The following is a 113,150-nucleotide window of genomic DNA, read 5'->3' as shown; positions in this document are numbered from 1 at the left end:
GGTCAACTGCGAGCGGATGTAGGCATGCACCGCCTGCGCCTGCTCAGGCGTTGCCGTGCGGCCCGTACCAATAGCCCAAACGGGCTCGTAGGCCAACACCATACGCCCTACCTGCTGCGCACCCAGCGCCAAGACTGGCGCCAACTGACGGGCGATAACATCTTCGGTTTTACCCGCTTCTTGTTCGGCCAGCGTCTCGCCCACGCACACTACAGGCGTAAGCCCTGCCTGCAAGGCGGCGTTTGCCTTTGCAGCGACCAACCGATCGGTTTCGCCATGCAAGGTGCGCCGTTCGGAATGCCCGACCAATACCCATTGACAAGCAAAGTCAGCCAGCATGCCCGCTGAAACTTCGCCGGTAAACGCGCCCTGTTCGTGCGTACTGACGTCTTGAGCACCCCACGAAATGACGCTGTCTTGCAAACTGGCCCTGGCCTGATCAAGATACGGAAAAGGTACGCACACTGACAGGTCGCAGCCGGACACCGCCGGCGCGCCAGTACGCAGACCATCGAGCAGGCTCGCATTGCCGGTCAGTTGACCGTGCATTTTCCAGTTACCTATAACCAGGCGCTTACGCGTTTGTTCTGTATTCATTGGCCCTAAACAAAAAAATTTGGACAACCCGGCATTGTAGCGTGTTCGTGGCCTATCTGCCTAATCGAAACGAGGCAGATAGGCCACAGAGTTGGGGGCCGGGCGGAACTCAAACTGTCAGGACGATTTTTCCTATCTGTTCGCCGGCGTCCATCATTGCGTGGGCGTCGCAGGCACGCTCCAAAGGAAAGGTCGCATGGACAATGGGGCGAATTTTTCCGGCCTCCAGCAAAGGCCAGACTCGTGTCTTGAGTGATTGGGCGATGTCGGCCTTGAACGCCACGGGTCGCGGACGCAAGGTGGAACCGGTAACCGTCAGGCGGCGGCGCAAGACCTGGTTGCAGTCTATCGTTGCCTTGGCTCCGCCCAGCAAGGCGATGATGACGATACGGCCATCGTCGGCCAGGCAGTTGATGTTGCGGTTGATGTAATCGCCGGCGACCATGTCCAGCACCACATCCACGCCTTTGCCATCAGTGGCTTTCTTGACCTCTTCCACATAATCCTGTGTACGGTAGTTGATGCCCTGCACTGCGCCCAGGCCCTCAACGGCCTGCACGCGCTCGTCGCTGCCTACCGTGGCATATACCTTGTGACCCATGGCGGTGGCCAGCTGCACGGCCGTCGTTCCTATGCCGCTGGCGCCACCATGCACCAACAAGGACTCACCATCAGCCAGGCAACCCCGGTCAAAGACATTGGTCCAGACGGTATAGTAGGTTTCCGGCAAACCAGCCGCTTCGACGTCAGACAGACCTTTGGGTATGGGCAGGCACTGGGCCGCTGGCGCCGCGCAGTACTCGGCATAACCGCCACCAGCCACCAGGGCACACACTTTATCGCCTATCGATAAACCGGTATCGCCGGTGTCGCCCGATACGATTTCGCCCACCACTTCCAGCCCTGGCAAATCAGAAGCCCCCGGAGGAGGAGGATAGTTGCCTTTACGCTGAAACACATCAGGCCTGTTAATACCTGCAGCGGAAACCTTGATCAAGACCTCACCAGGTTTGAGTTCAGGCACCGGCCGATCAACCAACACCAGCACTTCGGGACCACCCGGCTGCGATATTTCCACTGCTTTCATGACAACTCCTTGCTGCAATTCAAAAGTGCATTATCGCCCGTCTAAGTGGTTTTTTGCAGGATCATCGACATAATCGGCCCACAAGCCCCGGAACATGCGCTAAACTCTCGTCCTTCAAAGGAAGCGTGCCAGAGCGGTTGAATGGACTGGTCTTGAAAACCAGCGACGGGGTAACTCGTCCGTGAGTTCGAATCTCACCGCTTCCGCCAAGAACATACCCTACCAGGGCACCCAAAGGGCCTCTCCGGCCCCTCGCCCCGCGCACCCATGGCGGAATTGGTAGACGCAAGAGACTTAAAATCTCTCGACCACTGGTCGTGCCGGTTCGATTCCGGCTGGGTGCACCACCTATGGCTCTTCAGCCCTTCGCTTTCAAAACCAGACTTAAATATCGTAGATCGATATTTGTAGCTTGATAGACACACCTTCAATTTCAAACTTGATATACATCAAATAATTTCTTTCTTTTTTTACTAATGCGAATTATTATTATTCGCACTTATTTAGTCTAGAGGAAGAGTTGTTGTGTCTATAAAAAATCTGCCGCCGTCGGCCATACTGGGTTCATCCCTAGCCCTCACCCTTGTATCGTCCAGCGTATTCATGCCACTTGCGCACGCACAAAATACATCAGAAGGCGCCACCCAGTTGTCTCCGGTCACCGTAACCGGCACCAGGCCCGATACCTACCAGACACAAGAAGCATCACAAACCAAATTCACGGCACCGTTGCTGGATACGCCCAAGACTGTACAAATCGTTCCTCAAGCCGTCATAGAAGACACCGCCGCCACGTCACTTGAAGACGTGCTGCGCAACGTACCCGGCATCACATTCGGCGCGGGTGAAGGTGGCCAGCCGCTGGCCGACCGTCCCTTCATCCGGGGCGCCTCATCAGGCAGCAACATCTATGTGGACGGTATCCGCGACGCAGGCGGCCAAACGCGCGAAATCTTCAATCTGGAAAGCGTTGAAGTCATCAAGGGCGCTGACTCAGTCTATGGCGGCCGCGGAACAGGTGGCGGCAGTATCAATATGAACAGCAAGCATGCCCACCTGGGCAATGCCGCCAGCGCCAATTTAGGTGTGGGTACCGACAAATACCTACGCGCCACCATCGATGGCAACTGGCAACTCAGCGACACCTCAGCCTTCCGCCTGAACATTCTGGGCGCCAAGGGTGACATGGCCGGCCGTGACTCCGTAGACTATAAAAACTTCGGCATTGCCCCCACGATTTCCTTTGGTCTGGGCACCCCAACCCGAGCATCGATCAGCTTCTATCACTACCAAACAGATGGCATGCCCGATTATGGCGTACCGCTGACGCGCGGCACCACCATCGAAACCAGTACCGGCATTCTGGATGTCGGTCGCGATACCTTCTATGGCCTCTATGCCCGAGATTTCCGCAAAACCAAGGCGGATATCGGCACCATCGAGCTGGAACACGACCTGACAGACAAGCTGACTGTGCGTAATGTCACCCGGTATGGCGAGACACTCAATGATTACCTCGTAACCAATCCGGGTGACGGTAAGCGCTGGCTGGACGGGCCTACCAACACTTGGTGGCTGCAACGCGGAGACAAGAGCCGCTGGCAAAAAACCACGATGCTGGCCAACGTAACCGAACTGAACGGCGAACTGGAAACCGGCAGCCTGAAGCACCGCTTCAATGTCGGCCTGGAACTTTCCAGCGAAAGAACCCGGAACGCCGGATACTCCCAAACCATAACCAACGGTTCAGCATGCCCTGCCTCGCTACCGGCATCGGCAACAAACTCTCTGAATTGCACGCCCCTGTATAACCCCAACCCCAACGATCCTTGGTCAGGCAGCATTGACAGAAACGAATTGAATCTGGATGCCAAGTCCATCACTCAGGCCGCCTACCTTTTTGACAGCATCGAGGTCTCTGAGAAGTTCCTGGTCAACGCGGGCATTCGACTCGATCGCTATAAAGTCTACGGCATGAACGGCGATGAATACTCCAAAGGTTCGTGGAACATGTTCAATTACCAGTTGGGTCTGGTCTATAAGCCAGCCCCCAACGGCAGCATCTACTTGAGCTACGCAACAGCCTCGACCCCTCCCAATATGTCTGGTGGCGATCAGGACAGCCTCTCTACCGGACGTGGCAATCCCACAAAAATTGGCGAGCTCGAACCAGAAAAGAGCCGTACGATCGAGCTGGGAACCAAATGGGACGTTCTGAACGAGCGCCTAAGCCTGACCGCAGCACTCTTCAACACCGAACGGCGCGACGCACAGATCGAAGTCGATGACGGCATCTATGAGCAAGCAGGCAAAACCCGTGTTCGCGGCCTGGAGCTGGGCATAGGCGGGCAGATCACACCCGAGTGGATGGTTTACGGCGGCTATACCTACATGGACAGCGAACTCGTACAAGGTGCTTACGACGGTGTCAACGAAGGTGACCCGCTAGCCAACACGCCCAAGCACAGCTTCAGCTTATGGAGCACCTACAAAATGACACCCGCACTTACCATAGGCGGCGGCGCCTACTATGTAGGAAAAACTTATGGCGGCAATCAGGGTGGAGCCGGCGGCGGCACCAACGAAGTCTATATGCCCGCATACTGGCGCTTCGACGCTATGGCGTCCTATCAGGTCAACAAGAACCTGGGCCTTCAGCTCAATGTGCTTAACCTGACGGACAAGGAATACTACTCGCACACAAATGGCGTGCACCACGCCGATTTCGGGCCTGGCCGCCAGGTCATCCTGAGCGCAAACCTGCGTTACTGATCCCTCTCGTGGCGACACCAAAGCCACGCCGACCTATTCAGCCAGCCACGGGGGCGTCAAACAGCGGCTGAACTCGTCAAAATAAAACCCCCAAAGCAGGCAAACCTGCTTTGGGGGTTGTAAACAGCGCTCGTGAACCTGACGGCGGCACACCGCCAGGTTCATGCCATCTTAGCCTTCGGTGGGTGCGACAGGTGCCTGAGGGCCGCCCTGCGCTTCGATACCGCCAATGGCCTTCATGGACAAACGCAAGCGACCTTTGTCGTCCGCTTCGATAACCTTGATGCGCACCGTCTGGCCAACCTTGAGAACATCGTTGATGTTTGCAATACGATAGTTGGCAATTTCAGAAATGTGCAGCAAGCCATCACGACCCGGCAACACCTGGACAATGGCACCAAAGTCCAGCAGACGCAGGACTGGACCTTCGTATTCCTGACCTACCTCGACATCTGCCGTCAGCTCCTTGATACGACGCTCGGCTTCGCGGGCCTTATCAAGGTCGGCGCTGGAGATGGTAATGGTGCCGTCATCGCCAATGTCGATCTGAGTGCCGGTTTCTTCGGTCAGAGCACGGATGGTTGCGCCGCCCTTACCGATGACATCACGGATTTTTTCAGGGTTGATCTTGACGGTCAGCATGCGTGGAGCGAACTCGGACAGCTCGGTGCGCGAACCTTCGAGGGCTTCCTTCATTTTGCCCAGGATGTGCAGACGGCCTTCTTTGGCCTGAGCCAAGGCAACCTGCATGATCTCACGGGTAATACCCTGAATCTTGATATCCATCTGCAAGGCGGTAATGCCCTGTACGGTACCTGCCACCTTGAAGTCCATGTCGCCCAGGTGATCTTCATCGCCCAGGATATCGGTAAGCACCGCAAACTTGCCGCCATCTTTGATCAAGCCCATGGCCACACCCGCCACGTGATCTTTGACAGGCACGCCGGCGTCCATCATGGCCAAGGAGCCACCGCATACCGATGCCATGGAAGACGAGCCATTGGACTCGGTAATTTCTGACACGACGCGTATGGTGTACTGAAAGTCTTGCGCTTCGGGCAGCGACGAAATCAGCGAACGCTTGGCCAGGCGGCCATGACCGATTTCACGGCGCTTGGGCGAACCAAAGCGGCCGGTTTCACCGGTAGCAAACGGAGGGAAGTTGTAGTGCAGCATGAAGCGATCACGGTGCTCGCCCATGATGGAATCAATGATTTGCTCGTCTTGCTTGGTACCCAGGGTAGCGACGACCAGGGCCTGCGTTTCGCCACGTGTGAACAGAGCACTGCCGTGCGCGCGGGGGAGCACACCCAGGCTGACGCTGATGGGGCGCACGGTACGTGTGTCACGGCCGTCGATGCGAGGCTCGCCATTCAGGATCTGGCCACGAACAATCTTGGCTTCGAGGTCGAACAGCATGTTTTCGACTTCGACGTTGTCGGGGACATCTTCGCACTTGGCGGCCGCGTGCTCGGCCAGCTTGGCCTTGACCTCGGCGTAAACGTCGCGCAGCTTGTTGGTACGGGCCTGCTTTTCGCGGATCAGGTAAGCTGCCTGCAGGCCTTCCTGGGCAGCGGAGGCTACCGCAATGGCGAGCGCTTCGTTGGCGGGTGCGGGCTGCCAATCCCACTCGGGCTTGCCAGCTTCGGCAACCAGCTCATGAATGGCGTTGATGGCAGCTTGCATTTGCTCGTGGCCAAACATGACGCCGCCCAGCATGACTTCTTCAGACAAATTCTGCGCTTCGGACTCGACCATCAGCACAGCGGCCTCGGTACCCGCCACGACCAGATCCATTTGCGAGGTTGGCATTTGGCTGGAGGTTGGGTTCAGGATGTACTGGCCGTCGATGTAACCGACACGTGCCGCACCAATGGGGCCATTGAAAGGAATGCCCGAGATGGCCAATGCGGCAGAAGCGCCGATCATGGCGGCGATGTCTGGATCGATGTCAGGATTGACCGACACTGTATGCAGGATGACCTGGACTTCGTTGTAGAAGCCTTCAGGAAACAAGGGGCGCAAGGGACGGTCGATCAGACGCGAGGTGAGGATTTCTTTTTCGGAAGGACGGCCTTCGCGCTTGAAAAAACCACCGGGAATGCGGCCGGCTGCGTAGGTTTTTTCAACGTAATCTACAGTAAGGGGGAAAAAGTCTTGCCCGGGTTTGGCCTTCTTGGCGCCAACAACCGTTGCCAATACAACGGTATCGTCAATCGAAACCAGTACGGAGCCTGAGGCTTGGCGAGCAATCTCGCCGGTTTCCAGAACTACCGTGTGCTGACCGTACTGAAACGACTTGCTCACTTTATTAAACATTAGGAAGTATCCTTACAATATAAAAAAACCGTGCACACCACGACACGGGTCGCGGTGTGCACGGTTGCATCGTGGGGAGCCAGCCCCGGGTATCACTTACGCAGACCGAGCTTTTCGATCAGAGCACGATACGAATCGGGATTGCGGCCCTTCAGGTAATCTAGCAATTTACGGCGGCGGCTAACCATGCGCAGCAGGCCACGACGCGAGTGGTGGTCTTTCATGTGCGTTTTGAAGTGGCCGGTAAGTTCGTTGATACGGGCGGTAAGCAACGCAACCTGAACTTCTGGAGAGCCGGTATCGCCTTGAGCACGTTGGAATTGTGCGACGATGTCGGATTTTTTGATTTCTGCAACAGACATTATTTAGCCTCTTTAACATGCGACAGAGCCGAGGTGCCCTGACGTGAAGTGATTAACAAACTACAATTTTATGGGCTTTACCTGGGCCGGCTTCAATAGCTGATAAGCGCGCACATGTACGCAGCCATTCCAGGAAAGAGAGCATTATACTGCAAAGGTGAAAATCATGAACTCTACACTTGCCAGGCTTACCCGTGTCGCCCTGGCCGGCATCGGATTTGGTCTGCTGTCAGCCTGCGCCAATATGGCCAATACGCCACCCGGAACGCCCTTGCACCAGGTAGAAGCTCAGTTCGGCCGGGCTAACTTCTCGTGTCCTGGCGAAAACGGCGGCCAGCGCCTGATCTGGTCCCAGCAGCCTTATGGACAATATGCCTGGGGCACCAACGTCAATAGTGCCGGCATCACCGATCACATCGAACCCCTGCTGACGGACAAGCATTTCAATGTGCTGGCCACGGGCGTCTGGACGCCAGAGCGGGTACAGTGCGAGTTTGGCCCCCCAGCCGAGATCACTCAGGTTGGCCTGCCCTCTTCCAGACAAACGGTGTGGGGCTATCGCTACAAGCAATCAGGTGCCTGGAATTCCTTGATGTACGTGTATTTTGGAACAAGTGGCGAAGCCGTCACCCGTTTCCATCCCGGGCCTGATCCCTTGTACGAGCGTGAAAGCTTCTGGTTCAATTAAGCTGCTGCCTGCCTGATTCCAGCAAGCAGCATTGGGGCTTGCTTGTTGCTGCTTGCCCGGGCTTGGCTTGTTATAGCGTCTGATTGGGATCGCGTGGCTTGCCGACTTCGTGCTTGTCGGTCTGGCCACCTAATTCTGGTGACTGATAGGTATGGGTGGCGCTGAACGACGGTTCTTGCACAACCGCCGACTCAGCATCTTCGGTGGCACTCTCGTGCCGCTGGCGCTTGCGGGTAAGTTCGCGGGCGCGGCGCCAGCGCCACGCCATAATGAACCAGCCCGACAACCCATACACCACAAACAGGCCAAAAAGCACTACGGGTGGGTCGCTGGATACAAATACAAATACACCCACCAATACCAAGATTACCCAGAACGGTACGCTACGCCCCAGGGCAAAAGATTTGCCACTGTAAAACGGAGCATTGGTGACCATGGCAATCCCGGCGTACACCGTAAAGATAAAGGCTAGCCAGGAAATAGTCGGATCGGCCAGCAGAAGCTTGTTGTCGACCACCAGCCAAAGAAAGCCGGCCACCAGCGCCGCCGCCGCAGGGCTGGGCAAGCCCTGGAAGAACCGCTTGTCGACGATGCCGATATTCGTATTAAAGCGAGCCAGGCGCAAGGCCGCACCCACTACATAGATGAAGGCCGCCAGCCAGCCCCAGCGGCCCAGATCTTGCAAGGCCCATTCATACATGACCAGCGCCGGTGCTATGCCGAATGAAGTCATGTCGGACAGGGAGTCGTATTGCTCGCCAAAGGCTGATTGGGTATTGGTCAGACGCGCCACGCGCCCATCCATGCCGTCAAACACCATCGCCAGGAAGATTGCAATGGCAGCCATTTCGAAGCGGCCATTCATGGCCTGTACCACCGCGTAGAAACCTGCGAACAGATTGGCAGTGGTAAAGGCATTGGGCAGCAAATAGATGCTGCGGCGGCGACGGGATTCGTCGGTGTTGGGCATAAGCTTACTCGTTAGGATTGTTGGGCAGGCCGGGTAATTCGGCCAGCACGGTACTGGTGGCCTGCACCTTGTCGCCGATGGCGACTCGTGGACGGGAACCTGGCGGCAGATAGACATCGACCCGCGAGCCGAAGCGGATGAAGCCATAACGCTGCCCAGCGTACAGGGAATCGCCCGGCTTTGTATAGCAAAGAATACGCTTGGCCACTAGACCGGCCACCTGCACTGCTGTAACCACGTGTCCCTGGGAGGTCAGCATGACTATTGCGTTACGCTCATTTTCCAACGAGGCTTTGTCGAGCGATGCATTGAAAAACTGGCCGGCAAAATAGTTAACGGACTGAACCGCCCCCGCAACGGGTGCACGGTTGGAATGGACATTAAATACATTCATGAATACGCTTATTTTAAGCGCATCGCGGTTGGCATAGGTATCACGCACCTCTTCGACCGCCACAATGCGGCCATCTGCGGGCGACAGCACATTCAGCTCGCCCTCGGGCGCCAGGCGAGGCGGATCGCGGAAAAACTGCAATACAAAGATGGACAGCAGCCAAAATGGAATCGACGCAGCACCGGACCAGAAGCTGACCAGTATTGATATCAGCACAATACCAGCCAGGAACGGCCAGCCTTCCCTGGCAATCAGGGGATGAGGATAAGGAGGTTTATTCATGATAAGACGAAGAATAACCGAAATCGGTCAATAAAAAACCCGGCCGAAGCCGGGTAAATGAGCTAACAATACAGCTTAGTTCTTGCTTTGATCAACCAATTTGTTGGCGGCGATCCAGGGCATCATGGCGCGCAACTTGCCACCAACCTGTTCGATTTGCGAATCGGCATTGATGCGGCGACGCGAGGTCAGCGAAGGACCACCCGCGGCGCTTTCCAGGATGAAGTTCTTGGCATATTCGCCCGTCTGGATGTCCGTCAGGCACTTGCGCATGGCCTTTTTGGTTTCTTCGGTAACGATGTTGGGGCCAGTTACGTACTCGCCATACTCGGCATTGTTCGAGATGGAGTAGTTCATGTTGGCAATGCCGCCTTCGTAGATCAGGTCGACAATCAACTTCAGTTCGTGCAGGCACTCGAAGTAAGCCATTTCAGGCGCATAGCCAGCTTCGACCAGGGTTTCGAAACCTGCCTTGATCAATTCGACGGTACCGCCGCACAAAACGGCCTGCTCGCCGAACAGGTCGGTTTCGGTTTCTTCGCGGAAGTTGGTTTCGATGATGCCGGCGCGGCCGCTGCCGATGGCGCAAGCGTAGGACAAGGCGATGTCGCGCGCGGCACCCGAGTTGTCTTGATGCACAGCCACCAGTGAAGGCACGCCGCCGCCCTGGCTATAAGTGCCACGAACGGTATGGCCCGGCGCCTTGGGAGCAATCATGATGACGTCGATGTCGGCGCGAGGCTGAACCTGGCCATAATGCACGTTGAAACCGTGGGCAAATGCCAGCGCGGCACCAGCCTTGATGTTGCCAGCCACCTGATTGCGATAAACCTCGGCGATGTTTTCGTCGGGCAGCAAAATCATGACCAGATCGGCTACCTTGACAGCCTCGGCCACTTCCTGAACCTTCAGACCGGCGTTTTCTGCCTTGCTCCAGGATGCGCCGCCTTTGCGCAGGCCAACCACGACATTGACGCCGGACTCGTGCAGATTGAGTGCGTGGGCGTGGCCTTGCGAACCATAACCGATGATGGCAACCGTTTTGCCTTTGATGAGGGAGAGGTCGCAATCTTTATCGTAAAAAACTTTCATTTCAGGTGCTCCAATACTTTTAGTATTTTGATATTTGCTGAATGCGTGCATTCAGGCGCTATGGTTAAATTTGGCCGGCATGCTGCCGCCTGGCCGGTAAATAATAAATTAAAGCTTCAAAACGCGTTCGCCGCGGCCTATGCCAGATACTCCGGTACGCACGGTTTCAAGGATGGAACTGCGATCCAGGGCATGAATAAATGCTTCTATCTTGCCTTGGTCGCCAGTGAGTTCAATGGTGTAGACCTTGTCGGTGACATCGATGATGCGACCGCGGAAAATATCGGCCATACGCTTCATTTCCTCGCGCTCTTTGCCTACCGCCCGCACCTTGATCAGCATGAGCTCGCGCTCGATATGCGGGCCTTCCGACAAGTCGACGACCTTGACGACATCGACCAGGCGATTCAGGTGCTTGGTGATTTGCTCGATGACTTCATCGGACCCCTGGGTCACGATGGTCATGCGCGAGAGCGTTGCATCCTCGGTGGGCGCAACCGTCAGGGTTTCGATGTTATAGCCTCGGGCTGAAAACAGACCAACCACCCGTGACAAGGCTCCGGGTTCATTTTCCAGAAGGATAGAAATAACGTGTTTCATGGCTTTCTCTCCTTATAGGTCTTCTGAACCAAGCAGCATTTCTGTCAGGCCTCGTCCCGCCTTCACCATGGGCCATACATTCTCGGTCTGGTCGGTGATGAAGTCCAGGAAAACCAATCGGTCTTTGTACTTGACGAAGGCTTCGCGTATGGCCGGTTCGACATCGGCCGGATTCTCGATGCGCATGCCCACATGGCCATAGCTTTCGACCAGCTTCACAAAATCGGGCAAGGCATCGACATAAGATTCGGAATAGCGGGAACCATAGTCGATTTGCTGCCACTGCCGGACCATGCCCAAGTAGCGGTTATTCAGGCACAACACCTTGGGCGTCAGGCGATACTGGCTGCAGGTGGAGAGCTCCTGAATATTCATCTGTATGGATGCCTCACCCGTAATGACGGCGATGTCGCTGTCGGGATTGGCCATTTGCACGCCCATGGCATAGGGCAAGCCCACACCCATAGTGCCCAGTCCACCAGAGTTGATCCAGCGCCGAGGCTGCTTGAAACGATAATACTGGGCAGCCCACATCTGGTGCTGGCCAACATCAGAGGTAACAAACGCGTTGCCACCCGTCACTTCCCACAGCTTCTCGACCACAAACTGGGGTTTGATAAGCGTATCGGAGTTCTCATAGACCAGGCACTGCTTGCCGCGCCAGGTATTGATCTGTTGCCACCATTTGGCCAGATCGTCTTTATTGGCCGGCGTATCGACTAGCGCCTGTGCATACAGCGAGTTCATCTCTTGCAGCACATCTTTCACATTGCCGACGATCGGCACATCGACCCGCACCCGCTTGGAAATCGAAGACGGGTCGATATCGATATGAACAATCTTGCGAGGGTTTTGCGCAAAATGCTTGGTATTGCCAATGACACGATCATCGAAGCGCGCACCAACGGCAATAAGCACATCGCAATTCTGCATGGCCATATTGGCTTCGTATGTGCCGTGCATGCCTGGCATGCCCACAAACTTGTCGTCATCGGCCGGAAACGCCCCCAAGCCCATCAGCGTATTGGTGCACGGCGCACCACACAGCTCGACCAGTTCGCGTAATTCGTCTGATGCATTGGACAAGACCACGCCACCACCCGAATAGATCATGGGCCGTTCGGCTGTCAGCAGCATCTGCACCGCTTTCTTGATTTGCCCCTGATGACCCTTGACCACCGGTGCATACGAACGCATCTTGACCTCGCCGCGCTTGGGCGTGAACTTGCAGGTCGCAACCGTGATGTCTTTGGGAATGTCGACCAGGACAGGGCCGGGTCGGCCGGTTTGGGCAATGAAAAAGGCGCGGCGCATGGTTTCGGCCAAGTCTTTGACGTCGCGTACCAGGAAATTATGCTTGACGCACGGCCGAGTAATACCGACGGTGTCGCATTCCTGAAAAGCATCTTCGCCTATGGCAGCCGTAGGCACCTGACCACTGATGATCACCATGGGAATGGAGTCCATGTAGGCAGTGGCAATACCGGTGACGGCATTGGTCAGGCCAGGGCCACTGGTGACCAGCGCAACACCGATTTTGTCGGACGAGCGCGAATACGCGTCGGCCGCATGTACGGCAGCCTGCTCGTGGCGAACCAGAATATGCTTGAAATTGTCTTGTTTGTAGATTGCGTCGTAGATGTACAGTACCGCGCCGCCCGGGTAGCCAAACACATGGTCTACGCCCTGTTCGGCAAGGCAACGCACGACGATATCGGCGCCATTGAGTTCCATATTTATATTCCTTTCGTAACCAGCACATGCACCTCGATTGGCCCTGAGGCCCAAGCCTGACCGGCTGCAACAACATGACCTGGCGCTTTATGACTCACGGAGCCATGCCACCCAGACACCTTGCTGACCGGATTCGAACTTATCGAAACACAGCACTAACGTTCATGTGAACGCGGGAGGTAGAAACGGAAGCCTTGGCAACACACGCTTGTGACGCGGCCAACAGCAAATTATTACAGGCGCAAAAAACCGGGCGGATAGCCCGGCGCACAGAGCCTTGACAGGTTTAATCGGGATAATTGAATAAACCAACACGCTAATGTAGCGCGTTAGGCCTTGAGAGGCAAATCGGGGGACAGATAGCGCTCAAGCACCGTTCCTATCAGTTCTGCGTACTGCGTTGCACTGACATCCTGCTTGCTGTATTTACCCCGCTTCAGATACCAGTCCTGCATCATGGCCTTGCACAGGGACGCAAGCATACGGGCGTTGATGTCGCGAAACGCACCTGCTGCGACCCCGTCCTGGATGATATTGCACAGAATGGTCTCGACTTCGAGCTCAATGGCAATGGCTTCCTTTTTCTGCTTGTCCGGCAGACTCTTGGTTTCCATGAAAGAAAAATAAAACCACGGCTGCATCAGCTCACTCAGGTAAACATGCGCCTTGACCGCCGCCAGCAGTTTTTCGCGCGGCACAATGACATCCCGGGTGTAGTCCAGCATGGTGCGACGGGTCAGCAGGAAACCATGGCCTTGTATCAGGCCAACCAGATCTTCTTTGCTGCGGATGTATGCATACAGACCGCCAATGCTGAAACCCGAGTCAGCACACAAATCGCGCAGCGACATGGCGTGAAAACCCTTGGCACTGGTCAGCCGTAGTGTTGAATTGATGATGCGCAGCAGGTTCTTGACCGCAATATGCTCTTTTTTTATGCGGATCATATCGCGGTTCAAATGGTATAGCTCGCGGCAAATTTCGATTTTTGATAGGCTCAGCTCGATCTTGAAGGACTCAAAATCAGCGATCATTACATGGCTCCCTCTGTGCTTGAATCGCGCAAGTGTACGGTAGGGCTAAACCGACAGATAGCGTTGCTGCGTATCGGTATCGGCCAGTAATTCCTGGCTGCTGGCTTCGTGAACAATCATTCCTTTTTCCAGAATATAGGCTCGCCGCGCGTGCTTCAGTGCAAAATGCACGCTTTGGTCGGTAAACAGAATAGTGGTCGTGGCGGACAAGGCATCGATCAGCGCGCCTATCTGCTTGACAATAACCGGAGCCAGCCCTTCGTTGGGTTCATCCAGCAGTAGCAGGCGCGGCTCGCTCATCAAAGAGCGTGCCACCGCCAGCATTTGCTGCTGTCCGCCCGACAAGGTGGCCCCATCCTGATCGGCAAGTTCAGCGAGCATGGGGTACTCGTCGAATATGCGTTCAATCGACCACGAAGGTGCTTCGCCTGGGCGCTGATAACGGGCCACCTCGAGGTTTTCCCGGACGCTCAGACCAGGAAAGATACGACGATCTTCAGGGACCAGGCCAACCCCTTGCCGGGCGATTTTGTAGGCAGGCTGGCCGGCGATATCTTTGCCCCGAAACACAACTCGTCCGCTACGCGGAGGTGTCAGCCCGACAATGCTGCGCAGCGTTGTGCTTTTGCCCGCACCATTGCGGCCCAGCAGGCACACGGTTTCGCCCTCTTGCAGTGTCAGGGACACCCCCTGCAAAGCATGGCTTTCGCCATAATAAGTATGAATATTATCTACTTCAAGAATCATGGTGCCATCTCCTCGTCGGCATCGCCCAGGTAAGCACGGCGCACCTCGGGATGAGCTCTGACTTCCTGGGGCGTACCCAGCACAAGGCTCTGCCCCCTGTGCATCACCAGTATGCGGTCCGCCACATCAAACACCACTCTCATGTCGTGCTCGGTTATCAGAAAGGTATAGTTGCCTGTACTGGCCAATGATTTCACCAGGGCTGTCACCCTGTGGGTTTCATCGGGTGTCATGCCCGCAGTGGGCTCATCGAGCAGCACCAGATGGGGTCGCGTGGCCAGCACTACGGCTATTTCGACCAGGCGTTTGTCGCCATAACTGATGACACCCGCCCGGCGATGTGCAAGATCAGACAACGAGAGCCGTTCAAGAATACTGTCAGCCTCTTGTTGTATGGGTTTGTTGCGCGTCGCAATGTTGGCCCAGCGCCGGCTATGGCCATGGTAGGCAGACAGTGCTACCTCGACGTTCTCACGCACGGTCATTTCGCTGAAAATATTGTTGATCTGGAACGACCGCGATACGCCCATACGGCTGATGCGCTGTGGCGGCAGACCGGTGATGTCGGTTCCTTCAAGAACGATGGAGCCCTCGGTAGGCGTCATGCGTCCGGACAGCATATTGTAGAAGGTAGTCTTGCCTGCCCCATTAGGCCCGATAATGGCCAGGGTTTCGCGTGGAAACACATCTAGCGACACGCCCGACACAGCCGCTACACCGCCAAAGCGCTTGGTCAGGTTCTTGACCTGCAAAAGTGGTTCAGTCATTTACGCTCCTGCAGCCAATCCAGAAAAGTACCCAGCACGCCACGCCGGAAAAACATCACCATCAGCGCAAGAATAATACCTAGCACCAGCATCCAGGCGTGCGTCATGCTGGTGATCCAGGTTTCAAGCAGCACGAACATGCCTGCCCCAAAAAACGGTCCCAGAAAATAACCTGTACCACCCAGTATGGACATGAGAACGGGCTCAGCCGACATGGACCAATGCAGGAGCTCGGGGCTGGCAATGCGCAGGAAAGGCGCCATGAGTCCACCCGCCAGGCCGGCAAATGCACCGGCAATGGTAAATGCCGCCAGCCGATAGCTGCGTACATTCAGGCCGCAGAACGCCACCCGCTCGGGGTTTTGCCGGATAGCCCGCAGAATCAGACCAAACGAGGAGCGGCAAATCAGGTACAGCAAGGCCGTGGCCAGCACAACAAGTACCAGAACCACGTGGTAGTACACCGCCGGGTTGCCGAGCGTCACGTCTATACCCAGCCCTAGCGACTGAACCGCAAAGCCCGCGATGCCATCACTACCGTTGGTGACTGAGCGCCACTGATGGATCACTGCATACACCATCATGCCGAAAGCCAGGGTGAGCATCGAAAAATACACTTCGTTCAAACGTACACAAAAGAACCCAATGATCAGGGCCAGCAAAGCACCGGCCAGCACCGCCACCAGCAGGCAGGCAAGCAATGGCCATTGCACAGACTGCAACAACATGGCCGTCGCATAAGACCCTATGCCGAAAAACGCGGCATGACCGAAACTGAGCATGCCCGTGTAACCGAAGATCAGATTGAAACTAGCCGCCAGCAAACCAAGTATCAGGATTTCTGTGGCGATGAAAATATAGAAAAAGGGTGCAATCCAGGGCAAGGCAATCAAAAGCGCCAGTACAACAGCCAGGACGCCCAGCGTGATGGTGTTTCTCATGCCGATGCTCCTTTACCCATGAGGCCGTGCGGCTTGAGCAGCAGCACGATGGCCATGCCGATAAATGGCAGGATAAGATTGACTTCGGGAAAGAAGCGACCGCCCAACCCATACATCAGGCCCAGTATGACGGCGCCCAGCAAGGCCCCCGGGAAACTGCCCAGCCCGCCTATGACCACTACGATAAAGCTTTCGATAATGATTTTGTCGCCCATACCCGGATCGATCGCACGCATGGGCGCCGCCACGACACCGCCCACAGCGGCCAACCATGCCCCGAAGGCGAACACGCCGGTGATCACGAGCTTGGTGTCTATGCACAGCACCTGGGCCATTTCACGGTCGAGTGCGGCAGCCCGCATGATTTTTCCGACCCGGGTCCGGTTGAACAAATACCAGAGGCCGAACAATATAAGCAGACCCACGGTCACCACAAACAGACTGTACAAGGGATAGGTAATCCCGCCTGGCAATGTGACGGTTCCTTGCAACAGGGTTGGCGGATCTATAACGTGTATACCCGTTCCCCATATGAGGCGCACTGACTCATTAATGATCAGCAAGAGTGAGAAAGTCAGCAGCAAGCTGTCGGAAATCTCGCGCTCGTAGATGAAGCGCAGCATGAGGCGGTCGATGGCAATAGCCAGCACCGCCACGCCCAGGGGGGCCACCAGCAGGGTCAGCCAAAACGGCATACCCAGCAAAATAACGCATGAATATGCCAGGTATGCTCCCAGCATATACAAGGCACCATGGGCAAAATTGATGATGTTCAGCACACCAAAAATAATATTCAAGCCCACGGCTATGACAAACAGCAGCAAGCCGATATCCAGGCTGTTAAGCAAAGCCATACCTAAACTGCTCATAACATCCCCTTTCGATTATGGCATCCGCTCCGGCATGGCGAGCCGAAGCGGATGATTCGTTCTATAGAACGGGCGAGCACATTACAGTTTGCAGGCTGGATCAACAGGTGGCGTGATCTTGTTGCCATCGAAGAACTGCACATCAGTCAGCGAGCGTATCTTGTCCTCGGTGTTCATTGCACCAGTCTTGCCCCAGGTTGGGCCAATCAACGCCTGATTGTCGCCAGCCCGTATCGTGAGGGTGCCGGTGGGAGTTTCGAGGCTCAGGCCCGAGAGCGCCTGGACAACAGCCTTGCCATCCGTTTTGCCCGCTTTTTCAATGGCAGCCTTGAAGGCATGAACTGCCACATAGGCGCCTTCGGCGTTATAGCTGGGCGGTGTACCGTACTTTTGCTTGTAGTTGGCAACGAATTTCTTGTTCAGTTCGTTGTCGTGGGCACCATACCAATAGCGTGTACCCAGCCATACCCCTTCGGGCATTTGCTCGCCCAGCGAACTCAAGACCTCGGTGGCAGCACCCACGGTAAGCAGCACTTCGAAGCCCTGATCAAAGAAGCCCCGACTGTTGGCCTGACGTACAAAGTTGACCAGATCACCCCCCCACAAGGAAATCAATACGCCATCTGGTTTGTTTTCCATGACACCATTGATGAATGGCGTGAAATCTTCTGCACCAAATCGAGGGAAGGCGGTTTCGCTCATGAGCTCGACATCAGGCACTCTTTCCTTGAGGTATTTGCCGAAAAATTCCCAGGATTGATGGCCGAAGGCATAGTCTGGACCGATAGTGGTCCATTTTTTTGCTCCGGTCTTGGCAGCAATTTCAGCAGCCCCGGTCATGTTCTGGTGCACGTTGACGCTGATACGATAGGTATAGGCGTTGCACAGCTTGCCCGTTACATCAGGCGTGGCGGCGTGGGTAATGATGAACGGCTTACCAAGCTCGGGCAGTACAGGGGCCAGGCCTTGCGCCACCCCGGAGCTATCGAGCCCCATCAGTACATCGGCTTTATCCTGGTACACCAGCTTGCGGGCTGCCTGTATCGCCACCGAAGCCTTACCTTGCCCGTCCTCGAGCTGCAAGGCCAACTGGCGTCCCAGCACACCGCCTGAGGCATTGATTTCGTCCATAGCGAGCTGTATGCCTTGCTGAGCAAACTTGCCGTAATTGGCGGCACTGCCCGACATGATGTAAATGGCGCCGATGCGTATGGGTTCTTCTGCTGCCTGAGCTGGCGCCAGACTGCATGCACCCGCCAGAACGAGTGCTGTTAAAGGTTGTTTGGCAAAAAACTTGAACATGCGATGTCTCCGTTATATGTAATGTACGCAATGTATCTATTATGTTGCTACTTAAACTACCTGATATTTCTCTTCAATAGCATTACCTCCGTCAATAGAGCCTACGGCTTAGTTTGGCCGCGACAGCCCGTCACGCAACACGTTCTTTCTGATTTTCCCGGTTGAGGTTTTGGGCAATTCGCCAAAAACAATACGCTTGGGCGCCTTGAACGAGGCCATATTCTGTTTGCAAAAATCGATAAACGCCTGTTCGCTGGCCTGTTCGGCATCATCCTTCAGTGTGATGAATGCGCAAGGAACTTCGCCCCATTTCTCGTCAGCCATGGCCACCACAGCAGCGTCCAGCACCATGGGGTGGCGGTACAGAACTTCTTCTATTTCCTGACTGGAAATGTTCTCGCCGCCTGAAATAATAATGTCCTTGGCTCTGTCCTTGACCTCGACATAGCCATCGGGATGCATGACGGCCAGGTCGCCTGTGTGAAACCAGCCATCGCGGAAGGCTTCATCAGTCGCTGTCTGATTCTTCAGATAGCCTTTCATCAGCGTATTGCCGCGCATCAGCAGCTCGCCTAGCGTCTGGCCATCAGGAGGCACGAAACTGCCGTCATCCGGATTGGCGACGGCGAGCTCGTCGATTGCCAGCGTACCCACACCTTGTCTGGCCATTTTTTGTGCCAGCGCGTCGGTGGCCAGACCTGCCCAGTCGTTTTGCCATACACACAATGCAGAAGGCCCGTAGGATTCAGTCAGGCCATACAAGTGGGTAATGTCAAAACCGATTTCCTGCGCCCTGCGGATGACTGGGCTGGGAGGCGCTGCGCCCCCAGTTGCAAACTGCACTGGCTCGTCCAGAGTATGGCCGTTCTTGTGGAAATCGTTAAGCAGCATATTCAGTACGATAGGCGCACCGCACAGATGGGTGACCTTGTGATCTTGTATGCGTGACAGAACATGATCGGCCTGCACTTTGCGCAGGCATACATGCGTACCGCCCACTGCCGTGATGGCCCAGGTATAGGCCCAGCCGTTGCAGTGAAACATGGGCAACGTCCATAGATAGACCGTGCTTGCCGTCATGTTGAACGCCATGGCATTGCTCATGGCAGCCAGGTAAGCACCCCGGTGGTGGTACACGACGCCTTTGGGGTTGCCGGTAGTGCCCGAGGTGTAGTTCAAGGCAATGGCATCCCATTCGTCATCGACCTTGGTCCATGCATAGTCGGGGTCGCCGGCGACAATCATGTCTTCGTACGACAAAGCCGACAACCCTTGCGACACACCAGCAAGGCGCGCTATGGCGACCAGCAAGGGAGGGGATTCCATACCCGCCACCACCTGCTGCACCAAAGGCTCGAACTCGGTATCGTAAAACAGCAGGCGTGATTCGCCATGCTCAAGAATAAACCGCAATGTTGCGGCATCCAGCCGGGTGTTCAGCGCATTAAGCACCGCACCTATCATGGGAACCGAGTAGTGGCTTTCGAGCAGTTCGTGAGTATTGAAGCACAGCAACGATACCGTATCACCGGCTTTAACACCGATATTGCTCAAGGCCGAGGCCATGCTGCGGCAGCGCCGGTAGAACTCGGCGTAAGTAAGCATCATGTCGTCATCAACGACGGCCAGCTTATTGGGAAAGATACCCGCAGAGCGTTGCAGAAAACTGATCGGTGTCAGGCTGGAATAATTGGCTGCGCTTTTATCAAGACCATGCTGATACTTATTGCTCATGAGTTTTCCCATTGGACGCCACGACACTAGGCAAGGTATTTCGGATTGGACAGTGCAAGCTTCGCGCGCGTCAAGGATAGCAACAGCGCGTGCAACTGGCCTTGATGATTGGCGGCAATGGCTCGTGACCGTATCTGTGCGGCCAGTGCTTGCTCGGTGCTTTCTGCTGCAGGAGACACGCCAATCTGTTCGTAAAACCGGGAAATGGCGTGATCACCATGCTCGTCGCGCTCACCCTGGCGCTGCAGTTCGCGCGCCGAGATGGCCATCGCATTGGCAATCATCAATACATCATAGGTCTTATCGGTGGGCAGCAGAGGCAACAGGTCGTCGAGCAATACGCGACGTGCCACCGTAAGCAGTTCATTGCCATGCGGGCGATTGCTCATGCTTTTTTCTCCATTTCGTGGATTTGATTCAGCAAGTCAAACTCGATTTCAGGCAGTAAACGACCAGTCAGCGCCAGCTCGAGCGAGGTTTGTTCGCCCGACAAGTGACGCTGCGCTTGCTGCAAGGCAATGACGGCCCAGCGTGTCATGCCCATGACTTCCCAATAAAGCACTTTATCTGCATCCACCGCCCTGCCCGAAGCCTGGGCATATGCCTGGAACAAATCGTCTTTGTGCCCGATTCCGCCCACGGCCTTATCGTTAACGCCAAAACGCCAACTGCGGGCACATAACCAGCCCAGGTCTTCGTAGGGGTCGCTGAACGACGCAAACTCCCAATCGAGCACGCCACTGATCTGACCTTCATGCACCATGTAATTGCCGGTGCGAAAATCGCCATGACAAAGGGTGATATCGCTGCTGTCATGGGCATGATCCTCGAGCCAGTTCAAGGCCCACTCCAATACAGGATGAGGCTCGGGGATGGCATCAAGCGCACTGCGATATTCGTGTACACGCGCCAGGGCAGGCACCTGGCCGGGAGACGGCAGGAAAGTCAGGCGCTCTTGTGGCGGTCTGACCCTGTGCAGGCAGGCCAGCTCGTGCCCTAGCTGACGCACCAGCTGCCTGGACTGCTCTTCAGTCAGCGCTCCGCGCACCAATTGCCGACCCGATGCGGTGCCAGGCACACGCAACATGATGCAAAAGGCCTGGCCTATGACCGATTCGTCGGCACACAGCCACAAGGGGCGAGGCACGGTCACGCCAACCTCGTAGGCAACGCTCAGCACCTCGAACTCTTGTTCGCGTGTCATGCTCACATCAACCTTGGACGGCGCATCACTGCGCACGACCAGCTCAAGCGGCCCAGGCATGATGCCGCCCGCGCACAACAACGACAGTGCATAATTACTTTGTATCGCGCCGCCCGACAGGCGGGAGAACCCCGTCACCGAAACCTGTTCGGCCCCGGTCTGGCGCTGTACATACAGCGCCAGCGCCTGGCTGATATCAGAGGCCTTCATGCGTTTTCCTTATGATGCGCGGCTTGCCCGATCAACCCCATGACCAGAAGTCACCGCCTTCTTTGAGCAGATTCTTGGACAAGACCATTTTATGCACTTCGGATGCACCGTCCACCAGGCGGGCCTGACGCGCATAACGGTAGATCCATTCAAGCCTGGTATCTTTGGAATAACCTCGGGCACCGCACAGTTGAATAGCCGTATCGACAGCCTGCTGCAAGGTATTGGAAACAGCCACCTTGGCCATAGAGACCTCTTTGCGTGCAAAGTCACCCTGGTCGAGCTTCCAGGCTGCGTGCATGGTCAGCAAACGCCCTACCTGTATATTCATGGCGGCCTCGCCCAGCATCCATTGGACGCCCTCGCGGTCAGCCAGCTTAATGCCGAAAGACTCACGCTCGGACACATAGGCCGATGCAATTTCCAGCGAACGCTTCGCCAGCCCTAGCCAGCGCATGCAGTGTGTCAGGCGTGCTGGCCCAAGACGTATCTGTGTAAGCTTCAGGCCATCGCCCACTTCCATCAAGCGGTTTTCGTCGGGGATGACCATATCGGTGAAACGCAACTCGCAGTGCCCACCATGTTCTTCAGGCCCCATAATGGGAATTCGGCGCACAATTTCCCAACCCGGGTCATCTTTATGGAACAGGAAAGCCGACAGACCTTTGCGGGTGTCATCGGAAGTACGGGCTATCAAAATGAAATGGGAGGCGACACCCGCACCGGTAATAAAGTGCTTGACACCATTGACTACCCAGTCGTTACCCTTGCGCACCGCATTGGTCAGCATCATGGATGGATCTGAACCCGAACCCGGCGCCGGCTCGGTCATGACGAACGACGACCGGACATCACCGTTTACAATGGGTTTGAGCCAGCGCTCTTTCTGGGCCTCAGTGGCCACTTTGCTGAGCACCATCATATTGCCGTCATCGGGCGCTGCCGAATTGAACACCACCGGACCAAAAATAGACCGGTTCATGGCTTCGTAGCATGCAGCCATTTCAACTGTGCTCAGGCCCTGTCCACCCAGCTCACATGGGGTTTGCAACGACCATAAACCTTGCGCCTTGGCTTTCTGGCGCATGGCCTGCAGCATATCTTCGCTGATGTTTTCGTGCTCGTCGTACGAGCTGGCCTGCTCTTCGAGGGGAAGCAGCTCTTGTTCAACAAAATCCTGTATGCGGCTGCGGAATGTTTCACCGCGGGTCGATAAGGTAAAGTCCATTGCGTATAACCTCTGGTTAAAGGGAGGACTGCAAGTGCCCTCCGTCGAGCACGATAGAACTGCCGGTCATGTAGGCCGATGCATCGGACGCCAGCAGCAGCAAAGCGCCTTCCAGATCAGCAGGAGTTCCCAGGCGTCGCTGCGGAATGCGGCGAATCAAGGCCTTGCCAAGATCGGAGGCAAAAAATTCGGAATTAAGTGGTGTGGATATATACCCGGGCGCCAGAGCGTTGACGCGTATACCGTAGCGCGCCCACTCCAGGGCCATGGCACGTGTCATGTGCTCGAGCCCGGCTTTTGATGTGGTGTAGGGCAACACTGAGCCTGCCACACGATGCCCGAGAATGGAGGTGACGTTGATCAAGGAGCCTGGCTGACTGGCATCGACCAAACGCCGGGCTGCTTCAGAGCATATGACCCAACTTCCCTTCAGATTGATATCTACAACCTGCGACCATTCTTCGGTGCTCAGGGTCAAGGCGGGTTTATCAGTTGCCGCGCCGGCATTGGACACCACCACATTGATCAGCCCGAACTCAGCCTGTGCCTGATCAAACCCCGCCTTGACGCTGGCCGGGTCGGTTACATCCATGGACAGGGCAAGCGCCTGGATGTTCTCTTTTTGCAGCTGCGAGGCCAGGTCTTGAAGAGGCTGCAAACGGCGCCCCACCACAACGACTTTTGCACCTGCAGCACCCAGCGTACGTGAAAAATGCTCGCCCAATCCACCAGCGGCGCCGGTAACCAGCGCAACCTTGCCATCAAGGCGTAGTTTGTTGTCCATGTCAGCCATCCTCCCTCTTGCAGAAATCATAGAACGATCGTTCTATGAAGTCAATGAATAGTGTATGACTCATGTATGCCAAAACCGGACGCTTGCCTCTATACTGCTCACAACTACAGCTTTGAGCCGTGCATGACCTCATACACCCCCCAGCTGCAACGCTTTTTATACAGTCATTATTTCTCTGGTGGCCTGCGACAGGCTGTCGGTGTATTGCTGCCTGCCCTCATTTTGGCTGGCATTTTTCAGATGCATGCCATAGGCATGATTGCCGCCATTGGCGCTGCCTGCGTGGCCATCATCGACCAGCCGGGCGGGCCTCGACGCTATGGCACCAACAGCATGCTGGCCGCCATATTCCTGGGCTCATTGACCGCCTTCATCACTGGTTTGGCTTCATCACACAGTCTGCTGATCTGGCTGGTGGTGCCCTCGCTGTGTTTTCTGTTTTCCATGTTTACGGTGTTTGGCCGTCAAGGTGGATTGCTGGGATTTGCCTGCCTGCTGATCATGACGCTCACCATGCGCGAGCCATTGGCTCCGCACCAGGTGCTTGAGCACACAGCCTATTCCTTCATAGGCGGGGTTTTCTATTTTATATACAGCTTTGTCGTGCACCGTCTGATGTGGCATCGCGATGAACAACAAGCTTTATCTGTAGCACTGTTTGCCACAGCCGACTATATGGCAGCAAGATCGCGCTTTTATGATGTCAACACCGATCTCGAGGACAGCTATCGAACGCTCATCCATGCCCAATCAACCATGACGGACAAGCACCAGGCTGCTCGCGACACCATTTTGCGGGAATTGCCAAAAGGCCATAGCAAGGCAAGTCGCCTGCATACCGCATCGTTGAATGTTTTTATAGACATGGTCGCATTGCTTGACAGCCTGGTAGCCACCCATACTGACTACGCCACGCTGCGCCGCTGCCTGCCCGACAGTGATGCCTTGATTTTCGCGCGGGATGCCTTGAAGAAGCTATCCATAAACGTAGAGCATATTGCACTGAATATTGCCCGCGACAAACACGTCAGAGAAAGGAATAGCGTCAAGGCCGAACTGCGAGCCTTCGAATACGAGCTTGAAACCTATCGTCGTGATGGCATCGTCGAACGCGATCCAGAAGTCTACGCCCTGCTGGTACAGGTGTTGCGCCGCTTGCGCAATGCCACCCGGCTGGTAGACCGCATGGCCACACACACCAGCCTGAGCGCCGAGACCGAACTCGTGGACAAACGTCTCGACAAGTCACTCTATCGATTCTTGTCGCGCAAGAAGTGGCGGATAGGCATGCTGACCAGCAACCTCAGGCTGGATTCCTCGCATTTCCGTTATGCCTGCCGCGTGGCCATTGCCGCCCTGCTCGCCATGAGCGTATCTGCACTCTGGTCACATCTGGGCACCTTGACGCGAGTGGTGCCCGGCCTGAGCGCGCACAGCTATTGGATAGTCCTGACTGTACTGGTGGTCATGAAACCCGGCTTCGCCCTGACACGGCAGCGCAATGGTTGGCGCCTAGCCGGCACGCTGATAGGCTGCGCGCTGGCCCTGATTCTGTTCAATAGTACGCAAAACAGCGATATCTACCTCGCCGTCCTCGTCGTTTGCTGCGTATTGGGCTATAGCCTGATACAGGTCAATTTTATGGCTGCGGCCATTTTCAATACTGTATTCGTGCTGCTGGTATTTCACTTCCTGTCGCCAAGCTCCAATGCTGTCATCGGCGAACGGATGATCGATACCGTGGTGGGTTGCGGCCTGGCACTGCTATGCAGCTATATCCTGCCATGGTGGGAGCATCGTTACATGGCCTCGCTGGCCAAGGCAGCCAGGAAAGCCAATCTTGAATTCTTTAACACCGGCTTACGCTATGCCGAACTGACTCGCGCCCAGGCCGCTGCGCAAGCCAGTACACAAGCGCCCTCAAACAGCCACTATGCCGCGCCTGTCGATATCCAAACATTGAATGCTGAGCAGCATGAGGCCGAGGTCGCCTGGCGCGTGGCGCGCAAGAACATGCATATTGCCTTCAGCAACTTCGCCGCCGCCTTTTACCGCATGATGGATGAACCCATCAAACGCCAGGCGAATGTTCCGGAGCTGAACAACCTGCTGATACAGAACCATGTACTGGCGTCCCAGATCACCTCGGCCATACCCGTGCTCGCCGAATTGCCTACTGTGCCTGAAGGCATACAGAAATCACTGGACGCGACGGGGCGCTATTTGAATGACCAGGACGCCAATCCGCCGACTTCGATAGAAACCGACGGGGAGCTGGCCACCCTGGCTTACCCACTACGGCAGATGGTCAAGGCATCGGCACTAATCAGACAGGAAATGCGTGGCCTGGACAACTAGGATTGGTCAACACGCCTGAAGTGCAAGCGTGTTGACCGCTATCTATCGATGGCCCTAGGCTTTTGCTTTGCGCCGAAACACCAGCTTATCGGCACTGGACTCAGCTGCTGTGTAAGCGTAGCCTTCGGCCGAGAACCCTTGCAGTTTTTCAACGGTGTTGATCTTGTGCTCGATGGCATATCGAGCCATCAGCCCGCGTGCGCGTTTGGCATGAAAGCTGATCACCTTCCAGGCATCGTTTTTATAATCCTGAAACACACACTGCACCACCCTGGCCTGCAACACAGCCCGATCAACCGACTTGAAATACTCTTCGGATGCCAGGTTCAGCACAATCGCTTCCTTCTTCTTGCCCGCAGACTGCTCGGCCAGACGCTGGTTCAGATATTGTGCAATGGAGCCGCCCCAGAAATCATAAAGGTTCTTCCCTTTTTTGGTTTCCAGCCTCGTACCCATTTCGAGTCGATATGGCTGCATCAGATCGAGTGGACGTAATACGCCATACAAGCCACTTAACAGAGCCAGATGATCCTGCGCCCACTTCAGTTGGACGTCGGACAAGCTGGATGCGTCAAGGCCTTCGTATACATCACCATTGAAAGCCAGAACCGCCTGACGTGAATTGGTCTGGTTGAACACAGGCTTCCAGGCCGCGTAACGCTCGACGTTAAGCTTGGCCAGCGTATCACTCAACTTCATCAAGCCTGCGATATCCGTAGCGGATTTTTTCTTCAGGACCTTGATGAGCTCAGTCGACTGCTCGACAAACAACGGCTGGGTATGCAAGGTGCTACGAACAGGCGAATCGTAATCCAGCTTTTTGGCTGGAGACAATAACAACAGCATATCGAAGCTTCCTTTAGCGCGCCGTCCAGCCGCCGTCCAGCGACAAAGTCGTGCCGGTCATCTGGTCAGCCGCTTCGGATGCCAGGAATACCGCCGCGCCACCCAGTTGCTTGGGCGTCACAAACTGCAATGAGGGCTGCTTTTCAAACAACAGCTCTTTAGCGGCCGCATCGGTATCTATACCGCTCTTCTGTGCCAAGGCCTCGATTTGCTTTTCAACGAGCGGCGTACGCACCCAGCCCGGGCAGATCGCATTGCAGGTGACGCCATTGCCGGCATTTTCGAGCGCGGTGACCTTGGTCAGACCCACAACACCGTGTTTGGCAGCCACATAGGCGGATTTGGTAGCCGAGGCAACCAGGCCATGAGCGGAAGCAATATTGATAATGCGCCCCCAGCCCTGCTTTTTCATGTAAGGCAACGCCGCCGCCGTGCCGTGGAAAACTGCCGACAGGTTCAGGGCAATAATGGCGTCCCAGCGATCTACCGGAAAATCTTCAATCAGATCGGTATGCTGGATACCGGCATTATTGACCAGGATGTCAATGCTGCCCAAAGCCTTGACGGACTGCTCGATAAGGTCGCGTGTGGCCTGCGCCTGCATCAGGTCGGCATTGATGTAATACGCCTTGACGTCGAATTCAAGCTCGAGATTGACTCTTTCCTTTTCGATGGCATCAGCGTCACCAAAACCATTAATCACCACGTTTGCGCCGTTGGCAGCCAGTTCACGGGCAATCGCCAGACCAATACCGCTGGTTGAGCCGGTTACGACTGCATTTCTACCTTTAAGCATAATATTCCTTTCTTGTTCGGTTCAAAAAATCCAGTTTCCAGTCTTAGTGTACTGCCTGGCAAGTACACCATAATGGCCCGCCGACAACGCAGATAGGTCATTATGATATTTTTTTATTTCTTGCTAGAATAGCGGACTTGCCTTTAGCCATGTTTGGTTTTCGACCGAACCAAACGCTGTGGTCAGGCAAGTGCAGCAAACAGGACAGGTGGCAGAGTGGTCGAATGTACCTGACTCGAAATCAGGCGTACGGTAACCCCGTACCGTGGGTTCGAATCCCACCCTGTCCGCCAACGAATGCTTAAAGGCCCTTGAATCGCTTCAAGGGCCTTTTTCATTGAAATGCCGGCCAGCGGCTGGAGCTTAAGAAATGTTGCATATTTTCCTTACATAGGCCTATAGTAAGGATGTGTCATGTGATGTATTGGGAATGGGGCCAATTGCCCCTGTTTAGGTCCAGGCACAATGGCTTGCCTGGCCGGCTGAACAAGGAGCCGTCATGAACATCCAATCCTTTGTATGGACCATCGACCTGAACGGCAACGGAGCCTACAGCGCGTGGGAACTCTGGGAAGCAGCCAAGTGGGTATACCGCATTCCGGGCAATCTCTTGCTCGAAGGCCTGGGACACGTTCCTTATTTATCTTCCCTGCTCCATATTCACGCTTCTGAAGCCACCGGCTACGCCAGCCTGAACGGAGGTATGGCGTCTTTGCTGTCACTCGTGATATGGGTTGCTGCCATCTTCAGCGTGTTGACCCTGTCATCTCCAACTGTCTATGAAGACGACAGCACGCTTGATTCCGGGCAAAGCTTGATTGGCATGAGCACAGCAGCCAACAGACAAATTGCAGGCCCCCAAAAAGACCAGGACTTCTCTGCAGACCACCATGCGCATCGGCCAGTCAGCCGTGCAAACTATGCAATACCTGGAACCAAGCCCATCAGGCACAAACGCCATCGCAGGCTCATTATTACCTGACTTCAGGCTCCTATGGGATGCAAGCCACCATCCATGGTCAGCAGCGCTGCAGTCACATAGCTGGCTCGTTCGGAAGCCAGGTATAGCGCAGCATCTGCCACCTCTTCTGGCTTGGCCAAGCGGCCAAGCGGAATACTTTGCTCTCGTGCCTGCAGCAATTCGGCGGTTGACTTGCCGGTCAACTCCGACTCGGCTTTCAATGCGCCCTGAACCCGCTCGGTATGGGTCGCCCCTGGATTGATTGCGTTGACGCGTATGCCCTTGCTGCCCCAGGCGTTGGCCAGGCCGGCCGAGGCAAGCATAAGAGCCGCATTGGCAGAGCCGCCCGGTATATGGAAGGGGCTGGCCACTTTTCCGCCAGCACCGATGATATTGACGATGGCACCCTTGCCTCGGCCAACCATTTTCTTGATCGTGGCATCCATGGCGTTGATATAGGGAAAATATTTGGCGTCCATGGCGTCGCGCCACGACTGCGGCGTCAGTGTGGCCGGGGCATAGCGTTGGGCTGCTCCGGCGGAATTCACCAGCACGGCAATTGGCCCTACCTGGGCTTCAACGGCATCGACCAACTTCTGCGCATCATCGGCGTCACTTAAATTGGCGGCATGGGTGTAGACCTGATATCCAGCCCGCTCAAGCTCTGCCCGAGCTGCCGCAAGATTGTCGGCACTGCGCGATGCAATAGCCACCTTTGCACCCTCACGGGCGAAAGCAAGCGCACAGGCCAAGCCTATGCCTTTACTGCCGCCGGTGACCAGCACGACTTTGTCACGCAACTCAAGATCCATGTCTACTCCTTTTGCCTTATGTTGGCTGCATACCGATTTGCCCCATGTCGAAAATGCTTAACCCTGCACGGACAAATGCTCTATTCCGCCCATATATGGACGCAGCGCTTCGGGAATGCGAATGCTACCGTCCGCCTGTTGATGATTTTCAAGTACAGCAACCAGAGCGCGACCCACGGCCAGGCCGGATCCGTTCAAGCTATGCAGATACTCAGGCTTGCCTTTTTCGGGGCGATAGCGCGCTTGCATGCGACGAGCCTGGAAAGCTTCGCAATTGGATACAGAGGAAATTTCGCGCCAGGTATTTTGCGCGGGCAGCCAGACCTCGAGGTCGTAAGTTTTAGCGGCACCAAAGCCCATGTCGCCACCACATAGCAATACAACACGATAGGCTACACCCAGCCGTTGCAGCACGGTTTCGGCATGGCCGACCATCTCTTCAAGGGCATCGTAGGAATGATCGGGATGCACAATTTGCACCATTTCGACCTTGTCGAACTGGTGCTGGCGTATCATGCCCCGGGTATCGCGCCCACCGCTACCCGCCTCAGACCGGAAGCAAGGTGTATGTGCCGTCAATTTCACAGGCAGCTCGTCAAGCGCCACAATGGTGTCACGCACTGAGCCAGCCAGCGTGATCTCTGATGTGGAAATCAGATAGAGATCTTCTTGAGCTGACTCTTCCTGCTCCGCAGAGGTTTCGTCGTCCTGACCACCTTTGGTGACCCAGAACATGTCGTCCTTGAACTTAGGCAACTGCCCTGTACCAAACAGTGTCGAGCTATTGACAATATAGGGTGTATAGCATTCCTGGTAGCCATGTTCGGTCGTTTGCAGATCGAGCATGAATTGCGCCAGCGCGCGATGCAGGCGTGCCATTTGGCCCCGCAACATCATGAACCGTGCTCCTGACAGCTTGCGTGCCGTATCAAAATCGAGTCCTAACGGCTCACCCAGCTCTACGTGGTCTTTGGGCTCAAAGTCCAGAGGCTGCGGATTGCCGTCAGCATCAGTTGCCAGACCAGGTGGAATCCAGCGGCGCACTTCAATGTTGTCGTCGCTGTCTTGACCCGCCGGCACACTGGCGTGGGGCAGGTTCGGTATGGTCATGAGCCAGGCATTCAACTCGCCCTGCACGTCGGCCAGTTCATTTTCGAGCTCTTTCAGGCGTGCAGGTATTTCCTGCGACTCGGCCATTTCTTTACTGGCATCTTCGCCCTTGGATTTCAGTTGGCCAATCAGCTTGGACACCGCATTGCGTCGAGCCTGCAGTGCCTCGGTTTCGACCTGCACCGATTTACGACGGGCCTCCAACTGACTGAACCGCTCGGTATCGAAGGCAATACCACGCAACTCCAGCGCCTTGACGACGACGGGCAAATCTTTACGTAACTGATTAGGGTCTAGCATAAATAACCAAAAGTGAAAAAATTAAGAGGACCTCAGCCCTTGCCATATTGCTTGTCGAGTTCGCGCAAAAAGGCCAGCTTCTCGGAGATTTTACCCTCAAGCCCCCGATCGCTCGGCCGATAGAAGCGTGCTCTCAAACCATCGGGAAAATAGTGCTCGCCCGCTGCATAGGCATGTGGTTCATCGTGAGCGTACCGGTAGGCATGGCCATGCCCGAGTTCTTTCATGAGCTTGGTAGGCGCATTGCGCAGATGCATGGGCACAGGGGCACTGCCATTTTCTTCAGCGTAGCGCCGAGCCTGCTTGTAGGCGTTATAAACTGCGTTGGACTTGGCTGCACAAGAAAGGTAGACGACGGCCTGAGCCAGCGCAAGCTCTCCTTCGGGTGAGCCCAGCCGTTCGTAGATATCGGCACCGCTCAGGGCCAGTTCGGTCGCCCGCGGATCGGCCAGGCCAATGTCTTCGATAGCCATGCGAACAATGCGGCGCGACAAATACTTGGGATCGGCGCCGCCATCCAGCATACGCGCAAACCAATATAAGGCCGCATCGGGATCTGAGCCGCGCACCGCTTTATGCAAAGCGCTGATCTGGTCGTAAAACGCGTCACCGCCTTTGTCGAAGCGGCGCAAGTTTTGCGGTAAGGAGGTTTCCAGCCACTCACTGTCGATCAGGCGGCGACCCGCGCCTCGGGCCGATTCGGCCACCACTTCCATGGCATTGATTACCCGTCGCGCATCGCCATCTGCCCAGCCGGCCAGTTGCTCGCATGCGGCCGGCTCGAACTGCAAGGGTTCACCATCCTGGTTCAGAATAACAACGGCACGCTCGACAAGCAGCAGCAATTCCTCCAACGCCAGGGACTGCAACACATAGACGCGTGCACGCGAAAGCAAAGCCGAGTTGACTTCAAAAGAGGGATTCTCGGTGGTTGCACCAATAAAGGTGAACAGACCGCTTTCTACATAAGGCAAAAAGGCATCTTGCTGCGCCTTGTTGAATCGATGGACCTCGTCGACAAACAATATGGTGCGTCGGCCCTGCCCTTGCGCAACCTGGGCCGAGACGACCGCCTCGCGTATGTCTTTGACGCCGCCCAGCACTGCTGAAATGGCCAGGAACTGGGCATCAAAGCCATCGGCCATCAGTCGGGCGAGCGTCGTCTTGCCCACCCCTGGTGGCCCCCAGAAAATCATGGAATGAGGTCGGCCCGAATCAAATGCAACCCTTAAAGGCTTGCCTGGCCCCAGCAAATGCGCCTGCCCCACCACATCAGCCAGTGTCTTGGGACGCATGCGCTCGGCCAGGGGCGCATGCGCATACATGCTGGCTGCACTGGAAAACAAATCTTGCGAGCTTGCCATAAAGGCCTACTGCATTTTGACGACATCGACACCGGCCGGCGGTGTGAAGGAAAATTCGTCAGCACCCAACTGAGGGTTGGCCACAATATTGTTCAGGTCTATGCGCGTGGTTTGACCAAAGGAATCGAGTAGCTCGAGCCGGGCCGGCATGGCGTCCTTGAAACCAATATCAACATGCGTGAAACCTGCATTGGCACCGCGCGGTTGAGCTCGCAGCCAGTCGAAGCCGTCTTTGGACGGCAGACTGGAAATGGTAAAGGCTTCTTCAAGCGAACCCGAACCAAATAAAATAGCCGCTGGCGACGCACCTATGGATTGATCGACGCCTCGTTCAGTAACTTGCGCCAGATCGGGATCGTATTGGTAAACTTTTTTCCCGTCGGAAATGATCAGTTGTTCGTAGGGTTTTATAACCGACCATTTGAATTGCCCCGGTCGCTTGAACGAGAACTGGCCTGACTGTGCAGGCTTACCCTGGCCATTTTGGCCCAGGCTTTGCTGGGTAAAGTCACCGGTGGCCGACTTTACCTGGGCGATGAACTGCTCGAGCTGTTCGGGCGCCTGCGCCGACCAGGCCAGCAGCGGGCTGACCGCCAGTGTGGCTGCGACCAGAAACTGCTTGAAACCAGTATTAATCTTCATTTGATCCACTCCCCGCCGGAACCAGAATTTCACGATTGCCATTGGACTGCATGGGTGACACCAGCCCGGCCTGCTCCATTTGCTCGAGCAGACGTGCAGCACGGTTATAGCCTATGCGTAGATGACGCTGGACCGACGAAATTGACGCACGCCGGTTCTTCAAAATAACCTCGACGGCCTGATCATACAGGGGATCGGATTCGGCGTCGGCAAACCCGGTCACGCTACCCACCCCGTCGCCGGTCTCGCCTTCTAGCGCACCTTCGAGCAGCCCGTCCACATAATTAGGTTCGCCCTGCTCTTTCAGAGAGTCAACCACCCGGTGGACCTCATCGTCGTGCACAAAAGCCCCATGCACGCGAACAGGCAAACCCGTACCCGGTGGCATATACAGCATGTCGCCCTGGCCCAGGAGTGTTTCAGCGCCCATCTGGTCCAGGATGGTGCGCGAATCGATTTTCGAGGACACCTGAAACGCAATGCGTGTAGGTATATTGGCCTTGATAAGGCCCGTGATAACGTCCACGCTGGGCCGCTGAGTAGCCAGAATAAGGTGTATGCCGGCGGCGCGTGCCTTTTGCGCCAGGCGGGCAATCAACTCTTCGATTTTCTTGCCTACCACCATCATCAAGTCAGCCAGCTCGTCGATGACGACCACGATCATGGGTAGCGGTGCCAAGGGTTCGGGCGCATCGGGCGTCAGGGAGAACGGATTGGGTATGGGTTCTTCCCGCTTGATCGCCTCGCGTATCTTATTGTTGTAGCCTGCCAGATTGCGTACGCCCATTTTGCTCATCAGTCGATAGCGTTTCTCCATTTCGCCCACACACCAGTTCAAGGCGTTGGCGGCGTGGCGCATATCAGTGACTACTGGCGCAAGCAAATGCGGAATACCTTCATAGACGCTCATTTCAAGCATCTTTGGGTCAATCAGGATAAGACGAACCTGCGTGGCATCGGCCTTGTACAGCAGCGACAGAATCATGGCATTGATCCCGACCGACTTTCCTGAGCCAGTTGTACCCGCCACCAACAAGTGCGGCATCTTGGCCAGATCGGCCACCACCGGATTACCAGCGATATCCTTGCCCAGCGCCATGGTCAGCATGGAGCTGCTGGCATGATACGTTTGCGAACCAATGATTTCGGACAGCTTGACCATTTGGCGCTTGGGGTTGGGTAGCTCCAGCCCCATCAGGTTCTTGCCAGGTATGGTTTCAACCACTCGTATGCTGACCAGGCTGAGCGCACGGGCCAGGTCTTTGGCCAGATTCACGATCTGGCTGCCTTTCACCCCAGTGGCCGGCTCGATCTCGTAGCGAGTAATCACGGGGCCGGCCTGGGCCGCCACCACCACGACACTTACCCCAAAGTCGGACAACTTCTTCTCGATCAGGCGCGAGGTGTACTCGATGGTTTCGGGGGAGACTGTTTCAAGGTTATCGACCGGCATATCAAGCAAGCTGATTGCCGGCAAATCGCCAGAACCACCGCCCTCGACGGTGGCGGTAAATAGCGTTTTTTGCTTTTCTTTTTCAACACGTGCTGATTTGGGTACTGTGGTGATGGCCGGTTCAATGCGCACCGGTTGCTCGTGGACCAGTTTTTCTTGCTTGGCCACCACCGTTTCGTCACGCTCAGCCTTTTTGACCTGGCCGACTTTGCGGTCATCGCGCGCCGTCTTGAAGTCGATGAGGCGGCGTATGGACTTTTCAATGGCTAGACCCACCCGCTCGGACAGATGCAGCCAGGAAAACCCGAAGAAGAGACTGGCGCCTACGGCCACAAAGACCAGCAGCAATATTGTGCACCCTGCTGTGCCCATGGCCAAAGCCATGCCGCCGGCCAATAGTTGCCCTAATTGGCCGCCTGCGCCCGCTGGCAAGTGAACGCCAAACTGTGTCATTTGCAGTGCTTCGGTGCCCATGGCGCCAACAAACAACAGGAAAAAGCCTATGCCCACTTCCCAGTGCAGCCTGGGCAAAGGCTCTTCTTTATTAGGTAGAAGAATGTGCGTGAGCCGATAAAAACCCAATACTACGCGTTGTGCCAGCAGCACAACCCACAGCCAGGCCGAATATCCGAACAGGAACAGAAGGAAATCAGAAATATAGGCGCCGAGCGTTCCGCCACGGTTCATGGTGGTGGTGGCGTGTACGGAATGCGACCAGGCAGGATCGGCCGGGTTCCAGGTGGCAAGCACCAAACCCAGCCAGGCAGCCAAGGCTGCAAAGACGATCCAGCGTGCTTCGCGAAGCAAACCTGACAGCCGGGACTGCAGGGGAGAAGGTCCGTTACGCACATTGCGTGAGGAGCGTGGGGATGTCGCAGGTAATCTAGCCATAGACTCATTATAATTGGGTGTTCACTTTTTTCGGATTTTCTGTAATGACGACTCCAAAACACGCCAAAGTACTGATTCTTGGTTCCGGTCCCGCAGGCTATAGCGCCGCAGTCTATGCCGCCCGTGCCAACCTGAATCCTGTACTGGTGACCGGCCTGGAACAAGGTGGTCAATTAATGACCACCACCGATGTAGACAACTGGCCTGCCGACGCCCAGGGCGTGCAAGGCCCAGACCTGATGCAACGGTTCCAGGCCCATGCCGAGCGTTTTAATACAGAAATGATCTTCGACCACATCGCCAGCGTTGATTTATCAAAACGCCCCTTTACCCTGACGGGCGACACCGGCACCCAATATACCTGCGACGCACTCATTATTGCCACCGGCGCATCGGCACAGTACCTGGGCCTGCCTACCGAACAAGCCTTCATGGGCCGAGGCGTATCCGGCTGCGCCACATGCGACGGTTTTTTCTATAAAAACCAAGATGTTATCGTGGTTGGCGGTGGCAACACCGCCGTCGAAGAAGCTTTATACCTGTCCAATATCTGCCGCAGCGTCACCCTGGTGCATCGCCGCGACAAGTTCCGCTCAGAACCCATCCTGACCGACAAACTGATGGACAAAGTGGCCAATGGCAACATGAAGCTGAAGCTATTTTATGAACTGGAAGAGGTATTGGGCGATCAAAGTGGCGTCACTGGCGCCCGCTTGCACAACAATCAAGATGGCACCACCGAAGACCTGGCGGTCAGCGGCGTCTTTATTGCCATCGGCCACAAGCCTAATACCAGCATTTTCGAAGGCCAGCTCAACATGGAAAACGGCTACATCATTACCCAAAGCGGTCTGAAAGGTCTGGCCACCATGACCTCGGTACCAGGCGTCTTCGCTGCCGGCGACGTACAAGACCACGTGTATCGCCAGGCCATCACCAGTGCAGGCACAGGCTGCATGGCCGCACTCGACGCCCAACGCTGGCTGGAGAATGCCGGCGAATAAGGCCGGGCGCAGTGGTCGGCAGGCTCCCGGGCTGGCCGACCTGAAGCGCCTGAGCAAAGAAGCGTCAAAGGCGGCAGAGTCAGCTCGAAAAAAAGCAGCGGCCGCGGCAAGAACTACTACCGACACGCGTCACCAGGCAACCGATACCGGCAATACAGGCTCAAGCGCCGTACCCATCCTGAGCGGCGACGACGTCCAGCTCTTTCGACGCACCATGAAAACCGTCACGCCCATCAGGAACTCGCAGCGTGTGGTGCTGTCGTCGCCGCCAGCAGCCGGCGCCGAACTCTTGCGCCAGCGACGTGAGCGCGCTGTAGGCCAAGAGCCGTCCCGGCTGCCGCAGGCATCCGACCACTACCGCCCTGCCAGGATAGATGACGACGATGCGCACTATCTACACCCTGCTCATGGCCCAGACATCATCAAGAACCTGAGACGCGGCAAGTGGTCCATAGATGCCAGCGTGGATTTGCATGGCAACACTCTCGACGAGGCGCGCGCACGGCTGGACCGGTTCTTGAAAACCTGTCTTGATCACCAGATAAAGTGCGTGCGCGTCGTGCACGGTAAGGGCTATGGCTCCAAGGGCGGCGAGCCCGTCCTTAAACAAACCGTACGTCGATGGCTGACTCAACTTGTTGCCGTCATTGCCTATGTTGAATGCCAGGAGCACGATGGAGGCACCGGGGCGGTACAAGTATTACTGCAAACGCAGTCGGACGAGCCCTATGCTCGGGAACGAAACAGAGCATCATGGAAATGACAAAAGCCGACGATTGTGTCGTCGGCTTTTGTGCGTTTGTATTTTTTATGGGACCTGCTACTTTCTTATGTACCGATTTATCGGCTATGCCCATGCAGGGCTTGTCTCCTCACCTGCATGGACCGAATTGTGCACCATAATCACGCGCATCACACTTAGGGAATGCACTAAGTTCATGCCTATTTAAACTATCGAGACCCTTGATGCGCATCCACAGCGATCAATACAAAGAGATTTTCCTGAACGATCTGCCGTTGATGGACATGCGCGCACCAGTCGAATTCAGCAAAGGCGCCTTCCCGCAAGCACTCAACCTGCCGCTGATGAACGATGAAGAGCGGCGGAAAGTCGGCACTTGCTACAAAAAAAATGGCCAGCAGGCCGCCATCGATCTGGGTAACAGGCTGGTGAGCGGCACACTGAAAGCCGAACGTATTGCGGCCTGGGCGGATTTTGCCCGCAAGCATCCTGATGGGTACCTGTATTGCTTTCGCGGTGGCCTGCGATCGCAAATTGCCCAGCAGTGGCTGAAAGCCGAGGCCGACCTCGACTACCCACGCGTTCCCGGGGGCTACAAGGCCATGCGTAACTTTCTGATCGAGACCATCGTAGCAGCACAGACAGAATGCCGCTTCATCCTGGTCGGCGGTTTTACCGGCACGGGTAAAACCGAGCTGCTGCTGCAACTGCCCAACGTCATCGACCTGGAAGGACACGCACATCATCGTGGCTCAAGCTTCGGCAAACACGCCACACCCCAACCTGGGCAGATCGACTTCGAAAATGCCCTGGCTATTGATTTTCTGAAGAAACGCGCTCAGGGTCATCAGACCTTTGTCCTGGAAGACGAGAGCCGCATGATAGGCCGCTGTGCCCTGCCCCAAGCGCTGCGTCAGACGCTGCAACAAGACCCCTTGATATGGCTGGAAGACAGCCTTGCCAATCGCACCGAACGCATATTGGGTGATTATGTGATTGATTTGTGTGCTGAATTCATCAGCCTGCATGGCGATGAGTCTGGAATCACCGCCTTTGCCGAGCACCTGCGGCTAAGCCTGCGCAATATTAGCAAGCGCCTGGGCATGGAACGCTATCAACGCCTGGCCGCCATTATGGATAATGCCCTGGCCGAACAGCAGCGCAGCGGCTCGGTGGATGGGCACCGTGGCTGGATCGAAGGCCTGCTTGCCGAATACTACGACCCCATGTATGCCCACCAGCAAGAAAGCCGGGCAGAGCAGATCGTATTCAGAGGTGATCGGCAAGCAGTGATGGAATACCTCCAAACCAGAGTCGGCGATCAGCGGCTGGCCTAGTCCAGCCTGATACCCAGTTCCTTGATCAATTTATGCCAGCGCTCAGTCTCGCTTTTTAACAGTGCGGCATACTCCTCTGGGGTATTGCCCACGGGCTGGATACCAAAGTCGACCAGGCGCTGATGGACCTCAGGCTGGTTCAGGGCAGCCACAACATCTTTGTTAAGAGCGGCTATGGTTTCCTTGGGAGTACCGGCTGTCGTCACCAAGCCAACTTGTGCGGCCGCAACTATGCCGGGATAACCCAATTCGGCAAAGGTTGGCACGTCGGGCAACTGGGCCAGGCGTTCGGGATTGGCCACAGCCAGAGGCTTGACCTTGCCCCCTTTGATGAAGCCGGCTCCAGCAGCAAGATCGACCATCATGATGGGCACTTGACCACCAGCCACGTCAGTCAGGGAGGGTGAGGCGCCCTTGTAAGGCACGTGCACCATATTCAGGTCCAGCTCGGCTTTGAACAGCTCCATGGCCAGGTGATGGGGGCTGCCGGCGCCTGCCGAAGCGTAGTTCATGCCATTTTTTTGGTCGCGCGCGCGTGCAATGACATCTTTGACGCTATTGAGTCCAGAGTCAGGATTGACCACGAGAATCATGGGAAAGCTGCCCAGCAGCGTAACCGGAGCCAGTTCTTTGTTTGGATCGTAACTAAGATCCTTGTACAAGGCGGGATTGAACACCAGTGTGCCATTATCGGCCGACAGTACGGTATAGCCATCGGGCTCGGCGCGGGTAACATCATTGGCAGCAATAGAAGTGTTGCCGCCAGGCTTGTTCTCGATAACCACTGACTGACCAACCTGCTTGGCCAGCGCATCACCTATGCTGCGAGCGAGAAAGTCGGATCCACCTCCCGCAGGATAAGGCACTAGCCAGCGTATGGCCTTTTCGGGATACTCCGCATTAGCAGCCGTGGCCCCCATGACCATAGGCAGTGATACCAGCGCTACTGCCACCATCTTCTTCAAAACAGACATATTATTCTCCGGGATTACGCGTACCTGAGTGTGTACGCGTAAACTATATACGCGCTGCGTAAACGTTAGGAATACAAAAAAACCCTACATTTCATAAGGTTTATGCCTGCCCTGTATATCCTAGCGCGGTGCTGATTTCCAGGCCTTCATGCTTCAAGGTCAGTGCAACCCGGCCTTTGGCCGAAACATCAAATGAACCGGTGGAGCCCAGCACGGTCAGCGCGGCAACCACACGGCCAGAGAAGTCATGTATGGGCACACTGATGGCACTGATCCCCTGTAAATTAGTGCCACGCACAATCGACATTCCTGCGACACGCACTTCTTTCTTGATAGCGGCAATGGGGTCAGCCGCCCTGCTCAGGCGCGCATGAGACCCCGCCATCTCGGCAAGCTCCTGTCCAGCCAGCTTTTCGACCAGGGTATCGTCGGAAAACCCCAAAAATACTCGGCCGGTGGCAGAGCGCAATAAAGGCAGGACCGACCCAACACGAACATTCAAAGTCACAGGCAGACTGGGTTCTTCAAAGCGTACGATGGTTGGCCCCTTATTGGCCATCACGGCGATAAAGCAGGTCATTTCAAGTGACTCACGCAAGCGGACCAGAGCGGGCTCGGCCACACGTAGCGGCTCAGCCAGCCTCATGGCCGCCAGGCCGATTTGAATGGCGCCCGCCCCCAGGTAGTACTGCAGTGAAATCGGATCCTGGGCGACCAAGCCTTCTTCCATCATGCTGATCAGATAGCGATGCACTTTGGCGGGATTTTCGGATATCTGCTTGGCCAGCGCCGTCAGGCTGGCCCGCCCCCCAAGACTAGCCAGGCCTTTAAGGACGGCAGCCCCGGTAGTCACCGCCTGCACGCGCTGGCGACGTCCGCGCGTATTGCCTGATATTTCGTCCTTAGCTGTTTTCATCGTGACCATAGCAGTAAAAAGTAGTAAGTATATAGATGGACAGTAGAATCTTTCATCTTTAAAAAATTACGCAATGCGTGCTAGCATTACGCAAATTATAGAAAGGAAAAGATGCCCTGTTTCATCAACAGGCCCCATCCCGGAGGACAACACATGACTACGCCACAACCCGCAACTTGCCCTGCAACCCAGCACGCCGGGCGTCCCGCCGGCACTTGCCCCATCCATCAGCAGGCGGCGCAGTTCGACCCCTTCCAGGATGCCTACATGGAAAACCCGTCAGAGTTTGTGCGCTGGGCGCGCGAACAAAAACCGGTGTTCTACAGTCCCAAGCTGGATTACTGGGTCGTCACGCGCTACCAGGCCATCAAAGATATTTTTCGCGATCCAATTACGTTCAGTCCCTCCAACGTACTGGAGCCTGTCGGCGAACCTTCGCCTGAAGCCGCCGCCATTCTTAAAGAATATGGCTACGCCATGAATCGCACGCTGGTCAACGAAGACGAGCCTGCCCACATGGCACGCCGACGTGCCCTGATGGAACCCTTTACGCCAGAACACCTGCGCAAGCACGAACCCACGGTGCGCCGGCTCGTTACCACAGCCATTGATGGCTTCATCGACGATGGCCGCGTAGACCTGATGCAAAAGTTGCTTTGGGATGTACCGTTTTCTGTCGCGCTGGAATTCCTGGGTATTGAAGACGATTCTGATCGCGAAACAATGCATCGGTTTTCCATTGCTCACACTATCAACGCGTTTGGCAGACCCACTCCCGAAGAACGGGCCAACGTCGCCCACACCGTGGGGCAGTTCTGGCAGTTTTCGGGTGAGGTCCTCGAGAAAATGAAACGCACGCCGGACGGCCCTGGCTGGATGCGTTACTCCATACGCCAACAGAAAGATTTTCCCGAGGTCGTGACTGACTCTTATCTGCACTCCATGATGATGGCCATTATCGTGGCCGCCCATGAATCCACCTCTTTTGCGTCCGCCAATGCCATCAAGCTACTGCTTGAACACCCGGAAAGCTGGGCCGACATTTGCAAGAATCCACTGCTGATTTCGCCTGCAGTGGAAGAGTGCCTGCGACATAACGGGTCCATAGGATCCTGGCGCCGCCGAGCTACGCGCGATGTTGAAATTGAAGGCGTAGCCATCCCTTCCGGCGCACGCCTGCTTCTGGTTGTATCGTCGGCCAACCACGACCCCCGCCAGTTTGGCGACCCTGACTTTTTCGATATACGCCGCGACAATACCGTTGAGCATCTTACCTTCGGCTTTGGTGCGCACCAATGCCTGGGCAAGAACATCGGTCGCATGGAAATGCAAATCATCATTGGCGAACTTTCGCGCCGCCTGCCTCATATGCGCCTGGCCGACCAAACCTACCAGTACGTCCATAATCTGGCTTTCCGTGGTCCACGTGGCCTGGTCGTGGAATGGGATCCTGCCCAGAACCCCGAACGTCACGACGCTGATGTATTGCATGCCACCCAAGAAGTGCGCCTGGGCGCTCCGCTGGCCAAGCACGTCGTGCGCGACCTGAAAATTGCCTCGGCACAACAAGTTGCCGACAACATTCTGCTGCTGCGCCTGGTATCGCCAACCGGCACATCATTGCCCCAATGGACGCCAGGGGCACATCTGGATATTGAATGCGGCAATACGGGGCTCTCGCGACAATACTCGCTATGCAGCGATCTAAACGACCACAAGGCCTGGGAAGTAGCGGTGCTGAACGACCCGGAAAGTCGTGGAGGTTCGTCCTGGATCCACCAGCATGCCAGGTCCGGCGCCGAACTGCGAGTCCGCGGCCCGCGCAATCATTTCCGCCTGAACGAGACACCTGCCGGACGTCTGTTATTTGTGGCGGGTGGCATTGGCATCACCCCCATCATGGCAATGGCACAACGCGCCCGAGCCCTGAATCTTGACTATGAAATACATTTCAGCTGCCGGTCCCGGTGCACCCTGCCTTTTGCACACGCGTTACAGCAAACCCATGGCGCGCGCTTGCATCTGCATATCAGCGACGAAGGCAAGCGCAATGATTTCGATCATTTGCTTGCCGGCCTGAAGGACGACACCGAAGTCTATGCTTGCGGGCCAAACCGCATGCTCGAGGCCCTGGAAGCCGCTGTGGCCCGCCGGGGTCTGCCTGACACATGTCTGCATATCGAACACTTCGTCAACAGCGTGACCATTCTGGATCCCGACAAGGAACACGCCTTTGACGTAGAACTGAAGAATTCCGGCCTGACGCTAACCGTAGCAAACGACCAGACTTTGCTGGATGTACTGCGCGCCAACAACATCGACGTGCAAAGCGACTGCGAGGAAGGACTATGCGGCGCCTGCGAAGTCGCCGCATTGGACGGCGATATAGACCATCGCGACAGTGTGCTCACTACTTCCGAGCGACGGGAAAACACCCGTTTGATGACCTGTTGCTCGCGGGCAAAAGGCCAGAAACTGGTGCTGGATCTCTAGCGAGGTGTTAAGGGCCCGCATATGCCGGCCACTTCGATGAGCGGGTTAAGTTGACGAGGCCGGCTTGCGCGCGAGCATGGTCGCAAATTGCAGCCGGGCACCATTGTGCATGGTGCCCACGTCTTCGTTGTATTTAACCAGCTCCCAGCCCGTGTAAGCGGCACTCAGTTGCCCCGGTTCAAAGGTAAACGGGAAATTCATGGGGCAGGGATAGTCTGGAGTATCCATGGCGCACACGATCAGGTTATACCCCCCGGCCCGAGTACGCCGCTGCATGTCGGTCAGCACTGCATCGACCCTGGATGGATCGATGAACATCAGTGTTACCGTGCAGGAAATGAAATCGTAGTCTGCGTCCAGACTTGCGTTACTGAGGTCATACACGCTGGGCGTGATGGTATCGATACCCTCCTGGCTGACAATGGACTGCAGCTGCCCGAGTGCAGCCGGGTTGACGTCAACCGCGGTAACCACAAAACCACGTTGGCCAAGGTATAGTGCATTGCGCCCGTTGGAGCACCCCATATCCAGGGCATCGCCGGGCTCGACGACCTGGCAGGCCGCAACCACTTCGCTATGGGCCGGGTTCAATCCATATTTTTGATTCAAATCTGCAGACACTTGTGTTCCTTATTTCATATCCTGGCAGTGTAGGCCGGCACCGCCCGATACATCCCAATAACCCTATTTCCGTCATCCCGCATTAATGCTTTGCGGGCCATTATGCAGGCCGCACATAGGATCGTGCCCCAATCCCTGGGAGAATTCGATTCTTACACTGTCGTGCCCGAGCACCTGAACTAAGCCGGCTGGTTCGTCAATCCACATAGACATCAAGTGGTCTACAGCAGCGTTCTTGGTTTGTATTTTCTGATTATTCCATTAATAAGAATAGTATGTATGCATTTTAACTATTTATTCATAAAGCAAGAAGTTTTAAAGTTACTACATTGACGGGATCAAACGTCAAGCCACTCGCCGAAGCCACCAAAATCTTTCCGCCAGGTGACCCAACTAACTTATTGAACCAAAGGATATACACCATGACACGCACTCAAATTTCCGCCAGCGATGCGCCCGTAACCCGGGCCCAAGTCCAGGCTGAATTGGCTGACGCCGTTAACAGCGGCTGGCTCTATCGTCATATCGAAGCGTAAGGTGCCGCATGATCACCTTACGCAAATCACAGGAACGTGGCCGGTCCGCCCATGGCGGCTGGCTCCAAAGCGCTCACACCTTCTCGTTCGGGGACTACTTCGACATCAAACACCAGGGCCACGGCAACCTGCGCGTCATCAATGACGACACGGTAGCCGCCGGAAAAGGCTTCGGTACTCATGGCCATCGGGACATGGAAATCATCAGCTATGTGCTTGACGGTGAACTGGCCCACAAGGACAGCATGGGCAACGGCGAGACGGGCGCGGCCAACAGCGGCATCATCCGCCCCGGCGACGTGCAGCGCATGAGCGCGGGCACCGGCGTCACGCATAGCGAGCTCAACAACCTGCAAGATCGCAGTACGCACTTTTTGCAGATCTGGATTCTGCCCAAGTTCAAGGGTATTAAACCCGGCTACGAGCAAAAGCACTTTGACCGTGAGCAGCGCCAAGGCCGCTTGACCCTGGTCGCCTCTCGCACGGGTGAAAACGGTTCGGTGAGCATGAACGCCGATGCGTCTATTCATGCAGGGCTATTCGATGCGGGTGAACGCTTTTCCCAGTCGCTCGATCCGGCCCGCCTGGCCTACGTGCATCTGGCCCGCGGCAAGCTGACTGTCAATGGCCATGAGCTTGATGGCGGGGACGGTGCTTTGCTGGACGGCGAAACGGAACTGACGCTCGCAAACGGCGAGCATGCCGAGGTGCTGGTGTTTGATCTAGCGCGCGATTGAAACCTGACGTAGTCCGCTGTGTACAGGCAACGCCATTCTTCGCCAGTCATGCCCATTTAAGGGGCACTTAATGCTATTAAAGGCTATTCATGTGCATTTTTGTTTTCAATAGGTTGCCGATGTCGATGAAAATCTATTGCAAACCACATTAATACTTTTTCAGGATACAAACCATCAACCACCGCTATACCCATACTGCGATATTCCTGCACTGACTGGTGGGCCTGGGCCTGTCATGTACCTCACAAACAAGGTATTCGAGGTAACCGGGGATACCGTGCTGCGCCTCATTTAATGAGGTATTTCTGTGTATAGCCATAGACTGCTACAGACGATAAAAAACCCGCAAGCCTTTCAGCAAGCGGGTTTCGTAGACTACTAGGTACAGCTACAGACTAACTTACATGTTGTCGATCATGACCTGACCAAATCCCGAGCACGACACCTGAGTCGCACCTTCCATCAGACGGGCAAAGTCGTAGGTGACTTTCTTGGACAGAATGGATTTTTCCATGCTGGAGATGATCAGGTCAGCAGCTTCGGTCCAGCCCATGTGACGCAGCATCATTTCGGCGGACAGGATTTCGGAACCGGGGTTCACGTAGTCTTTGCCTGCGTACTTGGGGGCCGTGCCGTGAGTCGCTTCGAACATAGCGACGGAATCAGACAGGTTCGCACCGGGGGCAATACCAATACCACCCACTTGTGCGGCCAATGCGTCGGACACGTAGTCGCCGTTCAGGTTCAGCGTGGCGATCACGTCGTACTCGGCAGGACGCAACAGAATTTGCTGCAGGAAGGCATCGGCAATGACGTCTTTAACCGTGATTTCACGACCCGTTTTGGGGTTCTTGAATTTGCACCATGGGCCGCCGTCGATCAGTTCAGCGCCGAATTCTTTTTGAGCCAGCTCGTAGCCCCAATCACGGAAGCCACCTTCGGTGAACTTCATGATGTTGCCTTTGTGCACCAGGGTGACTGACGACTTGTCATTGTCGATGGCGTACTGGATGGCCTTGCGTACCAGGCGCTGGGTACCTTCACGCGATACGGGCTTGACGCCAATACCTGAAGTTTCGGGGAAACGGATTTTGGTGACACCCAGTTCCTTTTGCAGGAACTCGATCAGTTTCTTGGCGTTGGCGCTTTCGGCTTCGAACTCAACACCGGCATAGATGTCTTCCGAGTTTTCGCGGAAGATCACCATATTGGTTTTTTCGGGTTCTTTCACGGGCGAAGGCACGCCCTTGAAGTATTGAATGGGACGCAGGCAGACATACAGGTCCAGCTGCTGGCGCAGTGCAACGTTAAGCGAACGGATACCGCCGCCAACTGGCGTAGTAAGAGGGCCCTTGATCGAGACGACATAATCCTTGACCGCTTCCAGGGTTTCTTCTGGCAGCCAGACATCAGGACCATAGACTTTGGTGGACTTCTCGCCTGCGTACACTTCCATCCAGTGGATCTTGCGCTTGCCACCATAGGCCTTGGCTACTGCCGCATCAACAACCTTGAGCATGACGGGAGTAATATCTGCGCCGGTGCCATCACCTTCGATGTAGGGAAGGATGGGCTCGTCGGGGACGTTGAGCGAAAAATCGGCATTAACCGTGATTTTTTGGCCCGCAGCAGGGACCTTAATATGCTGATAAGACATGAATGCTCCAGTTTGCTCCGTAAGGAGTAGAAATCAGTCGAATGAAAAAGTGAATGCTAAGCGCGATATGCTCAGTCTTATATAAGAGTAGTTTAGCCTAAATTTGATCATGCTGATACGATTGCCTGCGATCCGTCTGCCTGAAACCACGCGCCGCGACGGGTAAAATAGTCATTTTACCGGCAAGCGCATCAAAATCGGTGCCCCCGACCACACCTCATTGTCAGCACAGGATATTTTATGTTCAACCCCTCGCGGGAGCAGGTTCGACAGTTTTTTACTGAAGCATGGCACAAGCATAAAGCTGCCAAGGTTCTGACGCCGCTGGAAACCATGGCGGTCGACCTGATCGAACTGCACCCAGAATATCATGCCGACCTGGAGCGCCCCGACGCAGCAGACGCCGACTTTTCCGTCGAACAAGGCAAAACCAATCCCTTCCTGCATTTATCCATGCACCTGGCCATCAACGAACAACTGTCCATTGATCAGCCACCGGGCATCAAAGCGGCATTCCAGAGGCTGTTGACCACGCGCGACGCCCACGACGCTGCTCATGTCATTATGGAAGCACTGGGTGAAACGGTATGGGAATCCCAGCGCCTGGGCACACCACTGGATACAGAAAAATATCTGGATCTTATCCGTCGGCACGCCACGCGCGCATAAAGTCCGAGCTCACAATCCTGAAGCGCTGTAGCCGGGATTCAGCAACCCATAAAAAAACTCCCTGGACACATGTGTGTCCAGGGAGTTTTTTGCCGAGGCATATTACTTGCGCACAGCCAAAGGCGATGGCAGGCTGGCGAGCCATGCCGAAATGTTTTCGATGTCGGTCGGCGACAGTTGGGCCACCATGGCACCCATGATGGCATTTTTGCGTACGTTGGCGGTTGCGGGCGCATTGGCTGCACCGCGCTTGTATGCCTTGAGCGCATGCTTAAGGTAGTCTTGATGCTGCCCTGCCAGAATTGGGTAAGCGGGCAGTGTAGGTGTTTTACCGTCAGCACCGTGGCAAGTTGCACAGGTGAATTTTTCGAATGCTGCTTTGCCAGCAGCCAGATCGGCAGCCATTGCACCCGAGCTCAACGCAAAGAGGGCGGAGCCTGCCACGGCAAGTATCAATTTTTTCATTCGGGCCCCCGATTATTTAAGACTGGAGTAATAAGCTGCCAAATCAGCCATATCTTGTTCTGTAAGGCTTTGCGCAATGGCTTCCATGGTTGGGAAGGTGCGCGCACCGCTGGCGTATTCTTTCAGTGCGGCCACGATGTATTCGGCGTTTTGCCCGGCAATCATCGGGACGTGGTAGACCTCGGGGTAGCTGGACTTGTAGCCAGGGATACCGTGACAGCCGATACACATGGAAGTTTTAGCCAGTGCAGCCTTGGCGTCACCCACGGGAGCGGCATCAGCAGCAAGTGCTTGGCCCGCAATTGCACAGGAAGCCGTAACGGCCAGCGCAGACAAGGTGCGCGTCAGGTAAGTTCGCAACTTCATAATAGCTCTTATTTGGCGGTGAATAGAGGTTGATCTACATCAACAGACTAACGAAAAACTGAGATTGTACGATAATTGTGATGACCTACACACGATTACTGTGGCAAACACGCTTTACCATACACCACCCGGAGCACCCGATGACGTCTGCGGCACCCAATTTTTCTTCTGAACGTTTTACCGGCACCGAACGCTATGTTGCCACCGACGACCTGAAACTGGCGGTCAATGCAGCACTGGCTCTTGAGCGCCCTCTTTTGATCAAAGGTGAACCCGGCACAGGCAAAACCATGCTGGCCGAAGAGGTCGCTGCCGCCCTCAATCGACCCTTGCTGCAGTGGCATATCAAGTCCACCACCAAGGCCCACCAGGGGCTGTACGAGTACGACGCGGTTTCACGGCTGCGCGACTCTCAGCTTGGCGATGAAAAGGTCCGTGATATCGGCAACTACATCGTCAAGGGTGTGTTGTGGCAAGCATTCCAGGCCGACGAGCCTACCGTCGTCCTGATCGACGAAATCGACAAGGCCGACATCGAATTCCCCAACGATTTGCTGCGCGAACTCGACAGAATGGAGTTTCATGTCTACGAGACACGCCAAATGGTCAAGGCCAAGCATCGGCCGCTGATCATCATCACATCCAACAACGAAAAAGACCTCCCCGACGCCTTCCTGCGACGCTGCTTTTTCCACTACATCAACTTCCCCGACCCTGCCACCATGAAAGACATCGTGGCAGTGCACTACCCGGACATCCGGGCCGATGTGCTGCGCGCGGCGCTCGACACTTTTTTTGCCCTGCGGGATGCACCTGGGCTCAAGAAAAAACCGTCGACCTCCGAATTTCTCGACTGGCTGCGCCTGCTGACCAACGAAGCCGTGTCAGCCGACGATATCAACAACACTCAAGGAGACTTGCCCCTGATGGCCGGTGCGTTGCTGAAGAATGAACAAGACCTCACCCTGTTACAGCGTCTGGCGGCCATGACACGTGCCGGCCAGCGTCGCTGATACCGCACAGATTGCTCATTGCAAAGCCGCCATGCTGACTGATTTTTTTTACCATTTGCGGGCCCGCAAACTGCCTGTATCCGTGCAGGAATACCTGACCTTGCTGCAGGTACTCCAGGCGCGCATCATGCCGCCTACTGTCGACGATTTTTATCATTTGGCGCGCATGACTCTGGTTAAGGACGAAACCCTTTTCGATCGTTACGACCAAGCCTTCGGCGAGTTCTACCGTACCCTGGAAGCCGCCCTGCCCGAAAGCAAAGAAATTCCGCTGGATTGGCTGATCAAGGAATTCCAGAAAAACCTTACCCCTGAAGAAAAAGCGGCCATCGAGAAACACGGCTGGGACAAACTGATGGAACTCTTCAAGGAGCGCCTTGAAGAGCAGCAAAAGCGCCACGCGGGCGGGAACAAATGGATAGGCACCGGAGGTTCATCACCCTTCGGCCATGGCGGCTATCATCCCGAAGGCATACGCTTGGGCGGGCCCTCAGCCGGCAACCGCACGGCCATCAAAGTATGGGAAAAGCGCGAATACAAAGATTACGATGACCAGCAGGAACTGGGCACGCGCAACTTCAAGATGGCTTTGCGCCGCCTGCGCCGCTTTGCCCGCGAAGGTGCTGAAATGGAGCTGGATCTGGACCACACCATCAGTAGCACCGCCCGCAATGCGGGATTTCTTGATCTGCAGATGGTACCCGAGCGGCACAACACCGTGAAAGTGTTGATGTTGCTCGATGTCGGTGGCAGCATGGACGACCACATTGCACGTGTCGAAGAGCTTTTTTCCGCCGCACGCAGTGAGTTCCGGCATCTGGAGGTGTACTACTTCCATAATTGCCCTTACGAGTCACTTTGGCGCAATAATCAGCGCCGCCATGCCGAACGCTTCGACACCTGGGATGTACTGCGCAAGTACAACGATGACTGGCGCCTGATCATCGTCGGAGACGCTACCATGAGCCCTTACGAAATCCTGCAACCGGGTGGCTCGGTCGAGCACTACAACAAAGAAACCGGCGCCGCATGGCTGCAGCGCTTGCTCGAGAACTGGCCCAAGGCCGTCTGGCTAAACCCCGAGCCTGCCGCCTACTGGAAGTACCGGCAATCCATTGCTGTTATCCAGAACATCATGCACGATCGCATGTATAGCGTGACGGTCAGTGGACTGGAACAAGCCATGCGAATGCTCTCTAAATAAGGGAAAAAAAATATATATGTTGTCCTATCTGCGCTCGTTTCCCCTCGTATTGCTTGCAAGCATTCTGCTGCTGGCACCTTCGATCGGCCAGACCAAGCAAGACGTTGCCACTCGTTTGCCCGCCGGCGTGGTACAGCACAGCGCCGTGGAAGGCGTCACTGAGTACTCCCTGCCGAATGGCCTGCGTGTGTTGCTGGCCCCAGATGCTTCCAAACCGACCACGACCGTCAATATGACCTATCTGGTGGGCGCCCGCCACGAAAACTACGGACAAACCGGCATGGCGCACCTGCTGGAACACCTGCTGTTCCGGGGCACCCCAAGCATGCGTAACGCCTTGGCAGAGTTTTCCAAGCGAGGTCTTGCCGCCAATGGCTCCACCACCAGCGATCGCACCAACTACTATGCAAGCTTCGCAGCCAACCCCGAAACCCTGGACTGGTATCTGCGCTGGCAGGCGGATGCCATGGTCAACTCACTGATCGCGCGAGAAGACCTGGATGCCGAAATGACGGTCGTGCGCAATGAAATGGAGCGTGGCGAAAACAGCCCATTTCAGGTGCTCATGCAACAAATGCAGGCGGCGGCCTTCCGCTGGCATAATTACGGCCACAGCACCATAGGTGCGCGATCCGACGTTGAAAACGTTGATATTGCCCAATTACGCGCTTTCTACCACCAGTACTATCAACCCGACAACGCCGTATTGATTGTCTCGGGCCTGTTCGATCCCCTCGATACCCTGCAGACCATTGCAGACGCTTTCGGCGTTATTGAGCGCCCAACACGCGTGCTGCCGCCCGAATACACCGTAGAACCCATCCAGGACGGCGAGCGTCTAGTCACCGTAAGACGGCACGGAGGTAGCCCACTGATCGCTGCCATGTTCCATGCTCCGGCAGCAGGCCATCCCGACTTCACTGCGCTGGATATTGGCGTATCAATCCTGGCCGACACGCCTTCCGGGCGCCTGTATAAATCTCTGGTCGGCAATAAGCTCAGTACCGGCGTATTTGGCTTCGCCGCCGGCCTGAACCAGCCAGGCTATGTTTTCTTTGGCGCTGAGCTTGAAGAAGGTATGGATCAGGACGAGGCCTTGCAAACGTTGCAGGATACGCTGGGCTCTATAGGCCAGGAGCCCTTCACCAATGAAGAACTGGAGCGCATACGCAATCAGTGGTTGACCGATTGGGCGCAAGTCTATGCCAACCCGGCCAGCCTGGCCTCAGCCCTGTCTGAAAACGTAGCCGATGGTGACTGGCGCTTATTCTTCCTTGAACGTGATCAGGTCGAGCACTTGCAACTTGAAGACGTCCAGCGCGTCACCACTGCCTATTTGATCCCTAGCAATCGCACCAGTGGCCTGTATGTCCCCACAAAAAAACCACTACGCGCCCCGCAAGACGGCCATAGCCAGCTCGAAACGCTACTCAAGGGCTACCAAGGCAAGGGAGCCAGCCAGGTCGTTGAGGCATTCGACCCCAGCCCAGCACATATCAATGAGACAACGCAGCGCACACCACTCACGCTGCCTAACGGCGAGGTCAAGCTCGCCTTGCTGCCCAAGCCCACTCGTGGGAATCGGGTCGAGGCCAAACTGCTGATTCAGTTCGGAGATGCAGAGAGCCTGAAAGGCCAGCGCAGCGTCTCGAGTGCCGTAGCCGATTTGCTGGAACACGGCACGCATGACATGAGCCGTCAGGAAATCCAGGACCAATACAATAAACTGCAAGCCAACGTAGGAATAGGCGGCGGCGCCGGCCTGGTGGTAGCCAGCCTGTCGACCACACAAGACAATTTGCCGGCTCTGGTGGAACTGGTACTTCATGTCATTCGGGATGCCAATTTTCCAAAAGAAGAGTTAAGCCGATACCAGGCCCAAGCCAGTACGGCCATAAAAAACGCCATGTCCGAACCTAGCGCACTTGCCTCGCGCGCATTGGCACGCCACGACAACCCATGGCCGCGTGACGACATACGCTATACGCCCAGTTTCGAAGAAGCCCAACAGGAAGCGGCCGCCCTGACACGCAAGCAGCTGGTGGATTTTCACTCCCGTTTCTACGGCGCGGGTACGATAGGTTTTTCGGCGGTGGGGGCTTTTGATCCTGATGCTGTCAAGGCCGCCCTGACCCGAGGCCTGAAAGGCTGGCAGCAGGCCCCCGCCTATCAACGCATCAGCGACCCTTATCAACCCGTGCCGGCTGAAACGTTCAATATTGACACGCCCGACAAGGCCAACGCCTTCTATCTGTCAACGGCGGTCTTGAAAGCTCAAGACACCGACCCCGATTATGCCGCGCTGTATATGGCCAACTATTTGCTGGGTGGGTCGGAAACCTCCCGCCTGTGGGAGCGCATACGTGTCAAGGACGGTCTCTCGTACGATGTAGGCAGCAGCCTCGACATCTCCTCCTACGAACCTTCTGGCGACTGGAGCATCTACGCCATCCACGCCCCCGAAAATACAGAGAAGCTGTTGACGGCTGTCAACGAAGAGCTGCAGCGCGCACTCAAAGAAGGCTTTACCGACGAAGAGGTGCGCGAAGGCGTACAGGCCCTGCTGAATTACCGCAGACTGGCACGCACACGCGATGGCGTATTGGCCTCGGCATGGATTAACTACTTACAGCTGGATCGCAGCTTCGAGTGGTCGGCCCAGATTGACGAGGCCTTATCGAAACTGACTGCCGAACAGGTGAATGCAGCCCTGCGCAAAGCCCTTGACCCCAGCACGTTCAGTACGGCTATTGCGGCTGACCATAGCAAGCAAGGGAAAGCTCAGCAGTAAACCGACAAAACAAAGCGCGAGCCCGTGATGGACTCGCGCTTTGTTGTTATGCGAGCACTTATGAAAAGAAGTTCTTGACCCGGTCAGTCCAGGACTCGCTCTTGGGCGAGTGCTTTTCACCGCCATCAGCCAGCGACGCCTCGAATTGCCGCAGAATAGTCTTTTGCTCGTCGCTCAGACGTACTGGGGTTTCAACAACTACGTGGCAATACAGATCGCCCGGATAGCTGGCCCGCAAGCCTCGTATTCCTTTGCCGCGCAAGCGGAAGGTCTTGCCGGTTTGCGTCCCTTCAGGAATGGTGATTTCACCCTTGCCGGTCAGGGTCGGCACCTGAAGCTCGCCACCCAATGCTGCAGTGGTAAACGGTATGGTGAGCTCGCAATGCAAGTCTTCACCATCGCGCTGGAATATACCGTGCGGCTTCAAGTGGATTTCAACGTATAGGTCACCCGGAGGGCCTCCGTTGACACCGGGCTCACCGTTGCCGGACGAGCGGATACGCATACCGTCGTCGATACCGGCCGGTATCTTGACCTGCAGTGTCTTGTTCTTGCGCGTGCGCCCAACACCATCGCAAGATTTGCAGGGATCGGTAATTTCTTTGCCCGTACCATGACAGGTAGGGCAGGTTTGCTGCACACTGAAGAAACCTTGCTGCATGCGCACCGTACCGGCACCGTCGCAGGTATGGCAGGTCTTGGGCTGTGTACCCGGCTTCGCTCCTGAACCATGACAGACATCGCAGGTTTCCCAGCTCGGCACACGAATTTCCGTATCGAAGCCATTGGCAGCCTGCTCAAGGCTGATTTCGAGCGTGTATTTCAGGTCGGCACCACGGTAAACCTGCGGACCGCCACGACGACCGCCACCACCGCCGCCAAATATCTCACCAAAAATATCACCAAACGCATCGGCAAAGCCGGCACCACCCATGCCGCCGCCCGCACCCGCGTTCGGGTCAACGCCTGCATGCCCAAACCGGTCATATGCACTGCGCTTTTGCTCGTCGGACAGCATCTCGTAGGCCTCTTTGACCTCTTTGAACTTTTCCTCGGCTTCCTTGCTATCGGGATTGCGGTCCGGGTGATATTTCATGGCCAGCTTGCGATAAGCCTTTTTCAGCTCATCGTCCGAAGCATTTTTTGCCACACCCAGTATTTCGTAATAGTCGCGTTTTGCCATATGAATTGCCTGCGTCAGGGACGCTTGCTCTTTTTTCTATGAATAAGAAGGCCCGATTTCCGGCAAAACACCAGAAACCGGGCTCATGTGCACTTTATGCAGCGATTACTGATCGCGCTTGACTTCCTTGAAGTCGGCGTCGACCACGTCATCGTCGGCGGGCTTATCGCCCTCGCCTTGTGCAGCAGCCTGCTGTGCCTGCATATCAGCGTACATCTTCTCGCCCAGTTTCTGGGAAGCCGTCGACAGCGCCTCGACCTTGGCCTCGATGGCGGCTTTGTCGCCGTCCTTCAAGGTTTCTTCGAGATCCTTCAAGGCTGCTTCAATGGCTTCCTTGTCGGCTGCTTCGAGCTTATCGCCATACTCTTCCAAAGACTTGCGTGTGGAGTGCAGTAGCGATTCAGCCTGGTTGCGAGTCAGTGCCAGCTCGGCGATACGGTGATCTTCCTCGGCGTTGACCTCGGCATCCTGCACCATGCGCTCGATCTCTTCGTCGCTCAAGCCAGAATTAGCCTTGATGGTGATCTTGTTTTCCTTGCCCGTGCCCTTGTCTTTTGCCGATACATGCAAAATACCATTGGCATCGATGTCGAAGGTAACTTCGATTTGTGGCGTGCCACGTGTTGCTGGCGGAATGCCCTCAAGGTTGAACTCACCCAGTGCCTTGTTGCCGGCTGCGATCTCACGCTCGCCCTGGAAGACTTTGATGGTCACGGCGGGCTGATTGTCGTCGGCCGTGGAGAACACCTGCGAAAACCGTGTAGGAATCGTGGTGTTCTTTTGAATCATCTTGGTCATGACGCCGCCCAGGGTTTCAATACCCAGGGACAAGGGAGTCACGTCCAGCAGCAGAACATCTTTGCGATCACCGGACAGCACCGAACCCTGAATCGCAGCACCTGCAGCAACCGCTTCGTCGGGGTTGACATCTTTACGAGGATCCTTGCCAAAGAACTCTTTGACTTTTTCCTGCACCTTGGGCATACGCGTCATGCCGCCGACCAGGATCACGTCGTCAATTTCGGAAACCTTGATACCAGCGTCCTTGATGGCGATGCGGCAAGGCTCAATGGTGCGTTCGATCAACTCTTCAACCAGCGCTTCCAGCTTGGCACGCGTGATCTTCAGGCTCAAGTGCTTGGGACCTGAAGCATCTGCGGTGATGTAAGGCAGGTTGATTTCTGTTTGCTGTGTCGAGGAAAGCTCAATCTTGGCTTTTTCAGCCGCTTCCTTCAGGCGTTGTAGCGCCAGCACATCTTTGGACAGGTCAACACCACTTTCCTTCTGGAATTCGCTGATGATGTAATCAATGATGCGTTGATCGAAGTCTTCACCACCCAGGAACGTGTCGCCGTTAGTGGACAATACTTCGAACTGCTTCTCGCCATCGACGTCGGCGATTTCAATGATGGAAACGTCAAAGGTACCACCGCCCAGGTCATAGACTACGATCTTGCGATCGCCCTTCTCGGTTTTGTCCATGCCAAAGGCCAGTGCTGCCGCCGTAGGCTCGTTGATGATACGCTTGACGTCAAGACCCGCAATGCGACCGGCGTCTTTGGTGGCCTGGCGCTGGCTGTCGTTGAAATAGGCGGGGACGGTAATCACGGCCTCGGTGACTTCTTCACCCAGGTAGTCTTCCGCTGTTTTCTTCATTTTGCGCAGCACGTCGGCCGACACTTGGGGAGGGGCTAGCTTCTTGCCCTGGGCCTCGACCCACGCGTCACCGTTATCGGCCTTGACGATGTTGTAGGGCATCAGGTCGATGTCTTTTTGCACGGCTTTCTCGTCAAACTTGCGACCAATCAGCCGCTTGACTGCATAAAGCGTGTTTTGAGGATTGGTGACGGCCTGGCGCTTGGCTGGCGCACCGACCAAAATTTCGCCATCTTGCATATAAGCGACGATAGAAGGCGTTGTGCGTGTACCTTCAGAATTCTCAATGATTTTGACGCTGCTGCCGTCCAATACAGCCACACAGCTGTTGGTCGTACCCAGGTCAATACCGATAATCTTGCCCATGATCTTATAACCCTGCTAAAAATTTTGAATTTGTGAAAACTGCTTGATGGTTCTTAAGTGGGGCTTGCACCTGTAATTTCAAGCCTTGCTACAAAAATTTTGTATTTTTCGCGCATTAACTAGCTTTTTTCATGCAAAACAGGCCAAAAACCCCAACAAGCGTCTGGACGCTTACGCGGCAGGCTGCCCCGAAGACACCATGACCAAAGCTGGGCGCAAGACCCGATCAGCGATGGTGTAGCCCTTTTGCAGCAGCTGGACGATTGTTCCTTCTGGCAGCTCGGATGGCACCGAAGAAATGGCCTGATGCAGGTGCGGATCGAATTTGTCGCCCTGGTTCGGCGCCACGTCTTTCAATTGGTTGCGCTCAAATGCGGTGTTGATCTGACGCAAAGTCACCTCTACGCCTTCCTTCCAGGCTTCAGCCGTTTGATCGGTGAGCGCCAGAGCAGCCTCCAGGCTGTCTTTGACAGGAATCAGGCTCTCGGCAAACGACTCGGTACCAAACTTGCGTGCTTTGGCCACGTCGTCCTGGGCGCGGCGACGAATGTTTTCGACTTCTGCCTTGGCCCGCAACAATTCATCGTGATACTGAGCCACTTTTTCCTGTGTTTCGGACAATAGCGTGGCCCATTCCTCGTCGGTACGGGCCTCAATGCCCTGTGCTGCAGACTGTTCTTCGCTGCTGTCGGTAGCGCTTTGCTCTGCGTTGACCTCCATCTGTTCGGAGGTATCAACTGCTGGGTCCTGCTGCTTGGGATCCTGAGGTTCTTGGGATGCCGGCATAAAAAATCTCCACTTCTGATCTGAATTGTCCAATTTCATGCAAATGGGGGCAATTGCCCCCATTTTCAAGACCTGCGCACATCAAGTTCTTGCGCAGCAAAATTTTGTCCGGGCTGAGTTTACACCCATCCCCCCAGCGACTTGCGGATCAGGGCGGCAAACCCCGCTGCCCAGACCGGGTCATCGTTCAGGCACGGAAGATATCGAAACTGCTGCCCTCCTTCTGCCAGGAAGGCATCGCGACATTGCATTTGAATTTCTTCCAGGGTTTCCAGGCAGTCTGCCAGAAAGCCCGGACACATGACATCAACCTGCGTAATGCCATCGCGCGCCCACTGCCGCAATGTCGGTTCCGTATAAGGTTCCAGCCACCGCTCGGCACCAAAACGGCTTTGGAATGAAACATGGATCAGTTGTCCGTCCTGACCCAGCTCCTGCCTGAGCAGCTTGGCGGTGTCCATACAATCGCGATAATAGGGGTCACCCTGCTCTACGGTTCTGCGCGGCAAACCATGAAAACTGAGCAATAGCCGCTGTGGCTTACCGTGCTGATCCCAAAATTCGCGCACTTGCCGGGCCAGGGCCTGTATATAGGCCGGATCATCCTGAAAGCGCTTGATGAATCGCAGTTCAGGCTGGTCGCGCAACCGGGCCGCATAAGCAGCCACGTGATCAACGGCGGTGGCCGTCGTGCTGGCGGCATACTGCGGGTACATGGGCACAGTCAGGATACGCTGGCAGCCAGACGCCCTGAGCTCATCAATCGCTGCTGCTATCGACGGATTGCCATAGCGCATTCCCAGTGCCACCCGTGCATCCAGCCCCTGGTCCTGGAGATGTTTCTGTACACCCTGCGCCTGGAGCCGGCTCCAGACCAAGAGGGGCGACCCGCCGTCAAGCCAGATTTCCTGGTAGCGCGGTGCCAATGCAGCGGGACGGCGAGTCAGGATGAACACCCGCAAAATGACCTGCCAGATCCATTGGGGAATTTCAATGACACGCGGATCGGACAGGAACTCACCCAGATACCTGCGTATGGAGCTCGCGGTGGGCGCGTCAGGCGTACCAAGATTGACAAGCAGTATGCCCACTGGACCAGGAAGTCGAGGCGGCGGCTCCTGGTTGAACGCATGTGGATCAACAGGCTCCGGCAAATAAGATGATGCAAAAAACTTGGGCATGAATGAGAGAAATCCGATAACAGCCGCCAGCCCCTAAGACTGATTGTGGCTCAAGGCATTGGACAGGAGGCGCGCGGTGATATCAACAATAGGAATGACCCGCTCGTATGCCATGCGTGAAGGCCCGATGACCCCCAACGTGCCGACTATCGTGCCGTCCACGCCGTAAGGGGCGGTAATCACGGAAACATCGTCCATGGGTACCAACTGGGAATCACCACCGATATAAATTTGCACGCCCTGCGCACGGCTGGACACGTCCAATAGCTGTAAAAGATCGGTTTTCTTTTCAAACAAGGCAAACATGCGCCGCAACCTATCCATATCGGAAGCGATTTCGGAAATATCGAGCAGCTTGCTTTCGCCGGAAATGACCAGGGATTCGTCGGTGTCGGCTGCTGCTGTACCCGCCTCGACAGCCGCCTGCATCAAGCGTGAAATATCGGCCTGCAAGGATGAAAGTTCGTCGGCTATGGTTATTTTGACCTGCTCGAACGACATGCCGGCAAAATGCTGGTTAAAGAAATTGCTGGCCTCGATCAGCTCCTGCTCGAGATAATCGCGCGCCACAAACAGGATACGATTCTGTACATCGCCATCAGGAGTGACGATGATCAGCAGTACCCTTTTTTCAGACAGGCGGATGAATTCGATTTGCCGAAATACCTGAGCCCGCTTGGGCGCCAGCACCACCCCCGCGAATTGAGACAAATTGGACAACAGGGTTGCGGCCGCCGTAACAGCCCGACCCGGTTCGGCCGCTGGCAGCGTCTGCCTGATTTGACTGGGCAAGGAGTGAAAGCGCTGCACCGCCAGCAGGCGGTCTGCAAACAAGCGATAGCCTTTGGGCGTGGGTATGCGTCCCGCCGAGGTGTGAGGACTGTGAATCAGGCCCAGGTCTTCGAGATCGGCCATGACGTTACGTATGGTCGCGGGCGACAGATCGAACATCTTGGAGAGCGTACGGGAACCTACCGGTTGTCCATCCGCAATGTATTTTTCTATGAGCGCTTTCAAAAGCGCATTGGCTCGATCATCCATGACGCTATTCTAAAGAATGTAGCTGACACAGGTTGTTATACCTACAGCCATTCGGTTCCAGTAACAATATAATCAATGAGTCTGTATTATTCCATCAATCAACAAGGTTGGGCCCATGCACTTCAAAACCATCGCTATCATAGGCCGGTACCAGGATACCGGCCTTGACGCGCCCTTGCGCAAGCTTGCCGGCATGTTGCAAGCCGAAGGCTGTAAAGTGCTATTGGAAGCCGACACGGCCCGCAATACCGACATTACCGAACACACCATCGCCTCCTATGACGAAATCGGCCAACAGGCTGACCTGGCTATCGTCATGGGGGGCGACGGCACCATGCTGGGCGCTGCCCGCCAACTGGCCTACAGCAACATTGCCCTCATCGGCATCAACCATGGCCGTCTCGGTTTCATCACCGACATTCCACTGCATAGCGCCACCGATGCCTTGAACAGCGTCATTCATGGCAATTACAACGCCGAAGAACGCGTACTGCTCGAAGGTCGTATCGTCCGCAACGACGAAACCCTGTATTCCGGCCTGGCCCTCAACGATGTGGTGCTCAACCGCGCCGGCCGCGGCGGCATGATCGAGGTTCGCGTCGAGTTCGACGGCGCGTTCATGTACAGCCAACGGGCCGACGGCCTTATCGTCGCCACCCCTACGGGTTCCACGGCCTATTCACTTTCAGCCAACGGGCCTATCGTCCACCCCAAGCTGGCTGCCTTTTTACTGGTACCAGTTGCCCCTCAAACCTTGTCCAACCGTCCCATTGTCCTGCCCGATAGCGGTACGCTCAGCCTGACCATCACCGCCCTCGGACGAGTCGAATCGGGCGCCAGCGTCCACTTCGACATGCAGACCTGGTCCGAATGCCAGCCAGGCGATCGCATCGACGTCCGCCGTGCGCAGCATACCGTCCGGTTCATACACCCTACCGGCTACAGCTTTTTCTCAACGCTACGCCAAAAGCTTTCCTGGAACCACATGCCTCAAGTCTCGGACGAGACCGAATAAACCTATGCTGCGATCCCTGCATATACGCGACTTCGTCATTGTCGATCAGGCAGAAATACCCTTCGCACCCGGTTTCACCGTGTTCTCCGGCGAGACCGGGGCGGGTAAATCCATACTTATCGACGCTCTATCGCTTGCGTTGGGGGCCCGGGGCGACGCCTCGGCCATTCGCGACGGCGCACCACGCGCTGATATTTCCGCGGTCTTCGAGCCTCCCGCCAGTCTGCAAACGTGGCTGCAAGAGCACGAATTCACCAGCGACGACGACCTCATCCTGCGCCGGGTCATCGATGCGCAGGGCCGCAGCCGATCGTTCATCAACGGGCTGCCGGTCACGCTGAGCCAATTGCGCGAACTGGGCGAGCAACTGGTCGACATCCATGGCCAGCATGCCCATCAAAGCTTGCTCAAGGCGGCCAATCAGCGAGAGCTGCTCGATACCCAGGGTGGGCACCTGCCGCTGGCCCGCCAGGTGCAACAAGCGTGGCAACAGTGGCAGCAAGCCGAAAAAAGCCTGGCTACCGCGCTGGCCAATGACGCCACACTGCAGGCTGAACGCGAACAGCTCGAGTGGCAGGTAACCGAACTCGAACAACTGGGGCTGCAGGAAAACGAATGGGAAACGCTCAGCAACAACCACAACCGGCTGGCCCATGCTCAGGCCCTGCTTGATGGCGCTACACAAACATTGGCCGCTCTCGATAACGACAACGGGCAAGGTTCGGCCATGCAGGCCCTGAATGCCGCAGCCCACGCCATCAGCCAGCAACTGCGTCACGATAGCCATTTACAAAGTATTTACGATGCCATCGAATCAGCCCGCATATCAACCGTTGAAGCCGTTTCCGACCTGAACAGCTACCTGGACAAACTCGAACTCGAGCCCGAAAAACTGGCTCATGCTGAGCAACGCTTGTCCACCCTCTTCGAGGCGGCACGCAAGTTCAAAACCGAACCTCACGACCTGCCTGCCCTGTTCCAGGGCCTTGTACAGCAACTGCACAACAGCCAGGCAGCTGCCGATACCGATGCACTCACACAACAGCGCGATGCTGCAGCCGCACAGTATCAAAGCCAGGCAGAGCTATTAAGCAAGGCACGGCATAAAACCAGCAAAAAGCTTTCGCAGCAGGTCACCGCCGCCATGCAAGACCTGGCCATGCAGGGCGGCAGTTTCAAGGTTAATTTATCAAACTGTCCACCCGGTGCAGGTGGCAATGAAGCCATAGAGTTCCTGGTGGCCGGACATGCCGGGACCAGTCCCAAGCCTCTGGCCAAAGTAGCCTCCGGCGGCGAACTGGCGCGTATCTCATTGGCCTTGTCGGTCATTGCCAGCCAGGCCGCTCGGGTGCCCACACTGATTTTCGACGAAGTCGATACCGGCGTGGGCGGTGCCGTCGCCGAGGTCGTGGGCAAGCTCCTACGCGAACTCGGAGACCGCCACCAAGTGCTATGCGTGACCCACCTGCCACAAGTTGCTGCACGTGGCGCGCATCATTATGAAGTCAAAAAATCAAGCACCCGCAGCGGCACGCTGTCCCAAATCGAGGCCCTGAACGACGAAGAACGCGTACACGAAATCGCTCGCATGCTGGGTGGCCTGAAAATTACCGACACAACCCGCCGCCATGCTCGCGAAATGCTGGCGGGCGCCGGTTAGGCACAATTCAGTATTCAGGCATCTGAGAGCCGCATACCACTCATTAATAAAGAAAAGCCGGCTTTAGCCGGCTTTTCTTGCTGCTGTGTATTGCTTGCTTATTTATTGCTTTTTTTGCGAGCAGTTCGGGCAAATGCCATACAACAGCATTGTATGGCTTTCGAGTACAAAGCCTTTGTCTTTGGCAACCTTATGCTGGCGTTTTTCAATTTCGTGGTCAGTGAACTCGACTACCGTGCCGCAATTAGTGCAAATAAGGTGATCGTGATGATCGCCGTCGTTAAGTTCAAAAACAGCCTTGCCACCATCAAACTGGCTTCGTACCAAAATGCCCGCCTGTTCAAACTGGGTCAGTACGCGGTAAACCGTGGCCAGGCCTATGTCGACATCCTCGGCCACAAGCGTACGGTAGACGTCTTCGGCACTTTGATGGCGTAGATCGGCTCGTCGAAAAATATCAAGGATTTTCAGACGCGGGAAGGTCGCCTTTAAACCCATGTTCTTCAATTCAGTTTGGTCATTCATAGCTAAAATGTCTCTGGCAGAAATGGTAAGGTGGTTCGGGTGTATGCGGGGCTCGCAATACGCTCGACGCTGACTAACGCTATTATGCGTTTATTATCCAAGCTTTATGATAACGGTTTTATCCTAGATGAATAACAGGGGCGCTTCGTGCTGACGACTGCAAAACCAAGATTTTCCATGCTTCGGGCCGGTTTGACGGCAAGTGTGCTGACTATGGCCTTGACAGCCTGCGGCGGCACTCACTGGGGCTTTCCGTATCGCCCAGACATCCAACAGGGCAACTGGATTACCGCCGAACAAGTTGCGCAACTACAGCAGGGCATGACGCGCGAGCAGGTTCGTTTTATTTTGGGCACCCCAACGCTACAGGATATTTTCCGTACTAATCGCTGGGACTATCCTTACTATAACAAGCCTGGCTACGGCGAGGAAGAAGACCGTCAATTCACTGTCTGGTTCGAAGGTGACACGCTTGTGCGCTGGGAAGGCGATGATCAGCCTGACCGGCAGCCTTACGAAAAGACTGACAGCGGAGCTGGCGCCATCGACGCATCGAAAGATGAACCCAATACCCGTGAAGCAAATGCCGAAGCTGAAGCCCTGCCCGCCAGCAGTACGGAGCATCGGGCTATCATCAATAAAAACGAGCCCCAACCCAACCCGGGCATACATATACCGGGCACAAGCTCTACTGAACCACTACGCTAGGGGGAAAAAATGCGTATTGCCATCGCTGGCGCAGACGGCCGTATGGGCCGCATGCTGATCGAAGCCGTGACCCAAAGCCCCGATCTGGAACTCACGGTTGCATTGGACCGCAGCGGATCTGCGGCATTGGGGCAAGATGCCGGCGCCTTTCTTGGGCACAACACAGGCGTGCTGATCAGCGACAACCTTAATGCACTTGCCGACGCCGATTGTCTGATCGACTTCACTCGACCCGAGGGCACACTGGCACACCTGCAAGCATGCATCAAACATGGCACCAAGTGCGTCATCGGCACCACAGGCTTCGACGAGCAAGGCAAGCAGGCCATACAGGCCGCCAGCCAGAAAATTGCAGTGGTGTTCGCTCCCAACATGAGCGTCGGGGTCAATGCTACCCTTAAGCTCCTAGACATAGCGGCCAAGCTGCTGAACAGCGGCTACGACGTCGAAGTCTTCGAGGCGCACCACCGAAACAAAGTCGACGCTCCCTCCGGTACAGCACTAGCCATGGGAGAAGCTGTGGCCAACGCCTGGGGTAAAAAGCTGGACGACATCGCCGACTGGGCTCGCCACGGAGAAACAGGCGCCCGGGAAACCGGCAACATCGGATTTTCAGTCGTACGCGGGGGCGATATTGTGGGCGACCACACTGTCTACTTCTGCGGCACAGGTGAACGCATAGAAATCACACACCGGTCCAGCAGTCGTGCCACATACGCCCAAGGCAGCCTGCGCGCCGCCCGCTATCTGGCCCGCAAGGAATTCGGCCTGTTCGACATGCAGGACGTACTGGCAACCTGAACACCAACCTGAGCAGTTCACCATATCGGTGGACTGCTCACAATCCACCACATTCCTGGACTATGGCTCAGCCCACCTGAACGGGCTCCTGCTCGAGATCCACGCCAAAACGCGCTGCAATATCCGTCTTGATGGCACTGGCTAGTGCGACGATGTCGTCCGCTGTGGCGCCCCCATCGTTGACCAACACCAAAGCCTGGCGGTCATGCACACCAGCCGCCCCCACACGCCTGCCCTTCCAGCCAGCTTGTTCGATCAGCCAGCCAGCTGCGAGTTTGTACGCTCCGTCAGGCTGCGGATAAGCCACCAGGCCAGGGTGCGCTTTCTTGAGTGCCTCGTATGCCCTAGCGATAATCACAGGATTTTTGAAAAAACTGCCTGCGTTACCTTGCACCGCCGGATCAGGCAGCTTGCTTTGCCTGATCTGGCCTACGGCGTCGAAAATCTGTCGCGCCGTGGCATCTGCGCCCGCCGCCTGCAGCACAGGATGACGCTGAAGATCCGGGTAACTCAGCACCGGCGTCCACCGCTTGGGCAAACAAAAGCGCACGGCCACAATCAGCCAACGCCCTTGCCCCGCCTGCTTGAAAAAACTGTTGCGGTATGAAAAGCCGCACTCTTTCGCACCCATCTCGACCAAGCGCTGCTCACGCATATTCCACGCCAACAAGCTATGGAAGCGCTGATCCAGCTCAACCCCGTACGCACCGATGTTCTGGACCGGCGCAGCACCTACCGTGCCAGGAATCAAGGCCAGATTCTCCAGCCCATTCCACCCCTGATCGATGCAGTGCTCGACAAAGCCATGCCACTGTTCGCCGGCCTGAGCCTCGACCACCCACTCATCGTCTGTTTCGCTCAGCAGCCGCACCCCCACGTTGTCCATCTTGATGACCAGGCAATCAAGCTCAGAGGCCAGCACAACATTGCTGCCGCCCCCCAATATAAAGACGTCACGATACGCATCAGCCAGATCGGACAGTGCGCGCAGCTGTTCCGCAGACTCGCAACGCACAAAAGACCGTGCGCGCGAGCGCAAGCCCAGCGTGTTAAAGGAAGTCAGATCCTGATCGACCACATGCAGCAAAAGCAGCTCCATTGAAGATAAAATACCCGGCAGTATGCCGATGAAAAAGCATAAGCATACCTCTGGCTGTCGCGAGAATACTCAAACTGGAATAGTCTCATGGACGAAGAAGGGGACGGCTTGACACTCAGGCGGAATTTTATGCTAATATCTTGGTCTTTCGCGGGAATAGCTCAGTTGGTAGAGCGCAACCTTGCCAAGGTTGAGGTCGCGAGTTCGAGACTCGTTTCCCGCTCCAGGTTTCTAAAAAAGCCCAGACTTCGGTCTGGGCTTTTTCGCGTATCTCTAACTTATTCATCATCGTGCTCACACTCATTTCGAGTTGCTTTGGCAATCCGCCTGAACTTATGTCGATACTTTCTTAAGAACCGCATAAACTCGGCAAGCTGATCGTCGTCCATGAGGCACTATTCTGACGTACGATTATGGTCTATCTATTGCCTGTTTTAACCTAAAAAAAGGGACACCCCAGGTTCCAGGAGACACGCATGACTCAACCCCCTACTACCGCGTCAAAACGAGACTCCTTTTTCCAGCTGCACGCGGCTGGCTGTTTTGTGATGCCCAACCCATGGAGCATCGGAACCGCCAGGTGCCTGGAAGACCTGGGTTTCCAGGCTATTGCTTCCACCAGCTCCGGCCACGCTCACGCCAACGGCCTGCCTGATGGAGCTCAAAGCCTGGAATCAGTACTGGCGCACCTGAAGGAGCTGGCCGCTGCCGTCAATATTCCACTCAATGCCGACTTTGAAAATGGCTTTTCTGAAGACCTCGAAGGCATGCAGGAGAATATCGTACGCTGCGTAGCCACAGGCGTGGCAGGCCTGTCTATAGAAGACACGGCACAAGAAGGCGCTTCCGGCCTTTATGATTTCGAGCGTGCTGTCACTCGCATCAAGGCAGCACGTGCCGCCATTGATCACACCGGCCATCGTGTGCTGCTTACAGCCAGAACCGAAGGCTTCGTGCGGGGCGCTCCCGACATCAACGAAACCGTGCGACGCATCAAGGCCTATGCAGATGCCGGAGCCGACTGCCTGTATGCCCCAGGCATTACAACAAAGGAAGATATCAACGCTGTGCTGCAGGCAGCAGGTGGCGTGGCCGTCAACTTCCTGAATGCAGTTCCACTGGGCTATACCGTCGACGACCTGGCACGCCTGGGTGTACGGCGTATCAGCGTTGGCGGCTCCTTGTCGCGTGTTGCCATGGATGCTTTTTTACATGCCGCGCAAGACATAGCCCAGGAAGGCAGTTTCGAAGGCTTCGCCCATATCACCACCAATGCCGACTTGAATCAGCGCTTTCAAAGACATGTTGATGGGGCTACCTGACTACCGCGCAGTGATTGCAGACAAGCAAAAAACACGAGCAAAAAAATCTGCTACAATGCTGCTCTTCTCTGGTTCTACAGCTTTTACGGCCAGACGTTTTGCGGGAGTAGCTCAGTTGGTAGAGCGCAACCTTGCCAAGGTTGAGGTCGCGAGTTCGAGACTCGTCTCCCGCTCCAGATTCTACAAAAGGCCCAGGCTTCGGTTTGGGCCTTTTGTTTTGCGCATCGGTTTTTCGGTTGGTCTATGTAGGAATACGAGCAATGGATATTGCGTTAATCCTGTTGATGGTCATCGCGGCATGGCAGGTGCTGCGCGTGCGCTACCAGCGCGCGCATATTGCATTGCTGGGGCAGTATTTAGCCAATCTGCAGCTCGAGCGCCACATGGAAACGCTGACACAAGGCTATACCCGCGCCATCCACGAAAAGGAAGAAGCCCGCCAAAATCAGGTACTGGAAACCTTTGCCCAGACCGAACACGCAGCTGCGGCAAATATACAGTCACTGGCCGGCGCCATGCAGAAAGAAAACATACAGGCCGCCAGCCTGTGTACGCTTCCATTCTGCTTGCCTTATGCCGAACATTTTTTGCCTGCGCTGACACGGGATTTTCGTGCACTGCTGCGTATTCATGCAGCTGGCCTGCGCTACGTGGTGGACAATGAAAGCCAATTGACCGCCAAAGATCGTGCCTATCACCTCTCGGCAGAGTTGTATCTGTTCCAGCATAGCTGTCACTGGTTTTGCAAATCCCGTGCTGTCGCCGATGCTCGGCTGACACTTCGGCATAAAGTCCAGCATCAACAAGTGCTGGACTCAGTGTCTGCTGTAACTCGATCGGCTTATCTGCACTGGATGCAGGATACCAACTCTCGAAGCTAAGCAAAGAAAGCGCGTACGCACTTCGAAACTGCGTTATCGTAAGCGCATCCGCCACAGAAGGAATGCCACATGCGCAAGATGCCAGCCCTCTTCATCGGGCACGGAAGCCCCATGAATACCCTGGAACAGAACGGCTACACCGAAGCATGGCAAGCGTTCGGGCGGCATCTCCCCCGCCCCAAGGCCTTGCTGGTGGTTTCCGCTCATTGGTATTTTGGCGCCACGGCAATCACTGCCATGGCCAAGCCCAGAACCATCCATGACTTTTATGGCTTTCCACAAGCCTTGTTCGACTTCCAATACCCTGCACCTGGTGATGCCGATCTAGCCAGCGAAATCGTCGAGCTGGTCAAACCTCAGTGGCTGGGTCTGGATGTCGACCAATGGGGCATTGACCATGGCACCTGGTCGGTGCTGGCACATATGTATCCCGAGGCGGACATTCCCGTCCTGCAGCTCTCCATCAATGCGCTAAGGCCTCTTGATTACCACCTTGACCTTGCCACGAGGCTGGCACCGCTACGGGAGCAAGGGGTAATGATCATCGCCAGCGGCAACGTGGTGCACAACCTCCAGAAACTGCAATGGCGACAGCAGGAACTTGCATACGACTGGGCCGAACGATTCGATGATGCCGTGGTGGATCAGTTGATGCAAGCGCCCGGCGATGTCCTGCGTATGCTTGATCATCCCGACTATGGCCTTGCCGCGCCGACGCCCGATCATTTCATACCGCTGCTTTATCTGACAGGGCTTGCGGCAGCCGACAACAGCAAGCCGGAACCTCTGCTCCGGGGCCACACCATGGGTGCTATCTCGATGACCTGCTTCGGACTCGATGCGGAAATGGAGCTGCGCAAGACCTCATCTTGCGCAGCAAAATTGCCGGAAGGCGTACCGCCAGACCAAACGAATATATAAGCTTACTTTGCTTTGATGTATTTCTGGACCTGATTGGCCGCAGCCGTGGTCCATGCGTCAATCAGGGGCTGCAGGCTGGACAGCTGGACGCCACCCTTGCCCTGAGATGCACTGACAACGCGCTCACCTGTGCCACCGCGCACCGAGGCATACAAAAGTTCGCCTGACTTACTGTCAGTGACCTGCGACTCGATGGCAATAGTGGCATCGTTCGGCAAGCCGCCTTGCGCCACCGCCTTGGCGCCAGTCACGGCCAAGGCGACAGGTATGAACTGATAGGCCTTTAAGGACCGTGTTTCACTCCCAACGGCTGTAATCGCCAGACGCACGTGGGCTACTCCCGGGCCGGCCTGATCAACCAGCCTGATTTTTTGCCCCAGCTTCTTGCGCAGCGATTGATCCAGTGCTTTACGGACCTGCGTCAATGTTTCGTTTGAAACGCCGTCTGTGGGCTGCGGCTTGGGGTAATACACGACCGGATCGAGTTTTACGGCCGTGTAGCGATCGGGGGTAAAGGCCGGATTCACATAGACCAGACGGGCTCCGCCTCCGGGTATGGACTCTTGCTGCAAGCGTGAGTAATCGGGTAGGAATCCGGACTCTTCCGGTATGGATGTTGTGGCGCAACCTGCTACAAGTGCCACCGAAGAGAGAGTCAGAAAAATATTCCGTAGACGACTTTTATTGCTCATTGCCTGCTCCTGTCATGTTTGTGTGTTTTGTGTAAAAAGAGAAACCAAACGTCCTGAGCAGCCCCATCCTTTCCTCTGAACAAGGCTGACAGCACTGATTAGTGTACTAGCATGGTGTAGTATGGTTTCTCTATTTATATTGAATGCCCCGCCAAGCTCTTGGGCCATGAACCAAGAATAGCGGGGATTGTTGATCGATGCTGATATCCACGCTCCCTGCCTGGCCGGGCTCTTTTGAATGCAAAACCAGACTCGCCTCCTTGTCTACAGCCTGGTGCCGACTTATTGCCGTTTTGGCCATAACGGCTTTACTGGCCGCTTGCGGATCCACGCCACCCGTAGGCGTCGGTGAGTATCGTGTCGTACGGGGCGACACCCTGACGAAAATCGCACAAAAGCACGGTCAGAGCGTCAGCTCCCTCAAGCGTCTGAATAAGCTGAAAGACGTTGACCATATTCGTGTCGGTCAGATTTTAAAAGTGCGGGGAGGAACCGCCCAAGGTGCTTATGCCGCCCCACCCCCGGTCACTGGCCCATCGATTGCCGCTCCGCGATCAATAAACCTCATCTGGCCGGCGGAAGGCCGATCACACCGGGGAACCTCGGCGTCCAATAGCCAGGCTGTCTATATTGCCGGGGTGGCAGGAACACCAATCAAGGCGGCAGCAAGTGGCAAGGTCGTATATGCCGGCAATGGCTTGCGTGGCTATGGCAACATGCTGATCGTCAATCACGACTCAAACTTTCTAAGCGTTTATGCCCATAACAAAGACCTGCTGGTCAAGGAAGGCGAGCAGGTCAGGCAGGGTCAAACCATTGCCACAATGGGCAACACCGAAAGCAATCGTGTCCAGCTGTATTTTGAACTGCGCTACAACGGCAAGGCAGTTGATGCCATGCGCTACCTGCCTAAAAAATAAAGGCCTCAGGCTCAGTCGAACATATCGGGCTGGGTCTCGAGCAACTGCCCCCAGATTGCCTGGAAGTGCAGCCAGCCTATGTATTCGCTACCTACATGCTCGCGGCTATAGCGGGCGCGCTCGGGCGTAACCATACGTGGCGGAATACCTGTGGCATCGATCATGAGTTGCTGCTGACAGCATCGCTCAAGTGCAATAAACCAGAATGCGGCTGCTTCAATGCTATGGCGGCTTACCGTAAACAAACCGTGGTTTTGATGTATGGCAGCCTTGACACCGGTAAATGCATGGGAAATTTTGTTGCCTGCCTTGACCTCGACGGCAACCTGCCCAGCCTCATCCCCAATGACAACATGGTCCTCGAAGAAAACCGCCGCATCTTGCGTAATTGGCTCGAGTTTCTTGCCCAGCGAAGCAAAGGCTCCACCATAGACGGTATGAGCATGGCACATGGCTATGATGTCGGGGTGAGCCTCGTGCACGGCGGAATGCAGAACAAAGCCGGCACGATTGATGGCATGCTGACCCTCGACCACCTTGCCCGTGTGATCAGCCAGAATCAAATTGGACAACTTGACCTGAGAAAAATGCACGGCCATGGGGTTGGTCCAGTATAACGACGGGTGCTCGGGATCGCGCACGGTCAGATGGCCGGCAAAGCCGTAATCCAGGCCATTCAATGCAAAAGCACGACACGCGGCAACCAAGCGTTCTTTAAGGTGACGCCGCTCGTCAGCGAAGCTGGAGAACTCAGGCACCGTCGGAAAAATGCGATCGGCCTGTTCAGGCTGATAAATGGACACGCGTCCATCAGTGAATTGGATTTCAGAAGTGGGCTCCAGCACGATTTGCATGGTGTCTCCTTGACGCCTGATAGGTAAAACAATGATCCTGCTCATGCTCGCATGCACTCAGCTCATTGACAAACGATGCTTATTCATGGAAAGATGAATTGAACTCATGAATAGCGGAGGCGGCATGCGGCGCATACCCAACTTTGCACTGCTCAAGACTTTTGAAGCCGCCGCACGCCTGGAAAATTTCACGCTGGCTGCCCTGGAACTGCACGTCACCCAGTCGGCGGTCAGTCACCAAGTACGCAAGCTCGAAGAGTATTTTGGCCGGGCACTGTTTATCCGGCAGAATCGACGGGTTCAGCTGACGGCAGAAGGAAAACGGCTGCTGGAAAGCCTGTCTCGGGTATTCGATGCCATGGAAACGGCCTGTGCCGAGGTTGCCCTGGCACCACAGGCACAAGTGCTGGCCCTGCACTGCTCGCCCAGCCTCGCCAGCAAATGGCTGAGCCCGCGTCTGCCAGAGTTCATGCAGGCTCACCCCGACATCATTATTCGCCTGACCTCCGGTGCTGAACCCATAGACCTGACGCGCACCCGTGAACTTGACCTGCTGATTTCGTACGGAGCTGTACGCGAGCGCGCCGGTATTATTTCCATGCCGCTAGGCACCGAGCGCATTGCTCCCATGTGCTCACCCGCACTGATCCATCTTGATGTGGCCATGGCGGACTTGCTGAACCGCCTGACCTTGATCGATTCCCAGCTCAGCCCCGTCACCTGGGCAGACTGGTTTTCCAGCAATGGCCTTGAGCTGCCCAACAGCCCGCGCCCCTCGTATGACCGCGCCTCCCTGGCTATTTCAGCCGCCGTCGATGGTTTGGGCGTCATACTGGAAAGCACCAGGCTGGCCAGACTCGAGCTGGAAAATGGCAAGCTGCTTGAGCTGGGCCAAGACACCTTCCCGCCCTGCTGCAGGGAAATCCACTTTGTTTCATACCGAGCCAACGAAAATCAGGTGCCCAAGATCAAAAAATTCCGTCATTGGCTATTGATGAAATCAGCCGACTGAGTCCGCCAGAGCCTGACGGGACGATGCTTGCCGCCCGTTGCGAAAGCGAGATTTCAAACCCGAAGTCAAACAACACTTGAAGTATTTACTTATGTACTTGTATGATGATAATACTTAAGGAGACAAAGAGGTTGTGTGACAAGCTGGAAGCCAGACATAAAAAACCCTTTCCAGCCTCGCCATCAACAACCCGCACGCATCGAACACCTGAGTACAACAAACGATAAAAGGAACGAAGCATGGCATCAGTGCAGATTCGTGGCGTACAAAAGTATTTTGGTGGTACACAAGTCATTCGGGGCGTCGATATAGACATTAAAGACGGTGAGTTTGCCGTGCTGGTGGGGCCATCGGGCTGCGGCAAATCCACATTGCTGCGCATGCTGGCCGGCCTTGAAGAGATTACCGAAGGAGAAATATCGATTGGCGACACGGTCGTCAACGATATGCCACCCAAAGAACGCGATATCGCCATGGTGTTTCAAAACTATGCGCTGTATCCGCACATGTCGGTCTACGACAACATGGCTTTTTCACTGATGCTCGCCAAGGTCGAAAAATCAGCCGTAAAGGAACGGGTTGATCGCGCTTCCAGCATTCTGGGCCTGACCAACCTGCTGGATCGCTATCCGCGCCAGCTCTCGGGCGGACAGCGTCAACGGGTGGCAATGGGCCGTGCCATTGTGCGTGACCCTCAGGTGTTCCTCTTCGACGAACCTCTATCGAACCTGGATGCCAAGCTGCGTGTACAGATGCGCGCCGAAATCCGCGAACTACACCAACGTTTGCGTACGACATCGGTATACGTCACCCACGACCAGATCGAAGCCATGACCATGGCCGACCAGATTGTCGTCATGCGGGATGGCGTTGTCGAACAACGCGGCCGCCCGCTCGACTTGTATGACCATCCCGTCAATCTTTTCGTAGCTGGTTTCATAGGCTCGCCAGCCATGAATTTCCTGCCAGGCACATTGCGCACCGAAGGCGCCGAACACCAGGTCGAACTTGGTGATGGCACGCTCCTGCCCGTGCCACGAGGCCTCCAGGCCGGCATCGAAGGGCAACGAATCATCTACGGTGTGCGACCTGAACACCTGATCATTCAAACAGGCGTACAGGGTATTAAAACCGAGGTATCAGTGATCGAACCCACCGGAGCCAACACCGAAGTCCACTGCCGTTCCTCCGATGCGGACATTGTTGCTGTTTTCCGCGAACGCCATAACTTTGCACCCGGTGAAACACTGACGCTGGTACCTGATCACAACAATACGCACTTGTTTGATGCGGAAACTGGCCAGACATTGGCAAAGTAATAATTCATACAAGAGTTTCAGTAGCAGGAGGCAGTCAAAACCTATAGAGGCCACGGCACGTGGTCCCTTTTTACCAAAGGAGCAGGGGCATGACGAAGCAGACGAGACGTGACTTTTTGCGATCGACGGCAGCGGTTGCTGCGGTATCCGCATGGGGTGTTCCAGGCAGCGCAAGCGCGGCGGGTCCGACACTGGAATACAAGCCTGAAGAAGGGGCCGAGCTACGCGTCCTGAGGTGGCGCCGCTTTGTGCAGGGTGAAGAAGATCAATGGATGGCCAACACCAAGAAGTTCACGGAGCAAACCGGCGTCAAAGTCAGGGTTGACCATGAAGGCTTCGAGAACATCCGGCCCAAAGCTGCAGTGGCTGCACGGGTTGGATCAGGGCCCGACGTGATTCTGGGCTGGTACGACGACCCTCATCAATATCCCGATAAATTGCTGGATGTGTCCGAACTGGGTGAATATCTGGGTAACAAGTACGGCGGCTGGTACGACGTCTGCAAGAAATACGGCAAGAACGAAAACAAATGGATCGCCATCCCGCTGGGCGCTGTCGGCAATGCACTGGTTTACCGCGAAAGCATGGTCAAGGCAGCCGGCTTCGACGCTATTCCTGAGGATACGGCCGGCTTCCTCAAGCTATGCCAGGCCCTCAAGGCCAAAGGCACACCTGCCGCATTTGCGCTGGGTCACGCGGTGCTTGATGGCAACGCCTGGGTACATTGGCTACTGTGGTCGCATGGCGGCATGGTGTCCGATCCAAAAGGCAATGTCGTGCTCGACTCACCCGAAACCGTTGCTGCGCTTGAATACTCCAAGCAGCTTTACGACACCTTCCTGCCGGGTACGCTATCCTGGCAAGACCCCTCAAATAACAAAGTCTTTTTCGATGGCCAGATCGGCCTGACCAACAACGGCATTTCGGTGTACTACGCGGCCTTGGGTTCCAAAGATCCGACCATCCACGCCATGGCCACTGACATTCATCATGCGCACTATCCGGTAGGCCCGGTAGGCAAGCCCACCGAACTACCTGGCATCACGCAAATGATGGCGTTCAAGTACACAAAATACCCGAACGCTGCCAAGGCGTATATACAGTTCATGATGGAGGCCGACCAATATGACCCATGGATGGAAGCATCCATAGGCTACGTCAGCCAATCGCTCAAGGCTTACGAGAAAAACCCCATCTGGACGTCCGATCCCAAGCACACTGTGTACCGCGATTCGGCTTCACGCATGCTCGATAACGGCTACAACGGCCCACTGGGCGCGGCATCTGCAGCGGTCATGGCCGACTACGTGATACTCGATATGTTTGCTTCGGCCGCCAGCGGAGACATGTCTCCACAAGAAGCGGCAAAGCAGGCAGCAGAACGTGCCAAGCGCTACTACAAGAGCTGACGGCGTCGCACTGAGGTTGATTAAAACCTGAACCGCTGGGTGACGGGCCACTTACATGACCCGTCGCCCCCGGCTCTCATTTTGGGGGGCAACAATGTTGCTGTCGCGCAAGTTGAATAATAGTAATGTGCTGGGCATATTGTTTATGTTGCCCTCTGCGATACTGCTGCTGCTTTTCCTGACGTATCCGCTGGGACTGGGCGTATGGCTGGGCTTTACCGATACCGACCTGGGTTCGTCGGGCCAATGGATAGGTCTCGATAATTATTTATACCTGATCGGCGATCCCGTTACACAACTCGCCCTCTTCAACACTATTTTCTATACCACGGTAGCCAGCATTGTGAAGTTCGGCCTGGGCTTATGGCTGGCGCTCTTGCTGAACAAAAACCTGCCGTTCAAATCACTCTTCCGCTCAATTGTCCTGCTACCCTGGATTGTGCCTACAGCGCTTTCGGCACTGGCATTCTGGTGGATTTACGACGCTCAATTTTCCATTATCAGCTGGACATTGATGAAGCTGGGCCTTATCGACGAGTACATCAATTTCCTGGGCGATCCATGGAATGCACGCTTTTCCACAATCGCGGCCAATATCTGGCGAGGCATTCCCTTTGTCGCCATTACTTTGCTGGCCGGGCTGCAAACCATTTCACCTGCACTTTACGAGGCAGCCTCGATCGACGGCGTCTCTCCGTGGCAGCAATTTCGCTACGTAACCCTGCCGCTGTTGACCCCCATTATCGCTGTCGTCATGACATTCTCGGTGCTCTTCACTTTCACCGACTTCCAACTGATTTATGTGCTGACCCGAGGCGGGCCACTTAATGCCACCCACCTCATGACCACCCTGTCTTTCCAGCGGGCCATCCCCGGCGGAGCGTTGGGCGAGGGCTCTGCATTGGCCATCATGATGATCCCATTCCTATTGGCGTCCATCATGTTTTCGTATTTTGGGCTGCAGCGCCAAGCCTGGCAGCGTGGAGGTGACAAATGAGCCAGACAAACAAGCGCGGCCTGCGCGCCAACAAGAAAAAAGACGAGCAAGACAAGCAAGAAACCCACGGTATGGATTATTTGCAGAGCTTGCCACGTCGCTGGGTCACCATTTATATTCCGCTGGGCATACTGGTCTTTATCCTGCTGTTTCCGTTCTACTGGATGGCAATGACGGCCATCAAGCCGAACTCCGAAATGCTGTTGAGCAGCAACAATCCTTTTTGGGTCATTGCACCAACTCTGCAACACTTCAAAGACTTATTGTTTAATACGCCGTTTACTGACTGGCTCATTAATACCGTCATTATCTCGGTGGTTGCCACGTTCTTATCACTGGCAGCCAGTGTTTTCGGTGCCTATGCAATCGAACGCCTGAGATTCCAGGGCTCCAAACAGGTGGGCTTTGCCATTTTCTTTGCCTATCTGGTGCCACCTTCCATTCTTTTCATTCCTCTCGCCTCTATTGTTTTCAAACTGGGCCTGTTCGATACGCGTTGGGCATTAATTCTTACCTACCCCACCTTCCTGATTCCATTTTGTACCTGGCTATTGATGGGGTATTTTCGGTCCATCCCCTACGAACTCGAAGAGTGCGCACTCATAGATGGGGCCACACGCTGGCAGATTCTGGTCAAGATTATTTTGCCGCTGGCTGTCCCGGGCTTGATATCGGCAGGGATATTTGCGTTCACCCTGTCCTGGAACGAATTCATTTATGCACTGACTTTTGTTTCATCGTCCGAAATCAAGACCGTACCGGTCGGCGTCGTCACCGAGCTGGTAGAGGGAGACGTCTACCACTGGGGACAACTGATGGCTGGCGCTCTGCTCGGCTCGGTGCCAGTGGCGATCGTGTACTCATTCTTTGTTGAATATTATGTTTCAGGCATGACGGGCGCCGTCAAGGAATAAGCGGGCGCTCATTCACGCATGCGGTTCAGGCGTCGCGCAGCCTCATCCATGGGGGCGGTCCAGGAAGCGGCGTCAATCGCTCTTAAGCGGCTGACGGCGCCCTCCATGTGCCGCAACGCTGCTGCGCGAGCGGCTGCAGGGTCTTTGCGGAAGATCGCCTCCATGATGGCTGTGTGCTCTTCGTGCACCTGTCTGCTGAAGTCGTCGCGCTGAGCTTCGTTGGCTCGTGTCACCACAATGGCAGTATGCAAATACAGACTTAAATAAGACAACAAGGAGGTGTACAAAGGATTGCCGCAGGCCTGGGAAATTTCCGTATGAAACGCAAGATCTTCATCGACGCCATCACGACCGGCACGCTCTGCTTTCCTGATGGCATTGAAGGCTTTCTTGATCCGTGCAAACTGTGCAGCACTGCGGCGCTCGGCAGCCAGGGCAGCCATTTCAGCCTCGACACCACGGCGTAATTCAATCACGCGCAATACCGCTTGCAATGAGTCTTGCGTATGCGCATCGAGGCGAAAAGGCGTGGCGGTGTTGGGCTCCAGGACACTGGTTCCGCTCCCCTGTCGGGTGTCTACCAGGCCTTCGGCTTTCAGGCGTGAAACCGCTTCGCGGATAACTGTTCGACTGACACCAAAACGCTTGGCCATGACGGACTCGGACGGCAAACGCGAGTGTGCCGGAAATTTATTTTCGCGGATTTCGGTAAGCAGAATATAAGTTACGCGATCGGCGAGCGTATCTGTTTTTTTCAATTTTTCGCTTGGCAAAATTTCCGCCTTATTCATGAGTGCCCTTCAGTGGACTTGTTATCCGGAGTGCTCAGTTACTTGGCATCGGGCTGGCCCATAGCAACGCCACCCAAAGTTGTATTGACAGCATATAGATTAATCCATAAACTGGAATTGTAAACTTGTATGATAACATTACGGGCTTAAAAATATGCATATTGCCATCACGGGGGCAGCTGGTTTTTTGGGTAACAAACTGGCCAGGCAGCTATTGAAAAATGGCAAGCTCCTTGGGCGTAGCGGCAAGCCCGAAGCCATTTCCCGCATTACCCTGGCCGACGTCACTGCGGTCACCGGCATCTCCGATCCTCGCGTCCATACCGTAGTCGGCAACATTTCCGACCCGCAAACTATCGCGTCCATCGTCACCCCCGATACAGACAGCATTTTTCATCTCGCTGCGATCGTCAGCGGCCAGGCAGAAGCCGAGTTCGATCTGGGCATGACCGTCAACTTTGACGCGACCCGCAGCATGCTCGAACGCATTCGCTCCCTGGAAACTCGGCCACGCATGGTGTTTACCAGCTCAGTCGCTGTGTTTGGCGGGCCTTTACCCACCAGCGTTCCCGACACCATGGCTACGCTACCGCAAAGTTCATACGGCACCCAAAAAGCCATGTGCGAGCTTCTCATCAGCGACTACAGCCGCCGCGGCTACCTTGATGGGCGCACCCTGCGCCTGCCTACCATCTCAGTACGTCCTGGCCTGCCCAACAAGGCGGCGTCAAGCTTTGCCAGTGGAATCATTCGCGAACCGCTAGCGGGACAAGCAGCCGTGTGTCCTGTTCATGGCGACACCCGCATGTGGCTGATGTCGCCCCAACAGGCTGTGAACAACCTGATTCATGGGCACGAACTGGAAGCCAGCAAATTCGGCTTCACACGCACCATCTCATTGCCTGGCTTGTCCGTAAAGGTACGTGACATGGTCGCCGCGCTGGAACGCGTGGCGGGCGTCGATGTCGCTCAACGCATCGAATGGACGGAAGACGAGGCCATTAAACGCATTGTCAACTCCTGGCCAGGTGACTTCGACACCCAAAGAGCCACCGAATTGGGCTTTACTTCAGACGAGGATTACGACAGCATCATTCGGGCATACATACACGATCAACAAACATCATGAGTATTATGCTCGGATGCATCGCCGACGACTTCACTGGTGCAACCGACTTGGCCGGCATGTTGGTCCAAGGCGGAATGAAAACGGTACAGATCATAGGCATCCCGCAGGGCCCGCTACCCTCGAATATCGATGCTGATGCTGTCGTCATCGCCCTGAAGTCGCGCACCAACCCGGCTCAAGAAGCCGTAACAGATTCTCTGGCCGCACTGAAGTGGCTACGCTCAGCCGGTTGCAGGCAAATCTACTTTAAATATTGCTCGACCTTTGACTCCACCGATCAGGGCAATATTGGGCCAGTCACCGATGCACTCATGCAAGCGCTGGACACCCCCTTTACCATTGCCTGTCCAGCATTCCCCGAAAATGGCCGGACTATTTTCAATGGATACTTGTTCGTAGGCGATATGCTGCTGGAAGAAAGCGGCATGCGCCATCATCCGCTCACACCCATGACAGACTCCAACCTGGTTAGAGTGCTGCAACGGCAAACAAGCAGCCGGGTAGGGTTGATCGGTCACCAGATCGTCAAGGCGGGCGTACAAGCCATACGCCAGCGTATTGCACAAATCAAGGCTGACGGCATCCAGATCGCTGTCATCGATGCAACCTCCAACGAAGATCTGATGCAAATAGGCCAGGCCTGCGCCGACCTGCCTCTGCTGACGGCGGGTTCCGGGGTGGCATTGGGTTTACCGCAAAATTTCCGTGAGCAGGGTTTGCTGACACGGCAGGATGCGGCTACCAGCCTGCCACCCACACCGGGTTTGCGAGCGATCGTGTGCGGGAGTTGCTCACAGGCCTCCCAAGCTCAGCTAGCCGATATCGCCAAAAAAGGCGTACCTTCATATGCCATAGACCCGCTAACCCTGACAGGCAGCGACCACGCACTGGATGACGCCGTACAGGCCGCAATGGCGTGGGCTGCCCCACTACTGCCGCAAGGGCCTGTCGTGGTCTACGCAACTGCCTCTGCCATTCGCGTCAAAGCCATACAAGAGGCCCTGGGCACGGAACGCGCCGGCGCTCTGGTCGAAGCCGCTCTCGCTGCTGTGGCACAAAAGCTCGTTGCGCAGGGTGTACGCCAACTGATTGTTGCGGGCGGCGAAACGTCGGGTGCCGTAGTCACTGCGTTAAAAATAAGCAGTTTGCGCATAGGCCCTCAAATCGACCCCGGCGTACCCTGGACCGTCAGTCTTGACGGCACACCTATATCGCTGGCATTGAAATCAGGCAATTTTGGCAATGTGGATTTTTTCAGCAAGGCATGGAGCTTGTTGCCATGAACGAATCACTCCTACGAGAACACATCTGCATTCTGGGCGCCTCCTTGTATCAGCGCGGCCTGACCGCAGGCAGCAGCGGCAATATCAGCGTGCGTACTGACGACGGCTGGCTGCTGACGCCTACCAATAGTTGCCTGGGCACACTGGACCCCGCCAGAATTTCCAAAATGGATGACAACGGCACCTTGTTGTCGGGTGATGCGCCATCCAAAGAGGCGTTCCTGCATCGTGCCATGTACGATGCACGCAGTCAGGCCGGAGCTATTGTGCACCTGCACTCCACCCATTCTGCCGCGGTATCGTGCATGTCCAATCTGGATCACCATAGCTGCATACCACCGCTTACACCCTACTTCGTCATGAAAATAGGCCAGTTGCCACTGATACCTTACCACCGCCCTGGCGACCCAGACCTAGCCGGAGCCATCCACGGGCTCGCCGCCAAGCACAGTGCGGTCTTGCTGGCCAACCATGGTCCAGTAGTATCGGGCAAAACGCTGGAAGCAGCTGTATACGCCATTGAAGAGCTGGAAGAAACCGCCAAATTGTTCCTCCTGCTGCAAGGCCATAACCCCAGGGTACTGACCGAAGAACAGATAGCAGAGCTCCACACCTTGTTCAAATCCTGAGTCTTTGAGCTTGAGGTGCAGCAAGTACATCAAGACAGGAAGCCTGATTGATTACCAAGGAAGAACATGCCAAAGTTTGCCGCCAATATCACCATGATGTTCAACGAAGTGCCCTTTCCTGATCGATTTGAGGCGGCACGCGAGGCTGGTTTTGACGCCGTGGAATTTCTATTTCCCTACGAATATTCCACCTCTGATCTTGCCGCACGATTGGCAGATCATCAGTTGAAAAACGCGCTGTTCAATCTGCCTCCCGGAGACTGGGCTGCAGGCGAACGGGGAATCGCATCACTGCCTGGCCGTGATGATGAGTTCCGGCGCAGCGTCGACCAGGCTATTGCCTACGCTCAGGCCCTGGGCACGCCCAGTGTGCATGTGATGGCAGGCCTGATACCCGACGCCGCCCAAAAACAGCAATACCATGACATCTTCCTGACTCGCCTTGAATACGCCGCCGCCCAATGCGCACTGCATGGCATTACGGTATTGATTGAGCCCATCAATAGTCGCGACATGCCCCATTATTTCTTGTCCCGCCAGGACCAGGCTCACGCCATTGTGGATCAGGTTGCTGCCGCCAATCTCAAGGTGCAAATGGATTTCTACCATGTGCAGATCATGGAGGGAGATATCGCCATGACTTTTCGGAAATTTCAGCCAAACGTCGGACATATTCAGATAGCCGGCGTACCCGATCGTCACGAGCCTGATACCGGCGAGGTGAACTATACCTACCTATTCAAGCTGCTGGATGAGCTGGACTACAAGGGTTGGGTAGGCTGCGAGTACAGACCTGCGAAAGGCACGCTGGACGGTCTGGGGTGGCTGCACACAATGACGAAAGCATAAGTACATTCAAATAACCAGGCCGCCACAGCGGCTGCCTTTCCTCTAATTAATGCGAGACAACATGACACAACAAACCATTGGATTCGTCGGCCTGGGTGTAATGGGACGGCATGTAGCCAGGCGAATGGTACAGGACGCTTTCCGCGTACAGGCTTACGACATCAATCCTGAGCCGCTGGAACACCTCAAAGAAATTGGCGGCATCGTCTGCACCAGCGCCGCTGCCACGGCAGTCAATGCCAGTCATATCGTGATTTTTGTCGTGAACGGCAAACAGGCCGAACAAGTCATATTCGGGCCAGGAGGACTGCACGAAACGGCAGCAGCAGGACTCACCATCATTTCCTGTGTAACCATGCTGCCGTCCGAGGCCAGGTTCATAGGCGAGCGCTGCCGGGAACATGGATGGTCCTTTATTGACGCGCCGGTCAGCGGCGGAGAAGTCGGCGCAAAGCAAGGTGACCTGACTGTCATGGCTTCGGGAGACAAGGCAGCGCTGGACGCCAGCCACGCACTGCTGACTCAGATAGGCACACGTCTGAAGCGGGTGGGCAACCAGCCGGGCCAGGGTGCCTTGGTCAAGACCATCAACCAGCTGTTATGCGGCGTGCATCTGGCAGCAGCAGGCGAAGCCATCGCCATGGCGCAACGTGCAGGCCTGGAGCCTCAGGCTGTATTTGACGTAGTAAGCCAAAGCGCTGCCGGATCATGGATGCTGTCCAATCGCGGCCCTCGCATGGTGGCCAGTGCTTTTGATACCTCGGCCAGCGCGGTCGATATTTTCGTGAAAGACCTGGGCATCGTGATGGATGTTGCGCGCGAACTTAAGTTCCCTGCATCGCTGGCCGCCACCGCCTTGCAAAGCTTTCTTGGCGCCAGTGGCGCTGGCCTCGGACTTAAAGACGATTCTGCAGTCGTACAGTACTACAACGGCTTCCAGCGGAATAAGGAGTAACGCTCGTTCCGGCACTGCGGCAGATGACACCACGCCACGCCGCAGTCTAATGCTGAATACATGTCAGGCGCCGGCGATTTCGTGATTGGCCAGCAGTTCTATGGCCCTGCACAGGGCCGAGTGATCCAGCTTGCTCATGCCATTGGCGGCACATGCATTCATCAGCTCCTGGGCTCCTGCTGTATTGGGTAGTGAAACCCCCAGAGCCCTGGCTCCTACCAAGGCAAGATTAAGATCTTTCTGGTGCAGCTCGATGCGGAAACCGGGGTCGAAGGTGCGCTTGATCATACGTTCGCCATGAACTTCAAGAATACGCGAAGATGCGAACCCGCCCATTAATGCCTGCCGTACCTTGGCCGGATCAGCCCCAGCACGTGAGGCAAACAGCAATGCTTCGGCCACCGCCTGGATATTCAAGGCGACAATTATCTGGTTGGCCACCTTGGTTGTTTGCCCATCACCGTTGCCGCCTATAAGGGTGATGTTCTTTCCCATCAGCTCGAATAAAGGCCGGACCTGTTCAAAGGCCTTTTCAGGACCACCCACCATAATCGTCAGGGAGCCTGCCTTTGCGCCCACTTCGCCACCCGACACCGGCGCGTCCAGATATTGGCAATCGAGCGCATTGATTTTTTCAGCGAACTCTTTGGTGGCGATGGGCGAAATAGAGCTCATGTCGACCACTATCTGGCCCCCGCGCAGACCACTGGCCACGCCATTTTCGCCAAATAGCACCTCATCGACCTGGGGCGTGTCGGGCAGCATCAAAATAATGATATCGGCCTTCTGGGCTACTTCCTGACTTGAACCGCACGCTACGGCACCGTTATCGATCAGCTCTGCCGACGGAGCCTTGTGGCTGTGTGCAAAAAGCTGATGCCCACCTTTCAGCAAATTCAGCGCCATAGGCGCGCCCATGATGCCCAAACCAATGAATCCTACCTTTGCCATGATTGTCTCCGTCTACGTTTTTTGGTTGTCACTGCCGGACATGATAGCGGCCAGCTTATCGGCAATAGCCTGATCCTCGGTCGGTGCCAAACCACTGACACCGACCCCTCCGAGGATACTGCCCTGCTTATCGATCAGTACCGCGCCTCCGGGCAAGGCGGTCAGCAGCGGATCGCAGAAATAAGTGATTGGAATATCTTCACGGCGCAGCCGTGCCAGAAATGCATCAGTTGATGTTCCGATGCGGGCGCAGGTATATGCCTTTTGCTGGGCCAGCTGAATGCTGCGCACTGGCGCGCCGTCCATACGCGAAAAGCTGATCAGGAAGCCATGCTGGTCGCACACCGAAAAACATGCTGTCTTGCCCGGGTAATGACGCATCTGGTCGACGCCATGCGCAAGTAATTCTTGTGCTTGTGAGAGTGTCAGGCTCTGCATACCTTTTCCACATTCATCATATCAGCTTAACATCATACAAGTGCTTCAGACACACAGCAAGGCTCATCCCGCGCCCCAGTCGCAGTAGTCAAACGCCAATATCCTCATTCCAGAGTTCGGGCTTAGCTGCGATGAAATCACGCATCAGCGTCATGCAGGTTTCATCTTGCAGCACCTGCAACTCGACACCCTGAGCGCTCAGCAATGCTTCTCCGCCCATAAAGGTTTGGTTCTCGCCTATGACGACCTTGGGAATGCCGTAGAGCAAAATGGCGCCAGTGCACATGGGGCATGGTGACAGCGTTGTATAGAGCACGGATTCCTTGTATACGCTTGCAGGCTGACGGCCCGCATTCTCGAGTGCATCCATCTCGCCATGAAGAATAGTGCTGCCATGTTGCACGCGCTGATTGTGTCCACGCCCGATTATGACTCCCCGGTGCACCAGCACCGAACCTATGGGGATACCCCCCTCTTGCAGGCCCAGGCGCGCTTCCTCAATTGCCGCCTTCATAAATTCGTCCATGTCACCTCCTGCTAATTGCACGTCAGGACTCAGCCTGCGTTCTTGGTTTTTCGTGATATTTGTCTATGCGTTTCCAGGCCACACAGCACGCATTCGTAGACTTGCTTTTGTCTCTGCGTGGGTACAACTTATACTTCAACTCTGAACAATAGCCATAAATTCCGCTCTTGCATACTACGCACTGCGCATGACACTAACCAGAATCCGGCATTTTTTCGAGATACATCTGTCCTGGCCTGACCAGAAGGCACGACTGCGTACAACCCTGGCCGCGGCCTTACTTCTGTTGCTTGCAAGTTGCGCAACCGTACCGCCCGACAATCCGGAAAACATCTGTGAAATATTTCGCGAGAAACCCAGTTGGCATAAGGCCGCTATACGAACTCAGGAAAAATGGGGGGTACCACCGCAAGTGACCTTGGCGGTTGTCTATCAGGAGTCGAGTTTTCGGCACGATGCCCAGCCCCCGCGGCGCTACATCTTATGGGTCATTCCCTGGGGCCGCGTGAGCTCTGCCTACGGCTATGCTCAAGCCAAAGACGAAACCTGGGATGACTACAAGAATGAAGCCGGGGGCTGGTTTGCCAGTCGCGACGACTTTGGCGACGCCCTGGATTTTATGGGCTGGTATATGAACAAGTCCCAGCGCTTGAATGGTACATCCAAATGGGATGCCTATGGCCAGTACCTGAACTATCACGAGGGCTGGACCGGCTACCGCAAGCGCAGCTATGACAGCAAGCCCTGGCTGAAGCGCGTAGCCGCCAAAGTACAAGAGCGCGCAGAACGCTTCGGTGCGCAATATCGAAGCTGCAAGGCAGATCTATAGCGCTCTACGATGAGCGCAGGCGCCCGATGCAGCGTTTCAACGGGCCCCGCGCACTTTGCGTATGTCAGCGCTTGCTTATCAGGCTTTCCTTGGCCTTCACGATGGCCACAACAACATCATTGACTGGTGTGGGTACGCCCAACTCAGCGCCCAAGCGACTGATGGCACCATTGATGGCATCGATTTCACCGTGCCGCCCAGCCAGTGAGTCAAGCAACATGGATGGGCGCGCATTGGGAATTTTTCCTCCCAGGTTCTGCACGTGGGCGATGGGGTCGGCAAGGCCCAAATCTATACCCTGCGCCTGACAGACCGCTACCGCTTCTTCTGAACAAGCCCGCGCCACCTTCCACGCATTTTCATTGGCAAGAATCTGGCCTATGGTCAGGCCAGTGGCACAGGAAGTGCCGGAGAATGCAACATTCATGATCAGCTTTTTCCAGACCATGCTCCGGACATCGTCATGCAATGCTACCTGGAAACCCGAACTACGCCAGACATCGGCAGAGTCTTCCATCTGTTCGTCAGATAGCCCGGCATATTTGGCAAACCAAGTGACCTCGAAGCCGTTGTGATGGGCATGGCCAGGCTCGGGTACCGACGCTCCGTATCCACCCACTACACCCACAGCCATCTGGTTCGCCGGAAGGACTTGCGCTGCAGTGTCAGGTGAACCGACACCATTTTGTATGGTTTGTATCACCGTGCATGGCCCTATCAGCGATAACGCGGCAGAGGCCGCAGCCTGAACGTCAAAGGCTTTGGTGGCAATAATGACCAGATCGCATACGCCTATACCATCTGTGGTGGTGGATGCAGCAGCCAGTCGCATCGTCTTGTCGCCACTGATACCTGATACCCGCAAGCCTTTCTGCTGAATCGCTGCGGCGTGGTCAGGCCATAGCGTGACGCCATAGACCTCGTGGCCTGCATGAGCCATCAAACCTGCATAAACTGACCCCATCGCACCACAACCAACTATTGCAACCTTAGCCATGCCAACCCCTTTTAATGTGTCAAATGTCCTTTTACCTGATATGGCCCGGCAGGAACAGTGCCCTTCCCGGCCTGACGGGCATCCAACCGTCCCACACCGACTGATTTATTGAAAAACACCCCTGTTTCTGCTACCGTCCGCGCTGAATTGAAACTTGTTGAAGGTAAGGAAATGACCATGGAATCCGGAGCTGAAACCAGCGGCAAACATCATCAGGACGGGACGAGTTCGCCAGGCACGCCGTGGTTGCTCGATGAGTTCCAGACAGGAGATTTTTTCTTTGCCTCGCCCACACGGCAGTATCGAGGCTGGGCCAAAAACGGCCTGCTGTCGGCTTACCAGCCTGTAAGCAATGACCTAGTCAAGTCGCTGTTTGACCAGGCTGCACAACGTGGTGTCGAGAATCCACTGATGTTCGGTCTGATCCCATTCGATGCATCGGGCAACGCCAGTTTAGCCATACCGCTACACTGGGAAGCCGCAGATATCCCTGGTGGCGACGCAGGCATCAAGCAAACAAAAGGAACACGCCCCACCATCGTCAAACGCACACCAGTGCCTGCGCCCGAACAATATGGTGACATGGTCCGCAAGGCCCTGGTCTTGTTTGCACAGGGTGAGCTCAAGAAGGTCGTTCTTTCGCGTGCCATGGATGTCGAGCTCGATAGCCCACCAGACTACACGCAACTGCTGCCCGATCTGCTCAAGCGCAACAGCCACGGCTATACCTTTGCCATCCCAATTTGGGATCAGGGAACAGGTGCGCCCCCCGGCGGCGTCATGGTGGGAGCCAGCCCCGAGCTACTCGTTCGTCGTGTTGGTGACCGGATCTACGTCAACCCTCTGGCGGGTTCGATCGGCCGAAACAGCGATCCGGAAAAAGACCAAAGCTTGAAGGCGGGGCTCGCCTGCTCGGAAAAAGACCTGCGTGAACACAGCTATGTGGTGGCTGATATCGAGCGCATATTGCGCGACTATTGCGACGAACTGGACGTACCCGCTGGTCCGTCTGTCATCGGCACCGACACCTTGTGGCATTTGTCGACCTATATTAGCGGCCGGCTGCGCGACCCTTCGGTCACAGCACTTGAGCTGTCTTGCGCCTTACACCCCACCCCGGCGATTTGCGGCCACCCTACCTCAACGGCTTTCAAGCACATCCAGGAACTGGAAACCGTTGAGCGCGGCTATTATGCTGGTCTGGTGGGATGGCAGCATGCCAACGGAGATGGGGAGTGGGCTCTGGCCTTGCGCTGTGCACTACACTCGAGCAGCAAGCAATTGCGACTTTATGCCGGCGCTGGCACCGTGGCAGGCTCGGACCCTGAAAGCGAAATCAAGGAAACGGCCACCAAGATGGAAACTTTCATGCGGGCCATCAGCTAAAGACTCGGCGGGCGCCACCGGCGACCCGCTCTTGCCTTGCATGGACAATCTATTAGATCAGTTGACGCTGAGATTCAGGCGTTTGATCAGCGGCGCCCAACGTTGCAACTCTGCGTCCATATACTGGGCGAACTCTTCGGGCTGGTTACCAACAGGCTCCATGAACTGGCTGTGCAAACGTGCCTGAACATCTGGGTTGTGTATGGCGTCGATCAGGGCATTGGTCAGCTTTGCCTTGATGTCCTTGGGGATGCCGGACGGCGCAACAAAGCCTATCCAGCCAGACCCCTCTATACCTTCTAGGCCCAACTCGGCGACGGTAGGTGTATCGGGCAGAAAGCTCACCCTTTCGCTGTACACCACGGCCAGTGCACGCAATCGGCCATCATTGACCAGCGGCATGACGGCAATGGGAGGCAATGCCGCAAAGTGCGTATCGCCTGCCACCAATGAGGTCACTGCGGCGGGGGATGACGGATAAGGAACATGAACAGCCTGTCCACCGGCACGCTCGAGCAGCAGTTCGACCGACAGATGCGAAATCGTACCCGCCCCCGTCGAGGGGAAGTTGTACTGCGACTTGGGATCTTTTACCGCTGCAAGCAGATCATCCAGAGACTTGATGGGCGACGAAGCCGGCACCACCAGAATATTGGGTTGGTGCACACCCAGAGTCAGAGGAGCTATGTCTTGTTTCGGATCGTAGGGCAACTCTTTGTACAGAACGGTGTTGTTCACCATGGGGCCTGTGATGGAAACACCAAAGGTATAGCCATCTGGCGCAGCCTTGGCTATCACCGATGTGCCCAGGTTGCCGCTGGCGCCTGGCCGGTTCTGCACCACAATAGTCTGGCCCAACGTCTTGCTGGCCTGGTCTGCAATAAGCCGCGACATCACATCTGGACTGGAGCCCGGGCCAAAAGGCACTATCAGTGTCAAAGGCTTGGCCGGCCATTCTTGAGCGGCGGCCGGTAACGAGAAACCTAGCAACAAAAGTGCCGCCAAACCGGCCTGTATTAGACTGCGCATAATCGATATGACTCCTGTATTATTCGTGTCCAGAGTTTACCGCAGCTACCTTCCTTTGATCTGGCCGATCAGGCGCCGGTCGCGCTTGGTAGGACGCCCTGCAGCAATATCGAGTGCCGGCTCGGGAGCAAGTCGCCTCGTCTCCATGGCATGCTCGCGTGCAGCAAGACTTTCTGGCGTTTCTTCATAAAGCAAATGAGCGACAGAAGCCGGACCTCTTACATTACTTATTGCCAGCACCCGGACCTCGGTGGGCGGATCATTCTTGCGTACACTGACCAGGTCGTCGGCCGCCACCTCACGTGCCGGCTTGGCAGCCTGACCATTGACCAATACACGTCCCTTGCCGATTTCCTGTGCCGCCAGGCTGCGGGTTTTATAAAAACGAGCCGCCCATAGCCATTTGTCGAGCCTGATTTTTACAATACCCGATTCCATAGTTCACTTTAATAACGATAGGTATACAACAGCTGCAGGATATTCAGTCCCGGATTGGGCTCTTTGATACCTGCGTTGGAAAAATGAGAGAACCGCAAGCCAATTCGGCTGGTATCCGAAAGGTAAGCACCTACGCCGATGTGATCACCGAACTGAAATGCCGTACTCAGATTCTTGTCGGCAAAGTCGGTACGGGAAAAAACCGTGGCTCCGACGCCAGCCTCGAGATAGTACCGCTCATTCCAGGACCATCTGAGAAAGGGTATGGCACTGAACTGCCAGACGCGAGACGGTGAACGCGAGCCTTGCGCCATCCAGTATGCTGCGCCGAGCTCGGCCACCAGGTCCAGACGTCCATAGCCCTCTGCAAACCGGTACGTCCATAATGAAGGAGACTCCCAGGCGATTTCAGCCCGGCTATAGTGGCTGGCATAACCCGCCCTGACACTGACGCCACCGAAGGTTGGTTCGGCATTCACACTGGTCATAAAAAACGTCACGGCCAATCCTGCCGTCAATACGCTCACTTTAAGTAATCGAGCCATTTAACACCCAAAAATATTTTGTAAAAACTAAAAATAAGCAGAATCATAAAACACAAGCCATGATGAATACGGACGTCTAATCAGGATCTCGCTGGGATATGATTCGAACTGCTAGTTTGCACTAATTTGGGCGCACATGCTTTGTGCACAGTGCCCATCCATTAACAGGATCCAGCATGCAACAACGAGTTCTCGTCACAGCCGGAGCAAGCGGAATCGGACTGGCCGTTGCCCAGCGGTTTGCCGCCGATGGTGCCCGTGTTCATATCGCCGATATCGATCAACACTCACTCAATGCAATAACAAGTGCGAACGAGCTGATCAGTGGTTCCGTAGCCGACATCAGTGACCCTATGGCGGTCAAACGCTTGTTCAGTGAGGTACAGGTGCAATTAGGCGGCCTCGATGTGCTGGTCAACAACGCCGGCGTAGCCGGCCCCACCGCGCCCGTGGAAGAGTACGATCCCGCCGCCTGGCTTGCTGTGATGAATGTCAACCTGAACGGTACTTTTTACGTTACCCAGCAAGCGATTCCACTCCTGAAGCAATCCAGCCAAGCCTCGATCATTATCATGTCGTCCGTTGCAGGGCGCTTTGGCTACCCTGACCGCTCTGGCTATTCAGCTAGCAAATGGGGGCTGGTTGGCTTGGCCAAAACGCTCTCCCTGGAGCTAGGCCCGTGGGGGATTACGTGCAATACCATCCACCCCGGTGCCGTCGAGGGCGCACGTATCCAGAACGTCCTCAAGGGACGCGCTGAGCGGTCTGGCCGCAGTGTGCAGGAAGAAACCGACGATGCCCTGCACAACCAGGCCATCAAACACTTTGTCGATCCGGCCGACATCGCCGAGCTGGTCCAGTTTTTGGCAGGGAAACATGCCCGCTCGATTTCAGGCCAGTTATTTCCCATCGACGGTGATTCAAAAACCGCATAATCGCTTACTGGCCACACTGATGACCCGTAAGCCGGCCTCTTTCAGGAACAAAAAATGATCGCCAGAGCCACCAGCATTCTGGGGGGCGGCTTGCTCCTGTGCCTGGCCTTTATTCTCATCGGATGTTCATATACCGAACCCCAGCACCAGACAAATACCCGGGCGTTTTCCTCTATCGAAACCCAGGATACCCGGCTGGGAAAAGGCATTACTCACCTTACTGAAAAGCATAAAGGTCTTACCGGTATACACATGCTGGGCGACCCCCACGACGCCTTTGCCACACGTATGCTGCTGACCAGGGCAGCCGAACGCAGCCTGGATATTCAAAGTTATATATGGCGTAACGATACAACCGGGATTTTGCTGCTGGAAGCCTTGCATGACGCAGCCGATCGGGGCGTACGCGTACGTCTGCTGATCGACGACAACGGTAACGCAGGCCTGGATACACAGTTGGCAGCGCTGGATTCCCACCCCAATATCGAAGTCCGCTTGTTCAATCCCTTTTACTTTCGAAAACTGAAGGTGCTGGGCTACCTGACCAACTTCAAGCGAGCCAATCGGCGCATGCACAACAAGTCGTTTACAGCCGACAATCAGGCCACCATTATTGGCGGACGCAATATAGGAGACGAGTACTTTGGCGCGGATCCTGACGCGCTGTTTTCCGACCTGGACATCCTGGCAATGGGTCCTGTTGTCCAGGAACTTTCAAATGACTTCGATCGTTATTGGGCCAGCCAATCATCGTTTCCTGTAGCGCAGGTATTGCCAGCGGCTGCGCCACAAGACCTGAACGCCTTGTCCTTGGCGGCAAACAACACCGAACGTTCGGCAGCGGCCGAGTCGTACATGAAGGTAACGAGCGAGCTACCTATCATCCAGCAATTGATAAAAGGTGATCTGCCGCTGGAATGGGCACCCGCCCGCATGGTCAGTGACGACCCGGCAAAAGGCCTGGATGACGTCGGCGCCAAGAATTTGCTGATTCATCAGTTGAGCGATATTGTCGGTAAGCCTGCTCGCAGTTTAAACCTGGTTTCCGCATATTTCGTTCCCACAGAAACAGGAACCCACACCCTGGTATCCATGGCCCAAAATGGGGTGGCCATCCAGGTGTTCACCAACGCGCTGGCTGCCACCGACGTGGTGGCCGTACACGCAGGCTATGCAAAATGGCGTAAAGACTTGCTGACAGCGGGCATCAAACTATACGAAATGAAGCGCGCCAAGTCCGCCCCTCCTGAATCTTCGTTCCGGCCTGGGCGCTTAGGCAGCTCAGGCTCCAGCCTGCACGCCAAAACCTTCTCCGCGGATGGCATGCTTTTCTTTGTTGGCTCTTACAACTTCGATCCCAGATCAGCAAAACTCAATACAGAACTGGGCTTTATCATTGAAAGCCCGGTTCTCGCCCAACAGATCGACAAAGCCTTCAACACCGACATTCCTGAACGATCATATGAAGTACGCCTGTCGGCCGATGGAAGTCTGTATTGGCTGGAGCACAAAAACGGCAGATTGCTGCGTCACGATACTGAGCCCGATACCAATGCCCTGCAACGCGCCAGCGTGTGGTTTGTGTCGCAGCTTCCGATAGACTGGCTGTTATAGCGAAAGAAATGCTATACTCTTTTGCTTTATAGATTTTGGCTTCGTTTTTATTTAGCTCAAAATTTTTGGCGCAATGGCAGAGTGGTTATGCAGCGGATTGCAAATCCGTGTACCCCGGTTCGATTCCGAGTTGCGCCTCCAATTGACCTGTTCTGGTCGCTTCAAATTCCCAAAAAAGCAACCCCGGCTTATCACTTGCAGCTATTAGCTCGCACCAAAACAATCGTTCTCTTTCGCCGCGCCGACTCCTACAATTTCTGAATCCCTTCCAGGAAACAGGCCATGTCGTCGCCTACGCTCGACCTTTTCATTACTTCTTTTGGCGAAACACTGCTCATGACCGGCACGTCAGGGGCGCTGGGGACCATGCTAGGTGGCTTATTGGGCGTGTTCATGCATCTGGTCCAGCACCGTGTGATTGCCGCTACAGCCGTATCACGAGCCTTAAGAATGACGGTGCAAGGCCTTCGATCCACGCCGTCCATTATCGTCCTGGCCGCAACCATACCCTTGACGCATGCCTTGCTGGGACAATCAAACGGACTGGCTGCCACCATCGCCCCGCTGACCATTATCGCCACTTCCTTTGTAGCGCGTCATGTCGAAGCAGCCATGAATGGGGTTGACCACCACCTCATTGAGGCTGCCCAGACTTTGGGCGCCTCTTATTGGCAGATTCTGCGCAAGGTACTGATACCCGAAGCGTCTGCCGACATCATCGCTGGCCTGGGCATTACCCTGGCATGCCTGGTTGGTTATTCCGCCCTGGCCGGCGCCATAGGCGGTGGCGGATTGGGCGATTTAGGCATACGTTACGGCTATGCCAACTTTCTGCCCGAAGTCATGTTGACTGCTGCGGTGATGCTTATCGTTCTGGCAGAAACCTTTCATGTATTGGGCAATATGCTGGCCCAGCGCTTGAACCAGCGTTAGACTGTTGCGAACGGCAAACAAGCAGCGTTTCGCTGAATTTTGCAATGGCGCTCCAGCCTCGAACAGTTAAACATTCACAACACTATGGACGAGCAAGTAATAGCCGCAATGGCTCGGTGGCCGGACGTACCCGACGTATACGGCTGGCTTTCGCTATCTGAGCGCGGAGAATGGCGCCTGCATCCGCAAGGCGATGCCTTGCTGCCCGACCACTGCGCTCCAGATGCGCTCAGTCCAGGCGAGGCCATTACCAGCCCCGCCATTTTGCGGTTCATGAACCGCAATTACGCATACGACAACGCTGGCCAGTGGTATTTTCAGAACGGACCGCAAAAAGTATATGTACGCCTCGATGCCGCCCCCCATGTCTTACACACCATGAACGAAGATACAGGGCATCGTCTACGCAGCCATACCGGTCTCGATATCAGGATAATTTCTGGCTGGTGGCTGGATGACAAAGGCAAGCTGTATGCACAAACCGATATAGGGTCAGGCCTGATTGCTGGCCGGGATTTGCCCACATTGCTGGCCGAACTGCTTCTGGAGGATGGTACTTCCCTGCTTGACGCACTGGAGCACGATTTAGGCGAACGTCAATTGATTCGATGGGGCAAACAGGACAGCGCTGTGCCACTGAACTTTTGCCTGGCAGCCAGCATTGAAAACAAACTCGGCTTTGTGCGCTGCCCCGCATTGGGTAGAATCACGTCATGACTTCGCAAGCCCCTCCCTTCTACTTTCCCGCACCTCGCACACAGAAATTCTGCAGCCAGTGCGGCACCGAAATTACGCAAAGAATTCCACCCGACGATAACCGCACGCGCGATGTCTGCGATCATTGTGGAGCCATTCACTATCAAAACCCACGTAATGTTGTCGGTGTGTTGCCTGTACTAGAAGAGCGCATACTGCTTTGTCGTCGCGCCATTGAACCACGCTACGGGAAATGGACGCTCCCCGCCGGATTCATGGAGTTGGGGGAAACCACCGCACAAGGAGCGATGCGTGAAACACAGGAAGAAGCCGGAGCACAAATAGAGCTGGGCCCGCTCTACACCGTGATCGATGTCCCGCATGCCGAGCAGGTGCATTTTTTTTATCTTGCAAAGGTATTGAGCGAAGAGTTGTACCCAGGCCCGGAAAGTCTCGAGGCCACATTCTTCCATCTGGACGATATCCCGTGGGCCGAACTGGCATTCCGGACGGTTGTCACCACGCTTGAGCATTACATTACCGACCTCAAGACAGGCGTCTTTCCTGTGCACCATTACGATATTCCTGTCCCCTTCCCCAAGCATTAGGTTTTCATGGCAAGCTTGATCTGGCTGGATGATTGCGCACCGTTTCCCGATCCCGATGCAGCCTTGCCTGAAGGCTTGCTGGCGGTCGGTGCCAGCCTGACCGTCGAGCGCCTGACACAGGCCTACCGGCGCGGCATTTTTCCATGGTTCAACGACGGCGATCCCATTCTGTGGTGGAGTCCAAACCCGCGTATGGTGCTCGCCTGCAACGAATTCAGGGCATCGCACTCCTTATCAAAAAAGCTACGTCAGATTGCCCGCAGCGAGGGCACACCATCAGCTCGAATTCGCATCACCACCAACCTGAATTTCGCAGCAGTCATTCATGGCTGCGCAGAGCCTCGCGGCACACAGCATGCCACCTGGATTTCACCTGCCATCCAGGCAGCGTATACAGCCTGGCATCACGCCGGAGCTGCTCACAGCATTGAAACGTGGATAGATGGGGAACTGGCTGGAGGCTTGTACGGCGTGTGCCTGGGCAGGTTCTTCTTTGGCGAGTCCATGTTCAGCCGAGCAAATGACGCCAGCAAGATAGCTGTAGCCTACTTGATTCGCTTCCTGTCCACACGAGGTATCAGCCATATAGATTGCCAGCAGCAAACCGGTCACTTGGCCAGCCTGGGTGCGCACCCTGTTGACCGCAAGCAGTTTCTGGACTTATTGAACCAGGCACTGCAATACCCGGCGCCGGAATGGGGCCAAGGTGAAATATGGCAATCGGGACAGCTTGCTCGCTACCAGGGGATAACGCGATAATGAAGGCGATACAGTACTACCGGTCCTTGCCATGAGCCATTTGTCTGAACCTGGTTTTGAAACCCTGCAGTTTTATTCGACGGCTATCTATCCTTGCAGTTATCTTCCAGGCTTGGGCGCGCGTTCGCAAGTGGCGGCTCCTACCCACCTGATCACCAACGACACCTATTCCCAGCTGGTCGAGCAAGGCTTCAGGCGTAGCGGCCTATTTACCTACCGCCCCCACTGTGACAGATGTCAGGCCTGTCTGCCCATACGTGTGGACGTCAACAACTTCAAAGCTACCCGCACACAGCGCAAGACATGGAAGCGCCACAGTGACTTGGTCATCCGCGAGCTGCCCTTGCACTGGAACACGGAGCATTTCGAGCTGTATCAGCGCTATCAGTCAGGCAGGCATCCTGGCGCCGGAATGGACGAAGACAGCCGCAGCCAGTACACGCAATTCCTCCTGACCAGCCGCGTCAACTCCAAAATCATTGAGTTCCGACTGCCTACTGGATTGCTGCAAATGGTATCCATTGTCGATGTGCTCGATACCGGCCTTTCGTCGGTCTACACCTTCTTCGACCCGGATGCATCTGGCAGCCTCGGTACTTACGGCGTGCTATGGCAGTTAGACCTATCCCGCAGGCTACAACTACCTTGGCTGTACCTGGGCTACTGGATCAGGGAAAGCCGTAAAATGGCATACAAATCGCAATACCGGCCCTTTCAAATACTCAGGCATGGCGTCTGGGCCGAGCCCCCCACAGCCTGAGAACCACTGCTCGCATGTCATTTCTATTCAATACTTACTCACTGGCTCGCCCGGCTCTTTTTTCACTCGACGCTGAAACCGCTCACGATATTACGCTGCGATCCTTGCAGAAAGCCTACGATTGCAGCTTGACGCGTGGATTGATGGCCTCTCAGCCGGAACACACCACTACCCTGATGGGCCTACGCTTGCGCAACCCAGTCGGGCTGGCAGCTGGTCTGGACAAAAACGGGGCTCATATCGACGCTTTGGGCAATCTTGGCTTCGGCTTTGTGGAAGTTGGCACCGTCACGCCATTGGCTCAACCGGGCAATCCAAAACCCCGCATGTTTCGCTTGCCTGAAGCAAAGGCGTTGATCAACCGCCTGGGTTTCAACAACCAGGGGCTGGCGACTTTTATTGCCAATGTCCAGAAAAGCCAGTGGCGGCAGCACGGCGGGATTCTCGGCCTGAATATTGGCAAGAATGCGGCAACCCCCATAGAGCGAGCTGTCGACGATTATCTGCTGGGACTCGAGGGCGTCTATGCCCACGCAGATTACATAACCGTCAATATTTCGTCGCCCAACACACAAAATCTGCGCACTCTGCAAGGGCAGGACGAACTGACACAACTGCTGTTGCCACTACAAGAAAAACGCAAGGCGCTGGCCGATCAACACGGTCGGAAAGTACCTATGGTTGTCAAGATCGCTCCCGACTTAAACACAGAACAAATTGATGTCATAGCAAGCCTGCTGCCCCGCTATGAAGTAGACGGAGTCATCGCCACCAATACAACCCTGTCGCGCGATGCGGTACAAGGCCTGCCTCATGGCCAGGAAGCAGGTGGTCTTTCAGGCCCGCCGGTGCATGCCTTGTCATTGGAAGTCATTGCCCGCCTGCGTCAACAACTGGGCGCTGCCTACCCTATTATTGGGGTGGGCGGCATATTGTCTAGCCGGCAGGCAAAAGAAAAGATCTCGGCGGGTGCCAACGCCATCCAGCTATATACAGGATTAATCTACCGCGGCCCCGCCCTGATCAATGAATGCGTACAAGCACTTAAACATTAAGGACGCATTCGCGCCGACCAGACGGCAAAAAGCCCAGGGCCTGGCCCTGGGCTTTTCTGTTACCGCAAGACTGCTCCGTTAACAGAGCAGCACGGTTTTAGTTGGCAGCGCTGGCGCGGCGGGTGCGAGGAGTAGCCTTGGTAGCAGCTTCAGCAGCGTCGGTTGCAGCCTTGAACGTTGCGCTGGTGGCAGCGTTGATGTTGGACTCAGCAGCTTCAGCAGCCTGGCGGGTGGCCTTGGCAACCGACTCGTAGGCACTGTTTGCAGTAGCCAGCGAAGACTTCAGCAGAGCCACGGCACCTTCTGAACCGGTAGGAGCATTTTTCGAGATTTGATCAATCGCGTCGGACACTTGGCGTTGGCCTTGTGCAATTTGCTCTTCAGTCAGCTTGGACAGATCGCCTTGCACACCTGAGACGATGTCATAGACGTGCTTGCTGTAAGCCAAGGCTTTTTCTGCATTGGGCTGAACCAGGCCAGATGTGAAGGCTACGGCTTCCTGGGCGTCTTTCAGTTCGATGGCTTCTTGCGACTTTTGAGCAACTTCGTCAAAAGTTGCCTTGATGACTTTCAAGTTCAGGTCGACAAGCTTTTCGAAACCACCGAAAAAAGTGCCCTGGATAGCAAGAAGATTGTCCAGCGAAGCTTTTTGGCTGGCCAGTACTTGTTGGGGGATTGCGCTCATGGTATTTCCTTTATAAATAGAATCGCTACGCGATTCCAGCTAATTGAACGGGGTTCAAACATAAAATAAAGAAGGCTAAGCAAATCACCTAACTTGTGTGAAAACCTTCCTTGCTGCATCGCACAAAATCTATTCTACCTTAACAAACAAGCATGTCAAGCATATTTTGCTGCATTGCAACAACAATAATAGTGGCTGTTGCTAATGCCCATGCCTGCTACTTGCTTAAAAAATAGGGATTAACCTAGGCGACAAAAAATACTTTTTCCCCCAGTATTCATGCCCCTCGTCTTGATGCTTACATCATTGCACGAATAGTTTTCTGTTTTGTTACAAAAACACTTGGAGTCTAGATGAAGTCCCATACACCGAAACTTGGTGCCGTCCTGTTCGCAAGCACATTGCTTAGCGCAGGCGCAGCCCAGGCAGCCGATTACCCCGATCATGCCGTCAACATGATCGTGCCATTTTCTGCAGGCGGCCCCACCGACAACGTTGCACGCTCCCTGGCAGAAGCCATGCGGCCTGCGTTGGGCCAAACTATCGTTGTCGAAAACAAGGCGGGTGCTGGCGGTACCATCGGCACCAGTCAGGTCGCCCGCGCAAAACCAGACGGCTATAGTGCCCTGCTGATGCATATTGGCTTCTCAACCGCACCATCCCTGTATAAAAACCCTGGCTACGATCCTAAAACCAGCTTCGAGCCCATCGGACTGGTAGTTGACGTGCCCATGACCATCATTGCACGTGCCGACTTTCCACCCAACAACATCCAGGAACTGGTCGAATACCTGAAAGCCAATAAAGACAAGGTATCGCTGGCCAACGCTGGCATTGGCGCCGCCAGCCACCTTTGTGGCACCATGTTCACCAACGCCATTGGTGTCGATCTCCTGACCATTCCCTATAAGGGCACCGGCCCAGCCATGAATGACTTGCTGGGCAAGCAAGTTGACGTGTTGTGCGATCAAACCACCAACACCACCCAGCACATCAAGGCTGGCACGGTCAAAGCTTATGCGGTCACCAGCAAGCAGCGTGTTCCTACACTGCCCGACCTGCCCACCATGCAGGAATCTGGCTACGATGGCTTTGAAGTGGGTATCTGGCACGGCATGTGGGCGCCCAAGGGCACACCCAAGCCCGTTACAGACAAGCTGACTGCAGCACTGCAAGCCGGCCTGGCCTCTGAAGACTTCCAGAAGCGCATGGCTGGCCTGGGCGCTACCGTTCTGACCGACCAAGCCAACTCAGCAGCCCTGACCAAAAAGGTAGAGCAGCAAGTTCCTCAGTGGGCCGAACTGTTCAAGAAAGCGGGCATAGAAGCCCAATAAGAGGGCATTCGCAGTACTCGCATACCCCGCGCCTGCTTTTGCAGGCGCTTTTTTTATTGGGCAGCCTCGTAGCCCAGTGCTTCGGATATCTGTGCTGCAGTGCGCAGCAGTACGGGTATCCATTCGTCCCGCATGCGTTCGGCGGGAGCAGATATTGATAAACCTGCCTGCATCTTGCCTGTATCGTCATAGACACCCGCGGCAATACAGCGCACGCCCAACTCCAGTTCTTCGTTATCGCGCGAATAGCCGTGACGCCGCACCAATGCCAAATCGCGATCAAGTTGCTCGGCTTCTGTAATGCTGTTGCGTGTTGTGCCTGCCAGGCCGGTGCGCATGACATACGCTCTGACTTGCCGGGGGTCGCTGACCGACAGGAATAGCTTGCCAGTGGAAGTCAGATGCAGAGGCGCCCGCCCTCCGATCGCCCGCACAACCTGCATGCCCGAGCGCTCGCTCCAGGCTCGCTCGATGTAGACGATTTCATCACCCTGCTGCAATGACAGGTTGATCGTCTGGCCTGTGAGCTTATGCAACTCACGCATAGGCTCCAGCGCTACCTCACGCACATTGAGCCGGCCTTTTACCAACGAACCCAGCTCAAGCAAACGCATACCCAACTGATACTGGCCGCTATCGACCCGCTCCACGTACCGGCCTACAACCAGGTCATTCAGTATTCGATGTGTCGTCGAGGTATGCAAGCCAGTGGCAGCAGCCAGGTCTTTCAGTGCGACGGGATCGGATTGCTGAGCGAGTACATCGAGCAAACGCATCGCGCGCTCGAGCACCTGTATGGTAATGGAAGAGCCATGAATGGACGAAGAACCACTCAATGACGAGGTTAGTAAGGAAGATCGTGGCATAGTCTTATTTTGACGCAACGCAACAATCCCATAATATGAAAAAAACCCACATCCTGGCAAGAGTTATTTTCAGACGGGGCTCAGTTCACCACCCACTTTCGCCACTTCGGCCCGGAGAAATGCCAGTGCCTCGGCCGCCGCTTCGGGCTCTCCCTTGACCCCAAGGTCAATATGCGGCTGACCGGTCCCGCCCATGCTGGGCAGGCTGAACGCCCTGACCCCGGGCCAACGTCGTTCGATTTCCTCGAGGGCCGGAGTAATGCGCGACTCTGGCAGCTTGAACACCAAAAACGAATGTTCGACACGCATGGATTGATGCTGCAGATGACGATAGCGAGTATCGAGCGTCCATTCCATCATGGGCCAGGCCATGACGGGAAAGCCCGGCATAAACGTATGATCCCTAATGAAAAACCCAGGTATCTTGTTATAGGAATTGGGGACGATTTCAGCGCCCAATGGAAACACACCCATTTGCAGGCGCTGCTGATTTTCCGGCAGACTCATATCGGCGCTACCCTGGCCGCGCCGCTCATTATCAGCACACCGTTCAGCAATCAGCCGTTCAGCCTCAGGATGCAAAGCCAGATCTACCCCAAGCGCCTGCGCCACTGCCTGACGGGTTTGGTCATCGGGCGTTGCACCGATACCACCGCAGGAAAAGACAATATCGTCGGTACTGAAGCTGCGAACCAACGCAGCAGCAATAGCATCACGCTCATCAGAAACAAATTCTGCACCCGACAGTTGCATGCCGCGCTGCGACAACAACTCGATCAGCTTGTCAAAATGCTTGTCCTGGCGCCTTCCTGACAATATTTCGTCGCCAATAATCAGCATGCGGATGTTGCGGGTTCCCTTCTTCTGTATGTCAGTAGTCATAGTGGGACAATCCTCATCACGGTGGGGCAGATATCAGGTATCAATAACAGTTTGTGCACGAAGTTGCCTTAAGGATTCCAGGCCAAAATGCGCAAAGACCAGCGCTGAAAAAACAGGCAGGAATAGCCAGGCTGGCGGAAAAAGATTGATCAGAGCAAGAATGAAGCCAATCAGCCACCACTGACGATTATGCCGGCGCCACAATAGCCGGCGCTCTTGGGTGCTGGCGTGCTCGATGGTGGCGTCAACCCTGAGCATGCGCGTAAAGGCAAAAGCCCACCAAAAAATAGGCAGCAGCACGGCAAAGGGAGGAATCAGCCATAAAGGCATGGTCAACAGCCATCCAATGGCAAAGATACAGCCCACCCAGACAGCGTTCCAGGCACCCACCGCAGTGGAATAGCGGCCCTGACGCGATACCCCTTGATACTCACTTTTTTCGAGGTGACGCAAGACTATGGGCATGACAAAGACGGCGGCAATGACCAGGCCCAAAATGCCTGAAATAGGCAACAAGATGCCGACGGCCAGCAGCGGCACCAAATAGAGTTTGATGGAAAACAACCCTATGGCCAGCATCCATTGATCAACCTGGTTTATAAAGCCCCATTCCGATGCCTGTAAGGTCAGCCATGAAGTGAGGGGCTCCCAAAACGCCCAAAGCAATATAATGGCGCCGAACAAGGCAATCAAAAACGGCAGGAACAGAGCCAGCAGCATTTTGGGATGACACTGTGACACCAGCGCCCGCTTAAATGCAAGGCCGACGGTGGCAAGGCCATTCGCCGGCACAGCACGCACAGCTAGATTAGTTTGGTTCATCACTGCAACCTCAAATCAACGATACAACTATCATAGTCAAACCCGATCCTATTTGTCTTTTATGCAAGTATTCGAAGCCCAACATAATATGTCTGCCCTGGCATCCCGCTTGCGCGAGCAAGAGGGTCTGGCCGTAGTGTGTTATTGCGCCGCATGGTGCGATACTTGCACAGAATACCGGCCTGGCTTCAATGCCCTGGCCGGCAAACTGCCCCAGCACACCTTCATATGGGTAGATATTGAAGAAAATCCAGAGCTGCTTGGCGATGAAGATGTAGAAAATTTTCCAACCTTGCTGATACAAGATCGGCGAGGCAGCTTGTTTTTTGGAACATTGCTCCCCCACATCAGTCATCTTGAACGTCTGATAGGCAGTCTGGATGAGCACTCGCCCCTGATTGAACCGAGCCCGGGGGCTCTGCCTGACTTGTTGGACGGCGCTTAAGCGGTACGATTCCGGTACTAAGCGGATTAACGCCCGCCCAGCAAAATACCCACCGACTTCTTGCTGGCTGGCGCGGCAGGCTTGGCCCGCCGTGATGCCTCTGTCTCGCCTGCGTTGGGCGCGGGCACATAGGGCTTATAGAAGAACTCGTCTACGGGCTTGGAGGGTGCAGCGCTGCTGACATAGCCGCGACGATCACCTCGACCGCTTGGGCTCCGGCGTGAAGACGGTGACAGCGCAAGCTGGCCGCGCGGAATCTTGGTCTTGATGAGTTTTTCGATATCAAGCAGATACCGTTCCTCTTCGGGCGTGAAAAATGCGATGGCTTCACCGGTATTTCCCGCGCGTCCTGTACGGCCTATACGGTGAACGTAATCTTCTGCGTTGTAGGGAAGATCATAGTTGATCACGCACGGTACGCCGGCCACATCAAGACCACGAGCAGCCACATCGGTGGCGACCAGCACCTCAAGCTCTCCGGCCTTGAAGGCATCCAGCGCCTTCATGCGATCAAGCTGGCTTTTGTCGCCATGTATCGATTCGGCCTTGACACCGTCACGCACAAGTTCGCGAGCCAAGCGGCTGGTACCAATCTTGGTGTTCGAGAAGACGATCACCTGATTGAAACCTCGTGACTTGACCAAATGCACAACCGCTGCACGCTTGTCGCTACCCGCAAGCGGATAGGCAATTTGCGTTACGGTGTCGGCTGTTGCATTACGGGCTGCTACTTCAATTTCTGCAGGATTGCTCAGATAGCTACGCCCCAGCTTGCGAATTTCATTGCTGAAGGTCGCTGAAAACAGCAAGCCCTGGCGCTTGGCGGGCAGCAGCCGAACGATGCGATCAAGATCAGGCAAGAACCCCATATCGAGCATGCGATCGGCTTCATCGAGCACCAGTATGCCCACTTGGCTCAGGTTGACGTTTTTTTGCTCGACGTGATCCAGCAAGCGGCCTGGCGTGGCAATGAGGATTTCGCATCCCCTGCGCAAGGCATCGCGCTGTGGTCCGATATCGACCCCTCCAAATACTACGGTGGAACGCAGCGGGGTAAATTTGGCATAAGTCGTGACACTGTCCGCCACCTGATCGGCCAACTCGCGAGTGGGCGTGAGAATCAAGGCTCGAACCGGATGACGGGCCGGCGATGCGCTGGTATTGGCGAACTGCATCAGCCTATGAAGTATGGGCAGCGTAAAAGCCGCTGTCTTGCCTGTTCCGGTTTGTGCCGCCCCCATGACATCACGGCCATCCATGACCATAGGCATGGCCTGGGCCTGAATAGGCGTAGGCGTGGTGTATCCGGTTTCGGCAACCGCTTGCAAAATGCTGGGATGCAGTCCGAAGTCGGAAAAAGTAGGGGCTGGGGTATCGGTGTGTGTAGTGTCAGTCATTGAAGAAGGTTAATGCCCGGGGCGAGAGTATCTTGCACCTGGCGTGCTGCTTGAACAAGCAAGCAGCTCACTTGCGTTATAACCCGGGTATTTTAACGCAGCATGCGCTTACATCATGACTTGGCGATGCACAACGCCTGAAAGTCCCAATAAAAACCGAGAAATGTCGTTAAAAGTATACATTTTGGACGGCTTTCAGTATCCAGTAGGCAACCATTCCGCCCACGATCACCATTACCGTGCTGCGGGTACGCCAGAACACCAGGACGGCGGCAATGACTGCCAAAATCCGGATATCCGCCACTGGGCCTGCTTCGGTCCAGGGCAGCAGCTCGGGAACCAGAATACCAACCAGCGCAGCGGTCGGGGCATACCGCAGTGCGCTGCGCACCGAGTCAGTCAGGGGAATATGCTCACCGAACAGAAAGTAGCCTGAACGCGTCAGAAAACTGCATAGCGTCAGCAGGACGATGCCACCCAGAATATACAGGTCGTATTCAAGATTTCCCGTCATCGCGTCATACTCGCTTGAACCGACATCCGGCGCTCAGTCAGCACGCCGGCGGTTACACCTCCTACCACTGCGGCAGCCAGGCCCAGCCGCAGGGGCAGGGGCTGGCCCACCCAGGCGATCACACCCGCTACCAATAGGCACATGACCATGGGCCGCGTCTTGACCAAGGGAATCACAATAGCCATCAAGGCCAATATGGCGGCAAACTCGAGCGACCAGCTGGCTGGCACCAGGGATCCGAGATAAATACCCAACAAAGAGGAAAGATTCCAGGTGATCCAGCCGGGTATGATGACTGCCAGGAGATACCATAGCTGATCGGATGTTCCGCGGGTCCGGCTGTCGCCATAGCGGGACATGAACAGCACAAATGAAAAATCGGTGGTCAGATACCCCAGGAACAGACGCTTGCACCAGGAAAGATGACGAAAAAAGGGCTGCAATGCCGCAGCGAAAATAATAAAACGTATGTTGACCACCGTTCCTGCGGCAAAAATCAGCCACAAGGGCGCGGAGGATTCCAGCAAAGGCAACGAAGTCAGTTGAGCCGAACCAGCATAGACCATGAGCGTCATCAAGGTGGCCATGCTGTCGGTCAGGCCTGATTTGATCAAGGCGATTCCGGTAACGAACCCCCATGTAGCGGTGGCTACCAATGCGGGCAAGACATCAACCAGGCCAGCCCGAATGCTTTGCTTCTTGCTGGCATCGAGGTGCCAAGAAGCGAACCTGGACTCACTCACGACATTCTGACCTTAAACGAAAAACGGCTATTGTAAGCTTCCCGCGCTTGGTACAATCGAGCCTCATCTTTGGGAGAGCGCTATGTCTATGTCTGATCGCGATGGCCTAATCTGGTACGACGGCAAGATGGTGCCGTGGCGCGATGCCACCACTCATGTGCTGACCCACTCCCTGCATTATGGCCTGGCCGTCTTCGAGGGCGTACGCGCCTACCACACCGACATCGGCACGGCGATTTTTCGCTTGCAAGATCACACTCGGCGCCTGTTCAATTCGGCCCACATCTACCAAATGGGCATTCCCTACGACCAGGAAACCATCAACGCAGCACAGTTGGATGTTGTACGCCAAAACGAGCTGGAGTCCTGCTACATCCGTCCCCTGGTCTTCTACGGCTCCGAAAAAATGGGCGTTTCACCCAAAGGCGCCACGGTTCACGTGGCTATTGCCGCCTGGCCCTGGGGCGCCTACCTGGGCGAAGAAGCCTTGCAGCAAGGCATACGCGTAAAAATTTCGTCCTACGCCCGTCAGCATGTCAACGTGACGATGCCTCGCGCCAAGGTCGCCAGCACGTATGCCAACTCCATCATTGCCAATGCGGAAGCACTGGACCACGGTTACGATGAGGCTATCTTGCTCGACACCGACGGCTTTGTAGCCGAGGGCTCGGGCGAAAATATCTTTATCGTCAAAGACGGTGTTCTACACGAACCCGAGATCGCCTCGGCTCTTACCGGCATCACTCGATCGACCATCCACGCGCTGGCCACCGACCTGGGCATACCTATGCTTACCAAACGCCTGACCCGAGACGACCTATATATCGCTGACGAGGCCTTTTTTACCGGAACCGCCGCCGAAGTTACGCCCATACGTGAAGTCGATCGTCGCGTCATCGGACAAGGCAGTCGCGGCCCCATCACTGAAAAGCTGCAAAAGGCATTTTTTGATGTCGTGAATGGCAAAAATTCCAAATACCATCACTGGCTAAGCAAGGTATAAGCTATTCACGCGTACCTTATACCCATCTGATTACACTTATCTACTAGGATCCCCCATGAGCAGTACCCCAAAAACCGCCGTTCCCAAAGACGAAACCATTTTCGTGCAAGCCCACGACTTGCCGCTGTACTGCCCCGGCCCCCATGCACCGCTCTGGAGCATGCATCCGCGTGTATATATAGAAGTGGTCAAAACAGGCAAGGCATTGTGCCCCTACTGCGGTGCCGCCTACCAACTCAAAGACGGCGAAAAAGTACACGGACACTGACACGCTTAGGCGCATTCGCAGCCACCCCGCTACTTCTTCCGGATTCCAGTTTCTATGTTCACCACACCACAAGAGGCCGAACAGGCGTTTTACGAAGCGCTGCGACAAGCCGATCTTGCCCTGATGATGCGGGTTTGGGCTGATGACGAAGAAGTCGTCTGCATACACCCTGGCGGAATGCGGACCATAGGTCACAACGCCCTGCAAAGCGCCTGGCAACAAATCTTTGCGAACGGTCCTGTCAATATTCAGCCCATACAGCCCATGATCATGACCAGCGTCATGAGTTCCACTCATGTCCTGATCGAACAACTGACCGTCAGCACTGCTCAAGGCAGCCAGTCAGCTCACTGCTATACCACCAATATCTTCCACAAAGGCCGATCAGGCTGGAAAATGGTCTTGCATCACGCTTCCCATGCGCCGCAGGAAATCGATTTATTCGATTTGCAGGATCGGCCAGACACGCTGCACTGAAGGCAGGTTGTGACAGCACAGATAGATACCTCTCCTTGTCCCAGTCCTGCCTGGTTGCCCGGTGGACATGTGCAAACTGTGTACGGCGTCCTGATGGCACGCTACCACCGTATCGCATTCGTACGTGAACGCGTCAATACACCCGATGGCGATTTCCTGGATTTCGACTGGACCGGCCCGGGCCTGTTTTCAGACCGTCTGGCCAATGGTCAGCCGACACAAATAGATCAGGCCCTGCACAAAACCGCGGCCCATCGCTGGTTACAGGACGACGACTGGAACACATTACCGGCCACTCCCGGCACGCCGGCGCTGATCTTATTTCACGGCCTCGAAGGCAGCAGCCACAGTCACTACGCACAAGCCATCGCGCAATACTTCAGGGCGCGTGGCTGGGTCGTCGTCATTGGGCATTTTCGTAGTTGCTCCGGTTTTCCCAACCGCATGGCACGAGCCTATTATTCGGGCGACACCGCCGATATCGAATTCATGCTGACAACGGTGCGGCAGCGCCTGCCACATGCACGCTGGCATGCCGTAGGCGTTTCGCTGGGTGGCAACGCCATGCTCAAATATCTGGGCGAGCATCACGACAGTACCTCATGGCTATCATCAAGCGCGGCAGTGTCGGTGCCCATGGATTTACTTGCATGCGGCACACAGCTGTCCGATACCACCATCGGCCGGCGTCTATATACCCCCTACTTCCTGAAAACCATGAAAGCCAAGATCAGCGAGAAAGCAAAACGCTTTCCAGGCAATATCGATGTCTTCAGGTTAAGTCAGTGCAAGACACTGCGCGAGTTTGACACCCTATACACAGCCCCCATGCATGGCTACAAGAATGCCCTCGACTACTGGACGCGGGCCTCAAGCAAACCTCAACTCAAGTCCATCACTGTTCCAACCCTGGTGCTGAATGCGCGCAACGATCCTTTTGTACCGGCCCCTTCATTGCCGGGTTCGCATGACTGCTCATCCAGCGTCATGCTGCACCAGCCTGCCGAGGGCGGCCATGCCGCCTTTGTGACCGGACCCATTCCAGGCCATATAGGCTGGCTGCCTGCCCGACTCGCACGTTTTTTCGACAACGGTACGTAGCCACCTGCTCGATAAGCACTGGCAACCATGCAGTGCAGCCTTAGGACTTGAAACGCTCGAGCAGTTGCCGGTCTGATTGCAACCGGTCTTTCAGCGTGCGTATCTGAACATCCAGCTCGGACTGCACATAAAAATCTTTTGACATGCTGCGGGCTTGCTCGAGCTGCGCTACTGCCGAAGGCAGAGCCCCGGTCAGCTCGTAGTAGTTGGCCATGGCACGCCGCGCTTCGACATGCCGATCCAAGCGCTCATAGCTTTGCGCCTGTAATTGATGCATGCGCGGCACATCAGGCCATTTCCGGGTGAGTTGGGCAAGCAGTTCGACAGCTTGTGCATCCTGGCCGGTTTTCTGTAAGGCTTCGATCCGTGCGAGAGCCACTACCTGGCTGTCAGGCCAGCGCGCCCAGGCTGATTGCGACAAGGACAAAGCCTGTGTCTGATCGCCCTGATCCAAAGCCAGGGCCACTGCCAGACCAGCTATTTCAGGACTATTTCTTCCTTGTTGCTGCGCTCGTGACAAGGCCTGTTGAGCACCGGCCAAATCTTTCTTTTGCCAGGCGGCATATGCCAGGCCATACCAGGCAGCCGACTGCTCAACGCCTGTTTTATTCTTGGCATCTAGGCGGAGCTTTTCCAACGCATTGCGTAAAGGCGTGCTACTGCGCGCCTGCAGCACGCTCAGCTTGGCCCTTATATACCAGAACGCGTCAGAACTGCGGACCGCTGTTGCCGGCAGTCGGGCGACGCGGTTTTGAATATCGGACATACGCTGAATAGAGAGCGGGTGAGTGCTGGTATAGCCACCGCCAGAACCCTCGTTGAGCCGGGAAGCATTGCCCAGCCGCTCAAACATACGAACCATGCCGCGCGGGTCAAAGCCGGCTTTCCGCATCATTTCGAATCCGGCACGATCTGCCTCTTGTTCAGCCTGACGGGAAAAACCGAGTTGCTGGTCGACGGCAGCCGCCTGGCCAAAAGCAGCCACACCCATCGCCAGATCACCGCTACCTGACAGCGCTGCGAGCAACGCCGCCGCCAGGGCGGCAATGACTACATTGCCGCTCTGTGACCTCTGCGTCATGCCGCGCGCAATATGACGCTGAACAACGTGTCCGATTTCATGAGCAACCACCGATGCCAATTCGGATTCATTCTGGGCTGACACCAGCAAACCGCTATTGACGCCTATATAGCCGCCAGGCAAGGCAAAAGCGTTGATTTGCGGGTCGCGCACACCAAAGATGGTAATGCGCTGATTGGCTCCACCAGGTGCAAAACCCGCCAGGCGCCGGCCCAGATCGGTCAGATACTGGCTGACATCAGGATCGGCAATATAAGTGGGGTCTCGGCGCCCCTGCTCCATGATCGCGTCACCCAGCGTACGCTCAAGAGAAGGCGAAAGCTCGGCCGCAGATGCCGAACCCATGCTGGGAATACCTACGGGCTGGCTGGACGCCGGTCCACCCCAGCACATTAGCGTGATAAGCCCAGCACATAGGAGGCGGGAGCGAAACTGAAATCGGAAAGCAGTTTGAGTGGCAGTCATCAGTCCGAATAAGCGAAGATCAGGAGGCGGTAGCAACCACCGCCTGCTTGCGTCGCTCGATATCTCGTTTATTGGGCAATCGGTTTTTGGCAGACAAGCGCATGAGAGTGGCCAACGCAAACAGTAGACCAAACACCTCGACAAAGCCAGCCAGCACCCACATGGTAAGCCCACCGATGGCCTGATCGGTCAGGGCCGTCATACCCGGGATCGCCCGACCGCATAAATCGAAGATGGGATATAAGTCGTACTCAGTGAATGTAATGACCGCACCAGCCACCATTTGCGGCACCATGGTCAGCACCGGAGAAATAATTCGCCCCCCGGGCGACATCACGGCAGGTGGGCTGGGACGGCGATCCAGAATAAGATTCCAGTACAGGAAACCACTGATCACCACCGACCAATTCATGAATCGGTACAAGCGCCAGTCAAGCATGGAGTAGAACTGCACCGAGGGGATCAGGAAACCAAGCACCAGTACAACGAACAGGACGGGTACCAGGATTTTATTGGTCAGGATGGCTTCCAGAACTCTGCCAGGAGTACTGATACGAAAATCGCGCAAACGCAGCCGCCACCGCATGGGCAAGCCAGCACGCAATACCTGGCCCGGGTAGGCGCCCATGATCAGCAAGGGCCCCAAGTGGTGCAGAACCAGATGCTGCAGACGGTGAATAAAAAACATGCGCTCGGCGTAATAGTCGATACGCGTATGCAGCGACAGATATAAAAACGCTACGCCGATCCAGAAGAAAAGCTGGCGTGCAAAGCTGACGCGATGTACGCGGCAGCCTCGGAGGAAAAGCCAACCGCCCGCAAAAAACATCAGTAGCAATGTAGGAGAAAACTCCCAGGGCGTCAGCCAATCAAGGACTATCATGAACAAAAAATTCTGTAAGCGCGAACCTGGCTAGTTTAAAGCAATATGGCGCCGATCGCCCCACTGTACCTTGTGCACGCCCGGAAACTGGCTAAGCTGGCGGGCCTGCGACATAAGTACAGGACGAAGTTCGGGCGGACAATGAACCGTGACACAAGTACGGGCCATGTCGTGGGTAAGTGCGTGGTCAACCATAAGGGTTGCCACACGCAAACCAGAACCCTCGAAGCCCAAGTAGATTTGCTTGCGCACATCGGCAAGCTGATTTTTTGGGCAAACTACCGTAAGCCGCGAAGTGGAGCTGGGAACGCGAACGGGTACGGACTGGACGCCAGCGCGGCGCAAGAACAAGTTGAAAAGACGCATAAAACTCCCATTGCTGCATGCGCACGCCCTTGGCGCGACGCCGGAAACCTCTGTGTCTTGCGACAGTCGGTTTGCGCATTACATTAAATATGGCGGGAGTTTGTATGGAGTCAGTATTTCACAAACTACCACGCCCTTGGAAGAACCAGGGCGTGGCTTAAGCGGAGCTTGGGTGAGCTTGCTAGCTTAGACGCACCTGGTGAAGAAATAGCCGATGCAAGATCGACTGTTACTGTCGCCGGGGTCGGGATTCACCACGAGGCTCCTGTAAAATTGACAGCTTTCATTGTAGCCTCAGAGCGAGCTAGGGACAACCCTTATCTCGTTTGTATATTTCGTTTGAAAACAGGGGGATGGTCAATACACGTAACCATCCAGCCAGCCCATGGCGGTATAAACATGCATGACGATCAGCGCCAGGCCGAACATCAGTACCGTACCGCCCACAAATGTAGTGGCAATAGCTGCAATGACAGGCCCCCATCCGGTGCGCGTTGTGCGGCCCGAACCGGTGTTGTATTTTTTATCGAACCACTCGTCCGGCTTTAAGGCAAAGATCAAGGCCTCGATAAACCCGGCGCCACAGGGTACGATAAGCACCAGAAATGGCGGGTTATCCCACCACACCGGGTAAAACTGCACCAACACCAGCATAAGCACGGTAAAGGAAGTCCACAACCAGGCCCAGGTGCGCCCCACATACCAGGCATGCACACCAAAAACACCCAGCAGGAAGGCCAGCCAGGCGGCGGCCGTCTTGCTACGGTGACGTACTGGGACAGCAAGCGTGCTCTGAGTCATAATTCCGGTTCTATTGATATTAGTCCTACAATTTTGGATATTGTAGTCAAGCATGGAAAACGTATGGATAGGCCCACCTACGATATCGTCATCAGCGGCGCAGGGCCGGCAGGCAGCGCACTGGCGCTGATCCTGGCCGGCAAATCATCCAGGCCTGAGCGCATTGCGCTGCTGGGCCGGCAATTTCGGGCCAGCCCGAAACCCGATGACTCGGTCGATCCACGTACCTTGGCCTTGAATCATGGCAGTCGCGTCTTGCTGGAACAGATCAATGGGTGGCCTGCGGAATCTGCCAGCATCCACACCGTCCATGTTTCGCAACGCGGCCGACTGGGGCGTACGCTGATCAAGCATGACGAGCTCGGCGTACCGCAGCTGGGCAGCGTAGTGGCTTACGATGCCCTACTGGAAACCCTGCATCAACGCCTGCAGCACAGCGGCATCACCCTGCTCGAATCCGCCACCACTCCAGTGCGCAGACCCGGCCACCTCGCCTTCGAGGCAAATGGGTCAACGCTGAGCAGTGCGCTGGCCATTCAGTCTGATGGCGCCAAACCCCAGGGCATAGAACGACATTACAAGCAGCATGCCGTCCTTGCCACGGTACAGGCATCGCAACCCAGAAAGCATTGGGCCTTCGAGCGTTTTACCCGCCAGGGGCCCCTGGCCATCCTACCCCACCCTCAGGGCAATAATCTGTACGGTGTCGTATGGTGCTGCGCTCCGGAACAAGCCCGACACCTGCAAAGCCTGACCGACACCGAATTCGCCATCGAACTGAATGCGATGTTTGGCGAACGACTGGGTCGATTCCAGTGCGTAGGTGCGCGTCATGTCTTTCCTTTAAGCATGCACGCAGGCCCGTCACTGATCAATGACCGCAGCGTGGCGATTGGCAATGCCGCCCAGACTCTGCATCCGGTCGCTGGCCAGGGTCTGAACCTCGGCTTGCGCGATGCCGCCCAACTTGGCCAAGCCCTGGCACCATGGCTGGCACAGACCAATACCGACCCAAGACCTTTGCTTGCACGTTTCGCCAGCCTGCGCCGTCCCGACCGCTGGCTGACTGCCGGCATTACTGATTTTTTGCCCCGTATATTCAGTACAGGCAATCCGCTAATTGAGCACGCTGGTGGCTTGGCTCTGCTGGCGCTCGACCTGGCCCCCCCCCTACGCACCCCCTTGGCACGCCACCTGCTTCAGGGCCTGCGTAACTAAAGCTTGCTCCGTAAATCATCTCGAACAAGGTCGACAGCAAGCCCCCGATTTTGCAGAGAGGGTTAAAATCGTTCGATGCGCATCGGCTCCTGGACTCTTCCCAACCCTGTTTTCGTCGCTCCCATGGCGGGAGTCACCGATCGCCCCTACCGCAAATTATGCAAAATGCTGGGGGCGGGTTATGCCGTGTCTGAAATGGCAGCCAGCAACCCGCGGCTCTGGAATAGCGTCAAAACATCCCGGCGCCTGAATCACGATGGCGAGATCGATCCAATCGCTGTCCAGATAGCCGGCTCCGACCCCGACATGATGGCTGAGGCCGCCATCTTCAATATCGATAAAGGCGCCCGTATTATCGACATCAATATGGGCTGTCCAGTCAAAAAGGTGTGTAATGTAGCGTCAGGCTCCGCATTGCTGCGCAATGAAAAACAGGTAGCAAGTATTTTGCGCAGCGTCGTCGACGTCTGTCGGCAACGGGACGTTCCGGTTACACTCAAGACCCGCACAGGATGGGACCGCGAGTCGCGCAATGCCGTGCATATCGCCCGGCTGGCGCAAGATATCGGCATAGCCGCCATCACCTTGCACGGCCGCACCCGCTGCGACCTGTACCAAGGTGAGGCAGAGTACGATACGATACGAGAGGTAAAACAGACACTACAGATTCCCGTTATTGCAAATGGGGATATCGATAGTCCCGAAAAAGCCCAATTCGTTCTAGAGTACACAAAAGCCGACGCCATCATGGTCGGCCGTGCGGCTCAGGGCAGGCCCTGGATTTTTCGTGAAATAAGTCATTATCTGGCCCATGGCAGCCATCTGTCGCCCCCAACCTATGGCGAATTGCGAGACTGCCTGCTGGACCACCTGGAAGACCACTACCAGTTTTATGGCGAATTTACCGGAGTCCGCTCGGCCCGCAAGCATATAGGCTGGTATCTTGCCGACCTGCCCGATGCCCAGAGTTTTTTGCCGCAGGTCAATACAATTAGCAGCACCAGCGAACAAACCCGCGCCATTGCGCAATGGTTTGATCGCCATCCACCCAATGAGCCAATAATGGCCGGGGCGACAGAATGCGCAAGCGTCTGTCAGCCCAAAAATTTCATCACCAAGGATCATGAGTACAACTAACACCCTGGAGCAATCAGTACGAGCCCAACTCGAACGCTACTTCACTGACCTGGGCGACGAAGCCCAGCCACGCGATCTGCTGGCAATGGTCGTCAATTGCGTCGAACGTCCAGTACTGCAAATTGCCCTTGAACAAACCCACGGCAACCAGTCCAAGGCGGCCGAAATGCTGGGCATCACCCGCAGCACGCTACGTAAAAAGCTGCTGGCACACGACCTGCAACCCTGATTCCAACCCTATATTTCGATTCCATGAAAATTCAGACTGCCTTGCTTTCGGTTTCCGACAAAACCGGTATTGTTGAGTTCGCCCAGGCCCTCGCCCAGCGCGGTGTACGCTTGCTGTCCACAGGAGGCACCGCCAAACAGTTGGCCGCCGCCGGCCTGACGGTTACCGAAGTGGCCGCCCACACGGGCTCACCCGAGATCCTCGATGGCCGGGTGAAAACACTGCATCCAAAAATTCACGGCGGCCTGCTCG

At 55.6% G+C, this 113,150-nt stretch carries 113 protein-coding genes and 6 tRNA genes (2 of these 119 running past the window's edge); 58 read left to right on the top strand and 61 right to left on the bottom strand.

Annotated features, from left to right (window positions below; all coding sequences use genetic code 11):
* Positions 1-597 carry the 5' portion of a triose-phosphate isomerase gene (tpiA, locus tag ERD84_RS07635; RefSeq protein ID WP_130039051.1) on the bottom strand. It extends 153 nt beyond the left edge of the window, so the window shows 597 of its 750 coding nt (coding positions 1-597); its start codon is at positions 595-597; its stop codon lies beyond the left edge, outside the window.
* A 109-nt stretch (positions 598-706) separates the two neighbouring features.
* The gene (locus ERD84_RS07630; RefSeq protein WP_130039050.1) at positions 707-1,684 is read right to left on the bottom strand and encodes an NAD(P)H-quinone oxidoreductase; all 978 of its coding nucleotides are present in this window, start codon (positions 1,682-1,684) and stop codon (positions 707-709) included.
* Positions 1,685-1,803: 119 nt separating this feature from the next.
* On the opposite strand from ERD84_RS07630, the gene ERD84_RS07625 reads away from it, so the two are divergent.
* From ERD84_RS07625 to ERD84_RS07615, 3 genes are all read left to right on the top strand, one after another.
* Positions 1,804-1,893: transfer RNA gene (locus ERD84_RS07625), tRNA-Ser, on the top strand.
* A 52-nt stretch (positions 1,894-1,945) separates the two neighbouring features.
* Positions 1,946-2,031, top strand: a tRNA-Leu gene (locus tag ERD84_RS07620).
* Between the two features lie 178 nt (positions 2,032-2,209).
* Positions 2,210-4,456, top strand: coding sequence for a TonB-dependent receptor (locus tag ERD84_RS07615; RefSeq protein WP_130039049.1), 2,247 nt, complete (start codon positions 2,210-2,212; stop codon positions 4,454-4,456).
* 171 nt (positions 4,457-4,627) lie between these two features.
* Here ERD84_RS07615 and pnp read toward each other — a convergent pair whose 3' ends face one another.
* Entirely contained in the window at positions 4,628-6,775 is a 2,148-nt protein-coding gene (gene pnp, locus ERD84_RS07610) for a polyribonucleotide nucleotidyltransferase (RefSeq protein WP_130039048.1), read from the bottom strand.
* A gap of 92 nt (positions 6,776-6,867) precedes the next feature.
* Positions 6,868-7,137: a 30S ribosomal protein S15 gene (rpsO, locus tag ERD84_RS07605; protein ID WP_130039047.1), complete on the bottom strand. Its 270-nt coding sequence runs from the start codon at positions 7,135-7,137 to the stop codon at positions 6,868-6,870.
* A 166-nt stretch (positions 7,138-7,303) separates the two neighbouring features.
* Between rpsO and ERD84_RS07600 the strand changes: the two genes are divergently transcribed.
* Positions 7,304-7,825 (top strand): hypothetical protein, encoded by a 522-nt coding sequence (locus ERD84_RS07600; RefSeq protein ID WP_130039046.1) that lies wholly within the window; start codon positions 7,304-7,306, stop codon positions 7,823-7,825.
* A 70-nt stretch (positions 7,826-7,895) separates the two neighbouring features.
* Here ERD84_RS07600 and pssA read toward each other — a convergent pair whose 3' ends face one another.
* The 16 genes from pssA to ERD84_RS07520 form a co-directional block, all read right to left on the bottom strand.
* Positions 7,896-8,795, bottom strand: coding sequence for a CDP-diacylglycerol--serine O-phosphatidyltransferase (gene pssA, locus ERD84_RS07595; RefSeq protein ID WP_130039045.1), 900 nt, complete (start codon positions 8,793-8,795; stop codon positions 7,896-7,898).
* 4 nt (positions 8,796-8,799) lie between these two features.
* Positions 8,800-9,471: a phosphatidylserine decarboxylase gene (locus ERD84_RS07590; RefSeq protein ID WP_130039044.1), complete on the bottom strand. Its 672-nt coding sequence runs from the start codon at positions 9,469-9,471 to the stop codon at positions 8,800-8,802.
* Between the two features lie 75 nt (positions 9,472-9,546).
* Positions 9,547-10,563 (bottom strand): ketol-acid reductoisomerase, encoded by a 1,017-nt coding sequence (gene ilvC, locus ERD84_RS07585; protein WP_130039043.1) that lies wholly within the window; start codon positions 10,561-10,563, stop codon positions 9,547-9,549.
* A 108-nt stretch (positions 10,564-10,671) separates the two neighbouring features.
* Positions 10,672-11,163 (bottom strand): acetolactate synthase small subunit, encoded by a 492-nt coding sequence (gene ilvN, locus ERD84_RS07580; RefSeq protein ID WP_130039042.1) that lies wholly within the window; start codon positions 11,161-11,163, stop codon positions 10,672-10,674.
* A 12-nt stretch (positions 11,164-11,175) separates the two neighbouring features.
* Positions 11,176-12,897, bottom strand: a complete 1,722-nt coding sequence (locus ERD84_RS07575; protein ID WP_130039041.1) for an acetolactate synthase 3 catalytic subunit — start codon at positions 12,895-12,897, stop codon at positions 11,176-11,178.
* A 329-nt stretch (positions 12,898-13,226) separates the two neighbouring features.
* The gene (locus tag ERD84_RS07570; protein ID WP_130039040.1) at positions 13,227-13,931 is read right to left on the bottom strand and encodes a TetR/AcrR family transcriptional regulator; all 705 of its coding nucleotides are present in this window, start codon (positions 13,929-13,931) and stop codon (positions 13,227-13,229) included.
* A gap of 45 nt (positions 13,932-13,976) precedes the next feature.
* Positions 13,977-14,678 carry an ABC transporter ATP-binding protein gene (locus ERD84_RS07565; protein WP_130039039.1) on the bottom strand — a complete coding sequence of 234 codons (702 nt, stop codon included), beginning with the start codon at positions 14,676-14,678 and terminating at the stop codon, positions 13,977-13,979.
* A complete protein-coding gene (locus ERD84_RS07560; RefSeq protein ID WP_130039038.1) occupies positions 14,675-15,445 on the bottom strand; it encodes an ABC transporter ATP-binding protein in 771 nt (256 codons plus the stop codon). The genes ERD84_RS07565 and ERD84_RS07560 overlap by 4 nt, the downstream gene beginning before the upstream one ends.
* Positions 15,442-16,386 (bottom strand): branched-chain amino acid ABC transporter permease, encoded by a 945-nt coding sequence (locus tag ERD84_RS07555; RefSeq protein ID WP_130039037.1) that lies wholly within the window; start codon positions 16,384-16,386, stop codon positions 15,442-15,444. Before ERD84_RS07555 ends, ERD84_RS07560 begins: the two co-directional genes overlap by 4 nt.
* Positions 16,383-17,255, bottom strand: coding sequence for a branched-chain amino acid ABC transporter permease (locus ERD84_RS07550; RefSeq protein WP_130039036.1), 873 nt, complete (start codon positions 17,253-17,255; stop codon positions 16,383-16,385). Before ERD84_RS07550 ends, ERD84_RS07555 begins: the two co-directional genes overlap by 4 nt.
* Positions 17,256-17,336: 81 nt before the next feature.
* Complete coding sequence (locus ERD84_RS07545; protein ID WP_130039035.1) at positions 17,337-18,557, bottom strand: ABC transporter substrate-binding protein; 1,221 nt, start codon at positions 18,555-18,557, stop codon at positions 17,337-17,339.
* 108 nt (positions 18,558-18,665) lie between these two features.
* A complete protein-coding gene (locus ERD84_RS07540; RefSeq protein WP_130039034.1) occupies positions 18,666-20,291 on the bottom strand; it encodes an AMP-binding protein in 1,626 nt (541 codons plus the stop codon).
* A gap of 26 nt (positions 20,292-20,317) precedes the next feature.
* Positions 20,318-20,680 (bottom strand): DUF6285 domain-containing protein, encoded by a 363-nt coding sequence (locus ERD84_RS07535; RefSeq protein WP_130039033.1) that lies wholly within the window; start codon positions 20,678-20,680, stop codon positions 20,318-20,320.
* Positions 20,677-21,705: a phosphotransferase family protein gene (locus ERD84_RS07530; protein WP_130039032.1), complete on the bottom strand. Its 1,029-nt coding sequence runs from the start codon at positions 21,703-21,705 to the stop codon at positions 20,677-20,679. Before ERD84_RS07530 ends, ERD84_RS07535 begins: the two co-directional genes overlap by 4 nt.
* Positions 21,706-21,736: 31 nt before the next feature.
* Positions 21,737-22,933, bottom strand: a complete 1,197-nt coding sequence (locus ERD84_RS07525) for an acyl-CoA dehydrogenase family protein (RefSeq protein WP_130039031.1) — start codon at positions 22,931-22,933, stop codon at positions 21,737-21,739.
* A gap of 16 nt (positions 22,934-22,949) precedes the next feature.
* Positions 22,950-23,717 (bottom strand): SDR family NAD(P)-dependent oxidoreductase, encoded by a 768-nt coding sequence (locus ERD84_RS07520; RefSeq protein WP_180001928.1) that lies wholly within the window; start codon positions 23,715-23,717, stop codon positions 22,950-22,952.
* Between the two features lie 132 nt (positions 23,718-23,849).
* On the opposite strand from ERD84_RS07520, the gene ERD84_RS07515 reads away from it, so the two are divergent.
* Positions 23,850-26,084 carry an FUSC family protein gene (locus ERD84_RS07515; RefSeq protein WP_130039029.1) on the top strand — a complete coding sequence of 745 codons (2,235 nt, stop codon included), beginning with the start codon at positions 23,850-23,852 and terminating at the stop codon, positions 26,082-26,084.
* A gap of 54 nt (positions 26,085-26,138) precedes the next feature.
* Here ERD84_RS07515 and yaaA read toward each other — a convergent pair whose 3' ends face one another.
* Positions 26,139-26,930, bottom strand: a complete 792-nt coding sequence (gene yaaA, locus ERD84_RS07510; protein WP_130039028.1) for a peroxide stress protein YaaA — start codon at positions 26,928-26,930, stop codon at positions 26,139-26,141.
* Between the two features lie 13 nt (positions 26,931-26,943).
* Positions 26,944-27,726, bottom strand: coding sequence for a 3-hydroxybutyrate dehydrogenase (locus ERD84_RS07505; RefSeq protein WP_130039027.1), 783 nt, complete (start codon positions 27,724-27,726; stop codon positions 26,944-26,946).
* A gap of 202 nt (positions 27,727-27,928) precedes the next feature.
* On the opposite strand from ERD84_RS07505, the gene ERD84_RS07500 reads away from it, so the two are divergent.
* A tRNA-Ser gene (locus ERD84_RS07500) sits at positions 27,929-28,019 on the top strand.
* A gap of 206 nt (positions 28,020-28,225) precedes the next feature.
* Positions 28,226-28,708, top strand: a complete 483-nt coding sequence (locus tag ERD84_RS07495; protein WP_130039026.1) for a hypothetical protein — start codon at positions 28,226-28,228, stop codon at positions 28,706-28,708.
* Between the two features lie 2 nt (positions 28,709-28,710).
* Here the strand turns inward: ERD84_RS07495 and ERD84_RS07490 are convergent, their stop codons facing one another.
* Genes ERD84_RS07490 through ERD84_RS07470 form a run of 5 tightly spaced genes read right to left on the bottom strand, consistent with a single transcriptional unit; the run spans position 28,711 to position 35,259 of the window.
* Positions 28,711-29,499 carry an SDR family oxidoreductase gene (locus tag ERD84_RS07490; RefSeq protein ID WP_130039025.1) on the bottom strand — a complete coding sequence of 263 codons (789 nt, stop codon included), beginning with the start codon at positions 29,497-29,499 and terminating at the stop codon, positions 28,711-28,713.
* A 57-nt stretch (positions 29,500-29,556) separates the two neighbouring features.
* A complete protein-coding gene (gene serS / locus ERD84_RS07485) occupies positions 29,557-30,909 on the bottom strand; it encodes a serine--tRNA ligase (RefSeq protein ID WP_130039024.1) in 1,353 nt (450 codons plus the stop codon).
* 32 nt (positions 30,910-30,941) lie between these two features.
* On the bottom strand, positions 30,942-32,273 hold the full coding sequence (locus ERD84_RS07480) for a replication-associated recombination protein A (protein ID WP_130039023.1): 1,332 nt from the start codon (positions 32,271-32,273) through the stop codon (positions 30,942-30,944).
* 6 nt (positions 32,274-32,279) lie between these two features.
* Positions 32,280-32,915 (bottom strand): outer membrane lipoprotein chaperone LolA, encoded by a 636-nt coding sequence (lolA, locus tag ERD84_RS07475; protein ID WP_130039022.1) that lies wholly within the window; start codon positions 32,913-32,915, stop codon positions 32,280-32,282.
* Positions 32,905-35,259 (bottom strand): DNA translocase FtsK, encoded by a 2,355-nt coding sequence (locus ERD84_RS07470; protein ID WP_130039021.1) that lies wholly within the window; start codon positions 35,257-35,259, stop codon positions 32,905-32,907. The genes lolA and ERD84_RS07470 overlap by 11 nt, the downstream gene beginning before the upstream one ends.
* A 44-nt stretch (positions 35,260-35,303) precedes the next feature.
* On the opposite strand from ERD84_RS07470, the gene trxB reads away from it, so the two are divergent.
* From trxB to mnmH, 3 genes are all read left to right on the top strand, one after another.
* Positions 35,304-36,263: a thioredoxin-disulfide reductase gene (trxB, locus tag ERD84_RS07465; protein WP_130039020.1), complete on the top strand. Its 960-nt coding sequence runs from the start codon at positions 35,304-35,306 to the stop codon at positions 36,261-36,263.
* Positions 36,250-37,026 carry a Smr/MutS family protein gene (locus ERD84_RS07460; protein ID WP_130039019.1) on the top strand — a complete coding sequence of 259 codons (777 nt, stop codon included), beginning with the start codon at positions 36,250-36,252 and terminating at the stop codon, positions 37,024-37,026. The genes trxB and ERD84_RS07460 overlap by 14 nt, the downstream gene beginning before the upstream one ends.
* Before the next feature lie 203 nt (positions 37,027-37,229).
* Entirely contained in the window at positions 37,230-38,342 is a 1,113-nt protein-coding gene (gene mnmH, locus ERD84_RS07455; RefSeq protein WP_130039018.1) for a tRNA 2-selenouridine(34) synthase MnmH, read from the top strand.
* On the opposite strand, the gene ERD84_RS07450 is transcribed toward mnmH, so the two are convergent.
* Entirely contained in the window at positions 38,339-39,316 is a 978-nt protein-coding gene (locus ERD84_RS07450; protein ID WP_130039017.1) for a Bug family tripartite tricarboxylate transporter substrate binding protein, read from the bottom strand. The two genes, mnmH and ERD84_RS07450, sit on opposite strands and share 4 nt — an antisense overlap.
* A gap of 100 nt (positions 39,317-39,416) precedes the next feature.
* Positions 39,417-40,232: an IclR family transcriptional regulator gene (locus ERD84_RS07445; protein ID WP_130039016.1), complete on the bottom strand. Its 816-nt coding sequence runs from the start codon at positions 40,230-40,232 to the stop codon at positions 39,417-39,419.
* Between the two features lie 153 nt (positions 40,233-40,385).
* Between ERD84_RS07445 and ERD84_RS07440 the strand changes: the two genes are divergently transcribed.
* Positions 40,386-42,725 (top strand): cytochrome P450/oxidoreductase, encoded by a 2,340-nt coding sequence (locus tag ERD84_RS07440; RefSeq protein WP_130039015.1) that lies wholly within the window; start codon positions 40,386-40,388, stop codon positions 42,723-42,725.
* A 45-nt stretch (positions 42,726-42,770) separates the two neighbouring features.
* Here the strand turns inward: ERD84_RS07440 and tehB are convergent, their stop codons facing one another.
* Positions 42,771-43,346, bottom strand: coding sequence for a tellurite resistance methyltransferase TehB (gene tehB / locus ERD84_RS07435; protein ID WP_130039014.1), 576 nt, complete (start codon positions 43,344-43,346; stop codon positions 42,771-42,773).
* Between the two features lie 422 nt (positions 43,347-43,768).
* On the opposite strand from tehB, the gene ERD84_RS07430 reads away from it, so the two are divergent.
* Positions 43,769-43,882, top strand: a complete 114-nt coding sequence (locus ERD84_RS07430) for a DUF4148 domain-containing protein (RefSeq protein WP_130039013.1) — start codon at positions 43,769-43,771, stop codon at positions 43,880-43,882.
* 8 nt (positions 43,883-43,890) lie between these two features.
* Positions 43,891-44,619 (top strand): pirin family protein, encoded by a 729-nt coding sequence (locus tag ERD84_RS07425; RefSeq protein WP_130039012.1) that lies wholly within the window; start codon positions 43,891-43,893, stop codon positions 44,617-44,619.
* Between the two features lie 400 nt (positions 44,620-45,019).
* On the opposite strand, the gene icd is transcribed toward ERD84_RS07425, so the two are convergent.
* Complete coding sequence (gene icd / locus ERD84_RS07420) at positions 45,020-46,276, bottom strand: NADP-dependent isocitrate dehydrogenase (protein ID WP_130039011.1); 1,257 nt, start codon at positions 46,274-46,276, stop codon at positions 45,020-45,022.
* 240 nt (positions 46,277-46,516) lie between these two features.
* On the opposite strand from icd, the gene ERD84_RS07415 reads away from it, so the two are divergent.
* Positions 46,517-46,945, top strand: coding sequence for a DUF1841 family protein (locus ERD84_RS07415; protein ID WP_130039010.1), 429 nt, complete (start codon positions 46,517-46,519; stop codon positions 46,943-46,945).
* 102 nt (positions 46,946-47,047) lie between these two features.
* Here the strand turns inward: ERD84_RS07415 and ERD84_RS07410 are convergent, their stop codons facing one another.
* Both ERD84_RS07410 and ERD84_RS07405 read right to left on the bottom strand, forming a co-directional pair.
* Positions 47,048-47,410 carry a c-type cytochrome gene (locus ERD84_RS07410; protein WP_130039009.1) on the bottom strand — a complete coding sequence of 121 codons (363 nt, stop codon included), beginning with the start codon at positions 47,408-47,410 and terminating at the stop codon, positions 47,048-47,050.
* A gap of 12 nt (positions 47,411-47,422) precedes the next feature.
* On the bottom strand, positions 47,423-47,776 hold the full coding sequence (locus ERD84_RS07405; protein ID WP_167667359.1) for a c-type cytochrome: 354 nt from the start codon (positions 47,774-47,776) through the stop codon (positions 47,423-47,425).
* Between the two features lie 140 nt (positions 47,777-47,916).
* Between ERD84_RS07405 and ERD84_RS07400 the strand changes: the two genes are divergently transcribed.
* From ERD84_RS07400 to ERD84_RS07390, 3 genes are read left to right on the top strand one after another with little or no spacing between them, the layout of a single operon-like run.
* Complete coding sequence (locus ERD84_RS07400; protein ID WP_130039984.1) at positions 47,917-48,789, top strand: AAA family ATPase; 873 nt, start codon at positions 47,917-47,919, stop codon at positions 48,787-48,789.
* A gap of 31 nt (positions 48,790-48,820) precedes the next feature.
* Positions 48,821-49,993, top strand: coding sequence for a vWA domain-containing protein (locus tag ERD84_RS07395; protein ID WP_130039983.1), 1,173 nt, complete (start codon positions 48,821-48,823; stop codon positions 49,991-49,993).
* A 16-nt stretch (positions 49,994-50,009) separates the two neighbouring features.
* On the top strand, positions 50,010-52,784 hold the full coding sequence (locus ERD84_RS07390; RefSeq protein ID WP_130039008.1) for a M16 family metallopeptidase: 2,775 nt from the start codon (positions 50,010-50,012) through the stop codon (positions 52,782-52,784).
* A 58-nt stretch (positions 52,785-52,842) separates the two neighbouring features.
* Here ERD84_RS07390 and dnaJ read toward each other — a convergent pair whose 3' ends face one another.
* The 5 genes from dnaJ to hrcA all read right to left on the bottom strand — a co-directional run bounded on the left by dnaJ (position 52,843) and on the right by hrcA (position 58,997).
* The gene (dnaJ, locus tag ERD84_RS07385; protein ID WP_130039007.1) at positions 52,843-53,967 is read right to left on the bottom strand and encodes a molecular chaperone DnaJ; all 1,125 of its coding nucleotides are present in this window, start codon (positions 53,965-53,967) and stop codon (positions 52,843-52,845) included.
* A gap of 105 nt (positions 53,968-54,072) precedes the next feature.
* Complete coding sequence (gene dnaK, locus ERD84_RS07380) at positions 54,073-55,989, bottom strand: molecular chaperone DnaK (RefSeq protein WP_130039006.1); 1,917 nt, start codon at positions 55,987-55,989, stop codon at positions 54,073-54,075.
* Between the two features lie 171 nt (positions 55,990-56,160).
* Positions 56,161-56,775, bottom strand: coding sequence for a nucleotide exchange factor GrpE (grpE, locus tag ERD84_RS07375; protein ID WP_130039005.1), 615 nt, complete (start codon positions 56,773-56,775; stop codon positions 56,161-56,163).
* A 119-nt stretch (positions 56,776-56,894) separates the two neighbouring features.
* Positions 56,895-57,956, bottom strand: coding sequence for a ferrochelatase (gene hemH, locus ERD84_RS07370; protein ID WP_130039004.1), 1,062 nt, complete (start codon positions 57,954-57,956; stop codon positions 56,895-56,897).
* Between the two features lie 33 nt (positions 57,957-57,989).
* On the bottom strand, positions 57,990-58,997 hold the full coding sequence (gene hrcA, locus ERD84_RS07365) for a heat-inducible transcriptional repressor HrcA (RefSeq protein ID WP_130039003.1): 1,008 nt from the start codon (positions 58,995-58,997) through the stop codon (positions 57,990-57,992).
* Between the two features lie 115 nt (positions 58,998-59,112).
* On the opposite strand from hrcA, the gene ERD84_RS07360 reads away from it, so the two are divergent.
* Both ERD84_RS07360 and recN read left to right on the top strand, forming a co-directional pair.
* A complete protein-coding gene (locus tag ERD84_RS07360) occupies positions 59,113-60,012 on the top strand; it encodes an NAD kinase (RefSeq protein WP_130039002.1) in 900 nt (299 codons plus the stop codon).
* A gap of 4 nt (positions 60,013-60,016) precedes the next feature.
* Entirely contained in the window at positions 60,017-61,672 is a 1,656-nt protein-coding gene (gene recN / locus ERD84_RS07355) for a DNA repair protein RecN (protein WP_130039001.1), read from the top strand.
* 102 nt (positions 61,673-61,774) lie between these two features.
* Here recN and fur read toward each other — a convergent pair whose 3' ends face one another.
* Positions 61,775-62,197, bottom strand: a complete 423-nt coding sequence (gene fur / locus ERD84_RS07350; protein WP_130039000.1) for a ferric iron uptake transcriptional regulator — start codon at positions 62,195-62,197, stop codon at positions 61,775-61,777.
* Positions 62,198-62,374: 177 nt separating this feature from the next.
* On the opposite strand from fur, the gene ERD84_RS07345 reads away from it, so the two are divergent.
* Positions 62,375-62,905 carry an outer membrane protein assembly factor BamE gene (locus ERD84_RS07345; protein WP_130038999.1) on the top strand — a complete coding sequence of 177 codons (531 nt, stop codon included), beginning with the start codon at positions 62,375-62,377 and terminating at the stop codon, positions 62,903-62,905.
* A gap of 9 nt (positions 62,906-62,914) precedes the next feature.
* Positions 62,915-63,706: a 4-hydroxy-tetrahydrodipicolinate reductase gene (gene dapB / locus ERD84_RS07340; RefSeq protein ID WP_130038998.1), complete on the top strand. Its 792-nt coding sequence runs from the start codon at positions 62,915-62,917 to the stop codon at positions 63,704-63,706.
* Positions 63,707-63,773: 67 nt separating this feature from the next.
* On the opposite strand, the gene murB is transcribed toward dapB, so the two are convergent.
* Positions 63,774-64,805, bottom strand: coding sequence for a UDP-N-acetylmuramate dehydrogenase (gene murB, locus ERD84_RS07335; protein WP_130038997.1), 1,032 nt, complete (start codon positions 64,803-64,805; stop codon positions 63,774-63,776).
* A 150-nt stretch (positions 64,806-64,955) separates the two neighbouring features.
* On the opposite strand from murB, the gene ERD84_RS07330 reads away from it, so the two are divergent.
* The 5 genes from ERD84_RS07330 (at position 64,956) to ygiD (ending at position 67,929) form a co-directional block, all read left to right on the top strand.
* Positions 64,956-65,031 (top strand) — tRNA-Gly (locus ERD84_RS07330).
* A gap of 250 nt (positions 65,032-65,281) precedes the next feature.
* The gene (locus tag ERD84_RS07325) at positions 65,282-66,127 is read left to right on the top strand and encodes an isocitrate lyase/PEP mutase family protein (RefSeq protein WP_130038996.1); all 846 of its coding nucleotides are present in this window, start codon (positions 65,282-65,284) and stop codon (positions 66,125-66,127) included.
* A gap of 100 nt (positions 66,128-66,227) precedes the next feature.
* A tRNA-Gly gene (locus tag ERD84_RS07320) sits at positions 66,228-66,303 on the top strand.
* Between the two features lie 84 nt (positions 66,304-66,387).
* Positions 66,388-67,008, top strand: coding sequence for a hypothetical protein (locus ERD84_RS07315; RefSeq protein ID WP_130038995.1), 621 nt, complete (start codon positions 66,388-66,390; stop codon positions 67,006-67,008).
* 69 nt (positions 67,009-67,077) lie between these two features.
* On the top strand, positions 67,078-67,929 hold the full coding sequence (gene ygiD, locus ERD84_RS07310) for a 4,5-DOPA-extradiol-dioxygenase (RefSeq protein ID WP_130038994.1): 852 nt from the start codon (positions 67,078-67,080) through the stop codon (positions 67,927-67,929).
* 2 nt (positions 67,930-67,931) lie between these two features.
* Here ygiD and ERD84_RS07305 read toward each other — a convergent pair whose 3' ends face one another.
* On the bottom strand, positions 67,932-68,621 hold the full coding sequence (locus ERD84_RS07305; protein WP_130038993.1) for a DUF3313 domain-containing protein: 690 nt from the start codon (positions 68,619-68,621) through the stop codon (positions 67,932-67,934).
* 260 nt (positions 68,622-68,881) lie between these two features.
* Here ERD84_RS07305 and ERD84_RS07300 point away from each other — a divergent pair, with 260 nt between their 5' ends.
* On the top strand, positions 68,882-69,541 hold the full coding sequence (locus tag ERD84_RS07300; protein WP_245150641.1) for a peptidoglycan DD-metalloendopeptidase family protein: 660 nt from the start codon (positions 68,882-68,884) through the stop codon (positions 69,539-69,541).
* An 11-nt stretch (positions 69,542-69,552) separates the two neighbouring features.
* Here ERD84_RS07300 and ERD84_RS07295 read toward each other — a convergent pair whose 3' ends face one another.
* Positions 69,553-70,395, bottom strand: coding sequence for a class II aldolase/adducin family protein (locus ERD84_RS07295; protein ID WP_130038991.1), 843 nt, complete (start codon positions 70,393-70,395; stop codon positions 69,553-69,555).
* Between the two features lie 106 nt (positions 70,396-70,501).
* Here ERD84_RS07295 and ERD84_RS07290 point away from each other — a divergent pair, with 106 nt between their 5' ends.
* From ERD84_RS07290 to ERD84_RS07270, 5 genes are all read left to right on the top strand, one after another.
* Positions 70,502-71,407, top strand: a complete 906-nt coding sequence (locus tag ERD84_RS07290) for a LysR substrate-binding domain-containing protein (RefSeq protein WP_130038990.1) — start codon at positions 70,502-70,504, stop codon at positions 71,405-71,407.
* A 239-nt stretch (positions 71,408-71,646) separates the two neighbouring features.
* Positions 71,647-72,726, top strand: coding sequence for an ABC transporter ATP-binding protein (locus ERD84_RS07285; protein ID WP_130038989.1), 1,080 nt, complete (start codon positions 71,647-71,649; stop codon positions 72,724-72,726).
* Between the two features lie 89 nt (positions 72,727-72,815).
* Complete coding sequence (locus ERD84_RS07280) at positions 72,816-74,135, top strand: ABC transporter substrate-binding protein (RefSeq protein ID WP_130038988.1); 1,320 nt, start codon at positions 72,816-72,818, stop codon at positions 74,133-74,135.
* A 97-nt stretch (positions 74,136-74,232) separates the two neighbouring features.
* Positions 74,233-75,132 (top strand): carbohydrate ABC transporter permease, encoded by a 900-nt coding sequence (locus ERD84_RS07275; RefSeq protein WP_130039982.1) that lies wholly within the window; start codon positions 74,233-74,235, stop codon positions 75,130-75,132.
* A gap of 71 nt (positions 75,133-75,203) precedes the next feature.
* Complete coding sequence (locus tag ERD84_RS07270; protein ID WP_130039981.1) at positions 75,204-76,046, top strand: carbohydrate ABC transporter permease; 843 nt, start codon at positions 75,204-75,206, stop codon at positions 76,044-76,046.
* Between the two features lie 8 nt (positions 76,047-76,054).
* On the opposite strand, the gene ERD84_RS07265 is transcribed toward ERD84_RS07270, so the two are convergent.
* Complete coding sequence (locus ERD84_RS07265) at positions 76,055-76,804, bottom strand: FadR/GntR family transcriptional regulator (protein ID WP_306669553.1); 750 nt, start codon at positions 76,802-76,804, stop codon at positions 76,055-76,057.
* A 187-nt stretch (positions 76,805-76,991) separates the two neighbouring features.
* Between ERD84_RS07265 and denD the strand changes: the two genes are divergently transcribed.
* The 5 genes from denD to ERD84_RS07240 all read left to right on the top strand — a co-directional run bounded on the left by denD (position 76,992) and on the right by ERD84_RS07240 (position 81,682).
* Positions 76,992-77,966 carry a D-erythronate dehydrogenase gene (gene denD / locus ERD84_RS07260; RefSeq protein ID WP_130038986.1) on the top strand — a complete coding sequence of 325 codons (975 nt, stop codon included), beginning with the start codon at positions 76,992-76,994 and terminating at the stop codon, positions 77,964-77,966.
* Positions 77,963-79,249: a 3-oxo-tetronate kinase gene (gene otnK, locus ERD84_RS07255; RefSeq protein WP_130038985.1), complete on the top strand. Its 1,287-nt coding sequence runs from the start codon at positions 77,963-77,965 to the stop codon at positions 79,247-79,249. The genes denD and otnK overlap by 4 nt, the downstream gene beginning before the upstream one ends.
* Entirely contained in the window at positions 79,246-79,878 is a 633-nt protein-coding gene (gene otnC, locus ERD84_RS07250; protein WP_130038984.1) for a 3-oxo-tetronate 4-phosphate decarboxylase, read from the top strand. The genes otnK and otnC overlap by 4 nt, the downstream gene beginning before the upstream one ends.
* A 66-nt stretch (positions 79,879-79,944) precedes the next feature.
* Complete coding sequence (gene otnI / locus ERD84_RS07245; protein WP_130038983.1) at positions 79,945-80,727, top strand: 2-oxo-tetronate isomerase; 783 nt, start codon at positions 79,945-79,947, stop codon at positions 80,725-80,727.
* Positions 80,728-80,788: 61 nt separating this feature from the next.
* Entirely contained in the window at positions 80,789-81,682 is an 894-nt protein-coding gene (locus ERD84_RS07240) for an NAD(P)-dependent oxidoreductase (protein ID WP_167667357.1), read from the top strand.
* Positions 81,683-81,745: 63 nt separating this feature from the next.
* Here ERD84_RS07240 and glxR read toward each other — a convergent pair whose 3' ends face one another.
* From glxR to ERD84_RS07225, 3 genes are all read right to left on the bottom strand, one after another.
* Complete coding sequence (glxR, locus tag ERD84_RS07235) at positions 81,746-82,633, bottom strand: 2-hydroxy-3-oxopropionate reductase (protein WP_130038981.1); 888 nt, start codon at positions 82,631-82,633, stop codon at positions 81,746-81,748.
* A 12-nt stretch (positions 82,634-82,645) separates the two neighbouring features.
* Entirely contained in the window at positions 82,646-83,071 is a 426-nt protein-coding gene (locus tag ERD84_RS07230; protein WP_130038980.1) for a GlcG/HbpS family heme-binding protein, read from the bottom strand.
* A gap of 88 nt (positions 83,072-83,159) precedes the next feature.
* Positions 83,160-83,597 carry a nucleoside deaminase gene (locus tag ERD84_RS07225; RefSeq protein WP_130038979.1) on the bottom strand — a complete coding sequence of 146 codons (438 nt, stop codon included), beginning with the start codon at positions 83,595-83,597 and terminating at the stop codon, positions 83,160-83,162.
* A 187-nt stretch (positions 83,598-83,784) separates the two neighbouring features.
* Here ERD84_RS07225 and ERD84_RS07220 point away from each other — a divergent pair, with 187 nt between their 5' ends.
* Positions 83,785-84,426: a transglycosylase SLT domain-containing protein gene (locus ERD84_RS07220; protein ID WP_245150640.1), complete on the top strand. Its 642-nt coding sequence runs from the start codon at positions 83,785-83,787 to the stop codon at positions 84,424-84,426.
* A gap of 64 nt (positions 84,427-84,490) precedes the next feature.
* Here ERD84_RS07220 and ERD84_RS07215 read toward each other — a convergent pair whose 3' ends face one another.
* A complete protein-coding gene (locus ERD84_RS07215; RefSeq protein WP_130038978.1) occupies positions 84,491-85,423 on the bottom strand; it encodes a ketopantoate reductase family protein in 933 nt (310 codons plus the stop codon).
* Between the two features lie 177 nt (positions 85,424-85,600).
* On the opposite strand from ERD84_RS07215, the gene ERD84_RS07210 reads away from it, so the two are divergent.
* Positions 85,601-86,809 (top strand): isochorismate synthase, encoded by a 1,209-nt coding sequence (locus tag ERD84_RS07210; protein ID WP_130038977.1) that lies wholly within the window; start codon positions 85,601-85,603, stop codon positions 86,807-86,809.
* Between the two features lie 57 nt (positions 86,810-86,866).
* On the opposite strand, the gene ERD84_RS07205 is transcribed toward ERD84_RS07210, so the two are convergent.
* Genes ERD84_RS07205 through ERD84_RS07195 form a run of 3 tightly spaced genes read right to left on the bottom strand, consistent with a single transcriptional unit; the run spans position 86,867 to position 88,821 of the window.
* Positions 86,867-87,838, bottom strand: coding sequence for a Bug family tripartite tricarboxylate transporter substrate binding protein (locus ERD84_RS07205; protein WP_130038976.1), 972 nt, complete (start codon positions 87,836-87,838; stop codon positions 86,867-86,869).
* Between the two features lie 45 nt (positions 87,839-87,883).
* A complete protein-coding gene (locus ERD84_RS07200) occupies positions 87,884-88,276 on the bottom strand; it encodes an RNA-binding S4 domain-containing protein (protein ID WP_218947936.1) in 393 nt (130 codons plus the stop codon).
* An 8-nt stretch (positions 88,277-88,284) separates the two neighbouring features.
* Positions 88,285-88,821 (bottom strand): acyloxyacyl hydrolase, encoded by a 537-nt coding sequence (locus ERD84_RS07195; RefSeq protein WP_130038975.1) that lies wholly within the window; start codon positions 88,819-88,821, stop codon positions 88,285-88,287.
* A gap of 176 nt (positions 88,822-88,997) precedes the next feature.
* On the opposite strand from ERD84_RS07195, the gene ERD84_RS07190 reads away from it, so the two are divergent.
* The 9 genes from ERD84_RS07190 (at position 88,998) to ERD84_RS07150 (ending at position 96,181) form a co-directional block, all read left to right on the top strand.
* A complete protein-coding gene (locus ERD84_RS07190; protein WP_130038974.1) occupies positions 88,998-89,756 on the top strand; it encodes an SDR family oxidoreductase in 759 nt (252 codons plus the stop codon).
* A gap of 54 nt (positions 89,757-89,810) precedes the next feature.
* Positions 89,811-91,370, top strand: coding sequence for a phospholipase D family protein (locus ERD84_RS07185; RefSeq protein ID WP_130038973.1), 1,560 nt, complete (start codon positions 89,811-89,813; stop codon positions 91,368-91,370).
* Between the two features lie 67 nt (positions 91,371-91,437).
* Positions 91,438-91,511, top strand: a tRNA-Cys gene (locus ERD84_RS07180).
* Positions 91,512-91,652: 141 nt separating this feature from the next.
* Positions 91,653-92,303: an ABC transporter permease subunit gene (locus ERD84_RS07175; RefSeq protein ID WP_130038972.1), complete on the top strand. Its 651-nt coding sequence runs from the start codon at positions 91,653-91,655 to the stop codon at positions 92,301-92,303.
* An 84-nt stretch (positions 92,304-92,387) separates the two neighbouring features.
* Positions 92,388-93,020 carry a DUF2946 family protein gene (locus ERD84_RS07170; protein WP_130038971.1) on the top strand — a complete coding sequence of 211 codons (633 nt, stop codon included), beginning with the start codon at positions 92,388-92,390 and terminating at the stop codon, positions 93,018-93,020.
* Positions 93,017-93,607: an NUDIX hydrolase gene (locus ERD84_RS07165; RefSeq protein WP_130038970.1), complete on the top strand. Its 591-nt coding sequence runs from the start codon at positions 93,017-93,019 to the stop codon at positions 93,605-93,607. Before ERD84_RS07170 ends, ERD84_RS07165 begins: the two co-directional genes overlap by 4 nt.
* Before the next feature lie 6 nt (positions 93,608-93,613).
* Positions 93,614-94,366: a leucyl/phenylalanyl-tRNA--protein transferase gene (aat, locus tag ERD84_RS07160; protein WP_130038969.1), complete on the top strand. Its 753-nt coding sequence runs from the start codon at positions 93,614-93,616 to the stop codon at positions 94,364-94,366.
* A 31-nt stretch (positions 94,367-94,397) separates the two neighbouring features.
* The gene (locus tag ERD84_RS07155; protein ID WP_130038968.1) at positions 94,398-95,126 is read left to right on the top strand and encodes an arginyltransferase; all 729 of its coding nucleotides are present in this window, start codon (positions 94,398-94,400) and stop codon (positions 95,124-95,126) included.
* A 14-nt stretch (positions 95,127-95,140) separates the two neighbouring features.
* Positions 95,141-96,181 (top strand): quinone-dependent dihydroorotate dehydrogenase, encoded by a 1,041-nt coding sequence (locus ERD84_RS07150; RefSeq protein WP_130038967.1) that lies wholly within the window; start codon positions 95,141-95,143, stop codon positions 96,179-96,181.
* 97 nt (positions 96,182-96,278) lie between these two features.
* Here ERD84_RS07150 and phaP read toward each other — a convergent pair whose 3' ends face one another.
* Positions 96,279-96,866, bottom strand: coding sequence for a TIGR01841 family phasin (phaP, locus tag ERD84_RS07145; protein WP_130038966.1), 588 nt, complete (start codon positions 96,864-96,866; stop codon positions 96,279-96,281).
* Positions 96,867-97,219: 353 nt separating this feature from the next.
* Here phaP and ERD84_RS07140 point away from each other — a divergent pair, with 353 nt between their 5' ends.
* Positions 97,220-98,200 carry a tripartite tricarboxylate transporter substrate binding protein BugD gene (locus tag ERD84_RS07140; protein ID WP_130038965.1) on the top strand — a complete coding sequence of 327 codons (981 nt, stop codon included), beginning with the start codon at positions 97,220-97,222 and terminating at the stop codon, positions 98,198-98,200.
* 53 nt (positions 98,201-98,253) lie between these two features.
* Here the strand turns inward: ERD84_RS07140 and ERD84_RS07135 are convergent, their stop codons facing one another.
* The 3 genes from ERD84_RS07135 to ERD84_RS07125 form a co-directional block, all read right to left on the bottom strand.
* Positions 98,254-99,066 carry an IclR family transcriptional regulator gene (locus ERD84_RS07135; RefSeq protein ID WP_180001927.1) on the bottom strand — a complete coding sequence of 271 codons (813 nt, stop codon included), beginning with the start codon at positions 99,064-99,066 and terminating at the stop codon, positions 98,254-98,256.
* A 69-nt stretch (positions 99,067-99,135) separates the two neighbouring features.
* Positions 99,136-99,948: a competence/damage-inducible protein A gene (locus ERD84_RS07130; protein WP_130038964.1), complete on the bottom strand. Its 813-nt coding sequence runs from the start codon at positions 99,946-99,948 to the stop codon at positions 99,136-99,138.
* Between the two features lie 33 nt (positions 99,949-99,981).
* Positions 99,982-100,770, bottom strand: a complete 789-nt coding sequence (locus ERD84_RS07125; RefSeq protein WP_130038963.1) for an EI24 domain-containing protein — start codon at positions 100,768-100,770, stop codon at positions 99,982-99,984.
* A gap of 88 nt (positions 100,771-100,858) precedes the next feature.
* On the opposite strand from ERD84_RS07125, the gene ERD84_RS07120 reads away from it, so the two are divergent.
* Complete coding sequence (locus ERD84_RS07120; protein WP_245150638.1) at positions 100,859-101,215, top strand: thioredoxin family protein; 357 nt, start codon at positions 100,859-100,861, stop codon at positions 101,213-101,215.
* Positions 101,216-101,241: 26 nt separating this feature from the next.
* Here the strand turns inward: ERD84_RS07120 and ERD84_RS07115 are convergent, their stop codons facing one another.
* From ERD84_RS07115 to ERD84_RS07105, 3 genes are all read right to left on the bottom strand, one after another.
* Complete coding sequence (locus ERD84_RS07115) at positions 101,242-102,612, bottom strand: DEAD/DEAH box helicase (RefSeq protein ID WP_130038961.1); 1,371 nt, start codon at positions 102,610-102,612, stop codon at positions 101,242-101,244.
* A 169-nt stretch (positions 102,613-102,781) separates the two neighbouring features.
* Positions 102,782-103,126, bottom strand: coding sequence for an AzlD domain-containing protein (locus ERD84_RS07110; protein ID WP_130038960.1), 345 nt, complete (start codon positions 103,124-103,126; stop codon positions 102,782-102,784).
* Complete coding sequence (locus ERD84_RS07105; RefSeq protein WP_130038959.1) at positions 103,123-103,869, bottom strand: AzlC family ABC transporter permease; 747 nt, start codon at positions 103,867-103,869, stop codon at positions 103,123-103,125. Before ERD84_RS07105 ends, ERD84_RS07110 begins: the two co-directional genes overlap by 4 nt.
* An 82-nt stretch (positions 103,870-103,951) precedes the next feature.
* On the opposite strand from ERD84_RS07105, the gene ERD84_RS07100 reads away from it, so the two are divergent.
* The 4 genes from ERD84_RS07100 to ERD84_RS07085 are packed head-to-tail and all read left to right on the top strand — an operon-like array spanning position 103,952 to position 106,718.
* Complete coding sequence (locus ERD84_RS07100; protein ID WP_130038958.1) at positions 103,952-104,872, top strand: branched-chain amino acid transaminase; 921 nt, start codon at positions 103,952-103,954, stop codon at positions 104,870-104,872.
* Between the two features lie 55 nt (positions 104,873-104,927).
* On the top strand, positions 104,928-105,140 hold the full coding sequence (locus ERD84_RS07095) for a zinc-finger domain-containing protein (protein WP_130038957.1): 213 nt from the start codon (positions 104,928-104,930) through the stop codon (positions 105,138-105,140).
* A gap of 54 nt (positions 105,141-105,194) precedes the next feature.
* Positions 105,195-105,617, top strand: coding sequence for a YybH family protein (locus ERD84_RS07090; RefSeq protein WP_130038956.1), 423 nt, complete (start codon positions 105,195-105,197; stop codon positions 105,615-105,617).
* A 9-nt stretch (positions 105,618-105,626) separates the two neighbouring features.
* A complete protein-coding gene (locus ERD84_RS07085) occupies positions 105,627-106,718 on the top strand; it encodes a YheT family hydrolase (protein WP_130038955.1) in 1,092 nt (363 codons plus the stop codon).
* A gap of 40 nt (positions 106,719-106,758) precedes the next feature.
* Here ERD84_RS07085 and ERD84_RS07080 read toward each other — a convergent pair whose 3' ends face one another.
* The 4 genes from ERD84_RS07080 to ERD84_RS07065 all read right to left on the bottom strand — a co-directional run bounded on the left by ERD84_RS07080 (position 106,759) and on the right by ERD84_RS07065 (position 110,314).
* The gene (locus ERD84_RS07080; protein WP_371743155.1) at positions 106,759-108,264 is read right to left on the bottom strand and encodes a M48 family metalloprotease; all 1,506 of its coding nucleotides are present in this window, start codon (positions 108,262-108,264) and stop codon (positions 106,759-106,761) included.
* Between the two features lie 19 nt (positions 108,265-108,283).
* Positions 108,284-109,147 (bottom strand): cytochrome c oxidase assembly protein, encoded by an 864-nt coding sequence (locus ERD84_RS07075; protein ID WP_130038953.1) that lies wholly within the window; start codon positions 109,145-109,147, stop codon positions 108,284-108,286.
* A 30-nt stretch (positions 109,148-109,177) separates the two neighbouring features.
* Positions 109,178-109,513, bottom strand: coding sequence for a hypothetical protein (locus ERD84_RS07070; RefSeq protein ID WP_130038952.1), 336 nt, complete (start codon positions 109,511-109,513; stop codon positions 109,178-109,180).
* 357 nt (positions 109,514-109,870) lie between these two features.
* Positions 109,871-110,314: an NINE protein gene (locus ERD84_RS07065; RefSeq protein WP_130038951.1), complete on the bottom strand. Its 444-nt coding sequence runs from the start codon at positions 110,312-110,314 to the stop codon at positions 109,871-109,873.
* A 63-nt stretch (positions 110,315-110,377) separates the two neighbouring features.
* Here ERD84_RS07065 and ERD84_RS07060 point away from each other — a divergent pair, with 63 nt between their 5' ends.
* The 4 genes from ERD84_RS07060 to purH all read left to right on the top strand — a co-directional run.
* Positions 110,378-111,532, top strand: a complete 1,155-nt coding sequence (locus ERD84_RS07060; protein ID WP_130038950.1) for an FAD-dependent monooxygenase — start codon at positions 110,378-110,380, stop codon at positions 111,530-111,532.
* A gap of 75 nt (positions 111,533-111,607) precedes the next feature.
* Positions 111,608-112,669, top strand: a complete 1,062-nt coding sequence (gene dusB / locus ERD84_RS07055) for a tRNA dihydrouridine synthase DusB (RefSeq protein WP_130038949.1) — start codon at positions 111,608-111,610, stop codon at positions 112,667-112,669.
* On the top strand, positions 112,656-112,898 hold the full coding sequence (locus tag ERD84_RS07050) for a helix-turn-helix domain-containing protein (RefSeq protein WP_130038948.1): 243 nt from the start codon (positions 112,656-112,658) through the stop codon (positions 112,896-112,898). The genes dusB and ERD84_RS07050 overlap by 14 nt, the downstream gene beginning before the upstream one ends.
* Before the next feature lie 23 nt (positions 112,899-112,921).
* Positions 112,922-113,150: the beginning of a bifunctional phosphoribosylaminoimidazolecarboxamide formyltransferase/IMP cyclohydrolase gene (purH, locus tag ERD84_RS07045; RefSeq protein ID WP_130038947.1), read on the top strand. The gene runs 1,364 nt beyond the window's last position; the window shows 229 of its 1,593 coding nt (coding positions 1-229); its start codon is at positions 112,922-112,924; the stop codon falls past the right edge of the window.

The sequence above is a fragment of the Pollutimonas harenae genome (assembly GCF_004153685.1).
GTDB classification, from domain to species: Bacteria; Pseudomonadota; Gammaproteobacteria; order Burkholderiales; family Burkholderiaceae_B; genus Pusillimonas_C; species Pusillimonas_C harenae.
This window is presented reverse-complemented; position numbering and strand designations above follow the sequence as displayed.

Bases quoted from the DNA above. Each gene is read 5' to 3' on its own strand.
- ERD84_RS07440 (WP_130039015.1), top strand. From the start codon at position 40,386: ATGACTACGCCACAACCCGCAACTTGCCCTGCAACCCAGCACGCCGGG.
- ERD84_RS07090 (WP_130038956.1), top strand. From the start codon at position 105,195: ATGTTCACCACACCACAAGAGGCCGAACAGGCGTTTTACGAAGCGCTG.
- denD (WP_130038986.1), top strand. From the start codon at position 76,992: ATGCATATTGCCATCACGGGGGCAGCTGGTTTTTTGGGTAACAAACTG.
- ERD84_RS07075 (WP_130038953.1), bottom strand. From the start codon at position 109,147: ATGATAGTCCTTGATTGGCTGACGCCCTGGGAGTTTTCTCCTACATTG.
- ERD84_RS07415 (WP_130039010.1), top strand. From the start codon at position 46,517: ATGTTCAACCCCTCGCGGGAGCAGGTTCGACAGTTTTTTACTGAAGCA.
- yaaA (WP_130039028.1), bottom strand. From the start codon at position 26,930: ATGCTGTTGTTATTGTCTCCAGCCAAAAAGCTGGATTACGATTCGCCT.
- ERD84_RS07060 (WP_130038950.1), top strand. From the start codon at position 110,378: ATGGATAGGCCCACCTACGATATCGTCATCAGCGGCGCAGGGCCGGCA.
- ERD84_RS07565 (WP_130039039.1), bottom strand. From the start codon at position 14,678: ATGATTCTTGAAGTAGATAATATTCATACTTATTATGGCGAAAGCCAT.
- ERD84_RS07175 (WP_130038972.1), top strand. From the start codon at position 91,653: ATGTCGTCGCCTACGCTCGACCTTTTCATTACTTCTTTTGGCGAAACA.
- ERD84_RS07315 (WP_130038995.1), top strand. From the start codon at position 66,388: ATGGATATTGCGTTAATCCTGTTGATGGTCATCGCGGCATGGCAGGTG.
- ERD84_RS07560 (WP_130039038.1), bottom strand. From the start codon at position 15,445: ATGACTGAACCACTTTTGCAGGTCAAGAACCTGACCAAGCGCTTTGGC.
- ERD84_RS07140 (WP_130038965.1), top strand. From the start codon at position 97,220: ATGAAGTCCCATACACCGAAACTTGGTGCCGTCCTGTTCGCAAGCACA.
- ERD84_RS07600 (WP_130039046.1), top strand. From the start codon at position 7,304: ATGAACTCTACACTTGCCAGGCTTACCCGTGTCGCCCTGGCCGGCATC.
- ERD84_RS07240 (WP_167667357.1), top strand. From the start codon at position 80,789: ATGACACAACAAACCATTGGATTCGTCGGCCTGGGTGTAATGGGACGG.
- lolA (WP_130039022.1), bottom strand. From the start codon at position 32,915: ATGAAGATTAATACTGGTTTCAAGCAGTTTCTGGTCGCAGCCACACTG.
- ERD84_RS07325 (WP_130038996.1), top strand. From the start codon at position 65,282: ATGACTCAACCCCCTACTACCGCGTCAAAACGAGACTCCTTTTTCCAG.
- ERD84_RS07540 (WP_130039034.1), bottom strand. From the start codon at position 20,291: ATGAGCAATAAGTATCAGCATGGTCTTGATAAAAGCGCAGCCAATTAT.
- dusB (WP_130038949.1), top strand. From the start codon at position 111,608: ATGCGCATCGGCTCCTGGACTCTTCCCAACCCTGTTTTCGTCGCTCCC.
- dnaK (WP_130039006.1), bottom strand. From the start codon at position 55,989: ATGGGCAAGATTATCGGTATTGACCTGGGTACGACCAACAGCTGTGTG.
- serS (WP_130039024.1), bottom strand. From the start codon at position 30,909: ATGCTAGACCCTAATCAGTTACGTAAAGATTTGCCCGTCGTCGTCAAG.
- pnp (WP_130039048.1), bottom strand. From the start codon at position 6,775: ATGTTTAATAAAGTGAGCAAGTCGTTTCAGTACGGTCAGCACACGGTA.
- ERD84_RS07630 (WP_130039050.1), bottom strand. From the start codon at position 1,684: ATGAAAGCAGTGGAAATATCGCAGCCGGGTGGTCCCGAAGTGCTGGTG.
- ERD84_RS07050 (WP_130038948.1), top strand. From the start codon at position 112,656: ATGAGTACAACTAACACCCTGGAGCAATCAGTACGAGCCCAACTCGAA.
- ERD84_RS07575 (WP_130039041.1), bottom strand. From the start codon at position 12,897: ATGGAACTCAATGGCGCCGATATCGTCGTGCGTTGCCTTGCCGAACAG.
- ERD84_RS07285 (WP_130038989.1), top strand. From the start codon at position 71,647: ATGGCATCAGTGCAGATTCGTGGCGTACAAAAGTATTTTGGTGGTACA.
- ERD84_RS07135 (WP_180001927.1), bottom strand. From the start codon at position 99,066: ATGCCACGATCTTCCTTACTAACCTCGTCATTGAGTGGTTCTTCGTCC.
- ERD84_RS07495 (WP_130039026.1), top strand. From the start codon at position 28,226: ATGAACATCCAATCCTTTGTATGGACCATCGACCTGAACGGCAACGGA.
- ERD84_RS07520 (WP_180001928.1), bottom strand. From the start codon at position 23,717: ATGGACAACAAACTACGCCTTGATGGCAAGGTTGCGCTGGTTACCGGC.
- ilvC (WP_130039043.1), bottom strand. From the start codon at position 10,563: ATGAAAGTTTTTTACGATAAAGATTGCGACCTCTCCCTCATCAAAGGC.
- ERD84_RS07550 (WP_130039036.1), bottom strand. From the start codon at position 17,255: ATGAGCAGTTTAGGTATGGCTTTGCTTAACAGCCTGGATATCGGCTTG.
- ERD84_RS07430 (WP_130039013.1), top strand. From the start codon at position 43,769: ATGACACGCACTCAAATTTCCGCCAGCGATGCGCCCGTAACCCGGGCC.
- recN (WP_130039001.1), top strand. From the start codon at position 60,017: ATGCTGCGATCCCTGCATATACGCGACTTCGTCATTGTCGATCAGGCA.
- ERD84_RS07445 (WP_130039016.1), bottom strand. From the start codon at position 40,232: ATGAAAACAGCTAAGGACGAAATATCAGGCAATACGCGCGGACGTCGC.
- ERD84_RS07230 (WP_130038980.1), bottom strand. From the start codon at position 83,071: ATGCAGAGCCTGACACTCTCACAAGCACAAGAATTACTTGCGCATGGC.
- pssA (WP_130039045.1), bottom strand. From the start codon at position 8,795: ATGCCCAACACCGACGAATCCCGTCGCCGCCGCAGCATCTATTTGCTG.
- ERD84_RS07130 (WP_130038964.1), bottom strand. From the start codon at position 99,948: ATGACTACTGACATACAGAAGAAGGGAACCCGCAACATCCGCATGCTG.
- ERD84_RS07555 (WP_130039037.1), bottom strand. From the start codon at position 16,386: ATGAGAAACACCATCACGCTGGGCGTCCTGGCTGTTGTACTGGCGCTT.
- ERD84_RS07515 (WP_130039029.1), top strand. From the start codon at position 23,850: ATGACCTCATACACCCCCCAGCTGCAACGCTTTTTATACAGTCATTAT.
- ERD84_RS07425 (WP_130039012.1), top strand. From the start codon at position 43,891: ATGATCACCTTACGCAAATCACAGGAACGTGGCCGGTCCGCCCATGGC.
- ERD84_RS07290 (WP_130038990.1), top strand. From the start codon at position 70,502: ATGAATAGCGGAGGCGGCATGCGGCGCATACCCAACTTTGCACTGCTC.
- ERD84_RS07080 (WP_371743155.1), bottom strand. From the start codon at position 108,264: ATGACTGCCACTCAAACTGCTTTCCGATTTCAGTTTCGCTCCCGCCTC.
- ERD84_RS07505 (WP_130039027.1), bottom strand. From the start codon at position 27,726: ATGCTTAAAGGTAGAAATGCAGTCGTAACCGGCTCAACCAGCGGTATT.
- otnC (WP_130038984.1), top strand. From the start codon at position 79,246: ATGAACGAATCACTCCTACGAGAACACATCTGCATTCTGGGCGCCTCC.
- ERD84_RS07470 (WP_130039021.1), bottom strand. From the start codon at position 35,259: ATGGCTAGATTACCTGCGACATCCCCACGCTCCTCACGCAATGTGCGT.
- ERD84_RS07535 (WP_130039033.1), bottom strand. From the start codon at position 20,680: ATGAGCAATCGCCCGCATGGCAATGAACTGCTTACGGTGGCACGTCGC.
- ERD84_RS07155 (WP_130038968.1), top strand. From the start codon at position 94,398: ATGAGCCATTTGTCTGAACCTGGTTTTGAAACCCTGCAGTTTTATTCG.
- hrcA (WP_130039003.1), bottom strand. From the start codon at position 58,997: ATGGATGATCGAGCCAATGCGCTTTTGAAAGCGCTCATAGAAAAATAC.
- ERD84_RS07395 (WP_130039983.1), top strand. From the start codon at position 48,821: ATGCTGACTGATTTTTTTTACCATTTGCGGGCCCGCAAACTGCCTGTA.
- ERD84_RS07460 (WP_130039019.1), top strand. From the start codon at position 36,250: ATGCCGGCGAATAAGGCCGGGCGCAGTGGTCGGCAGGCTCCCGGGCTG.
- trxB (WP_130039020.1), top strand. From the start codon at position 35,304: ATGACGACTCCAAAACACGCCAAAGTACTGATTCTTGGTTCCGGTCCC.
- dnaJ (WP_130039007.1), bottom strand. From the start codon at position 53,967: ATGGCAAAACGCGACTATTACGAAATACTGGGTGTGGCAAAAAATGCT.
- ERD84_RS07570 (WP_130039040.1), bottom strand. From the start codon at position 13,931: ATGATCGCTGATTTTGAGTCCTTCAAGATCGAGCTGAGCCTATCAAAA.
- ygiD (WP_130038994.1), top strand. From the start codon at position 67,078: ATGCGCAAGATGCCAGCCCTCTTCATCGGGCACGGAAGCCCCATGAAT.
- ERD84_RS07095 (WP_130038957.1), top strand. From the start codon at position 104,928: ATGAGCAGTACCCCAAAAACCGCCGTTCCCAAAGACGAAACCATTTTC.
- ERD84_RS07195 (WP_130038975.1), bottom strand. From the start codon at position 88,821: ATGGCTCGATTACTTAAAGTGAGCGTATTGACGGCAGGATTGGCCGTG.
- ERD84_RS07410 (WP_130039009.1), bottom strand. From the start codon at position 47,410: ATGAAAAAATTGATACTTGCCGTGGCAGGCTCCGCCCTCTTTGCGTTG.
- glxR (WP_130038981.1), bottom strand. From the start codon at position 82,633: ATGGCAAAGGTAGGATTCATTGGTTTGGGCATCATGGGCGCGCCTATG.
- ERD84_RS07280 (WP_130038988.1), top strand. From the start codon at position 72,816: ATGACGAAGCAGACGAGACGTGACTTTTTGCGATCGACGGCAGCGGTT.
- ERD84_RS07390 (WP_130039008.1), top strand. From the start codon at position 50,010: ATGTTGTCCTATCTGCGCTCGTTTCCCCTCGTATTGCTTGCAAGCATT.
- ERD84_RS07200 (WP_218947936.1), bottom strand. From the start codon at position 88,276: ATGGAATCGGGTATTGTAAAAATCAGGCTCGACAAATGGCTATGGGCG.
- ERD84_RS07590 (WP_130039044.1), bottom strand. From the start codon at position 9,471: ATGAATAAACCTCCTTATCCTCATCCCCTGATTGCCAGGGAAGGCTGG.
- ERD84_RS07225 (WP_130038979.1), bottom strand. From the start codon at position 83,597: ATGGACGAATTTATGAAGGCGGCAATTGAGGAAGCGCGCCTGGGCCTG.
- hemH (WP_130039004.1), bottom strand. From the start codon at position 57,956: ATGCCCAAGTTTTTTGCATCATCTTATTTGCCGGAGCCTGTTGATCCA.
- ERD84_RS07400 (WP_130039984.1), top strand. From the start codon at position 47,917: ATGACGTCTGCGGCACCCAATTTTTCTTCTGAACGTTTTACCGGCACC.
- ERD84_RS07070 (WP_130038952.1), bottom strand. From the start codon at position 109,513: ATGCGTCTTTTCAACTTGTTCTTGCGCCGCGCTGGCGTCCAGTCCGTA.
- ilvN (WP_130039042.1), bottom strand. From the start codon at position 11,163: ATGAAACACGTTATTTCTATCCTTCTGGAAAATGAACCCGGAGCCTTG.
- ERD84_RS07480 (WP_130039023.1), bottom strand. From the start codon at position 32,273: ATGGCAAGCTCGCAAGATTTGTTTTCCAGTGCAGCCAGCATGTATGCG.
- ERD84_RS07170 (WP_130038971.1), top strand. From the start codon at position 92,388: ATGGACGAGCAAGTAATAGCCGCAATGGCTCGGTGGCCGGACGTACCC.
- ERD84_RS07305 (WP_130038993.1), bottom strand. From the start codon at position 68,621: ATGAGCAATAAAAGTCGTCTACGGAATATTTTTCTGACTCTCTCTTCG.
- ERD84_RS07065 (WP_130038951.1), bottom strand. From the start codon at position 110,314: ATGACTCAGAGCACGCTTGCTGTCCCAGTACGTCACCGTAGCAAGACG.
- ERD84_RS07545 (WP_130039035.1), bottom strand. From the start codon at position 18,557: ATGTTCAAGTTTTTTGCCAAACAACCTTTAACAGCACTCGTTCTGGCG.
- ERD84_RS07110 (WP_130038960.1), bottom strand. From the start codon at position 103,126: ATGACGGGAAATCTTGAATACGACCTGTATATTCTGGGTGGCATCGTC.
- phaP (WP_130038966.1), bottom strand. From the start codon at position 96,866: ATGAGCGCAATCCCCCAACAAGTACTGGCCAGCCAAAAAGCTTCGCTG.
- mnmH (WP_130039018.1), top strand. From the start codon at position 37,230: ATGCGCATCCACAGCGATCAATACAAAGAGATTTTCCTGAACGATCTG.
- ERD84_RS07270 (WP_130039981.1), top strand. From the start codon at position 75,204: ATGGATTATTTGCAGAGCTTGCCACGTCGCTGGGTCACCATTTATATT.
- ERD84_RS07345 (WP_130038999.1), top strand. From the start codon at position 62,375: ATGCTTCGGGCCGGTTTGACGGCAAGTGTGCTGACTATGGCCTTGACA.
- ERD84_RS07215 (WP_130038978.1), bottom strand. From the start codon at position 85,423: ATGGCTAAGGTTGCAATAGTTGGTTGTGGTGCGATGGGGTCAGTTTAT.
- rpsO (WP_130039047.1), bottom strand. From the start codon at position 7,137: ATGTCTGTTGCAGAAATCAAAAAATCCGACATCGTCGCACAATTCCAA.
- ERD84_RS07360 (WP_130039002.1), top strand. From the start codon at position 59,113: ATGCACTTCAAAACCATCGCTATCATAGGCCGGTACCAGGATACCGGC.
- ERD84_RS07295 (WP_130038991.1), bottom strand. From the start codon at position 70,395: ATGCAAATCGTGCTGGAGCCCACTTCTGAAATCCAATTCACTGATGGA.
- ERD84_RS07530 (WP_130039032.1), bottom strand. From the start codon at position 21,705: ATGAAGGCCTCTGATATCAGCCAGGCGCTGGCGCTGTATGTACAGCGC.
- ERD84_RS07210 (WP_130038977.1), top strand. From the start codon at position 85,601: ATGGAATCCGGAGCTGAAACCAGCGGCAAACATCATCAGGACGGGACG.
- aat (WP_130038969.1), top strand. From the start codon at position 93,614: ATGGCAAGCTTGATCTGGCTGGATGATTGCGCACCGTTTCCCGATCCC.
- ERD84_RS07220 (WP_245150640.1), top strand. From the start codon at position 83,785: ATGACACTAACCAGAATCCGGCATTTTTTCGAGATACATCTGTCCTGG.
- ERD84_RS07525 (WP_130039031.1), bottom strand. From the start codon at position 22,933: ATGGACTTTACCTTATCGACCCGCGGTGAAACATTCCGCAGCCGCATA.
- fur (WP_130039000.1), bottom strand. From the start codon at position 62,197: ATGAATGACCAAACTGAATTGAAGAACATGGGTTTAAAGGCGACCTTC.
- ERD84_RS07450 (WP_130039017.1), bottom strand. From the start codon at position 39,316: ATGTCTGTTTTGAAGAAGATGGTGGCAGTAGCGCTGGTATCACTGCCT.
- ERD84_RS07150 (WP_130038967.1), top strand. From the start codon at position 95,141: ATGTCATTTCTATTCAATACTTACTCACTGGCTCGCCCGGCTCTTTTT.
- otnK (WP_130038985.1), top strand. From the start codon at position 77,963: ATGAGTATTATGCTCGGATGCATCGCCGACGACTTCACTGGTGCAACC.
- ERD84_RS07490 (WP_130039025.1), bottom strand. From the start codon at position 29,499: ATGGATCTTGAGTTGCGTGACAAAGTCGTGCTGGTCACCGGCGGCAGT.
- dapB (WP_130038998.1), top strand. From the start codon at position 62,915: ATGCGTATTGCCATCGCTGGCGCAGACGGCCGTATGGGCCGCATGCTG.
- ERD84_RS07190 (WP_130038974.1), top strand. From the start codon at position 88,998: ATGCAACAACGAGTTCTCGTCACAGCCGGAGCAAGCGGAATCGGACTG.
- otnI (WP_130038983.1), top strand. From the start codon at position 79,945: ATGCCAAAGTTTGCCGCCAATATCACCATGATGTTCAACGAAGTGCCC.
- ERD84_RS07185 (WP_130038973.1), top strand. From the start codon at position 89,811: ATGATCGCCAGAGCCACCAGCATTCTGGGGGGCGGCTTGCTCCTGTGC.
- ERD84_RS07115 (WP_130038961.1), bottom strand. From the start codon at position 102,612: ATGACTGACACTACACACACCGATACCCCAGCCCCTACTTTTTCCGAC.
- murB (WP_130038997.1), bottom strand. From the start codon at position 64,805: ATGGAGCTGCTTTTGCTGCATGTGGTCGATCAGGATCTGACTTCCTTT.
- ERD84_RS07405 (WP_167667359.1), bottom strand. From the start codon at position 47,776: ATGAAGTTGCGAACTTACCTGACGCGCACCTTGTCTGCGCTGGCCGTT.
- ERD84_RS07165 (WP_130038970.1), top strand. From the start codon at position 93,017: ATGACTTCGCAAGCCCCTCCCTTCTACTTTCCCGCACCTCGCACACAG.
- icd (WP_130039011.1), bottom strand. From the start codon at position 46,276: ATGTCTTATCAGCATATTAAGGTCCCTGCTGCGGGCCAAAAAATCACG.
- ERD84_RS07205 (WP_130038976.1), bottom strand. From the start codon at position 87,838: ATGCGCAGTCTAATACAGGCCGGTTTGGCGGCACTTTTGTTGCTAGGT.
- ERD84_RS07100 (WP_130038958.1), top strand. From the start codon at position 103,952: ATGTCTATGTCTGATCGCGATGGCCTAATCTGGTACGACGGCAAGATG.
- grpE (WP_130039005.1), bottom strand. From the start codon at position 56,775: ATGCCGGCATCCCAAGAACCTCAGGATCCCAAGCAGCAGGACCCAGCA.
- ERD84_RS07120 (WP_245150638.1), top strand. From the start codon at position 100,859: ATGTCTGCCCTGGCATCCCGCTTGCGCGAGCAAGAGGGTCTGGCCGTA.
- ERD84_RS07125 (WP_130038963.1), bottom strand. From the start codon at position 100,770: ATGAACCAAACTAATCTAGCTGTGCGTGCTGTGCCGGCGAATGGCCTT.